The organism is Sphaerisporangium sp. NPDC004334 (assembly GCF_053602655.1).
The window spans coordinates 1-115,343 of the sequence record NZ_JBSGDZ010000006.1 but is presented as its reverse complement, the minus strand read 5'-3'; the positions used below and the strand labels follow the sequence as shown (position 1 = coordinate 115,343).

Genomic DNA, 115,343 nt, shown 5'->3' with positions numbered 1-115,343 from the left:
CTCAAACCCTAGGATCAATCACCACAACATGGCCATACGTCACATTGCGAGTCAGTAACGGTTTTTCGTACCAGTGGCTATGGCTGACATCACGGCTTCATGGCCGGTATCACGGCTTCACGGTCGTCGTCTGGGTGATCGGAACCGGTGTCCGGGCCGCGGCGGGGTCCAGCGTGGGCCCTTCGGGGATCAGGTGCCAGATGCCCGCCGGGAGCGGCGCCACCTCCGCGGCGTCGTACCCGAGGTTCGGCAGCAGATCGCCGGAGGACAGGGCGAACTTGCGCCCCTGGTCGGTGACGAGCGCGAAGTTCTGGATCGAGCCGAGCTGGCCCTCGCCCGGGAGCAGCCCGGCCAGCACCGCGCCGCCCGGCGGCAGCAGCACCTGGTCGAAGTGCTCCTGATCGGCCCCCGCGTTCGGCGGAACCGGGATGCGCATGCGCCCGCCGATCGTCAGCCGCGCGCGGGTGGAGCCCCTGCCGGTGTCGGAGTAGACGGTGCACAGCGGGGACGCCGGATCGGGCGTCGCGACCTTCGGCATCGTCGCGGGCATGCCGCTCACCGCCATCGACGTCCTGGACAGCGGGAAGGCGTTCGCCCTGGACGCGTCGACCTCGATCGGCCGCACCGGCAGCCGGCCGTAGGCCGCCTTGCTCGCCGGGTCCTGCAGCAGCAGCGTGGCCTGCGTCTGGGAGATGGCCGCGATGCCGTCGCCGAGCAGCACGTACCAGCGGACCTCGCCGCCGGCCACCGCCGGCACGGTGTAGACCCGGCCCACGGCGGAGGCGCGGCCGTCCGGGCCACGCAGCCGGTGCCCCAGACCGGCGATGCGAGGGCCGCGGAAGTCCGGGCCGATGGGCAGGGCGTTGAGCCAGGTGGCGGGGATCTGACGTGGCGCGGCGGCCGACAGCGCGCGCGCTCCGGCGTCGGAGACCCGCATGCGGCGGTCGGCGAGGATGACCCAGGACTGCTGGCCGTCGTCGGCGATCATGGCCTCGGAGCCGAACGGCCGGCCCCCGACGTCCATGCCGCCCACCAGCGAGACGTACGGCCGGCGCGTGCCGCCCGGGTCCACGGTCTCGGCCACGCACGCCGACCAGGGGCCGCGCACCAGCTTCTCGCGCGCGGGCAGCGACTCCGGCGCGCCGGGGATGCCCACCAGGGTGCCGCGGGTGAAGCCGGCGAGCGACGCCGACGACACCGTGCGCACCGTCACCTGCGGGGTGTCGAGGATCAGGCGGGCCGAGGTGTAGTTGGCGACCGGGATGAGCCGTGCCTCCTGCTGGCTGTAGACGAAGGTGGCGCCGGTCTCCTGTTCGACGATCAGCGTGCCGGGCGCGGTCAGCGAGGTGGCGCCGCCGGGCTTGAGCAGGCCGTAGATGCCGAAGCAGGCCGCCACGAGCACCGCCACCAGCACACCGCAGAACATGGCGACGTTGTGCCTGCGCATGGGCGACTCGGGGATGTCCGGCTCGCCCTGCAGCAGGGCCATGCCCAGGCGCTGCATCATCAGCCGGTGGGCCTGGTAAAGATCACGACGGGTCTGCATGCCACCTCAGCCTTGCCTGGCGGGTCGTCGCCGACAGCATAGAAGCGCGCCCGCGAACCGGGATGTTGGTGTCGAGATGGATATGTGCCGTGCTATGACCGGCTGAGCGCTTTCTGTACGGTCCGGCGGGCACTGGGTTAGTCTGCCGTCTCACAGGCTGATCAAGACCCTGGCGGCCGGAGACGGGGGGACGCAAGGTGAGCGAGCAACGCGGTTTCGACGCCCTGCTGAACGCGGGAGGCCCATCCTCGGCCGCGCCGGGGGGCGCCGGCGAGGCGATGCAGGGCGGCTCGGTCGCGGGCGGGCCGTACACGGTCTCGGGCGGCGGGCCCGGGGACGGGCAGAGCGGCGGGTCCGACGGCTCCGCTTTCGTGCACCAGAACTTCGCCGGGCCGGGCGGGCAGGACGCCCAGGGCGGCGCCGGGCAGCCGTTCACCTCGGGTGACCCGATGGGCGCGAACCCGATCTCCACGGGCGACCCCGGCCAGCCGTTCAGCGTGAACCCCCTGGGCGGCGGCGATCCAGGTCAGCCGTTCAGCGTGAACTCCATGGGCGGCGGCGACCCTGGTCAGCCGTTCAGCGTGAATCCGGTGGGGTCGGGGGACTCCGGCCAGTTGTTCTCGCCGGGGCAGCCCTTCGGCGCCGATCCGGTGGGCGGCGGTGACCCCGGTCAGCCGTTCAGCGTCAATACGCTGGGGAGCGGCGATCCAGGTCAGCCCTTCAGCGTGAACCCGGTGGGGTCGGGCGACCCGGGACAGCCGTTCTCGCCCGGTAACCCCTTCGGTGCCGATCCGGTGGGCACGGGCGATCCCGGTCAGCCGTTCAGCGTGAACCCGCTGGGGGGCGGTGACCCCGGACAGCCGTTCTCGCCGGGGAACCCGTTCACCGCCGATCCGGTGGGGACCGGTGACCCCGGTCAGCCGTTCAGCGTGAACCCGATCGGGACGGGGGATCCCGGTCAGCCCTTCACGGTGAACCCGATCGGGACGGGTGACCCCGGTCAGCCGTTCTCGCCCGGTGACCCGTTCACCGCCGATCCGGTGGGAACCGGGGATCCCGTGGTGATCGGTGATCCAGGGCAGCCGTTCACGGTGAACCCGATCGGGACGGGTGATCCCGGCCAGCCGTTCACCGTGGACCCCGTCGGGACGGGTGCCCCTGGTCAGCCGTTCTCGCCCGGCGATCCGACCACCTCGGTGCCGCTCGACCCGGTCAACGCCGGCCCCGGCGACCCCACCAACTCCATCCCGGGCATCCCGCCGATCCCCGACCAGGGCATTCCCGGCCTGCCCAACGTGAACGACCCCGTCGGTCAGAACCCGGGCATTCCCACCGGTCAGAACCCGGGCATTCCCACCGGGCAGGACCCGGGCATCCCGGCCATCCCGAACGTGCCGGTGGGGCAGAACCCGAGCCTCACCGACCCCACGGGGACCGGAACGGGGCCGGTGGGCGACCCCACCGGCGGTCTGAACCTGCCCGGAGGCCCGGGCGGCGGCCCCGGAGGCGGCGGCACGGGAGGCGGCGGCATGCCGCAGATCCCCGGCCTGCCGGACACCGGGGGTGGCGGTGGCGGTGGCTTCCCCCGCATACCGAACACGACCGGGAACGGATACACCGGCACGGCCCCCGCCAATGCGTCGCAGACGCGCAAGGTGAAGCACCAGGCGGTCATCGACCTCGGCAAGAACATCGAAAGGGACGTCGGCGGCCGCGCGGACGAGGTCAAGCGCAAGCCGCAGGACAACCACATCGGCTGGATGGACTGCGGCCTGGTCGGCATGCCCATCTCCGGCAAGCACGGGGAGATGGCCACCACCTCGGTGACCTACATCGAGACGGTCCGCAAGCAGATGGAGCTCTGGCGGGACGATCTGAAGCTGTCCGGGGACCGGTGGCGGCTGATGGAGGAGGACCTGGCCGCCAACGCCGAGGCGCTCAAAAAGGGGATGAAGCAGTGAGCTACGAAGGCTGGGAGTACGGGTACGTCGCCGGGGTGATCGGAGCCCTGGCCTACTGTGTGGTCAACCCGGTCCGGGGGCAGATGATCGGCCTGGCCATCGGCGGAGTGGCCTCCAAGCCGAGCAGCCTGTACGGGGCGGGCGACAAGTGGACCGAGACCGGCAACGGCATCAAGAACATCAGTGACGACCTCACCAAACACGTGAACGACGTGCCCGCGGAGGACTGGACCGCCGAGGACTACAAGGCCGTCAAGGACACCGCGCGGCTCATGGCGACCAACTTCGGCGACGCCACGAGCGCGCACTACGACGCCGCGAAGATCATGCACGGCATGGGCAAGCTCTCCTTCTACGGCGCGCTGGCCTCGGGCACGGCTGGGACGCTGCTCACGGCGCTGACGATCTATACGCTGGCCACGCGCGGTATCCCGGGCGTCAACGTGGCGACGCAGGCGTCGTCGGAGGTGGCGGCGACCGGCACGCAGGCGGTCATCACCAGGCTGGTCTCCAAGTACGGCATGGCCGCGACCGCCGGCATGGTGGCGTTCTCCATGGTCACCGGGAAGCAGTCGGAGCTGCAGGGCCAGATCATGGCCATGAACGCGCAGAAGGACGGCGTCAAGCAGGTGCGCATCCCGCTGAGCAACCTCTCCGACGTCGGGACGACCGGCTACACCGGGACGACGGGCTACACCGGGACGAGCGGCGCCAACCCCTACGGCACCGGGCAGCCGCCCGCCAACATCTGACCCGCGGCCGATGACGCCGGAGCTCCCGGCGTCATCGACCGGTGCCGGCCGTCACTGCAGGCGGCGGCGGATCTGGTCCAGGTCGGCCATGACCTCTTCGAACGTGCGGTCGTAGGCGGCCTCGGCCTGCTTGACCTGCGCGAGCGCGGCCTCGGGGTCGCGCAGGAGCCGCATGGGGTTGTCCTCCGCGCCGAACAGCTCTTCCATCAACTCGTTGGTCTGGCGCTCCAGGTCGCGCCCGGCGTCGTGCACCACCGTCTTGATGAGTGCGGCCAGGTCGGCGGAGGGCAGGCGCATCGCACGCGGGTTGAGTTCGAGCTCCTGCAGCCCCTGCCCGGTGTACTCGACGGTCACGTGGCCGTCCTTGTCCGTGGCACGGCCGACCAGCTCGGCGGTGCGCCGCTGGAGCTCCTCTACCTGGGCGAGCTGCCGCTGCGCCCCGGTCAGCAGCTTGTCGATGTCGATGCTCGCGAAGTCGCCGAACTCGGTCACGTGCCCTCCATCCTTCCTCGCCCGTACCGGCATGGCCCGGCCCGAGGCACCCTACAGCCGCCGCCGTCCCGTCGTGGGGGCGTGAACAGTGATCATCGTCGATGTTTCCATCGTCTACGACTGGATGAACAAATGTGACAGGGCGCCTGATTGATCCAGAACTGCTGATAGACATCATGCGCGACATTCGGATCATGGAGGCGGCATGGTGCAGGAAAGGTACGTCACCTCGGAGGCGATCCAGAGCATCATCAACGAGATCAACGAAGACGTGATCCCGGCCATCAAGGAATGGCGCGCGATGGTGGACAGCACCGAGATCGGCTTCCCCGGCTGGGGGGCGCTCGGCGAGGTGGTGATCGGCCTGCGCTACGACCACCTCCAGGACGACGTGCGCGCCAAGCTCTCCGAGGCCGTCTCCGTCCTCGAGACCTGGACTCACCAACTCGACACCGCGCGGAGCAACTGGCGTACCGCCGAGGAGCGCTCCACAGCCGTATACGTGTGACAACAGCCATCCACGTGTGACGACAGCCGTCCACGTGTGACAACCGAGCGACGCGAAGGAGCTCCGCACCATGCCCGCTGGGTCGTACGCGCCGTCCTTCAGGCTCGCGGGCGGCAGCGCGCTCTCGGTCCTGAACGACCTGCGCAAGGCCGCCCTGTTGTCCCGGCCGCTGGTCGTGGGCAGTGCCATCGCCGCCACCGCGGTCGCGAACGTTCCCGGCATGGCCGACGCCTACAACAACTGGGAGTCGATCCACTCCCGCCTGGACACGGCGATCAAGAGCTACATCCGCAACCTCGGCGACAAGGGCAAGGACGGCTGGATCGCCCTGGACCACGACGCGTACGTGGACGCCGTCGAGCGCTTCCAGGAGGCCATGGAGAGCCTGCGCGGGTACGTGAAGAACATCGCGGGCATCGTGGACGAACTGGGTGACGCCTACCGGGCCTACTGGGTGTCCCTGGGCCGGGTCGTGGTGGTGCTCGGCGCGGCCCTGCCGATCGCCGCCGCGATGCTCGCGACGCCGTACGCGGCCGCCGGGTACGCGCGGCTGGAGGCGCTGGGGGCCATGGCCACCAGCACCATCGCGATGGCGACCAGCCTGCTGGCCAAGGTGGTCTCCTCGGTGGCGGGCGGCATGTCGGTGTACTTCGCCGGCAAGGCGCTGGCCCAGATGTTCAACCTGGAGCCCACGGGAGCCGCGAAGATCGACTTCAGGAAGGCGGTCATCGACACCCACGGCCTGCCGCCGTTCCAGCAGCCCCCGGCCGCGCCCGCCGGGCAGCCGGCGCAGCTGCCCCCCTCCGCCGGGTTCGAGTGGCGCGAGCCCAAGCAGAACCAGCCCGAGCCCTACCACCCCTGACCCGTCGCGCCCGGCCCTGGCCCGGACCGCACCACCCGCACCACCCCCGCCGTACCCCTCGGAGTCCCCACGGGCTCGCCAACCCAGCGAAGGAGCTGTGCCGTGTTCCGACCGGACGACTTCCGGCTCGAGGACCTCGAACGCGTCACGCGGCAGAGCGAGGAGGCCATCCAGCGCCTCAGCGGCGTGGTCGGCGAGCTGCGGGCCGTCAAAGGCGAGGGCACGGCGGCCGGCGGGCTGGCCGGGGCGGTGGTGGACGGCGGCGGCCAGATCGTGGAGGTGACGCTGGACCCCCGCATCATGCGGCTGGACAGCGCCTCGATCGCGCAGGCCGTCACCGAGGCGGTGCGCGACGCCCAGGCCGACGCCCAGCGCAGGAACGCCGAGCTCCTGAGAGAGGCCACCGGAGGGGAGCCCCAGGCACTCGACCCGGCCGGCGTCGACACCTGGCTACAAGAAGTGGCCAACGCCATGGGCGCCCCCTGGCCCGACGACCACGCCTAGCGCCGGCATGGCGAACCGGTTCCCCGCCGCACGCGGCGCCGGCTTCGACGTACTGCCTTCCCGCCGACGCGGCGCCGGATGTAAGCCCATTCGGGCGAGGTGAGCGTCGCTCCCGGTGGTGGGTAGGCGGTGGGTGCTCGGGGATGCGCGGCGGGTGGTGGTGTCGGGTGCGCGGTATTTCTTTCCGGCGACGCGGCGCCGGATGGAGGGGCTGATTCGGAGCCAGGGGAGTATCGCGGCCGGTGGTGGCCGTTCGGTGGGGTTCCGTTGCGTGGTGGTGTTGCGTTCGCTGTCCGTGTCTGGTCGCCCTGGTGAGGAGGGCGTCGCGCCGGGCGGACGGAGGTGGGCGGCGCTGCCGTGGCTGCGGCGTCGTCATGCATCGGTGGAGTTTTCCCCTTGACCGATAGGTTGGGGGTGTATTGTCGATCATGTCGGTTGGTGCGACTCGAACATGTGTACCATTCGGCCGTGAGCGTTGGACCGGCGGCGCGTGGCTGGCCGCCCATCACGACACGGGGGCGTCATGTCGCATCAACCTCTCGAAGACCCGGTGCCGGGGCCGCCCGGAGGGCCGGGGCAGGTGCTGGACGTGTCCCCGTCGGGGCTCGGGGACATCGGCAGGCTCTTCGGCGGCCAGGGTGAGGACATCGCCGGCGCGGTCCGCGAGGCGACGCGCCGGCTGATGGACATCGGCGACTTCTGGGGCCGCGACGACGCCGGGCGTGCCTTCCACGACGGCGGGGACGGCAAGGCCGGGTACGGCGCCCGCGCCGCCGACCTGGAACACGAGCTGCACGCGCTGGCCACGGTCTACGCCGTCATCGGCGACAGGCTGGTCCTGATGGGAAGGAACGTCGCCGTCGCCGACTGGGCCTCGGTCGCCCGCCTGCTGGAGGGCGACAGGTGAGCCCGTCCCGCTGGATGCTCTATCCCGCCGGCGGAGCGGGCATCGTCGGGTTCGTCGCCTGGACGATCCTGTCCAAGTGGCCCGAAGGGGACCCGGACGGGGCGCGGGAGGCGGCCACGGTGTGGCGTTCGCTCGCCGGCAAGATCGATGCCAACACCACCGTGACCGGCGGTCTGGCCCAGAGGGTGTGGACGCAGCACCCGAGCCAGGGGTCGGAGGCCTTCCGCGCGTTCTGGACCCAGGCCGGGACGGTCAAGACGCCGGGCGGCGTCGCGGCCGTCCCACCGGCGATGTCGGCCTACTGCCGCCGCATGGCCGAGGCGTGCGAGGGGTACGCCGAGGCGCTGGAGAAGACGCGCGACGCCCTGCGGGTGATGGCGCTGACCAGTTACGCCCAGCTCATGCTCGCCGCCTCCTGGCCGTGGGTCGGCGCGCAGGCGGCGGCGTTGTCGCGGTGGCTGATCGACCGGCTGTACAAGAAGGTCCAGGCGCAGGTCCTGCTGAAGCTCCTGGAGCACGCGATCATGAAGGTCGCCGTCGAGAAGCTCGTGGGGTACTCCGTCGGCAGCGCCGTCTTCGCACTCGGGGACGAGGCGCTTGCGCTCGGCGCGCGGGCGGCCTTCGGCCAGGATCTGGGCTCCTTCTCCGACAACTCCATGGCCACGCTGAAGGACTTCGCCGCCTGCCTGGCCTTCTTCGGCGTGTGGGACCTCACCAAGCTGGGGCCGATGGGCAAGGTGTTCCGCAACAACGACGCCGGCGACTTCGCCTCCTTCTACGTCGGGTCGAGCGCCTACACCGTCGCCTACAACCTGGAGGACGGCAAGTCGGGCGCCGGCGTGCTGCCGACGCCGAGCCAGCTGATCGCCAAGCTGCTCATCGGCACCTCGCAGCGCGGCAAGGACCCCGGCTACCCGGCCGTCCCCTAGCTATAGCTAGCGCGCTGTCCGGGACCGTTCACCGGCTTGGGCGCCGTAGCAGGCGCCGGCATCGCCGTACCACGACCCGCCGACCCGGCGCCGATCACCTGCACCACGTGGCCGGGGGCGGAGAGCCGCGCCCGGTGACGTATGTGGTCACCGCACTGACCGGGCGGCCGCTCGCGCCGTAGCGGGGCCGGAATCCGCCCGCCGCGTGGTGGGGGCCGGGCCGCGGCCGACGGCAGGGTCAGCCGGCCAGGCCGCGGATCCAGGTGTAGACGTCGAGGACGCCCAGGGCCAGCGGGAACAGCGCGGTGATCAGGGCGAACTCCAGGATGTCGCCGGCCCTGCCCCAGAAGGGGGTGGGGCGGCGCTGCGGGAGGAACAGGCCCATGCCGGCGGCGACCGCGGCCACGCCCAGCAGGCCGGGGACGACGAGCAGGGCGGTGCCCGGTCCGGTGAGTGCGGCCCCCACCAGGACGGTGAGCAGCCCGGCGGCGCCGGTGCCGGCCAGCCACACGCGCTGGCCGACGCCGTGGAAGACGCGGGCGCGGAGCATCAGCGCCAGGGCGAGCACGACCAGCATGGCCCTGCCCGTCCAGCCGCCGGTGCCGAGCAGCAGGAGCTCGGCGCTCAGCGCGACCAGGGCGACGCCCGCGGCGAGGCCGGTGGCGAACCGTTCGGCCTCCACGGCGCGGCGCTTGACGTCCGGGCCGTCCAGCTCCTGGTTGTCGGCGCGCAGTTCCTCGGCGTTCTTCGGCGCGGCGGGCAGGGGGAGCCGGGCCAGGCGGAAGGACAGGGTGGGGATCAGCGGCGTGCAGGCCAGCACGATGGCGACCAGCAGCGCGCCCACGCCCGGGGCGGGCGGATGCCAGACCATGACGATGGCGGCGCCGGCGGCGCCGGCCATGGAGGCGACCATGACGCCGAAGAAGTTGGGCAGCCCTTCGGCGATCGCCCAGCCCGCGACGGTGGCCGTCAGCGCGGTCATGGCGAAGGCCGCGAGCAGGTTGGGCGCGCCGAACCACAGCATGCCGACGTCCTTGGCGGGGGCGAGCAGCCCGGCCAGGAAGGCGTACGGCAGGGCGGTGTACCCGATGACCGCGCCGGCCGCGCTGTCGCCGAGGGCGCGGGACAGCGCGGCGCCCGCCCCGACGAGCAGGAAGGCCAGCAGGCCCGTGACGACCGTCGGGAGCGTCCACGGAGGCCCCGACACGGTGAGCGCGAGGGCGCCGGAGACGAGAAAGGCGACGGCGACGCCGAGGCCGGTGGCGCGCGTGTGCCGCGGCTGCCATCGCCCCGACCGTTCCTTGATGCCGGTGGCGATGGTGTCGGCCACGTCGTCGAAGACGGCCTCGGGCAGCTCGGACGGGCGGGGCAGCAGGTAGAGGACCTCGCCGTCGCGCACGCCGAGGGCGGTCATGCTGGCGTCCAGCGGAAGGGCCCGGCCGCCGACCCGCTGGATCACCCATCCGGTGGTCGACAGCACGCTCTCGTCGCCGTTCTCGCCGACGGCGCCCAGCAGGTTGGGCAGGACGTGCGCGAGCGGCAGGTCGGAGGGGATGGCGAGGTCGATCCGTTTGCGCGGCGTCACGATCGTGACGCGGGTCATCGCGATGGCCGATCCAGGCGCCCGCAGGACGGCCGGCTTGGGCTGGCCGTTCATGACGTCCAGGGCGCCGGGCGTCCCAGGCCCGCCGGGGCCGCCCGGGACGCGCAGGGGAGGCCCGCCCGTCGGGTTGAGCGTCACACCGACTCCATTGAGATCACGCGAATACCGTATCGGGCTGCCATGCGGCGCGAGGGCGGACATATGCATGTTTTGCGGGATGCGCCAGGTTTGCCGGTCCGGGGCGGCCCGGTGATCGGAGTTCGCTACCGTTGGCTCCGGTACGACCCATCCCTGCCCTCACGGGGCGCGCGGCCCTCCGGTAGGCCGGTTCCCCGGGGCAGGTCCATCCGAACATGGAGCGACGTGGGCATAGTCGTCATCCGGCGACCCGAGCGCCGTCCGCCTCCGGCACCGCCGCGAGGCGAGATCCTGCTGGAGTCGCCGCCGGAGATCCCCGAGACCATGTCCGGCGGGTTCATGCAGATCCTCACCTTCCTGCCGATGGCCGCGGGCGGCGCCGCCATGGCGCTGATGTTCACCGGGGGCGGCGGCGGGAGCCCCATCATGTACGTCGCCAGCGGCATGTTCGCCCTGTCCATGGTGGGCATGAGCATGAGCCAGCTCGGCCGCGCCTCCGGCGAGCGCAAGATGCGGCTCAACGGCCTGCGGCGCGACTATTTCCGCTACCTGTCGCAGACCCGCGCCAAGGTGCGCAGGGCCGTGCGTCAGCAGCGCGAGGCGCTCGACTGGAACGGCCCCGAGCCCGGCACGCTGTGGGCGGTCGCCATGGGACCGCGCCTGTGGGAGCGGCGGCCCCGCGACGGCGACTTCGCCGCCGTCCGGGTCGGCACCGGCACCCAGCGCCTCGCGGTGCAGCTCATCGCGCCGGACGCCAAGCCGGTGGAGGACCTCGACGCCATGTCGGCCGGGGCGCTGCGCCGCTTCATCAGGGCCCACTCCACCGTGGACGACCTGCCGATCGCGATGGCGCTGCACTCCTTCGCCCGCATCCTGCCCGCCGGCGACCCCGCCGCCGTCCGCGACCTGGTGCGGTCGCTGATCGCCCAGCTCGCGGTGTTCCACTCCCCGGACGACATGCGGGTGGCCGTGTGCGCCAGCAAGGAGTGGATGGCCCAGTGGGAGTGGGTCAAGTGGCTGCCGCACGCCCTGCACCCGGAGGAGTTCGACGCCGCGGGGCCGGTCAGGCTCATGGCCGACGACCTGCGCGAGCTCGACCGGCTGCTCGGCGGCGAGCTGAAGGACCGCGGCCGGTTCAAGCAGGGCCTGTCGCCGGAGTCGCTGCCCTACCACGTGGTGATCGTCGACGGCGGGCACATCCCGCAGGACTCCCAGCTCGGCGCGGACGCCATCCAGGGCGTCACCGTCATCGACCTGAGCGGCTCCACCTCGCTGGTCGAGGAGGGGGTCACCCTGCGCCTTGAGGTGCTGGCCGACCGCTTCAACCGCGTCCAGCTCGACCACGCGGGCAAGGAGATCGTCACCGGGCTCGGCCGCCCCGACCGGCTGTCGTTCCTGCAGGCCGACGGGCTGGCCCGCCAGCTCGCGCCGCTGCGCGTCTCCACGGCCAAGAGCGGTGACAGCCAGGACGTGCTGTCCTCCAACATGACCCTCGCCGACCTGCTCGGCGTGGCCGACCCGCGCCGGCTGGACATCGCGACGCTGTGGCGGCCCCGGGCGCCCCGCAACCGCTTCCGGGTGCCGATCGGGCTCGGCGCCGACGGCCGCATGGTCGAGCTGGACATCAAGGAGTCGGCCCAGGGCGGCATGGGGCCGCACGGGCTGGTCATCGGCGCGACCGGCTCGGGCAAGAGCGAACTGGTGCGCACCCTGGTGCTCGGGCTGGCCTCGACCCATTCCTCCGAAATCCTCAACTTCGTCCTGGTCGACTTCAAGGGCGGCGCGACCTTCCTCGGCATGGAGTCGCTGCCGCACGTCTCCGCGGTGATCACCAACCTGGAGGACGAGCTTCCGCTGGTCGACCGCATGTACGACGCCCTGCACGGCGAGATGGTGCGCCGCCAGGAACTGCTGCGCTCGGCGGGCAACTACGCCTCCCTGCGCGACTACGAGCGCGCCAGGGAGCAGGGCGTCGACCTGCGGCCGCTGCCCACGCTGTTCGTCGTGCTGGACGAGTTCAGCGAGCTGCTCTCGGCCAAGCCCGACTTCATCGACCTGTTCGTCATGATCGGCCGGCTCGGCCGTTCGCTCGGCGTGCACCTGCTGCTCGCCTCGCAGCGGCTGGAGGAGGGCCGGCTGCGCGGCCTGGACACCCACCTGTCCTATCGCATCGGCCTGCGCACCTTCTCGGCCATGGAGAGCCGGGTCGTGCTGGGCGTCGCCGACGCCTACGAGCTGCCCTCGGCGCCGGGCAACGGGTACCTGAAGTTCGACACCACCGGCATGACCCGCTTCAAGGCCGCCTACGTCTCCGGCCCCTACGCCGAGGAGGCGCGCCAGGAGCGGCGCGGCGCCGCCGAGCAGCGGCAGGTGGTGCTGTACGGCCCGGCCTACATCCCGCCGCCCGTCGCCCCCGCGCAGCCCGAGCCCGAGCCTGAGCCCTCCGTGGTCGGCAGGGACAGCCTGCTGGACATCATGGTCCGCCAGTTCGACGGGTACGGGCCGCCGGCGCACCGCATCTGGCTGCCGCCGCTGGCCGAGCCGCTGACGCTGAGCCACCTGCTCCCGCCGCTGAGCATCACCCCCGACTACGGACTGACCACCGCCGGATGGGCCGGCCGCGGCAGGCTGCGCGCCGTGCTCGGCATCGTGGACCGTCCGTTCGAGCAGCGGCGCGACCCGCTCGCCGTCGACCTGGCCGGCGCGGCCGGCCACCTGGCCGTCGTCGGCTCGCCGCAGAGCGGCAAGAGCACGATCCTGCGCACGCTGATCGCGGGGCTGTCGCTCACCCACACCCCGCGCGAGGTGCAGTTCTACTGCCTGGACTTCGGCGGCGGCACGCTGGGCTCGCTGGAGGGACTGCCGCACGTGGGCGGCGTCGCCAACCGCCTGGACGGCGACCGGGTGCGCCGCACCGTCGCCGAGGTCACCGGCCTGCTGCACCAGCGCGAGCGCGAGTTCGCCGAGCGGGGCATCGACTCGATCGCCACCTACCGGCGCCAGATCGCCGAGGGCCAGATCGCCGACAACGAGTTCGGCGATGTGTTCCTCGTCGTGGACGGCTGGCTCACCGTGCGGCAGGAGTTCGACTCGCTGGAGCCGACCATCACCGACCTGGCCGCCCGGGGCCTCGGCTACGGCATCCACATCGTCGCCGCCACCAACAAGTGGTCGGAGTTCCGGCCCGGCATCCGCGACCTGTTCGGCTCCCGGCTGGAGCTCAAGCTCGGCGACGCCTACGAGTCGGAGGTCAACCGCAAGACCGCGCTCGCGGTGCCCGAGGGGGTGCCCGGCCGCGGCCTGACCCGCGACGGCCTGCACTTCCTCAGCGCGCTGCCGCGCATCGACGGCGTGCGGACGGCCGATGACCTGACCGTGGGCGTCCGCGCCCTGGTGGACGGCGTCCGGGAGGCCTGGCGCGGCCGGCCGGCCCCGCGCGTGCGGCTGCTGCCGTCGGTGCTGCCGGTGGAGGCGCTGCCGAGCGTCGAGGAGACCGGGGCGCGCATCCCCCTCGGCATCGACGAGGCCACGCTGTCGCCGGTGCTGGCGGAGTTCGACGTCGACCCGCACCTGACGGTGATCGGCGACACCGAGAGCGGCAAGTCCAACCTGCTGCGGCTGGTCGCCGAGGGCATCGTCGCCCGGCACGCCCCCGCCGGGGCGCGGCTCATCGTCATCGACTACCGCCGCTCGCTGCTGGACGCCGCCTACACCGAGCATCGCATCGGCTACGCGGCCTCCAGCACCACGGCCGCCGACATGGTCGCCGAGGCGCGCGAGGCGCTGGTCAAGCGGCTGCCGCCCGCCGACCTCACCCCTGACCAGCTCCGCGCGCGCAACTGGTGGAAGGGCGCCGACCTGTACTTCGTCGTGGACGACTACGACCTGGTGGCCACCGGTGCCAACCCGCTCGCGCCGCTGCTGGACCTGCTGCCGCAGGCCAGGGACATCGGCCTGCACCTGGTGCTGTCCCGCGCGATGGGCGGGGCGGGGCGCGGCATGTTCGACCCGGTCATGCAGCGCCTGAAGGACATGGCGAGCCCGGCGGTGATCCTGTCGGGCGACAAGGACGAGGGCGTGCTGTTCGGCGTGCGCCCGCACCCGCTGCCGCCGGGCCGCGCCTACTACGTGGACCGCCGGTACGGCTCCCGGCTGATCCAGACCGCGTTCCTGCCGCCGTCTGCGCCGAGCACAGGGGAGTGACCTTTTCAGGGTGATTCATGGCCCATGATCGGCCTAGCCGGATATGATCGCTCGTTGGCGGTTCCGGGCGCACGGTGGGCGTCGGGCCCGGGACCGAGCCGCTGGATGGTCCTGGCCGACGACGGAGGGAGCCGGCCCCGGTGAGTCTCGACGTGAACTACGACGCGCTGGCCAAGCTCCGCGTCGCCGTCAACACCCAGGCAGGCAAGCTCGCCTCCATCGGCGACGACTTCCCCGCCAAGAACGCCGCCACCTCCTCGATGTTCGGCACGCTGACCGGGGCCGCCGAGCTGGTGACGGCCATCGGCTCGGTGGAGAGCCACGCGGACGAGGAGCTCGGCACGGTCAAGACCCGCCTCGACGGGGTCGAACGCGCGCTGGACACCGTCGAGACCAACGTCAAGAGCGCCGAGCACGGCACCGAGAAGAATCTGCCGAAGGTATGACGGACGCCGACGCGGTGGCCGCGCTGCCCGAAGGCCAGGAACTGGCCGCTCTGCTGAAGAAGACCGACGGCGACCCCGCGGCGGTCGAGGCGATCGCCAAGCGCTGGCGCACGGCGGCCTCCGGCTCGGTCGAGAAGCTGCGCGCCCTCGGCACGGCGCTGCGGACCATGGACGACGCCTGGGAGGGCGACTCGGCCGACGCCTTCGTCGCCTACATGAACCGCTACGGCCGCGCGGGGGACTCCCTGCGCGAGGTGCTGGTGAACTGCGCGGGCTGTCTGGACTCGGCGGCGGGCGCGGTGCGCACGGCCAGGAAGAACGTCGTCCAGACGTGCGACGACCTGCTGGCGTGGGTCGCCGAGTACCGCCGCCTCAACCCGCACGCCACCGAGGACCAGCTCAAGCCGGGCATCACCCGCGAGGTGCGGCTGGCCGTCCACAAGGCGAAGGAGCAGGTCGAGACGGCCGAGACGGCGCTGTCCACCGCGCGCACCGACATCGGCAAGCACGTCGGGCAGGCTTATCCCACCTTCGCCTCCATCCCGGCGGCCGACCGGCAGGCGTTCGTCCCCGGGCCGGGTCACACCACCGAGTGGCGGCCGACGCCGCTGGACCCCAACCGCACCACCACGCTCGCGAGCACCAGTGCGCCGCCCGGCGGCACGACGGTCACCGACGACGGCGGTCCCGGCGGTGGTTCGGGCGGTGGTTCGGGGGGCGGCTCCGGCGGCGGGGCGGGGGGCGGCGCGGCGCCGCGCGCCATCCCGTTCGAGGTGACCGGCAACGGCACCGGCGCCGACATCGTGGCCGCCGCCCGCAGCCACCTGGGCAAGCCCTACGTGTGGGGCGCGGACGGGCCGGACGCCTTCGACTGCAGCGGGCTGGTGCACGCCTCCCTGAACGAGGCGGGCATCAAGATCGGCGATGCCACCGCCGCCGGTTACTGGGCCAGCGGCAAGCCGATCACCGGGCCGCCGCAGCCGGGCGACATCGTGTTCTTCGGCGAGCCGCCGACCCACTGCGCCGTCTACATGGGCGACGGCAAGATGATCGCCGCGCCGCACTCCGGGGACGTGGTCAAGATCCAGGACGTCGCCGGCCGGCAGCCCATCTCTTTCCGGCGGTTCACGTGAGCGGCGGGGAGAAGGACCCGCGACGTTGACGGACATCGACGCCGTGGCGGGGTTGCCGGGCGGCCAGGAGCTGGCCGCGCTGGCGCGCAAGGTGCAGGGCGACCCGGCGGCGATCCGGGAGCTCGCCAAGCGCTGGCGCACGGCGGGCGGCCACACCGTCGAGCGGCTCAACACGCTCGGGAAGGCCCTGTCCCAGGTTGACGCGGCTTGGAAGGGCGCCTCGGCCGACGCCTTCGTGACCTACATGGCCCGGTACGGGCGCGCGGGCGACTCCCTGCACGGCGCGCTCGCGTCCTGCGCCGACTGCCTGGACACGGTGGCGGGCGCGGTGGAGACCGCGAAGCGCAACGTCGACGGCGCGTGCGACGACCTGCTGGCCTGGACCGCCGAGTACCGCCGGCTGAACCCGCACGCCACCGAGGACGACCTCAAGGCGGGCATCACCAAGGAGGCCGGACAGTACACCGCCCTGGCGCGGACCTACGTCGGCACGGCCGAGAGCGCGCTGAACACCGCCCGCGGCGACATCGCCAAGCACCTCAAGGAGGCGACGCCCGCGTTCGCCGACATCCCCGCCGCCGGGGACCAGTCGTTCGTCCCGGGACCCGGCCGCGTCACCGAGTGGGTTCCGGTGCCGAAGAGCGAGTACGACCAGTACTTCGGCCGCGGATCCTACGGCGACTCCGGGGGCGGCAGCGGGGGGTTCGGCGGGTACGGTTCCAGCGGCCCGCCGCCGCCGGGGGGCGGGCCCGCGCCCAAGGGCCAGGTGGCCGAGTGGATCCAGCAGGCGATCGAGATCCTGCGGGCCGCCGGCTACCCCGTGGACAAGATGAACCCGAGCGACATCTGGATGATCATTCAGCACGAGTCGGGCGGCAACCCGAACGCGATCAACAACTGGGACTCCAACGCGGCGGCGGGCACTCCGTCCAAAGGCCTGATGCAGACCATCGACCCGACCTTCGACCGGTGGTCGCTTCCCGGGCACCGCGATATCTACAACCCGGTGGACAACATCATCGCCGGCGTGCGGTACGCCATCGAGCGGTACGGATCGGTCTCCAACGTCCCCGGAGTGGTCGGCACGAAGAACGGCACGGGCTACCGCGGCTACTGACGGCCGCCGCCGCGCCGTTTCGCACTGACTCGCCCAGGTCGCGGAGCCGGTGGTTCGCGACGCGGCCGGTGCGCCGCGCGAGGGCACGTTTCCGCGGTGTGTCGTGGTGCTCACTTCGGCGACATCCGGGAAGATCGGCTTCTGCAAATATGGCGAAACCCGGCTTTTCTACCATTCTGGGAGGTCGGGTGATCACAGGATGCGGAGGCGCCGGTGGCGGGAACGGACGTGTACGGGGACGGCCGGCCGGGCGTCGTGACGGACGTCGTACCCGCCGTCCTGACCCGGCGCCAGGACGACTTCCACCTCCAGCGCGACCACCTGGGCACGGCGCTCAAGGCCGCGATGGCCGCACTCTCGGGGCTCGGACACTTCTGGGGCGACGACGAGCACGGCCACGTCTTCTACGAGGGCGCCGAGGGGCGCAAGGGCTTCCGGGCGGCCACCGAGGAGATCGCCCGGCACGCCGGGAACATCACGGCCGCCTACGACCGTATCGGCGACAACCTCGCGCAGGCCGGGGCCAACCTCGAGACCGCCGACTGGGCCACCGTGGGCCGGCTCGCGCAGGCGGTCGAAGCCCAGGGGTTCGCCGTCCCGGTCACCAAGGCGGAGGTGAGGTGAGCCCGTCCTTCGCCATGCTCAGAGCGCCGCTGGCGGCCTTCGGCAGGACGGCCGGAAAGCATCCCGCCGGCACCACCCTCACCGTGGCCACGGCGGCGCACGGGGCGTTCGTCTCGGCGATGCTGGGCGTCCAGTGGCCTGAGGGCGACCCCGACGGCCTGCGGACCGCCGCCGGCACCCTGGAAGGGCTGGCCAAGAGCATCGACGACGGGATCATCGCCGCCGACGAGGCGGCCAAGCAGGTGTGGACCGGCAACTCCGGGCCGGGCGTCGAGGCGTTCAGGTCCATGTGGCAGGGCTCGCCGACGCCGCTGACCGCCTTCCGGCCGGACGGTTTCTCCGGGTACCCGCCCGACGTCGCGGACTACTGCCGCCGGGCCGCCGCGGCGTGCCGCACCTACGCCCACTACATCGACACCACGCGGCGCCTGCTGGTCGTCATGGCGGTGCAGGCATGGGCGAACATGCTGTTCACCACCATGTACGCCTGGCCGACCGCGGGGATGGCGAGGTTCGCCGAGCAGGCGGTGCAGAAGTACTTCACCTCACTGGCGCGCAGCCAGCTGAAGATCTTCAACATCGGCGTCTCCAAGATCGTCCAGAACGCCTTCTACTACACGATCGACAGCGTCGCCTACGCCGGGGGCCAGCAGGTGATCCAGGCCGGCATCTACGCCGCCTCGGGAGTGCGCAAGGACGCCGACGGCCGCGACGTGCTGTCGCTGCGCACCAACGCCGTCGAGTTCGGCCAGGCGTTCGTGGCGAACCTCGCCTTCGACGCCGCCGCCGACTCGGTGGCGCTGGTGCCCTTCCTCCCGGGCGGGCGCTGGGGAAGCTTCGCCGCCCGGATGACCGGCTCGGCGACCTACAGCATCGTCGGCAACCTCGAACAGGACCCGGGGTCCAACCCCGTCCCGACCGACTGGGAGACCTGGGTCACCAAGCTCCTCATCCACGGCACCCGCTCGATCAAACCGGCCTGACCTGGCCCCCCTTCGCGCCGTTCGCCGTTTCGAGCTCCGCGGCGGCCGGTCGTGCGGCGAGGTGCGCCGGCTGGTGCGGCGCACCCCTCCGTCGTCCCGCGGTTACCGGTTGAGCTGTGCGACGGCGCGGACGATCTCGGGGTTGTCGGACTGGAGCCGGCCGGCCCAGCCCGCGTTCTCCAGGGGGTAGTGGTTCATCAGCAGGAGGGTCTCCTTGGTGTTGGCCAGGCCCTCGTAGGCGTCGGTGATGGCGGCGAGGATCTTCTCCGCCATCGTCCTCTTCACCGCCAGGCTGGAGAGCTCGGGGGCTTCGAGGAAGACCGCCCGCGGTGAGCCCGATCAGGCCGACGTCACCATCGCGACCGACGCGGCCACGCTGGCCGCGTTGCTGCACGGGGAACGCACGCTCGCCGACGCGCTCCGCGCCGGAGACCTCGCGCTCGACGGCCGCGAAGACCTGGCCGAACGGTTCGTCGGCCTGTTCCCCCTGCCCGAGCCGGTGAGCCTGTCGTCCTGACGCGTCAGGCGTCGCGGCCGGTGCCTGCCACGATGAAGTCGTCCAGGGTCTGCTGGTAGGCGGCGATATCGCCCTCCAGGGACGCCCGGGTGAAGCGCTGAGGCGCCTCGCGGTGGATCGCCGCGCCGTGGCCGGTCCAGAACGCCGAGGCGGGCACTTCGGCGGCGCCCGGCGGCAGGAACCTGGCCGCCTCGGCGGTCGCGTCGCGGGCCCACTCCCAGGCGCGCACCACGCGTCCGAAGCGCTCGGGGTCATCAGGGGAGGCGGCGAACAGCAGGTCCTCGCGCATGGCCCGCCGCGCGTAGGCGGCGCCGAGCACCCGCCACTGGCCGGCGTCGATCAACTCCGAGCGCCCGGCGCCGAAACGCAGCCGGTCGCGGCGCGCCTCGGCCTCGGTCGCGTACGGCACCACGACCTCGACGCGCAGTGCCAGGCCGAGCGCCTGCCCGTCGAACCGCAGCGTCCACCCGTCCTGGCCCTCGGTCAGCGTCGTGTGGGCCTCGTAGTCGCGCTCGGGCTCGGCGGCGCGGCCGGGGTCGTCGCGGCTCGCGGTGAGCGTGATGTAGAGGTGCGCCTCGGTGAGCGTTCTGGCGCGAAGCGGTGACATGCCGTCCCTTCCTCTGCGGCCGGCCCGGGGCCTTCGACCATATCGGCAGCGGGGCGAGTGCCGGTGGCGGTCGTCCTGTCGTCACCCGGCGAGGCGGCGGTAGGCGTCGCGCACGACCAGCAGGCGGTCCACCTGGAACCGGCCGGGCTCCGCGCCGCGCACCTGCCGGCCGAGGTCGGTCCAGAACGCCCGCTCGGGCACCTGCTCCTCGCCCGGCGGCACGAACTTCACCACCTCCTCGACCGCCGCCACCGCGATGGCGAGCGCCTGCCGCGCCGCGTCGGGGTCATCGGCCGGGACGTTGCCCGCCGTCAGGTCGGCCACCCACAGCCACTCGCCGGCGTCCAGGAGCTGCGAGGGCTCGGGGCCGCCGAACGTGGGGAACGGCCCGGCGCCCACCTCGCGCTCCGGCAGCCCGAACAGGTGCCGTCGCTCGGCGCCGCAGCCCGCGCACGCGCCGGCGTAGCGCGCCGCCAGGCCCTCCGGCACGGCGACCAGCGCGTGCTCCCACGTCGTCTCGACCGACCCGCACCGCTCGCACGGGTGCAGGTCCAGGTACAGGTGGGCCTCGTCCCTGGTGCGGGCCACTGGGAGCGTCATACCTTGCTTCCTCGCGTCGGCGGCGTCAGCGTCTGCCCGGGCGTCAGCAGGTCGGGGTCGTCCCCGATCAGGTCCCGGTTCGCCTGGTACCAGTCCCGTGCGGCCCGCGCCACCTCGCCGTCGGTGGCGCCCGGCCCGAGCCAGCGGCGCGCGATGGTCGTCAGAGTGTCGTCGTGCCGTACCTTCACCGGCCGCCCCGCCGGTTCGCCCAGGTCGGGGGGCGAGGCGAACGGCGACGGCGAGCGTGGCGGCGTGGACGAGGACGGCCGGAAGACCGCGGATGACGACGGCGGTGCCGTCGGGACCGGGGACGGTGGTCGCGCCGGAGCCGAGGCCGAGCCCGACGGCGACGGTGCCGGTCGCCGAAGGGGGTCCTCCTCCGGCGGGATCCAGCCGGTGGTGTTGCTCATCCGCCGCATCCGCGCCCAGAACTCCTGCCGCGACTCGCCCGCCGCCGGTGTCCCGCCGCCCGCCGGGCCGTTCCCCGCGCCGTTGCCCGCGGAAGGCGCCGCGGCGGTCCCGTTCCCCGCGGCAGGGCCTGCGGTGGTGCCGTTCGCCGGGGCATTGGCGGGGCCGGTGGACGCGGGAGGAGGGCCGGCGGCGGGGCCGGGGGGCGTGGAGGCGTTGAGCAGGCTGCCGATGCTCGGCCGCTGACGCGGCACCGACGGCGGGGGGCCCGACCACGGCGGCGGCGGGGGAGTGAGCCCGCGGCCCTCCACCAGCCGGGCCAGCCCCTCGATCTGCGCGCGCAGCCCCGGCCGCCGGTCCGCCGGAGCCTGCGTCCACTTGCGCGACAGGTAGCGGTACTCGTCCACCCGCGCCTCGGCGCACGCGTCGGTCGTCGGCACGGGCGCGCCCGCCGGGCTCGCCGCGGCCAGGGACGGCCGCAGCACGCCCTGCGGGGCGCCGCCCGCGCGCGCGGCCAGCTCGCGGATCGCGTGGCCCACCTCGTGGACCAGCGTCCGCGCGACCAGGTGGGCCGGGGTGTCAGGGTCGATGCGCACGACGTACGGGGAGCCGGAGTCCAGGTCCGTGCTCGCCATCCGGTCGGCCGGGACCCCCGCCACCTCGGGGCGGAAGCGCACCTCGCCGAGCGGCCCCCCGGTGGTGACGGTCAGCACCGGGTCGCCGTCCGGCCACGCCGAGGCGCGGACGTCCACGCCGAGGTCGTCGGCCTGGACGTCCTGCCAGGCGGTGCGCAGCTCGGCCTCGTCGAGCGGCCCGGACTCCGGCGCCCTGCCCCTGACGAAGCCCGACCCCGGGTCCACCGGGGCGCGGACGCCCAGGCTGCCCAGCATGGTGTTGGCGCTCTCCTCCGGGCCCGGACCCCACAGCGGCCGCGGGAAGATCGGCGCCGGCCGCTGGGGCACGGTCGCCCCGAGGGTTTCGAGCTCGGCGGTGACCTGTTCGGCGAAGTCGCCGCGCACGGCGGTCCGGTTGAACAGCGGGCGCAGGTCCAGCCCGTGGGCCACCGCCGTGGCGGCCACCTCGGTCGGCAGCGCGGCGAGCGCCGCCGCGAACCCGCCGTCGGGGATGTCGCCGGCCAGCCGGCCCCTCGTGTCGGCCGTGTACCCGCGGACCAGTCCGCCGGGCTCCTGCACGTCGATGCGCACGTCGACGCGCAGCTCGCGGGCGAGCAGCCGCGCCCAGGCGAGCGGGATGGGCAGGTCGGCCGGTCGCGCGGACGTGCTGAGGGTCAGCGCCTCGCCCGAGCCGGGACGCGGCAGGCGCCCGCGCAGTTCCTCGGCCACCGCGCGGATCGGGGCGGTGGCGAACTCCGGCCGGCTCCGCGCCGCGTCCACCACCTGGTCCAGCGTCGCGGGCCCGCGCCCGGCGGAGGTCCACGGCGCGCGTCCGGCGAGCGGGCGCCGCCGGCGCGGACGGCGCTCGGCGGAGGAGCCGTCATCGTCGAACGACCAGCCCCTGCCCGGCTCGTGCCGCCGGCGCCGCAGCATGGCCTCGTAGTCGCGGGTGGCCATCATCACCACGGCGTGCCCGGTGACCGACCCGGGCAGCTCGACCACCCTGCCTGGACGCTCGCCGCCGTCGTTCCGCACGGTGGACACCCTGAAGGACACCGCCAGGTCCAGGCGGGTGCTCAGCGTCACCGCCGGGCCCTTCTCGAAGCCGCTCTTCTCCTTGCGCGCGCCGCCGGAGGAGGAGACCCGCTGGCCCGCCTGGTCGCCGGTGGACACGCCTTGGCCGGTGCCCCAGCCGTCCTGCGCGCCCTCCACGCCGCGGCTCGCCGGCGACAGGCGATTGCGCTCCGAGGCCGTCCCGTACGTCTCCTGGCGGCGCTTGACCTGGCGGTTCTCGAGATTCTGCCGCTCGCCGACGACCATCTCCTCCTCGGAGGGCGTGGCGTGGATCCACACGTCCACCACCTTGTTCCCGTGCATGGGGACGCGCAGGACGGGGTGGCCGTCCGGCGAGGTGATCAGCTCCAGGTTGGCGTTCAGCGCCATCCGCGACAGCGCGTGGGCGATGCGGGTCCACTGCTCCTGCACGCCCACCGGCCCGAGCAGGTCCGGGCGCGCGAGCCGGGCGCGCACCGCGTCGATGAGCCCGTCGGCGACCGTCTCCACCGGGAAGATCGCCTCCGGCAGCTCCAGCGGGCGCGGGTCGGGGACGCGCGGCGTCGGCGCCGGCACCTGGTCGGCCGGCACGGTGAGGCCGTCCTCCACCAGCCGCACGGCCGTGCCAGTCAGCACCAGCGGCGCGGGATCGGCCAGGATCGGCGCCACCGGCCGCACCCAGGGCAGCACTCCGGCCACCGTCCGCGCGCCCCGCGCGACGCCCCGGTACACCGCGCTTCCGGTGCGCTGGAACAACGAGCGCACCGGCTGGGTCAGCCGGTTGCCGGACCGCCCGGGGGGCATCGGCACCACTTTCGCGCTGACGGCGACGGTCACGGGGTGGCTGACCAGGTCGCCGCCGTCGAAGGAGGCCACGCCGTACAGCTGGGTGAGCTGCACGCCCCTGGAGGTGGACCGCGTGTGGCCGCGATGGCTGCCGGCCGACGCCTTCCCGCCGTTGCCGCCCACCGACACGCCGCCGTTCGCGCCGGCGCCGAACGACGATCCGGCCGAGGCCGACTCCTCGACGCTCTCGTAGCCGTACTTCTGGCGGATGAAGACCTTGGCGTCGTTGCGCCCCTCGCGCTCGACCGTGTCGCCGTCGAACCCGCTCCGCAGGGTGATTCGCACCAGCTTGGTCTTGTGCCGGCCGACCCGCACCGGCATCTCCCACTCGAAGCCGTGCGGCGACAACTGGTTCTCGATGGTGCCCCACCAGTTGTCGCCGGCGAACATGCCGACCAGGGCGCGGATCATCACCGGGTCGGTGAGCCGGGCGTTCGGCACCGCGGCCAGGACCTGGTCGACCACCGCGTCCAGCACCTCCACCGCACGGCCGTCGGCCGTGCGCAGCCTGATCGACTTGATGGCGGTCGTGCCCAGCCGGTTCTGGGAGTACACGGGCATCGCCACCCGGACGTTCTGGGCGGTGCGCGCCGGGTCGAGCAGGTCGTCGAGGTCGGCGGCCGGCTTGTTCAGCTCCTTGAGCAGGCGGGCGCTGATGCCCTCGAACAGCGCCTCGGGGGTGTGCTTGGCCAGCAGCGGGATGTCCGGCGGGTTCGGGTCGGCCAGAGCGGCCTGCCGGTCCTTGACGTACTGACGGGCCAGCCGCATCGCCATGGGCGCGTCGAACTTCAGGTGGCCGTTGAGGAAGCGCTCCATCGCGTCGGCCACCGCGTGCAGCGGCAGCGGCATCTCGCCGTGCCCGTACAGCGTGAGGGCGTCCTGTTCCGGCAGGTCGTACATGATGCTGCCGTTCGGGACCACCTCGGGAGGCCGCGTCTCCGAGCCCTCCATGCCCCCGGTCACGTAGACCGTCACCGGGACGCGGTAGCCGTACTGCTTGCCGGTGTCCACGATGATCGGCTCGTCGCCGGCGATGAGGGTGCGGCCGGTGGAGTGACCGGCGTTCCTGGTCGCCGACCCGTTGACGCCGCCGCCCAGATCGGCCGCCAGGCGCCCCGCCGCGCCGGCCGAGGCGTTCACCGCGTTGCTGTGGGAGCCGCCGGAGTTCGCCGAGGTGCTGCTCAGCGCGAGGTGGATGTCGGCGGTGGTCAGGTTGTTGACCGCCACCCACTCCGACTCGCCCAGCTCCACGCGCACGGCCACCCAGCCGCGCCGCGGGCGGGCGCCCTCCGCCCGCACGAGGAAGTCGGCGCGCTGCTCGCCGCCCAGCCACGAGGTGTCGGAGATGATCGTGCGGACGTTGGCCAGCGCCGCCAGCATGTGCCGGGTCTCCGCGTCCGCGCGCGCCGCCTCAGGGACGACGTTGAGCATCGCGGGCAGGACGTCGCGCAGGTCCATGTTCAGCAGGATCGAGCGCCGGATGAGCTCCGGGGTGGTCGGGTGCGGCGCCACCGGGCTGGTCACCGCCTGCCGCTGGGCGAGCAGGTCGGCCGGCACCAGCATCCGCGCGGACACCGGCGCGGACAGCGACTCCGGCGACAGCAGCGAGCGGGTCCGCCCCTTCTCCACCAGGTCGGCCCGCATCGTGTAGGCGCGCCGGAACTCCGCCACCGGCGTTCCCTCGATCAGCGTCACCTCGTTCAGGGTGTAGCCGGAGCCCCAGCCGGTGGAGCGGCTCATGCCGCCCTCCCAGCCGAACTCGGCGCCGGTCCAGTGCTTGCCGAGCTTCGCGGCCAGCTTGACCAGCGGCTTGAAGGCGAAGGACAGCGAGGCGATCCAGGTTCTGGACCTGCTCCTGGACCGTACGGTGGTGTTGGAGCTGATGTTCAGCGCCACGTGGCCCTCGGCCTCGGACCACCCCGCGTAGTCCGAGCGGCCGGTGTCCACCAGGCTCACCCGCAGCGTGTAGTGCCGGATGCTCTCCCCCAGGCGCGCGCGCACCAGGTCCAGGTGGACGCCGTCCTGCGCGGCCTGGTCGATGCGGGTCTGCAGGGCGTTCACCGAGAACTGCTCGGTCACCTCGCGCAGGTTGGCGAGCTGGGCGTCCCGCTCCAGGGGGTCCAATGACGGCCTGGGCAGCCCGTCCGGCCCGATCCCGGGCAGCAGGCCGGCCGCGCGCAGGTTCCTCATGACCTCCTCGCGCCTGCGGTGCACCTCGACCGCGTCCAGGTACACCGTGGACGGACCGGCGCCGCGCATCTGGTCCGCGTTGCTCCCCATCCAGACCGGCGCGTCGGTGGTCCGGCCAGGCGGCGGCGCGGGGTCGGGGTCATCGCGGAACCTCGGCGAGCCGTCGGCGTTCGCGCGCTGCTCGCCCGCCTCGTCCCTGGACGGGGCGTCCGCGTCGACCGCCCACCCCGCGCGGCCCGCGTCCGGCTCGGGCACCTGCAGCAGCATCCGCGTGTCGCCGGAGACCTCCGGCCGGGGGCCGCCCTCGTCGAAGAAGTAGACCGTGACGTCGTGGTGCAGCGTCACGTCCTGCAGGTTGGTGCGCCCCATCCAGCGGCGTACGAGCGGGTAGATGGACACCCCGCCGGCCGACACGCCGTCCGAGCGCGACCACGCCCGCCGGAAGCCGGCGTTCAGCCGCACCCCCAGGCCGTGCCACCCGTTCGAGGGGGCGGTGTCGTCGGTGAGCCCGACGCCTCCGGTCGTGCCGAGCCCCGAGGAACGACCGGCCGACATGGCGCCGGTGGCGCCGGAGAAGCTGACGCCGAGCCACTCCTGGAACTGCTTCCATCCCGGGCGGGACGCCATCGACTCCGACACCACCCGCGACCTCACGCGCAGCACGCCGCTGCGCCCGCCGTCGGTGATGATCCGGACGAACCCCTGCTCGTCGTCGACCGCCTCGGTGAGATGGCCCGGGAGCTCCTGGGTGATGATCGCGCGCACCTGGTCGCGGGTCGCGCGCCGCAGCGGCCTGCCGTCCGTGCCCTCGGTGGCCACCGCCTCGTCGGCCAGCCGCTCCAGACCCTCGGTGTGGAGGGGGACGTACCGGGGGAACCGGGCGTCGCCTACCTGGTCCTCGGGCAACCTGAACGGCGCGTCGGGCGGGTGCTCGGTGTGGGCGTGCGAGAGCCACAGGTCAAGGCCGGTCTTGTCGTTGCCCGCGCCCTCGGTGACCCGGGCCGCCGCCGTCCACTCCGGGCTCCCGCCGCGACCGCCCGGGACGCGCGCGTCGACCGTGTAGGCCACCGGTACGTGGAACAGCGTGGCGTCGCCCCGGTTGTCGGCGACCTGACCGGGCAGGACGTACTCGGCGTGCGACCCCGTCGTGGTGGAGGAGCGGCCGACGTTGTGGCGCACGCTCAGCCCGACGTACTTGGCCAGGCCGCCGAGCAGGCCCACCAGCCCGCCGCCCGGCGTCGCCAGCGCGGCGACCGTCGCCAGGTTCAGGCCGAAGGACGCGCTGAGCATGCGCACCACGGTCGCCGCCATCCAGCTCCCGCCCTGGGGCAGCAGGCCCTGCATCATCTCCGAGGACACGCGGCCGGGGTCGGGCACCTCGACCGGCTCGCCCATCTCCAGGCGAATCCGCACCTCGCCCGCCGTCCCGTGCCCGAAGCGCAGCACCACGCCGTCGGGCGAGGCGAGCTGCTGGAAGTCCGCGCGCAGTGTCCACATCAGCTCGGCAGGGCGGACCCTCTCGTCGACGCCCCGGTCGGCGAGCACCTGGTTCACCGCGTTCGTCAGCCGCGTGAGGTACGGCAGCCGGCCGCTCGGGACGCCGACAGGCAGCACGGCGTCCGGAGGCCGGGCGGCCTTCACCGCCTCGCGGTAGCGCTCGAACGCGGCGTCGGCCTCCCGGACCTGCTCCGCGACCCGCGCGACCAGATCAGAAACGGAAGAGGCCGACGCCTGCGCGGGAGAAGCCGACGCCTGTGCGGGAGAAGCCGACGCGTGGGTTGGAGAGGCCGATGTCTGGGCCGGAGTGGCCGACGCCTGGGCGGGAGAGGTCGACGTGTGGGTTGGAGAGGCCGATGCCTGTACGGGAGTGGCCGACGTCTGGGCCGGGGAGGCCGACGTCTGGGTGGCGGCGAGCCGCTCCAGCGTCTCCGCCACCCTCGCGTAGGCGGCGGCCACCTCCTGCGCCCGGACGGCGGCCTCGCCGTAGGCGTCGGCGATGCGGCCGTAGTGCTCGGCGGCGATCTCCTCCAGTCGCTTGGTGGAGCGCGCATCGCGTGCCCGGTCGACGTGCCAGGCGTCCTCCTCGGCGTCGGCCTTCTCCGCGTTGTCGTGGGCCGTGCCGGCCCGCTCGGCGGCGTCCTCGGCCCTCTTCCGGTTCGCGGCCTCCCGCGCCCGCTGCCCGTCCTCCACCTGCCGAAGCGACTCGCGCACCCGCTCGACCCGCTCCACCAGTTCGACCAGCGGCCCCGGGAGCGCCACCCCCGCCTGCGCCCCCTGAGCCGGGGTTCCCGAGGGCTGCGTCCCCTGCGCTCGGGTTCCCTGGGCTGGGGTTGCCGAGGGCCGCGTTCCCTGCGCCTGGGTTCCTTGGGCCGGGTTTCCCTGAGACAGGGCCCCCTGGCCTTGGCTCCCCGCCGGCGTCCCCTGGGTCTGCGTCCCCTGGGCCGGGGTCGCTTGGGTCAGGGTCGCCTGGACCGGCTGGGTCTGGGCGATGGTGGTGGGGACGACGGTGTGGAAGCGCCCGGTGTCCCACGGCGGCACCGGCGCGGGGTGTCCTTGGTCCGACAGCCGGGTGATGAGCGTCCTGATCTGGCTTTCGTAGTGGTCTCGCTGATCGGGCGCGGCCTGCGACCAGCGCTCGGCCAGGTGCCGGTACTCCGCGTACCGCGCCTCCACGTTCGGTGCCAGAGCCCCGCCCCTCGACGAGAACGGGTTCAGCGCGGCCCCCAGGAACCGCCGGACGACCCCTTGCGCGGGCCGCGTCTCCCCGCCGCCTGGGACGACCTGCCCCAGGTTCGCGTTCGTCCCGGCCTGCGCGGTCGCGTTCGTCCCGGCCTGCGCGGTCGTGGACGGCCCGCCGCTCGCCGGGACGGCGGACAAGGCGTTCGTCCCGGCCACAGCGGGAGCCGCCTGCGGACCGGTGCTCGTCCTGGTCGACCCGGTCGACGCGGGAGCGGCCTGCGAACCGGTGGGGGTGCTCGTACCTGTGGGCGCAAGGGCGGATGGCGTGGCGGGGGCGACGGGGGTCGGGGCGGCGCCCGCCGGGGCCGGGGTGGCCTGCGTGGTCGTGCCGGTGCCCGCACCCGTTCCCGTGGAGGTGGTCTGCGCGGCGGTGGCGGCGAGGTCGTCGGCGAGGGTCGCGGCGCGCTCGGAGACGGCCTTCCGCTGCTCGTCCAGCGGACCGGTGCGCATCACGTCGTAGCCGGACGACTCCTCCGGCAGGCCGCCGTTCGCCTCCTTCACCACCCGGTGCGCGGCCTCGGTGAGGTCGGTGGCGCGCAGACGGCCCCAGCGGTCGCCGACGACCTCGCGGGCCACGTCGGCGAGGACGTCCAGCGCGCCGGGGGAGGCGTCGGCGAGCCGGCCGAGCGCGTTCAGCGAGCCCGCCATCGGCGGCAGGCCGGCGGACCGCGATATGGCCGCGCCGAGCCGGGCCGCCGCCTCGGCCCGTAGCCGCTGGTCCTGGACGCCGTCCATGACCCGCACGCCCAGATTCCGGGTCATGCGGCGGACGGCATCGGCGCGTACCAGATGGGGTCGCCCGTCGGGACCCGTCACCCGGAGGGAACCGTCGTCGAGCGGCAGCGCGTCCGGGTCGACCAGCGGCAGCATGTCGCTGAGCACGGCGGTGACGGTGTGCGCCGGGTCGGGCGAGGCGGCGCCGGCGGCGGACGTGCCCCCGCCTGAGACGGGCGGCACGCCACCCGCCCCGACCTGGGAAGGCGTCCCGGCGGGCGTGGTCTGCACGGACGGGGCCGCGCCGGGCGCGACCTGCGGGGGCGTGCCTGTGGGTGTGGTCTGCGCGGTTGGGGCCGCGCCCGGCGCGACCTGTGGAGGCGTCCCGGCGGGGGTCGTCCGCACGGACGGGGCCCCGCCGGCCGCGGCCGGGGGAGCCGTCCCGGCGGGGGTCGTCCGGGGCGGGATTCCGGAAGGGGTGACCTGGGAAGGCGTCGCCGCGGGTGTCACCTGGACGGAGGGCATGCCCGGCATGAACAGCGGCGCCGGACCAGCGGCGGCCACGGCCGGACCCGGGCCGCCCGCCGGAACCACCCCCGTGGCCGGGGCCACTCCAGCGGCCGGGGTGGCGCCCGAGGTCGCGGGCACGCCCGTTCCCGCCGGAGCGGGCGACGGTGACCCCGGCGGCGCCGATGCGTTCGGCGCGCCGGGGACGGGAGCGGAAGCGTTCGGCGCGCCGGGACCGGGAACGTTCGGGGTGCCGGGGACCGGGGCGGACGCGTTCGGCGTGCCGGGACCGGTGACGTTCGGGGTGCCGGGGACGGGTCCGGAAGCGCTCGGATCGCCGGGGACGGGGCCGGCGGCGATCGTCCCCGCGCCGGGCGGTGTCGTGCCGGACGGCGCGGCCGTGGTGGGCGGGGGCGCCTGCTGGGAGGACGCCTGGGCATGGGGATCGAGTCCCTGAGGCGAGGGCGCGCTCTGTCCGGTGCCGGTGCCGGGAGGCGGAGGGCTGCCCGGTCCGGTCTGGTTGGACTGGCTCGCGGCGCTGCTCTGGGCGGAGTGACCGGTGCCCCCGGTCTGGGCAGCCTGGCCCGTCCCCCCTGTCTGGTGGGGCTGGCCCGTGCCCGCGGTCTGGTTGGGCTGGCCCGTCCCTCCGGTCTGGTGGGGCTGGCCCGTGCCCGCGGTCTGGTTGGGCTGGCCCGTCCCTCCGGTCTGGTTGGGCTGGCCCGTGCCGCCGGACTGCGTGGCCTGGCCTGTTCCTCCGGTTTGGGCAGGCTGGCTCGTCCCCCCGGTTTGGGCGGATTGGCCGGTGCCGCTGGTCTGGGCGGGCTGGGCTGTGCCGGACGGAGGGGGGTTGCCGGTGGAGAGGGTGGCCGGAGGGGCGGCGCCGCCGGGGGGCGCGGGGCTCTGGCCGGAGGACCCCGTGAGGGGCTGGCCTGTGCCGGTGCCGGAGGGGCCTGCGGGGCCGGCGTTGGAGGAGGCCGCGGGGCCGGAGGATGCGGGGCTGGAGGATGCGGGGTTGGAGACGGAGGGCGGGGCGGCGCCGGGGGCGGGGGAGGGATTGGTCGCCGGGGCGGTGCTGGAGAGGGTGGTGGCGCGGGCCTGGGCGTCGGCCGTGGTGGCGGCGTGCAGGGTCTGCGCCGGGTGGGTGACCGCGTGGAAGACGTCGGGGTTGAACGGGCTGATCGTCCGCGTGCGGCCGGCGCCGCCCATGAACGCGCCCGCGAGAGCGTCGGGGCCCAGCGCGGTGAGCGGGTTCCACTCGTTGTAGACCACCCCGTTGGCCAGGAAGCTGCCGGCGGGCGAGGCGACCATGTTGTTCAGCCCGGTCTGCATGGCGTCGCGCCCGAACCCGGCCAGCCTGCTGGAGGCCCCCGACCCGTTGCGCGCCAGGTCGTCCAGCCGGTTCAGCATCGGGACGCGCCCGCCGTACCGCGACAGCAGCGGGGCGGCCACCTTCATGCCCGCCACCGCGCCGCCGCCCGCGCCGATCGCCGAGGCGGAGGTCTTGCTCCAGTCCCAGCTCGTGCGGGTGCCCATCTCCATCTGCTTGTGCTGGCTGTAGGCGTCGATGAAGACCTCTTCGCCGATCTCCTCGATGATCTCCCGTCCGAGGTGGCTGGCGAGCATCGTGCGGGCGAGGCTCTGGGCGCCGGTCTGGGCCAGCCGGCCCGCCGCGAGCCGCGCGGTGACGCCGGCGCCGAGGTCGCGCCCGGCGACCGCCGCGAGCCGCTGGAGGATCCGCCAGATGGCCGCGCGGGTGGAGGCGGCGATCGGGCCGAGGAGCGGCACGCCGGCGCCCATGCTGAGCAGCGCGATGGCGGCGGCCGTGACCCCCACCCAGAAGGCAACGTTGATCGAGATCTTGGAGTACTGCGTCTCGCGCGCGAAGTCGTCGACCTGCAGCGCCTTGGCCTGGTGCGCGAGCGCCAGCCCCAGCACGCCTCCGTCGCCTTTGAGCACCTGGTCGGCCTGCTCGACGTACAGCGGAGTGGCGGGAACCTGCCATCCGGCAAGGACGGCCCTGCCGGCGGCGATGCCGGGGTCCACCGACTCCTGCAGCCCGCCGCCGAGCGCCTGGTGCTCCTTGGCGAGCTCCCACAGCAGGCTCTCGCTGGCCCTGGGCCAGCTCTGCCCCGCCGCGATCATGGCGATGAAGGTGTCCACCCAGCCGGGGAGCGACTCGCCCCAGGCGGGGGTGACGTCGGTGGAGGAGGTGCCGCCGATGCCGGGGGACGCCTGCCCGCCGGGGGTGTTGGGGTTGACGTTGGGGTTGCCGCCGTGCGCCACGTCATTCCCGTCCGGTCGCCGGGGTCAAATGCTCAGGGTGGTGCCGGCCTGGGCCTTGTCCGTGCGGCGCGTGTTACCGACGGCCGTGCGGACCTTGCCGCCCACCTCCTCGACGTCCTGCATGACCATCTCGCCGATGCGGGCGAGCATCTCGGGACTGGCGTCCTTGATGTAGGCCGTGTGGAAGGACGCGCCGGCGGAGTCGTCGCCCCAGGGCGCCGCCGCGACGAGCCGCTGGATGCGCGCCTGGCCCTCCTTCAACGCGCGGGTGATGCCGCTGGTGGCGGCGTCCCACTGGGCCAGCGCCTGGACGGCGGTGGGGGCGTGGACGTCGACGTTCTCCGGCATCGCGGGTCACCGCCTTCCGAGCATCTGCTGAGCCATCTGCTCCAGCACGCTGTCGAGGTCTCCGTCGAGGTGGGCTCTCATCTGCTCGCGGGGGACCAGCGGTGCGAACAGCTCGATGACCTCCGCCTGCGCCTTCGTGGCGGCCCGCCGCACCGTCGCGGTGATGGAGTCGGCGAGCTCGCGGGAGTCGGGCCGCCGGTAGATGCGCGGGTCGATGTCGAGGCGGATGAGGTCGCCGCGCGCTCCGACGGTGGCGGCGATCAGCCCGTCCTCGGACTTCTCCGTGACCTGTACGGCGCGGGCCCTGCGGTGCGTCTCGGGCGCCTGTTCCTGAAGGCGCATGAAGGCGGCGCGGAGCTCCTCGGCATAAGCCCGCATCTCGGCCGCGTCCCCACCGGCGAATCCCTCCACATGACCTCCCCGAGCACCTGTCCCCACGGTGCCAGGTGCTTAACGGCACCGTAACCGTGCCCTAACTCCAGGGAAACAGTCGCTTGATCGGACATTGTGACATTCCGGGATTTAACTCGGCAAGCGTTGTGCGTCGAATCCGGCTTTTCTTCCGCATTGCCGGTTATGCGAGTATTCCGGTCCGTCGTATCACCAGAAAACGGACACGGCGTTCCCCCGCCCTCGCTGAGGTCACAGGTCCAGGAGAACGGCCTGCTCATGAAGGTCGGCGACCTCGTCCTGGGACACCCAGGCCCGGTGGACGCCCCGCTCGACCCGCTCGAACCCGAGCGCCCGCGCCACCGGCAGCAGCCCCCCGGTGTACTCGACCAGCAGCTCGCCCTCGCGCTCGGCGCGCACCTGGCAGGGCGCCCCGCGCCACAGGCAGGCCGTCGTCACGAAGACGACCCGCTCGCACTCGCCCGCCGGCACCGGCCGCACGTGACGATCGGGAGCGACCGGCTCGAAGCCGTCCACCGGCCCGGCGGCGCGCAGCCGCATCCACAACCCGTCCGGACGCGGGTCGGGGGCGGCCTCGTACTCCTCACCCCGCCAGCGGACGCGGTAGCCGTGCCACCTCACCGCGCCCGCCCTTCACCGGGACCGCCGAGGCCGCCGGGACCGCCGGGGCCGCCGGGACCGCCGGGGCCGCCGGGGCCGCCGGGGCCGCCGGGGCCGCCGGGACCGCCGGGACCACGGGGAGCGCCGGGAGCGCTCCACTCCTCCTCGGGCTGGCCTTCTTCCTCGCTGAGAAGGCTCCCCTCCTCAGCGAGGAGGCCCCACTCCTCACCTGGAGGGGCGGCGGTCGGCGGCGCGGCCTGGACCAGCAGCCAGCGCTCCAGGTCGCCGTCGTACACCGCGCGGCGGTGCTGCACCCCGGCGTCGGTCAGTTCCCAGATCTCGGCGCCGTGCGGCAGGCCGACGCCGTCCACCTTGTACTCGCGGATCACCTGGTCGACGTTCGGCGCCAGCCCGAGGCCGACGAACGGCGGCTCCTCGATGAACAGGCCCTCCACGGCCGCCCTGCTCTCCTCGTCCACGCCGCCGTAGGGCGTGCGGTAGAGGTTCAGCCCCACGGCCGCCCACCGCAGCAGGTTCACCGAGCCCTCGTCGGTGAGCACCCCGTCCACCTCCGCCATGCCGAGCGCGTCGGCCAGCACGGCGGGGGTCGCGATGTGCGCCACGTCCAGCGCGCGGTGGCAGTACCCCGACACCCGGGTCTCCCCTTCGGCCAGGTACGCGTACAGGTCGCGGGGCGTCAGCGGCTTCTGCACGACCGGCAGGCCCGCGCCGGGGTCGGCAAGACGCTCCTCGGCCAGGGAGGGGACGGCGAGCCTGGCCACCGTGCCGGACCGCAGGAAGAAGTGCACGGGGAGCCCGGGGTTGACCGCCAGCCCCCAGCGCGGGTCCGGCCAGCCCGCGGCCAGCTCGGGCAGCGTGACGACGCGGTGGTGCGCGGTGACCTCGCCGATGCCGGCCCGCATGGCCCGCGCGGAGGTGTAGGCGAGAATCCAGGTGCCCTCGGCGTCCGACGCGGTGGGCCAGGCCACCGGCTCGCGCCCGGCGGCGGCCGCCGGGCTGACCGGAAGGGCGAGCTGTGCCAGGCGGAGCAGGCCGAGGCACAGGGCCAGGTCTCCGGCCGCGAACGCCGAGCCGAGGCCCTCTTCGAACGCACCCGCCGGCTCCCACCCCTCCACGGCGATCACTCTAGTGCGGCGCGCGTCCCCGGGATCAGTCGTGCGGCAGAGCGCCCGCGGGCGGGGGCTCCGCGACCAGGGGGGCCATCAGCGACTCGGCCCGGTCGGCGGCGTCGGCCTCGGCTCGCCTGGCGGCCACCAGGATCGCCTCGGCCAGCGCCTCGGACCCGAGCCGCATGGCGCGCGGGTCGATGCGCAGGGCCACCAGGGAACCGCCGGGAAGCGCCTCCACGATCACGCGGCCGTCCTCGGCCTCGCCCCGTCCACGCGTCTCCGACAGTCGCCGCCCGACCGCCTCGAACCTCGCCGACTGCGCCGCGAGCGCCTCCAGCACCTCGTCCACCTCGGGGTCGCCGGTGGGGGAGTACGGTCCGCCGTTGGTCGTCATACGCTCATCTTTCGCTTCGCGGTACGAGACGAGGCCCGGCCGCCGGTGCGGGCCGAGCCTCGTCGGGGATGGACGATCGGGTGGGTCAGCCGCAGTTGCCGAACGGCGCCGCGGTGGAGCCGCTGCCCGCGCTGCCGCTGAAGCGCACGCACTTGCCCTTGCCCTGCATGACCACCGGTCCGGCGTAGTACTTGAACGACCCGCTCTCGCTGACCGGGGCGGAGCCCTGCACCTCCAGCGTCGCCGACACCGGGCTGAGCACGCCGATGTTCTGCGTCTTCATGGTGACCACGCAGTTGAAGCCGGTGGCGAGGTTGTAGAGCTGGTAGGTGACGCCGCCGGTGAACGCGCTCTGCCGCTGGACGGCGAAGCCGGTGCCCTTGCCCGACCCGTTGCACACCTGCTGCGGGGTGAAGGGGTTGGTGACCGGCTTCGGAGCCGGCGTCGCCGTGGCGGTGCGGGTGACGGTCGGCCTCGGGGTCGGCGTCCGGGTGACCGTCGGCCTGGCCGACACGCTGGGCCGCGGGCTCCACACGTGCGGGGGCCGCGGCGTGAACGACCTGGACACGCTCGGGGTGGGCCGCGGCGACGGGGAGCTCGGGTGCGGGGACGCCGGGCCGGAGGTGGTGGGCGTCGGGCTCGGCGTGGGCGTGGGCACCAGGCTCAGCGGCCCGCTCGGCGACGGCGAAGGCGTCGGGCTGCCCGGGCCGGAGGGGTCCGGGGTGGGGGTGACCGACGGCTGCGGCGACTGGTCGGGCCCGGACGGGCTGGGCGTGGGGGTCGGCTCCGCGGACGGGCTGACCACCGGGCTCGGCGTCATGGTGACGGTGACCGTCGGCACCGGGGTCGGCGACGACCGCGTGGGCGTCGGCGGGGCCGACGGGATCGGCGGCGGGGTGAACTGCGGGCCGGGCGAGAAGTTCGGGATGTTCGCCGCGGGGCTCGACGTCGTCAGCTGCATCGGGTAGACGCCGGTCTGCTGCGGAGCGGGGGAGCCGGCCCACGGCACGGTGACCTGCGGGCGCGGCGCGGTGCTCTCGCCGACGCCTCCGACGCCCGCGACGTCGCCCAGGCCGCCGGACGGCTCGGGGACGTTCGTGCCGCCGGCCTGTCCCTCGGCCGCGACCCGGCCGATCTGCTGGCTGCTGCCCGCGTAGTGGCCGGCGCCCCACAGACCGAGGCCGGACAGGCCGATCACGACGCCGACACCCGCGGCCAGGCCGACGGGGAAGTGGGCGCCGGTCCTTTTGCGCGCCGGCGCGGCGGGCGGCGCCTCGCCTCCGGCGGCGGCCGGCAACTCGGGCCGCGCGGGTTCCTCCGACGGGAGGGCGGGGGCGCCCCACACCGGCGGGGCCGGCGGCTGCGGCTCGGCCGCGTACACCGTCGGGGGCAGACTCTCCGTGCCCTGCGGGACGACGGCCGGAGGCGGCGCGGCCGAGCCGCCCGCCTCCATCAACGTGTGCTGCGGCGGGTCACCCGCGGGTCCCGCCGGACCGGCCTGACCCGCGGGCCCGGCCTGGCCGGCCGGGACGGTCGGCGTGCTGGAGGAGGACGCGCCGGGGACGCCAGGGACGGGGATGCCGACGAGGGGCGCGCCGGGAACGGGCGCGGCCGGGATCGCCGGGGCGGGCGGGGCCGCCTTCTCCTCGCCGAGCAGCCACAGCATCGCGCCCTGGGCGGTGGGCCGCTCGGCGGGCATCTTGGCCAGGCAGGAGCCCACGACGTCGCGCAGCGGCGCGGGAAGGCCGCCGAGGTCGGCGCGGGCCGTGGCGATCGCCTCGGCGTCCTCGCCGAACGGCTCGGCGCCGGTCGCGGCGAACACCATCGTGCCCGCCCAGGCGAACAGGTCGGCGGCGGGGCCGGTGGGCTCGCCGCGCACCTGCTCGGGGGAGCGGTAGGCCGTCTCGCCGAGGCCGAAGTCGCAGACGCGGGGGCCGTCGGCGGACAGCAGGACGTTGTCGGGGGTGAGGCCGCGGTGGGCGATGCCGGCCAGGTGGACGGCGGTGAGCGCCGTCAGCGTGCCGACGGCGACGCGCTCGAGGGCGTCGCCGGTCAGCGGGCCGTCCAGTTCGACGGCCTCGCGGAGCGAGCGGCCCTCGACGTGCTCGCGCACCACGTAGGCGCGCTCGCCGATCCAGCCCGCGTCGACGCTGCGCACCGCGTAGGCGCTGGACACCCGCTGGGCGGCGGACAGGTCGTCGACCACCCGCGCGCGGGCCTCGTCGCCGGCCTCCGGCCACGGGGGCAGCAGCTTGACGACGAACAGCCGGCCGGGCTCGCCCGTGGCGGAGGAGGGGGCGGACTCGGCGGTCGTTCCGGTCGCGGCGGCGCTCTCGCCCTGGGGGCCGGCCTCGGCGGGGGCCTCGGCCTCGGCGGCTGTGGGCGCGGCCGCTGCGATCGGCGCTTCACCGGAGAGGCGGCCAAGGTAGACGACGCCCCGGGTTCCCTCACCCAGTCGCCCGAGAAGCGTGTACGCGCCCACCTGCTTGGGGTCATCCGGCAGCAACGACTGCATGTCCTTTATCGCCTTCCCCTGTGGATCATCTCAAGCCCCTGGAGATCTCAAGCATCATGACACCACATGTTTGAGTCGCACTTAACGTAATTTGTCACGTCTGCATCACATGTTACGGTTTCGTTGATCTTGGGGGCGGGGAAACGGATAGGGCGATTCATCTCATCCCGTACAAGCGCTTCCGTCCCGCCACTTCACCCGGGCTTTCCACCCCTCGTGCCGTGCCCGCTCGCCTCTCGCGCCGTGTCGCCTGCCTCTCGCGCCGGGTCCGCCGCTCACTCGCCTGGGGTCACCGCGCGGCCGGGCCGCCACCCGCGGCGGCGCCCCATGGGGATGACGACGCCCACGGCCGCCACCAGCCCCGCCGCGAGCACCGCGATCACCGCCACCGCGGCGGAGACGTTGATCGCCTCCTGGTCCGGAGGCCGCGGCCTGGTCACGATCGTCGAGGGAAGCGCCTGGGCCGGGCGGGGCGCGATGGCCACCACCTCGGACGGCAGGATCTCCGACACCGCCATCAGCGGGTTCACCATGCCCGCGCCGGTCCCCGTGCCCGACGCGCCGTCGGCGGTGATCTCGATGCGCCGCCGCACCCGCACGTTGTCCAGTTCCGGATGCCGCGCGCGCACCAGGGCCGCCACCCCGGCCACGTACGGCGCGGCGTAGCTGGTGCCCTCCAGGTCCTGGCGGTAGGCGCCGCCCGGCCAGGTGCTGGTGATCTCCTGACCCGGCGCGATCACCGAGACCGGCGTCACGGAGTTGGAGAAGTCGTTGCGCCTGCCGTCCGGGCCGGCCGAGCCGACCGACAGCACGCCCGGGTAGGAGGCCGGGTAGACGGCGGCGGGGGTGCCGTCCTCCTTCCTGATGTTCCCGGCGGCGGCCACGATGACGACGTCCTTGGCCAGCGCGTACTCGACGGCCGCCTTCAGGTCGGGCTGGTCGCTGGTCTGGACGGAGATGTTGACGACCTGGGCGCCCAGGTCGGCCGCCTGCTTGATGCCCTGGGCCAGCAGCGCCACGTCCCCGCGCTCGCTGTTGGTCTGCTTGATGGAGATGAGCCGGGCCTTGGGCGCCACGCCCGCGAACGGGATGTCCTTCCTGTCCGCGCCGGCGATGATGCCGGCCACCGCCGTGCCATGGCCGACGCAGTCGAGCGGGCCGGTGCCGGTCAGGTCGACGGACCGGGCGACCCGGACCTGAGGGTGACGCGTGTCCACCCCGCTGTCGACCAGCGCCACGGTCACGCCTTCGCCCTTGGTGAGCGGCCAGACCCCGGTGAACGCCAGCCGCCGCTGCGCCCACGACTCGCCGACCTTGAGGCCGCCGTGCGGCGGCGAGCACTGCTCCGGCGCGCGCATGGCCATCGTGAGCGCCGCGGCCGCCGCGTCCGGTCCGGTGGCGAGCGCGAGCGCCAGCGCGCCGGCGAGGATTCCCCGAGCGACCATGCATCAGCTCCATCTCCCGGCGAGGCGACGCCGGCCGCCTCCCGCGGGACGACCGCCGGCGTCCGGCGCACCTGTCCGAATACGACGGAGAAGCCTAGCCAATGGCAGGTCACCGATTGCCGGATATATCGAGTGACGACCGCTTTTCCAGCGTTGATCACCCTGCGCACAGGAAAGGTGTCCTTGCGTATTGAATGGACCGTGCTAATTACCGGAAATGCCATTTCCCGGCTCGCCCCGCCCCTGCCTGGGCCAAGAGGCGGGGGGTGGGGGCGCCCGACCGGAGCAGGAGCGATCGCGACGCATGACGGACCCGTACCACGGGCCGGTGACCGCGGGGCCGCCCAGTAGCCTGATGCCCGTGACCGACACCATCCTCGGCGCCGAGGACAGCAAGATCATCACATTGGCCCGCGCCGCCCGCGCCCGCAACGGGACGGCCCAGGGCGCCGCCGTCCGCGACGAGACCGGGCGCACCTACACCGCGACCAACGTGGACCTGCCCTCGCTGCGGCTGTCCGCGATCCAGGTCGCCGTGGCCATGGCCGCCTCCAGCGGGGCGGTCTCCCTGGAGGCCGCCGCCCTCGTCACCGACGAGGAGGAGCCCGGCGACCAGGACATGGCGGTCGTCCAGGACCTCGGCGACGCCATCCTCTTCCTCGCCGCCCCCGACGGCGCCCTCAAGGGCCGCTACCGCTGACCCGCCAGGCTCGCGAGGGGGGCCCGCCCGGCCGGTGAAGGGCTCCGCCCGGCCCGTGACGGGGCCCGTCGTCCCGGTGGCGGGGAGGGGCGGTCGCTCTGATCGGGGACAATAGGTGGCGTGAGTTCCTCAGCCGCTGAGTTCCGTGCCGGGTTCGCCTGCTTCGTCGGCAGGCCCAACGTCGGCAAGTCGACGCTGATGAATGCGCTGGTCGGCGCCAAGGTGGCGATCACCTCCTCCAAGCCGCAGACGACCCGCCGCGCCATCCGCGGCATCGTCAACAGGCCCGCCGCCCAGCTCGTCATCGTCGATACGCCGGGCCTGCACCGGCCCCGCACCCTGCTCGGCGAGCGGCTCGACAGCCTCGTGCTGTCCACCCTGACCGAGGTCGACGTCATCGGCTTCTGCGTGCCCGCCAACGAGGAGATCGGCAAGGGCGACCGGTTCATCGCCGAGAAGCTCGCGGCCGTTAAGAAGACCCCCGTGGTCGCCGTGGTGACCAAGTGCGACCTGGCCTCCCGCGAGCAGATCGCCTCCCGTCTGCTCGACGTCTCGCGCCTGGCGGACTTCGCCGAGATCGTCCCGGTCTCCGCCCAGTCGGGGGAGCAGCTCGACGTGCTGGGCGACCTGCTGATCGAGCGCCTCCCGCACTCCCCGCCGCTCTACATGGACGGTCAGCTGACCGACGAGCCCGAGCAGGTGCTGGTCGGCGAGCTGATCCGCGAGGCGGCTCTCGAAGGCGTGCGCGACGAGCTTCCCCACTCGATCGCCGTCGTCGTCGAGGAGATGACTCCGCGGGAGGGCCGCGACGACCTGCTCGACGTGTACGCGCACATGTTCGTCGAGCGCCCGTCCCAGAAGGCCATCGTCATCGGCCCCAAGGGCGCCCGGCTCAAGGACGTCGGCACCCGCGCCCGCAAGCAGATCGAAGCCCTCCTCGGCACTCACGTCTACCTCGACCTGCGCATCAAGGTGGCCAAAGACTGGCAACGCGACCCCAAACAGCTCCGCCGCCTGGGCTTCTACGACTGATCCTCGCCCAAGACGCCCGATGTCCCTTCCCAAGGCCCCGGGCCTGCTCGGACGCGTCCGTCAGTCACCGTCCTTGAAGGGCGCGGTCGCCTGTGCGGCGCCCCAGGTGAGGCGGGAGCGCAGGGTGGGGGCGTCGGGGGCGAGGGCGGAGATCAGCGTGCCGGGCCCGGCGAGGGGGAGGACGGCGCAGCCCTCGGCGAGCACGGCGCCGCTCCCCTCCGCGCCGGACGAGGACGAGGCCGCACCGGCGGCCGGCGCGGTGCGGGCCGGTTCGCCCGGCCGCGAGGCGGTCGGGACCCGCGGGCGGGCGAAGGCCGGGCCGGTGAGCAGGACGTTGCCGACGCAGCGGGCGTCGCCGTACACCGCGGGGCTGCCGTCCTCGGCGGGGTCCCCGACCACGAAGTCCTGACGGAGCAGAGGCACGCCGTCGATGGTCGCGTCGAAGCGGGCGTGGCAGCGCCCCGGCGGCTCGCCGTACCGGCCGAAGGCGATCTCCTCGCGCCACGACACCGACGCGCCCTCCGCCAGGGTCAGACGGACGATCACGCGATGGTCGCATCCGGCCGCCAGGACCGTCGGTTCCGGGGCGTACACCAGCGTCGCCCCCGCGCCGACCCGGGCCCGCACCACCATGACCGACTCTCCGTCCCCCGGCAGGACGAGCGTGCTCGCCACCGAGGCGATGGTGAGGCGCGTTCCCGGGGCGACGTCGATCTCCAGCGTGAGACGGTCGCCGCCGAGCGGCCCGGCGGCGGTCGAGACAAGGTGCACCGTGTCCGGCCCGGTCTGCCGCAGGGTCAGCGGCGGGTCCGAGCGCAGCGTCCCGAGTACGGTGCGCCCACCGGAGGACTCGGTGCCCACCGCCGCCCGCGCCTCGAACCCGCGCCGCCCGGCGCCCGGTGGCCGCGCCTGCGGTCCCGGCCGGTCGGCGGCCGGGGGCGCGGACCTCTGCCGTGCGGTGTCCGGTGGCCGGGCGCCCGGGTCGTGGTGGCCGGTGCCCGGGGGCCGCGGGCGCAGGACGGGGTGGGTGGTCTCGTGCATGGGCGGGGTGGGTCAGGCGTTCGGGGCGGGGATGGCGGGGCCGTGGGGGTGGGAGCGGGCGTGCGACCACGACTGGACCACCCCGTGCACCCACTCGGCCACGGCGTACACCTCCGGCACCTCCCTGATCGAGGTGAACAGCACCGGTTTGCCGTCGCGGACGGCCGCCGCGTCCCTGGACATCACGGTCAGATCGGCTCCCACGTGTTTCGCCAGGTCGGTCTTGTTGACCACCAGCAGGTCGGCCGAGGTGACGCCGGGGCCGCCTTTGCGCGGCACCTTGTCCCCGCCCGACACGTCGAGCACGAAGATCTGCTGGTCGGCGAGTCCCCGGCTGAAGGTGGCGGTCAGATTGTCGCCGCCGCTCTCGACGATCACCAGGTCCAGCGGTCCGTGGCGTTCCTCCAGGGTCTCGACGGCGTCGATGTTGGCGGCGATGTCGTCGCGGATCGCGGTGTGCGGGCAGCAGCCGGTCTGCACGGCCACGATGCGCTCGGGGTCGAGGACGCCGGCCCTGCGCAGGAAGTCGGCGTCCTCGGTGGTGTAGATGTCGTTGGTGACCACGCCCAGCCGCAGCACCGGGCCGAGCGTGCGGCACAGCGCGGCGACCAGCGCCGTCTTGCCGCTTCCTACCGGGCCGCCGACGCCGAGGCGCAGCGCCCTTCCGTGGGGGTCAGAGGACGGGTGACGGTCCTCGTGGTTAGCTGACAAAGAGCCGTACCTCCGTGCGTAGGTGCTGTTCGGCCAGCAGGTCGAGTGCGGGAGCGGCGTGCGCGGGAAGGCCTTCCCACGCGGTGCGGAAGACGGCCTCGCCGGCCGGGCCCGGGGCGTGCGCCGGGGCCGCCTCCGCGGCGGCCGTGCGGGCGACGCCGGACAGGTCCGGCACGAGGCCGGCGAGCACCCGGTGCACGACGACGGGGTCGAGCCCGAGCAGCCGGACGGCCGCGGTGGCCGGTCCGGTGATCGAGGTGTACGCGGCGGCCAGCGCCGCGTCGTGGGGCGAGCAGCCGGCGGCGGCGGCCACCGCGCCGAGCGCGATCGGGTGGTGGGCGCCGTCGGGGACGGCGCGCGCGAGGGTGTCCAGGACGGCGGAGGGCCAGATGCGGCGGGCGCTTCGCAGCAGCAGCCTGCCCTGAGTGCGAGCCGCGTTCCGCTGCGCGGGCGAGGCCGTACGGGCGTCGGCCTCCGCGTCCAGCTCCCGCCACGCCCGCTCGTCGACATCGGGGTCGTCGGCGACGTCGGTGGGGGTCGCGAGGGCGCAGGCGGCGGCGGAGAGGGCGGCGGCCACCAGGCCTGAGGTGGCGAGCCGGCCACGGAGGAACCGCGCCAGTTCCTCCGGGCCGGTGATCGCCCCGATGCGTACCGCCTGCTCCGCGCCCCCGGAGTGGCCGTGGCCACCGGCCGGGAGCCGGGAGTCGGCGAGAAGCAGCAGCGCCGCGTCCATGACCAGAGCCCGGTCAGAACAGGAAGTAGCGCTGGGCCATGGGAAGCTCCACGGCCGGGGCCGGCTCGATGAGCTCCCCCTCGACGCGGACCGCGAAGGTGTCGGGGTCCACCTCGATGTCGGGGAGCGCGTCGTTCAGCGGCATGGACTCCTTTCGGCGCGTGCGCACGTCGGCGACCGGCGCCAGCCGCCGGTTCACCCGCAGCCGGTCCGCCAGGCCGCCCTCGATGGCGAGCGGCGCGACGAAGTGCAGGGACGTGGCCGCGGCGGTGACCGGTGCGGCGCCGAACATCGGCCGCGGCATGACGGGCTGGGGGGTGGGGATGGAGGCGTTGGCGTCGCCCATCTGCGCGTAGGCGATGACGCCGCCCTTGACGACGAGCTGCGGCTTGACCCCGAAGAACGCCGGCTCCCACAGAACCAGGTCGGCGAGCTTGCCGACCTCCACCGAGCCGACGTGCGCGTCCAGCCCATGGGCGATGGCCGGGCAGATCGTATATTTCGCCACATAGCGCTGGGCGCGCAGATTGTCGGCACGGCCGTCGCCGGGCAGCGGCCCCCTGCGCCGCTTCATCACGTGCGCGGTCTGCCAGGTACGGATGATCGTCTCGCCCACCCGTCCCATCGCCTGCGAGTCGGACCCGATCATGGAGATGGCCCCGATGTCGTGCAGGACGTCCTCGGCGGCCATCGTCGTCGGCCGGATGCGCGACTCGGCGAAGGCCAGGTCCTCCGGCACTGACGGGTTGAGATGGTGGCAGACCATGAGCATGTCGAGGTGCTCGTCGAGGGTGTTGACGGTGTGCGGGCGCGTCGGGTTCGTCGAGGACGGCAGCACGTTCGCGTGCCCCGCGACGCGGATGATGTCGGGCGCGTGCCCGCCCCCCGCGCCCTCGGTGTGGTAAGCGTGGATCCCGCGGCCGCCGATCGCGCCCAGCGTCGACTCCACGAACCCGGCCTCGTTCAGCGTGTCGGTGTGGATGGCGACCTGCACGCCGGTGGCGTCCGCGACCCGCAGGCACGCGTCGATGGCCGACGGCGTCGTCCCCCAGTCTTCGTGCAGCTTGAACCCCGAGGCGCCGGCCCTGAGCTGTTCCAGCAGCCCTTCCTCGCTGACGGTGTTGCCCTTGCCGAGCAGCGCCACGTTGACCGGCATGCCGTCCATCGACTCCAGCATCCGGGCCAGGTACCACGTGCCGGTGACGGTGGTCGCCTTGGTGCCCTCGGCAGGACCGGTGCCGCCGCCGATGACGGTGGTCACCCCGGCGGCGAGCGCCTCGTCCACGATCTGCGGGCAGATGAGGTGGACGTGCGAGTCGACCGCCCCGGCGGTGATGATCCTGCCGTTGCCCGCCAGGATCTCGGTGGAGGGGCCGATCACCAGGTCGGGGTGGACGCCGTCCATGGTGTCGGGGTTCCCCGCCTTGCCGATGGCGACGATGCGTCCGTCCCTGACCCCGATGTCGGCCTTGACCACGCCCCAGTGGTCCAGGATGACCGCCCCGGTGATCACCAGGTCGGGGGCGCCCTCGGCACGCGTCGTCCTGGCCTGGCCCATGGACTCGCGGATCACCTTGCCGCCGCCGAAGACCACCTCGTCGCCGGCGCCCTGGCGTCCCTGGGACAGGTCGTCGGAGATCTCGACGAACAGGTCGGTGTCCGCCAGCCGGATGCGGTCGCCGGTCGTCGGGCCGTACAGCGCGGAGTACCGAGAGCGCTCGATCGACGGACGCGGCTCAGTCATCGGACTCTCCCTCGCTCGTGCGGGCGCCCGGCTCGGACGGGCCTTCGCCCCCCGCGCCGGCGTCCGTGTACGCCGTGCGGGCGTCCAGCGGGCCGGCCCATTCGGGGCGCAGACCCGGGACGACGCGCCGCCCGGCGATCGGCACGAGCGTCACGTCCCGCTCGATGCCCGGCTCGAACCTGACCGCGGTGCCGGCGGGCACGTCCAGCCGCATCCCCCAGGCCGCCTCCCGGTCGAAGCCGAGACCGGGGTTGGCGGCGGCGAAGTGGTAGTGCGACCCCACCTGGACGGGCCGGTCGGCGGTGTTCACCACGCGCAGCACCAGGCGCTCGCGCCCGGGGTTGAGCGGGATGGGCTCCTCGGCGTGGACGATCTCTCCGGGCGTCATCGGGCCGGGCGTCATCGGGCCGGGCGTCATCGGGCCGGGCGTCATCGGGCCGGGCGTCATCGGGCCGGGCGTCACAGGATCGGCCGGTGGACGGTGACGAGCTTGGTGCCGTCGGGGAAGGTCGCCTCGATCTGGACCGATTCGAGCATCTCGGGGATCCCTTCCATGACGTCCTCGCGGCGCAGCACCTTGCGGCCCGCCTCCATCAGGTCGGCGACGGTGCGGCCGTCCCGCGCGCCCTCGAGCAGGAACGAGGCGATGATCGCGGTGGCCTCGGGATGGTTCAGGCGCAGACCCCGGGCCTGGCGGTCGCGCGCGACGCCCGCCGCGACGTGGATGAGCAGGCGTTCCTGTTCGTGTGGGGTGAGCCGCATGGCCGGACCCTAGGCAACCGTCGTTTCGGTGACGTGTCGCCCGCATTTCCGGTCTGTGTCGGACGCGACGGCGCCCGCGTATTCACCCGTCCGGCGATTCAGAAGCCCATTTCACGGCGAAGAGGGTCGGCCACGGCGTACCCATCCGACCCTAAACGGCCGGCACCGGAACGGCCAATACGGCCGCGCCTTACAGTCCCTTCGCGTTGACCCGGTGAAGAGCCGGTAAACGGCAATTAACAATCGCGACGTTCACGGGAAACGTGACTCGATCACCTTGGCGGCAGACGGGTCGGTGCGGGGGCCGGTATCGGCAAGGAGGAGTAATTGCGGAATTCAGCTTGGCGCATCGGGGCCGCCGCGGCGGTCCTGGCAACCGGGCTCGCGGCCTGCGGTGGTCAGCCATCGACGACCACGGGCGGCACCGCCGCGTCGGGCGGGAGCGACACCATCAAGGTGGGCCTCCTGCACTCGCTCAGCGGCACCATGGCGATCAGCGAGGTCACCGTCCGTGACTCCGAGCTGCTGGCCGTCGAGGAGATCAACAAGGCCGGCGGCGTACTGGGCAAGCAGCTCGTGCCCGTCGTCGAGGACGGCGCGTCCGACTGGCCGACCTTCGCCGAGAAGGCCACCAAGCTGATCGCGCAGGACAAGGTCGCCACCGTGTTCGGCGGCTGGACCTCGGCCAGCCGCAAGGCCATGCTCCCCGTTTTCGAAAAGCGCAAGGCGCTGCTGTGGTATCCCGTGCAGTACGAGGGGCTGGAGAGCTCGCCGTACATCTTCTACACCGGCGCCACCACCAACCAGCAGATCGTCCCGGGCCTTGACTATCTCAAGGAAAAGGGCAAGAAGAAGATCTTCCTGGTCGGCAGCGACTACGTTTTCCCGCGCACCGCGAACAAGATTATCAAGGCGTACGCGGCGGCGAACGGAATGCAGGTCCTCGGCGAGGAGTACACCCCGCTCGGGCACACCGAATACAGCACGCTCGTGAACAAGGTCGTCCAGGCGAAGCCGGACGCGGTGTTCAACACGCTGAACGGCGACAGCAACGTCGCCTTCTTCAAGCAGCTGAAGAGCGCGGGGGTGGGCGCCGACGCCATGCCCGTCATGTCGGTCAGCGTGGCCGAGGAGGAGGTCAAGGGCATCGGCGTGGACAACATCGCCGGCCACCTCGTCGCCTGGAACTACTACCAGACCACCGACAACCCGGCCAACGCCAAGTTCGTGGCGGCGTTCAAGGCCAAGTACGGCGCCGACCGGGTGACCTCCGATCCGATGGAGGCCGGCTACAACTCGGTCTACCTGTGGGCCGAGGCGGTCAAGAAGGCCGGGACGACCGACGTCGAGGCCGTGAAGAAGGCCGCGGGCGGCATCACGCTGGACCGGCCCGAGGGCGCGGTCACCATCGACGGCGAGAACCAGCACATGTACAAGACGGCGCGCATCGGCGTCGTGGAGCCGGACGGCCAGATCAAGGAGGTCTGGAACTCCGGCAAGCCGATCAAGCCCGACCCGTATCTGAAGACCTACTCCTGGGCCGGCGGCCTCACCTGATCGCCATGGACGGCACGGCCGGGCGGGGAGCGGTCCCCCGCCCGGCCCCCCGACGGGACACCGGGCCAGGTCCGCACCGCGGGACCCCGGGCCTGGCCCCACGACGGGACACCAGACCTGGCCCCCGACGGGCCAGCGGACCCGGTGCCCGTGACCGGACACGCCAAGGACACGGCTGCGCGAGGAGCACCCATCAGTGACAGCGAGACGGCCGCTCGGCGGCACGCGGAATCGGCGGGGAAGGCAAGGGAGGTGAGCCCCGGATGGAGGCCATAGTCAACCAGCTGCCCATCGGCCTTTCGATCGCGGCCGTGCTGCTGCTCATCGCACTCGGCCTGACGTTCACGTTCGGCCAGATGGGCGTCATCAACATGGCGCACGGCGAGTTCATCATGGCGGGCGCGTACACCGCCTACCTGCTGCAGGACTGGGCGGGACGGCAGGCGGTGCTGGTCGCGCTGCCGGTCGCGTTCGCCGTGGCCGGGGTCATGGGGCTGATCCTTGAGCGGCTGGCCATCAGGCACTTCTACGGCCGCCCCCTGGACACCCTGCTGCTGACCTGGGGCGTCAGCCTGGTCCTGCAGCAACTCGCCCGCGACCTGTTCGGCGCGCCCAACGTCCAGGTGCAGGCGCCGGCGTGGTTGCAGGGCGGCATCGGCATCCTGCCCTACAACCGGCTGTTCATCTTCGCCCTGGCCGTCGGCAGCGTCGTGGCGATCTGGGCGTACATGAACCGCACCTCGCAGGGGCGGCGCATGCAGGCGGTCATGCAGAACCGGCAGCTCGCCGCGGTGAGCGGCATCAACACCGGGCGGGTGGACCAGCGCACGTTCTTCATCGGCTCCGGCCTGGCGGGCATCGCCGGGGTGGCGCTCACGCTGATCGGGCCGGTCGGCCCGGCGCTCGGGACCTACTACATCGTGGACGCGTTCCTCGTCGTGGTCGCCGGCGGCCTCGGGCAGCTGCGCGGCGCGGTGATCGCGGCCGTCGCCCTGGGCCTGCTGAACTCCTACGCCGAGTTCTGGACCAACGCGAGCCTGGCCAAGGTCATCGTCCTGGTGGTGATCATCGGATTCCTGCAGGTGCGCCCGCAGGGACTGTTCGTGCTGAGAGCGAGGGCCCTCACATGACCGACCGGCTCAAGGGCCCGGCGGTGTTCACGCTGGTCGCCGTGCTCGCCCTGGTGGTCGCTCCGATGCTGCTGGAGCCGTTCCGCCTGGGGCTGCTGGCCAAGTACCTCTGCTTCGGCATCGTCGCGCTCGGCATCGGCCTGGCCTGGGGGCAGGGCGGCATGCTCACCTTGGGCCAGGGGGTGTTCTTCGGGCTCGGCGGCTACGCGATGGGCATGTACCTCAAGCTGCACGACGCGGGCGGCGACCTGCCGGACTTCATGGTGTGGAGCGGGGTGGAGAAGCTGCCCGCGCTGTGGGCGCCGTTCGAGAACCCGCTGTTCGCCATCGCCTTCGCCGTCGCCGGGCCGGTGCTGCTGGCCGTGCTGCTCGGCGCGCTGGTGTTCCGGCAGCGGGTCCGCGGCGCCTACTTCGCGATCCTGACGCAGGCCCTGGCCGCCGCCACGGTGATCCTGCTGGTCGGGCAGCAGGGGCTGACCGGCGGCACCAACGGCCTGACCAACTTCTTCGACCTGTTCGGCCAGGACCTGGCGGCCGACCAGACGCAGCGCGGGCTGTACCTGGTGGTGGCGGCGGTCCTCGGCGTGCTGTACCTGCTGGCCTGGCAGCTCGTGCGCAGCCGGTTCGGCCGGCTGCTGGTCGCGGTCAGGGACGGCGAGGACCGCGTGCGGTTCCTCGGCTACAACCCCGCCACCGTCAAGACCGTCACCTTCGCGGTGTCGGCGGGCATGGCGGGGCTGGCCGGGGCGCTGTTCGTGCCGGTCGTCGGCATCATCTCGCCCGCCCTGCTCGGGGTGGTGCCCTCGCTGGAGCTGGTGGTCGCCGTGGCGGTCGGCGGCCGGTTCTCCCTGGCAGGGGCGGTGCTGGGCGCGGTGCTGATGGGATACGCCAAGACGGCCTTCAGCGAGGAGTTCGCCGACGGCTGGCTCTACCTGCAGGGAGCGCTGTTCATCCTGGTGATCAGCCTGGCCCCCAAGGGCGTGTTCGGCCTGGCCGCCTCCGCGCGGACCCTGCTGGCCGCCCGCTTGCCGCGCCGGACCGCGCGGGACGGCGGCCCGCCGGGTGCGACCGCCGCGAAACACGACGTCAGCACGCCGTTGATCGAGGTACCGGAGCCGAGGGCATGAGCGGGGCACTGCTGGAGGTGCGCGGGCTGTCGGTGGTCTTCGACGGGTTCCGCGCGCTGGACGGGGTCGACCTGACCGTCGAGCAGGGGGAGCTGCGCTTCCTCATCGGCCCGAACGGGGCGGGCAAGACCACGCTGGTCGACGTCATCACCGGCCTGACCAGGCCCGCCTCGGGTTCGGTGCGGTTCGAGGGCGCCGACCTGGTCGGCCGCAAGGAGCACGAGATCGTCCGGTCGGGCGTGGGGCGCACCTTCCAGACCTCGGTGGTGTTCGAGGAGCTGACGGTGGTGGAGAACCTCGACCTGGCGGCGTCGTTCCGCAGGCCGCTGTGGTCGCTGGCCCGCCGCAGGCGCGGGGTGAGCGAGGCGGTGGCCGCGGCGATGGAGACCACCGGGCTCGACCAGCTCGCGGGCCGCCCCGCCGGGGTGCTGTCGCACGGCCAGCGGCAGTGGCTGGAGATCGGCATGCTCATCGCCCAGCGGCCCCGGCTGCTGCTGCTGGACGAGCCGGTCGCCGGCATGTCGGCGGAGGAGCGCCTGCGCACCGGCGAGCTGCTCACCGAGATCGCCAGGGACCACACGGTGGTCGTTATCGAGCACGACATGGACTTCCTGCGGCGGTACGCCTCCCAGGTGACCGTCCTGCACGAGGGCAAGGTGCTCGTCGAGGGCTCGGTCGACCAGGTGAGGGCCGATCCCCGTGTACAGGAGGTCTATCTGGGCAGGGCCGAGGAGAGATCCACGGGCGCGGCCGCCGCCACCGCCGGAGAGGTGAAGTGATGCTGTCGGTACAGGGCTTGTCAGCGGGCTACGGCAGGGCGCGGGTGCTGTTCGAGGTGTCCTTCGAGGTGGAGCCCGGCCGCCTGGTGTGCGTCATGGGCCGCAACGGGGTGGGGAAGACCACCCTGCTCAACACCGTCATGGGCGTGCTGCCCGCCACCGCGGGGACGGTCACCTTCGAGGGGCGGGACGTCACGCGGCTGCGGCCGGACGAGCGGGTGCGGCTCGGCATCGGTTACGTCCCGCAGGGACACGAGACCTTTCCGCAGCTCAGCGTGCTGGGCAACCTGATGGTGACGGTGGAGGCGTCCACGCACAAGGACGCAGGGGCGGTCGAGGAGGCCCTTGAGGTCTTCCCCCGGCTGAAGCCGTTGCTGAAGAAGCGGGCGGGCTTCCTGTCCGGCGGCCAGCAGCAGCAGCTCGCGATGGCGCGGGCGCTGGTGACCCGGCCCAAGCTGCTGATCCTGGACGAGCCGACCGAGGGCATCCAGCCGTCCATCATCCTGGAGATCGAGGAGGCCATCGAGGGGCTGCACCGGTCGGGGCTGGCGGTGCTGCTCGTCGAGCAGTACCTGGACCTCGCGCTGCGGCTGGCCGACCGCTTCCTCATCCTGGACGCCGGGCACGTCGTGCGCGCGGGGACGGCCGACGAGCTCCGCGAGGAGGAGGTGCACCGCCTCCTGGCCGTGTGAGCCCTGTGAGCGGTGTGAGCGGTGTGAGCCGGGTGAGCCGGGTGAGGGCCGCTCACTCCTGCGATCTGCCCGCCCGCTGGATCTTCAGCGGCAGGTGGGAGTAGTGGATGTCGAACGCCGGGCGTTCGGAGCGTATCGGCGGGATGCTGGTGAAGTTGTGCCGCGGCGGCGGGCAGGAGGTCGCCCACTCCAGCGAGTTGCCGAAGCCCCACGGGTCGTCGGTGGTCACCTTGGGGGAGTGGCGCCAGGTGTACCAGATGTTGAACAGGAAGGGCAGCGTCGAGGCGCCCAGCAGGAACGCGCCGAGCGACGAGATCATGTTGCCCACCTCGAAGCCCTCGGTCCTGGCGTAGTCGGCGTACCGGCGCGGCATGCCCTGTGCGCCGAGCCAGTGCTGCACGAGGAAGGTGGTGTGGAAGCCGATGAACAGCGTCCAGAAGTGCCACTTGCCGAGACGATCGTTGAGCATCTTCCCGGTGAACTTCGGCCACCAGAAGTAGAACCCGGCGAACATCGCGAACACCACGGTGCCGAAGACCACGTAGTGGAAGTGGGCGACCACGAAGTAGGTGTCGCTCACCTGGAAGTCCAGCGGGGGCGAGGCGAGGATGACGCCGGTCAGGCCGCCGAACAGGAACGTCACCAGGAATCCCACGGCGAACATCATCGGTGTCGGGAAGGTGAGCTGGCCGCGCCACATCGTGCCCACCCAGTTGAAGAACTTCACCCCGGTCGGCACCGCGATGAGGAAGCTCATGAACGAGAAGAACGGCAGCAGGACGCGGCCGGTGACGAACATGTGGTGCGCCCACACCGTCATCGACAGGCCCGCGATGGCGATGGTCGCCCCGACCAGGCCGATGTAGCCGAACACCGGCTTGCGGCTGAACACCGGCAGCACCTCGGTGATGATGCCGAAGAACGGCAGCGCGATGATGTAGACCTCGGGATGGCCGAAGAACCAGAACAGGTGCTGCCACAGCAGCACGCCGCCGGTCTCGGGGTCGAAGATGTGGCTGCCCAGACTACGGTCGGCCTCCAGGGCCAGCAGCGCGGCGGCCAGCACAGGGAAGGCCATCAGCACCAGCATGCTGGTCAGCAGGGTGTTCCAGGTGAAGATCGGCATCCGGAACATGGTCATGCCAGGGGCGCGCATGCAGATGATGGTGGTGATGAAGTTGACCGCGCCGAGGATGGTCCCGAGGCCGGACATCACCAGCCCCATCACCCAAAGGTCCTTGCCCACGTCGGGCGAGTAGGTCGAGCGCGACAGCGGCGTGTAGGCCGTCCAGCCGAAGTCCGCCGCGCCGCTCGCGGTGAAGAACCCGGCGGTCACGATCAGCCCGCCGAACAGGAACAGCCAGAAGCTGAACATGTTGAGGCGGGGGAAGGCCACGTCCGGCGCGCCGATCTGCAGCGGCATGACGGCGTTGGCGAAGCCGGCGAACAGGGGAGTGGCGAACAGCAGCAGCATCAGCGTGCCGTGCATCGTGAACATCTCGTTGTACTGCTTGTTGGTGACGAACTGCATGCCGGGCCGGGCCAGCTCGGCCCGGATGACCATGGCCATGATCCCGGCGAGCACGAAGAACCCGAACGACGCGATGAGATACATGTTGCCGATCACCTTGTGATCGGTGGAGGTGGCCCAGCCGAGAAGCAGCCGGCCCTTGCGGGCCACCTTGCTCGCCGGAGCCGGGGCTTCCCGTGTGTAGATCACCAGCCCGCCTCCTCGCCGCACGGTCCCTGAGATCGTCCTTCCGAAGTCGTCCCGTAGTCCGATTACAGCGTGCAAAAGGGACCTAGTGTCGAAAATGCGAGCAAAAAGCCCCGAGGCTACGACCAGGCTTTCTTTGCCGACCTCGGCGCCGGCCGTACGAACGCCGGTCGTGCGCACGCCGGTCGTGCGCGCCCGAGGACCGGCGCGCGGCCGCCACGAGATGAGTCCGTGGCGGCGCGCTCACGGCCGGGCTACTGCTGGTAGTTCTCCACCTCGTTGACCGGGCGCGGGCTGGAGAAGTCCGGGTCTTCGCCGAACTCCCTGCGCGCCTTGCGCTGGCGCAGCAGGTCCCAGCACTGGTCCAGGGCCGCCTCAAGCTCGCGGACCCGGCCGTGCTCCTCGTCGGAGGAGACCTCTCCGGTGCTCACCCGCGAGCGCAGATCGTGCTCCTCCGCGATAAGACCCTTGATCTTCGCGAGGATCTCGCCATCCTGCATCTTCTGTTCCTCCTGTCGTCACCAGCGAGCTTACGGCGACGGCGCGGACGGCCTGCCCGCGAGCAGGCTCACACCGAGCGGCGTGAGAGCGTGGATGACGGCCTGGTGGTGGCGCCGCGTGGTGATCAGGCCGGCGTCGCGGAGGATGGCCGCCTGGCGGCTGGCGGTGGGCGGGGGCATGCGCAGGCGCAGGGCCAGTTCGGTGGTCGTGCACTCGCCCTCGGCCACGGCCCGCAGCACGCCGGCCCTGGTGCGCCCGAGCAGTGCGGGCAGCGCGAGATCACGCGCGGGCTCGAGGCCGCCGCCCGCCCAGCCGAGCTGATGCTCGATCGGGTACACCAGCCGCGGCGGCAGGCTGGTGTCCAGCAGGGTCGTGGGGGGTCCCCAGCAGAAGAACGCCGGTTGCAGCAGCAGCCCGCGCCCGCCCAGATGGATGTCATGGTCGGCGGGGAAGTCCAGTTCGAGCACCGGGTAGCTCCAGCGCGCCGACGGATGCAGCGTGGCGAAGACCGACTCCCAGCCCTCCGCGGCCAGCGTGCGCGACCTGCGGACGCGGTCGTGGTCGACCTGGGCCCGGACGTGCGTCCAGTACGGGCCGAGGGAGACCTCGAAGTACCGGTCGATGGCGTCGGCCACCCTGGCGAGCTCCCCGGCCGCGCCGTCCGCCAGCCCCTTCATCCACGCGCGCAAGGGACGCCCCGGGTGGCGCCGGGCCAGTTCGGCGATGTCGTCGCGTAATCGGGCGCGCGGGGTGCTCCGCACCGCCTCCACGCCGTCCCCGATGGAGGCCACATGCCGGGTGGGGGTCATGAAATCGGCGGAGTAACCCTTCGGGGGCGCCAGGTCGGACAGCAGATGGGTCGAGGCGGGAAGGTTCGGCCGCACCTGCCTGCGCCATTCCGAGAAGAACACCCCGCCGCCGGAGTTGCGCAACCGGTAAAGGCTGAGCAGCGCCTCCCACAAGGGGTCGGGGCCCGGCGCGATCGTCGTGCGAGCCAGGTCCTCGCTGGTGAAATGGATCCTCAGCACTCGCGCCACCTCCGCTTTTCCAGGCAGATGGAAAGGTGGTTCTCCAGCCGCCGGAACCCGAGGACACTCGGAGGCCGACGGGGGGCCTGATCATCACCGGCGTCTCTCCGTCGGCGATGCGCGCACCGGGGACGGCCGTCTCCTGTGCGTTCATTCGTGAAACGAATTCGGCAGCCGATCATAACCGGCTCGGCGCCGCCTCTCCGAGACGGCACCCCTTGTTTTTCAAAGCTTCCTGTGAACGCGGTCAAGGCGATTGTCTGGAGACTTGATGCGCCGCTTCCCCCACGCGATCGTCCTGGCCGTGGCCGTGTCCCTGACGACCGGTTCGTTCGTGGCAGGCGGCGCCGTCCACGCCGCGGCGCCCGCGGCGGCGGCCACCGCCGACCCGCCCGCCTGGACCGAGCAGGACGCGATGACGCGGGCGCGCAGCGACGGCAGGCGCGTCGAGGCGCTCGCCGCGCGCACGGAGACCCGCCAGGTGTTCGCCAACCCGGACGGCACGTTCACCTCCGAGACCTCGGCCCTGCCCGAGCGGGTACGCCGTGGCGGAGGCTGGGCGGAGGTCGACACGACCTTGGCCTTCGCCGCCGACGGCACCGTGCGCACCACGGCGACCCCGCTGGACCTGGCCTTCTCCGGCGGCGGGACGGCTCCGCTGGCCTCCATCGGCCAGGACGGCCGCTCGGTCGCCATGACGTGGCCGGGACGGTTGCCGAAGCCGGTGCTCGCGGGGGACACCGCGACGTACGGCTCCGTGCTCCCCGGCGTGGACCTGAAGGTCACCGCGTCGGTGCTGGGGTTCTCCGAAATCTTGGTGGTCAAGAACAGGGAGGCCGCGGCCGAGCCGGGGTTGGCCGAGATCGCCTTCGGGATGCGGGCGAAGGGCCTGGCGGTGCGCGGGACCGCGAGCGGCGGCCTCAGCGCCGTGAACGACGCGGGCACGGAGGTCTTCCACTCGCCCGCGCCGCGGATGTGGGACTCCTCGGGCGCGACCCTGCGGCCGACGCTCGCGCTGGGGCCGGAACGCCGGAACAGGCAGGCCGTGATGGGCGTCGAGGTCGCCGCGGACCGCGTCACCCTGACACCGGACCGCGCCCTGCTGACCGGCCCCGGCACGACCTACCCGGTGTACATCGACCCGCAGTGGTCGGGCGGCAAGCAGCACTGGACCTACGTCGACAAGTCCTACCCGTCCCAGTCGTACTGGGACTCCACCCACAGCCCGGAGGTCGGCTACTACGGCAGCGGGGTCAAGCGGTCGTTCTTCCGGATGGACTCCGACAACGTCAACGGCAAGCACATCCTGAAGGGGACCTTCCGCATCACCCAGAACAAGTCGTGGGGGTGCACCTCTGATCCCCAGGTCGTGCAGTTGTGGCTGACCGGCTCGATCTCCAAGTCCACGACGTGGAGCCACCAGCCGTCCTGGAAGGACCACCTGGGCAGCGTGGCCTCCGACGCCGGCTACAGCTCCTCCTGCCCGGACAAGGGCATCGAGTTCGACGTCACGAGCACGGTCGTCGCGGCGGCCAAGGGCGGCTGGGCGAACACCACGTTCGGGCTGAGGGACTACGACGACGGCGCCGGCAGCGTGTGGGGCTGGAAGGGCTTCAGCGCCGCGCCGAAGCTGGTCATCGACTACAACACCCCGCCGTCGGTGCCCACGGGAGTGAGCACCTACCCCGCCGCGCCGTGCGTCACGGGGGCGAGCCGCCCCTACCTCAACGGCGGCGACCCCCAGCACCCGATCAAGCTCATCGCGAGGATCTACGACCCGGACAAGGCCAACGACGGCGTCCGCGCCGAGTTCGAGATGAACCACTACAACTCCGGGACCGCGGCCTGGGAGAGCATCACCGCCTCGCTGCCCGGCGGCGGCAGGACCGCCTACGCCTACACCACGCAGGCGACCGACCACTCGGTCGTCCTCACCGGCCTGGCGGACGGCGAGACCTACTCCTACAAGGTGCGGGCCTACGACGGCACGGACGGCAGCGCGTGGAGCCCCTGGTGCGAGTTCACGGTCGACAACGTGCGGCCCGAGCAGTTGCCGAAGGTGACCTCGGCCGACTACCCGGCCGGCACCACCGACGACTGGCGGGGCGGGGTCGGCCTGGCGGGCACGTTCACCTTCGCGCCCGGTGACGGCGAGACCGACGTGAGCGGCTTCCGGTACGCCCTGGACGACGCGAGCACCGGCACCGCCGCGACCCAGGTCGGCCTGCCGGCCGGGCAGGCCTCGGTGCAGGTGTCCATCGCCCCCCGGCACAACTGGGTGAACACCCTGTGGGTGTGGCCGGTGGACAAGGCCGGCAACGTCGGCACCACTCCGGCCGCCTACACCTTCTACGTCAACGCGGGCGCGGACTCCGTCGGGCGGTGGGCCCTGGACGAGACCTCCGGCGCCACGGCCGCCGACTCCGGCACCGCCCCGCACGGGGTGGCTCTGGGCGGCGGCGCCGGCTGGACGGGCGGCCGGGTGCGGGGAGCCCTGCGCCTCGACGGGACGAGCGGCTACGGCGCGACGAGCGGGCCCGTGGTGCGCACCGACCGGGGATTCAGCGTCTCGGCGTGGGCCCGCCTGACCTCCACCGCCAAGAACGCCACGGTGGTGAGCCAGTCCGGCCTCCGCGCCTCCGGTTTCTCGCTCTACTACTCCTCCTCATACAAGCGGTGGATCTTCAACAGGCACGACACCGACGGGGACGATCCCACGATCACCCGGGCCGCCGGGGACGCCGAGCCGCAACTGGGCGTCTGGACCCACCTCGTCGGGGTGTACGACGCTCCGGCCAGGCAGCTCCGGCTGTACGTCAACGGCATCCGCCAGTCCGCCCCCGGCGCGTACACCGCGACGCCGTGGGACGCCGGCGGCCCGCTGCAGATCGGGCGGGTGAAGTGGAACGGCAACCTCACCGAGTACTTCCCCGGCGACCTCGACGAGGTGCGCGTCTGGGACCGCATCCTGTCCGACGACCCGCAGACCGCCACCGACCTGGACCTCGGCAACGAGATCGCCGCCATGGCCAAGCGGCCCCCGGTCGAGGCGGGCCGGTGGAACCTCGACGAGGGGACCGGCACCACGGCCGCCGACGCCTCCGGCAACGGCAGGACCGCGACGCTCAAGGGCGGCGCCGGCTGGTCCGACGACGGCCTCGACGGCTCGGCCGTGCTGAGCCTCAACGGCACCACCGCGTACGCCTCCACCGCCTCGGCCCCCGTGCGCACCGACCACGGCTTCACCGTGGCGGCCCGGGTGCGCCTCAACGGCGACGACACCTGCGCGATGCCCGACCACGTCATGACCGCCGTCGGCCAGGACGGCAGCAGGAACAGCGCCTTCTACCTCAGCTACCGCGTCTACACCGAGAACGGCGTCCAGGTGCCCCGGTGGGGGTTCTCGACCCCGAGCGACGACACCGACGGCGAGAAGATGACGGTCGCCAAGTCCGCCGACCCGGTCGACTGCTCGGCGACCAACTCCTGGACGCACCTGACCGGGGTGTACGACGAGGTCGCCAAGCAGATCCGGCTCTACGTCAACGGGTACCTGTCGGACTTCCGGCCCTCGACCGGCTGGCACGCCGGCGGCGGGCTGCAGATAGGCCGGGTCAAGTACAAGGGCGCCTACGTCGACTACTTCACCGGCGACATCGACGACGTCCGCGTCTACACCGGAGTGCTCACCGGCGCCGAGATCGCCGACCTCGCCCAGGGCCCGCCCGAGGACGGCTGAGCGGCCTGCCCGTTCCCTGAGCGGTCTGCCCGCCCCCTGAGCGGCTTGCCCGTGCTCGTCCATCGACGTTCACCACGTTCCTCCGGAGGTAGTCGTGCTCGCTGAGTGGCGAGGCTGGGTTCGGGTCGCAGGAGTGCTCGCGGTCGTGGTGCCGGCCACGCTGGCCGTCGCCGCGCCGGACGTGCGGGCGTCCGGCGGCCCGGGGTGGCACCAGGCCCAGGAACAGTCACCGGTGCCCGGCCGCGAGGGCAAGGCCAGGCCCGCACACGCCGACCCCGGCGCGCGTCACGACCTCAAGGACGCCCCGCCGGTGTCCTGGCCCCGTCCGGGCACGGCGGTGGCCGACCCGGCACGGGCGACCGCCGCCGCGGACCAGGCCACGGGCCAGCCCACGGGCCAGCCCACGGGCCAGGACAGGAGCCGGGCCACGGCGGCGTCGGCCAAGGTGCGGGCCGGGACGCTTCCGGTCTGGATCGGCCCACCGGCCTCCGCCGGCGCCGCGGCCGCGCAGAGCTCCGACGGCACGTCCGCGGACAAGCCCGAGGGCACGTCCGCGGAGAGGCCCGACGGGGCCGCCGCCGGGAGCGGGAAGCCGTCGCCCACGCCGCCCGCGGGCCCGATCCCCGCCGTCCAGGTGCGGGTGCTGGACGCCCAGGCCGCCGCCCGGTCCCAGATCACCGGCCTGGGCCTGCGACTGACCCCCCGGACCGCGCCCGCCGGCCGGTCCCGCATGGCGGTGGAGGTCGACTACTCGGGCTTCCGGTACGCCTACGGCGGCGACTGGGGTTCGCGGCTGCGCCTGGTACGCCTGCCCGACTGCGCCGCCACCACCCCCGACCGCCCCGAGTGCCAGACCCGGACGCCGCTGCCGACCCGCAACGACGTCACGACGGGCCGGCTGGCCGCCGACGTGGACCTCTCCTCGGCCTCGACGATGACGCTCGCGGCGGTGGCCGCGCCGTCGGGCTCGGCGGGCACCTACGAGGCGACCTCGCTGTCGCCGTCGGCGACGTGGGATGTCAGCGAGCAGAGCGGCGCGTTCGCCTGGAGCTACCCCCTGCGCCTGCCCCCGACGCCCGGCGGGCCGACCCCGAACCTCGCCTTCGCCTACTCCTCGGGCGGCATCGACGGGCGCACCGTCGCCACCAACAACCAGGCCTCCTGGATCGGCGAGGGCTTCGACTACTGGCCCGGCTTCGTCGAGCGCCGGTACAAGCCGTGCGCCGACGACGGCGTCACGCCCAAGCGCAACGACCAGTGCTGGGGCAACCACAACGCCACCCTGTCGCTGAACGGCCAGGCCACCGAACTCGTCCTGGACGACGCGACCGGAACCTGGCAGCCCAAGGACGACGACGGCACCAAGGTCCAGCGGCTCACCGGCGCCGACAACGGCGACGACGACGGCGAGCACTGGAAGGTCACCACCCCCGACGGCACGCAGTACTACTTCGGCCTGAACCACCTGCCCGGCTGGAGCACCGGCAAGACCGAGACCGACTCGACCTGGACCGTGCCGGTCTACGGCGACGACGACGGCGAGCCCTGCCACAAGGACGGCGGCTTCTCCGACTCCTGGTGCCGCCAGGCATGGCGGTGGAACCTGGACTACGTCGTGGACCCGCACGGCACGGTCAGCACCTTCTGGTACGGCAAGGAGGGCAACTACTACCGGCGCGACGTCACCACGCTCACCGACGGCGTGCCCAACGGCACCCCGACCTCCTACGACCGCGGCGGCTACCTCAGCCGCATCGACTACGGCCAGCGCGCCGACGCGATCTTCTCCTCCTCGGCGCCCGCGCGGGTCTCCTTCAAGGTCGAGGAGCGATGCGTCCCGACGTCGAGCTTCGACTGCGCGGCCGCCAAGTTCACCAAGGACAACGCCAAGTACTGGCCGGACGTCCCCTACGACCAGAAGTGCGACTCCGGCGAGAAGTGCCTGGACGACTACTCGCCGACCTTCTGGTCACGCAAGCGGCTGACCGGCGTGACCACGAAGGTCCTGGTCTCGGGCAGCACCTACAAGGACGTCGACACCTGGACCCTGGACCAGGAGATGCGCGCCCCGGGAGACGGCACCGCCCCCACCCTGTGGCTGGCCGGCATCGAGCACACCGGCAAGGTCGGTGGCTCGGCCGCGCTGCCGTCAGTGCGGTTCGAGGGCGTCCAGAAGCCCAACCGCGTGGACGCCCTGGAGGGGCGCCCGCCGCTGACCAAGTGGCGCGTCTCGGCGATCGACAACGAGACGGGCGGCTCCCTGTCGATCGCCTACTCCGACGAGGACTGCGTCGCGAGCGACAAGCCGGACATCGGGACCAACACCCGGCGGTGCTATCCCCAGTACTGGTCGCCGGAGGGCGCGACCACTCCCAAGCTCGACTGGTTCCACAAGTACGTCGTCACCCAGGTGCGCGCGATCGACCGCACCGGCGGAGCCCCCGACGAGGTGACGAGCTACGAGTACCTCGGCGGCGGCGCCTGGCACCACGATGACGACGACGGGCTCACCAAGGAGAAGTACAAGACCTGGTCGCAGTGGCGCGGCTACGGCAAGGTGCGCGTCACCCACGGAGAGGCCCCCGAACAGCTCTCGCGGTCGGAGACCACCTACTTCCGCGGCATGGACGGCGACGAGCTGCCCGGCGGCGGCACCCGCGACGTGAAGGTCACCGCCTCCGAGGGCCCGCCGCTTGACGACGCCGACGCCCTGCAGGGACGGGTCCGCGAGGAGATCCACTACGACGGCCCCGGCGGCCCCGCCATGAGCGGCACCGTCACCGGCTACTGGACCAAGCAGACCGCCATTCGGGTGCGCTCCTGGGGGACGACGACCGCGACCATGGTGCGCGAGAACCAGGAACGCGTCCGCACGGCGCTGGCGTCCGGCGGCTGGCGGTACACCTCGACCGGCACCGTCTACAACGCCGACGGCCTGCCCACCCAGGTGGACGACCTGGGCGATGAGTCCACCGCGAGCGACGACCAGTGCACCCGCACCACCTACACCGCCCGCGACGACGCCAAGTGGCTGATCTCCTACGCCTCCCGCGTCGAGTCCGTCGCCAAGGCGTGCGGCGCGACGCCCGACCGGCCCGGCGACGTGCTCTCCGACGTGCGCAAGTACTACGACGGCAAGGCGCTCGGCGCCGCGCCCGCCAAGGGCGACGTCACAAGGACCGAGAAGCTCGGCTCCTGGAACGGCGGGCCGCAGTACGTCACCGTCGGCACCAGCACCTTCGACGTCTACGGCCGGCCGCTGGTGGTCACCGACGCCTCCGGCGGCACCACGACCACCGCCTACACCCCGGCGACGGGCCTGGTCACCGTCAAGCAGGAGACCGACCCGGCTCGCCACGTCACCAGGACCGAACTCGAGCCGGCCTGGGGCCTGCCCGTGGCCACCGTCGACGTCAACGGCAAGCGCACCGACCTGGCCTACGACCCGCTGGGCCGGCTCACCGGCGTGTGGCTGCCCGGCCGAGCCAGGTCCTCCTACGCGGCCACCCCGAACATGAGGTTCGGCTACCTGATCCGCACGGACGGACCGACCTCGGTGTCCACCTCGACCCTCCGCAACGACGGTGCGAACTACACCACCGGCTACGCCCTCTACGACGGCCTGCTGCGCCACCGGCAGGCCCAGCAGCCCGCGCCGGGCGGCGGCCGGGTCGTCGAGGACACCCTCTACGACACCCGTGGCCTGGTCGGCAAGAGCAACCACGAGTACTACGCCGAAGGCTCGCCCGGCACCACCCTGTGGACTCCGGCCAGTGACAACGACGTCCCCGGGCAGGACGTCACGCTCTACAACGGCATGGAGTGGCCCACCGCGCAGATCTTCCGCAAGCGCGGCGCCGAGCAGTGGCGGACCACGACCACCTACGGCGGCGACCGGGTGAGCGTCGACCCGCCCAAGGGGTCCACGCCGATCACCCGGATCACCGACGCCGACGGCCGGCTGGTCGAGCTGCGGCAGTACAAGGGAGACGGCCCCAGCGGGGACTACGACGCCACCCGCTACACCTACACCCCGACCGGGCAGCCCGCGACCGTCAAGGACGCCGAGGGCAACACCTGGAGCTACCACTACGACCTGCTCGGCCGCCTCGTCCAGCTCGACGACCCCGACAAGGGCTCCTCCACGCTGTCCTACGACGACCGGACCGACTGGCTGCGAAGCGTCACCGACGCCCGCGGCAAGAGCCTGTTCTTCACCTACGACGCCCTCGGCCGCAAGACCGCCGAGTACGAGGGCACCTCGGCGAGTGGAACCAAGCTCGCCGAGTGGAAGTACGACACGCTGCCGGACGGCACCGTCGTCAAGGGCCAGCCGACGTCCTCGACCCGGTACGTCAAGAACGCCACCACGGGCGCGACGGACCTCTACACCACGGCCGTCACCCGCTTCGACGACGCCTACCGGCCGCTGGAGACCCAGACGACCATCCCCGCCGCCGAGGGCGCCCTGGCCGGCACCTACACCGCCACCAGCGACTACAACCTCGACGGCACCGTCCACCGCACGACGCTGCCCGCGGCCGGCGGGCTGCCCGGGGAGACGATGCTCTACGACTACGACGAGCTCGGCAACCCCACGACCACGCGCGGCCTGACCCCGTACGTCACCGCCAGCACCTATTCCAAGCTGGGTGACCTGCTGGACCTGACGCTGTCCAGCGGCGGCAAGCGGCTGAAGGAGACCAACTTCTACGAGGAGGGCACCGGCCGGCTCACCCGGTCGCTGTTCGAGCGCGAGACCTCCCCGATCTCGGTGGCCGACACCAACTACAAGTACGACGAGTCCGGCAACATCACCAAGATCGCCGACACCCCGTCCGGTCAGACGCCCGACGTGCAGTGCTTCATCCAGGACCACCTGCAGCGCCTGACCGAGGCCTGGACCCAGGCAGGCGACTGCGCGGCGGCGCCGTCGGCCGACGTGATCGGCGGACCCGCCCCGTACTGGCAGTCCTTCGCCTACGACCGGCTCGGCCAGCGCACCAAGGAGGTCGACCACCAGAGCGGCGGCGACCTCACCAAGACCTACACCTACGCCGGGCCCGGCAAGCCCCGGCCGCACACCCTGACCTCGGTCGCCTACCAGGGCGGGGAACGCGACGGCCAGAGCGACGCCTACGCCTACGACGCCGCCGGCAACACCACCGAACGCGGCTCCGGCCGCACCCTCGAATGGGACGTCGAAGGCTCCCTGGCCAAGTCCATCGACCCGTCGGGCGTCAGCACCTACGTCTACGACGCCGACGGCGAACGGCTGATCCGCCGCGACCCGGCCGCGACCACCCTCTACCTCGGCGACACCGAGATCCGGCTGGACAGGACCACCGGATCCAAGAGCGCGACCCGCTACTACAGCCACGGCGGCCAGGTCGTCGCCGCCCGCGCCAACGGCAAGGGCCTCACCTGGCTCGCCGGCGACCACCACGGCACCACCGACGTCTCGGTCTCCGACGACGCCGCCCAGACGCCCACGCGCCGGCGCTTCGACCCCTTCGGCCGCCAACGCGGCACGCCGCCGTCGTACTGGCCCGGCCAGCGGGGCTTCGTCGGCGGCATCATCGACGAGGCCACCGACCTCACCCACCTGGGCGCCCGCGAGTACGACGCCGAGACCGGCCGGTTCATCTCCGTCGACCCGGTCTTCGACAGCGGCGATCCGCAAAGCTGGAACGGCTACGCCTACGCGGGCAACAACCCCGTCACGATCAGCGACCCCACCGGCCTCGACGGCCCGCTGACCGGAAACCAGGACTGCTACTACGCCGGGAAGAACTGCGGCGGTGGCGGTGGCAAGAGGGATAGCGGCGGTCCGCCGCCGCCGGCACCGAGTGCCCCGCGCCACTGCGGCACCTTCAGCTTCGGCTGCAAGGCCAAGAACCTCTGGGAGCAGCACAAGGCCACGATCGTCAACGTCGCCGTCACGGTCGTCGTCACCGTCGGCTGCGAGGTGGCCACGGGCGGGGTCGGGAGCGTCGGCTGCGCGGCGGCGGGCGGAGCCGCGGGAAACCTGGCCGGTTACCTGGTCTCGACCCCCCGGGACCAGTGGAGCGCGGGCGGCGCCTTCAAGGCCGCCGCCGTCGGCGCCATCAGCGGAGCGGCCGGCGGCTTCGCGGGCAAGGCCGCCTCGGCGGCCCTGGGCAAGCTGGCCACCACCGCGGCGGGCAAGGTCGTCGCCGGAGCGGTCGGCAAGGCGGCCGGCAAGGCCAGAGCCGCCCTGGGCAAGCTAGGGGGCGCCGGCGCGGAGGACGCCGCCGAGGGCGCGGCGGCCAGGGCGGCGGCCAAGGCGGGAGGAAAGCCGCGAGCCGGCTCGGGCTCCCCGCGGGGCTGCAACAGTTTCGTCGCCGGCACCATGGTCAAGCTCGCCGACGGCTCCGCCAAGGCCATCGAGAAGATCAAGCCCGGCGAGAAGGTCCTGGCCACCGACCCATTGACCGGTAAGACGGCCCCCCAGCCCGTCCTGGCCGCCTTCTCCGGCGGCGCCTACCTCGCCCTCGTCCAGATCAACGTCGACACCGACGGCAAGAAGGGCGACGACACCGCCGTCATCCTCGCCACCGAACACCACCTCTTCTGGGACACCAACGACCAAACCTGGGTCCGAGCCGAAGACCTCACCCCCGCCGACCGCCTCAGAACCCCCACCGGCAAGCCCCTCGCCGTAGTCGCCGCCACCCCCCTGCGAACCCACCCCACCGTCCACGACCTCACCATCGCCGGCCCGCACGCCTTCTACGTCGTCGTCGGCGACCAGGAGGTCCTCGCGCACAACTGCGGGGGCAAGGTCGAAGGTCATCCCGGCGATTGCACCTGTGACGGAGGCTCGGCCTCCGCGCCTGCTGCGCCTGCCGTCCCCGCCGAGGGCCAGGCGGCGGAGGCGGCCGAGGCGTCGACCAAGCCCCGTCTCTGGCAGCGGCTGGGCACACGAGGCGAACGGCTGTCGCGAGCGGTGCAGGCTGGGCACGACACCATGGATTTCTACGACCAAACGCTCGGCAAGGCACCCCACCTGCCAGGGCAGTATGGAGAGCAGTTGCCCAACGCCGTGAAGGCCGGGGCGTTCGTCGCGGGCTTCGTCCGTGGTTTCCTGCGAGCCCGGCCACGGGGGGAGTGATACTGAGGGGCGGAGCGGCCGGGGTGCGGCCCAGCGTGGTGCACCCCTTGATGCCCCTGATCGGGTGATCGCGTTACGGGGATGGGGCGGGGTCTGCTACCGTCGTGGGTATGCTGCGCGGGCTGCTTCTTAGCTGCCGCGGCGAGGGCCTGTAAGAGGCCGGCTCCCTCGCCGCGGAGCGAGCCATGCGCGTCGGCCGCTATGAGGGTTAACCCCGGTGGCGACCACTTTCTGAGGTTTCAGACCAGTTCAGGCGTTGTGTCCTGACGTGTGCCGCCCCGGTTCCGACACGACCAGGAGCACGCATGTATCCCCAGCAGCAGTCCAGCGCCATGCCCGTCAAGCGCTACCAGTCCTTCACGCCCGTACGCCTCACCGACCGCACCTGGCCCGACAAGGTCATCGACCGGGCCCCCCAATGGTGCGCGGTCGACCTGCGCGACGGTAATCAGGCGCTGATCGACCCGATGGACTCCCACCGCAAGCTGCAGATGTTCGACCTGCTGGTCCGCATGGGCTACAAGGAGATCGAGGTCGGGTTCCCCGCCGCCTCGCAGACCGACTTCGACTTCGTCCGGCAGATCATCGAGGAGGGCCGCGTCCCCGACGACGTGGTCATCCAGGTGCTGACCCAGGCCCGTCCCGAGCTGATCGAGCGCACCTTCGAGTCGCTGCACGGTGCCAAGCAGGCCATCGTCCACCTGTACAACTCCACCTCCACGCTGCAGCGCCGCGTCGTGTTCGGCCAGGACAAGGACGGCATCACGGCCATCGCCGTCGAGGGCGCCAAGCTGTGCAAGAAGCTCGCCGAGACCATGGGCGACACCGAGATCTACTTCCAGTACTCGCCCGAGTCCTTCACCGGCACCGAGCTGGAGTACGCCAAGGAGGTCTGCGACGCGGTCAACGACGTCTGGCAGCCCACCCCCGACCGCAAGGTCATCATCAACCTGCCGGCCACCGTCGAGATGGCCACCCCCAACGTCTACGCCGACCAGATCGAGTGGATGCACCGCAACCTGGCCTACCGCGACTCGATCGTCCTGTCCCTGCACCCGCACAACGACCGCGGCACGGCCGTCGCCGCCGCCGAGCTGGGCTACCAGGCCGGCGCCGACCGCATCGAGGGCTGCCTGTTCGGCAACGGCGAGCGCACCGGCAACGTCTGCCTGGTCACCCTGGGCCTGAACCTGTTCTCCCAGGGCATCGACCCGCAGATCGACTTCGGCGACATCGACGAGATCCGCCGCGTCGTCGAGTACTGCAACCAGCTCCCGGTCCACCCCCGCCACCCCTACGGCGGCGAGCTGGTCTACACGGCCTTCTCCGGCTCCCACCAGGACGCGATCAAGAAGGGCCTGGAGGCCCTCGAGCGCGACGCCGTCGCCGCCGGCGTGCCGGTCGACGACTTCGCCTGGGCCGTCCCCTACCTGCCGATCGACCCCAAGGACGTCGGCCGGTCCTACGAGGCGGTCATCCGGGTCAACAGCCAGTCCGGCAAGGGCGGCGTCGCCTACATCATGAAGGCCGAGCACGGCTTCGACCTGCCGCGCCGCCTGCAGATCGAGTTCTCCGGCGTCATCCAGTCCCACACCGACGACGAGGGCGGCGAGGTCACCCCGGCGCAGATGTGGGAGGTCTTCAGCGACGAGTTCCTGCCCAACGCCACCAAGCCGTGGGGGCGCTACGGGCTGCTCGCCCACCGCAACGTCTCCCAGGTCGACGAGAAGGACGCCATCAGCGCCGACATCCGCGTCGGCGACGAGATCCGCGAGGTGGAGGGCGTCGGCAACGGCCCCATCTCCGCCTTCGTCGACGCCCTCGGCCGCATCGGGGTCGAGGTCCGCGTCCTGGACTACACCGAGCACGCGATGAGCGCGGGCTCCGACGCCCGGGCCGCCGCCTACGTCGAGTGCCAGATGGGCGACCGCGTCCTGTGGGGCGTCGGCGTCGACGGCAACACCGTCACCGCCTCCCTCAAGGCCATCCTCAGCGCCGTCAACCGCGCCCTGCGCTGACGCTGATGCGCCGCGGGACCGTCCGGCGGTCGATCCGCCGGACGGGGCTCCCCGTCCGACAGTGTGCCGCCGGACGGGGCCCCGCACCCCGCCTGCGCGGTCCACCCCGCGCGCCCCGCCGCCCCGCCCGCGCGTCCGCCCCGCCCCGCTCCGCCTGCGCGTCCGCCCCGCCGGACCCGCCGCGTGGGCCGTGTCGGCTCCGCCCGTCGCGTCCGCCGGGAGTCTCACGTGTGCGCGGAGCGGTGCAGGAGCATCACGCCGAGCATCAGCGGGAGCATGGCCAGGTGCGCGAGCACCATGAGAGCGCCGCCGTCGATCACGCCCAGCCAGAGCAGCGGGAACAGCAGGACGGCCGGGGCGAACATCGCCGCGCACATCTCCAGCGTGTGCCGCCAGGAGTGGTGGCGCACCCGCATCCACACGGCCATGCCGACCGACATGTCGAAGGCCATCAGCAGGTAGCCGAGGTCGGGGTGCCGAGTGTGGGAGACGTCCAGACCCGCCGCTGACCGCAGGAATCCCAGGACGGCCATTCCGGCGGCCATCGCGATGATCATCTCGACGTAGTGCAGGGTGAACCGGAGCCATCCGCCGCGCGCGTCCGCGGAGGTCGATGTCGTCGTTGTCTGCGTCATGGTCCGACTATGTGAGCCGGGCGCGCCGCGCCCAAGGAACGCCGGCGGTGAGGTCCGGAATCTTGGGCATCCGGTCCTTCCGGCCTACAGTCGGGGGATGGACGCGCGAGACTTCGTGATCGTCGGCTACGACGCCGCCGAGTTGCTCGACATCGCCTGCGTCGTGGCGAGCCTCGAATGCGCCAACTGGTACGGCGCGGCCCCCTACTACAAGGTCCGCCTGGCCACCCCCGGCGCGCGGCCCATCGACTGCGGCCCGACCGTGACGTTGCAGCCCGGCGAGATACTCGAACGGATCACCGGCCCGATCGACACGCTGCTCGTGTCCGGCGGGAGCGGCAGCCAGGACGCCGCGGGCAACCGGCTGATCCTCGGGCACGTGCGGCGGCTCGCGGCGGAGAGCCGGCGGGTGGCGTCGGTGTGCACCGGAACGTGGATCCTGGCCGCCGCCGGGCTCCTGAACGGCCGCCGGACCACGACCCACTGGCGCTGGGCGGGCGAGCTGGCCGCCGCCCATCCGGAGGTCCGCGTGGACGCCGATCCCATCTTCATCCGCGATGGCAACGTCTACACCTCCGCCGGTGTGACCAGCGCCCTGGACCTGACGCTCGCCCTCATCGAGGAGGACAACGGCCCCGAGCTGGCGCGCGTCGTGGCCCGGCAGCTCGTCACCTACCTGCAACGCCCGGGCAACCAGGCGCAGATGAGCGTGTTCACCGCGCCGCCGCCACCCTCCGACGGCCTGGTCAGAAAGGTGGTCGACCACATCACCGCCCACCTTTCCGCCGACCTGGCCGTCGCGACGCTCGCCGCCCACGCGGGCGTGAGCGAGCGTCATCTGACCCGGCTGTTCCTGCGGCACCTGGGGCAGCCCCCGGGCAGGTTCGTGCGGCAGGCCCGCGTCGAGGCCGCGGCCCACCTGCTGACCTCCACCACCCTGCCCATGGCCGCCGTGGCCGCCCGCAGCGGCTTGGGCACCGCCGAGTCCCTCCGCCAAGCGTTCCTCGACCGCTACGGCGTCTCCCCCTCCCACTACCGCCGCACCCAGTCCCGCCCCACCCGTGAACGATCCGGCTAGGGCAGGCGGCCGAGGGTGCGGGCGAGGATGGTGGCGGTGTCGGCGACGACCTTGCTGTTGTAGGTCGCCTGGGCGGCCCTGGCGTTGGTGTAGATCGCCATGACGAGCGGCGCGGCCGACGGCGAGGTGCGGATGACGGCGATGTCGTTGGCGCCCCCGTAGGTGCCGGTGCTGCCCGTCTTGTCGCCGATGATCCAACTCTTGGGCAGGCCGGCCCGGATGCGCTCGCCGCCGGTCGTGTTCGCCAGCAGCCAGGCGTTCAGCCGCGCCTCGTCCCGGTCGTCGAGCGCGGAGCCCACCGCCACCCTGCGCAGGTCGCGGGCGATGGACACCGGCGTGGTCGTGTCCCGCCGCTCCTTGGGGCTCCACACGTTCAGCTCGGTCTCCCAGCGGTCCAGCCGGGAGACCGGGTCCTTCAACGTGCGGAAGTACCGCGTCAGGCCCTTCGGCCCGCCGATCTGCTTGAGGATCATGTTGCCCGCGGTGTTGTCGCTGTAGATGATCGCCGCCCGGCACAGTTCGGAGACGGTCATTCCGTCGTCCACGTGCTTCTCGGTCTCCGGCGAGTTGTCCTTCAGCTCCTCCTTCGTCCAGTGCACGACCCGGTTCATCAGGCCCGGGTCCGACGTGCGCGCCTTCTTCAGCACGGCGGCGCAGGCCATCGCCTTGAAGGTGGACAGCAGCGGGAAGCGCTCGCCGGACCGGTACCCGAACGCCTTCCCCGTAGCGGTGTCGACCACGTACGCGCCGATGCGCACGTCGGACGCCTTCTCCAGCTCGCGTAGCCTGCGTCGCGCCTCGGCCGGGGACACTTTGCCGGCCGCGTCCGCGCGGGCCGACGGCGTCAGCACCGCCGTCGCCCCGCTTCGTGTCATTCCGCCCGGCGCGGCCCATGCCGTGCCGCTTCCGTACCCACTGACGCCCGCCATGACCGCGACCGCCAGAACACCTGCGCCCGCCGTCGTCCCGACGAACCGGCGCACCCCGAACATTCGCATTCTCATCCTCACTCGCAGATCGGATCGGAACCGCGAGCAAAGCAGACCTGTTCCGCTGTCGTCCAATATCGAGATCGACGCCGAATCCATCCGCCGATGGATATCGGACCAGCTCAGAACGCCTGCCACCCGATCACGCGCGCCGCGCCGCTCACCCGGCGCAAGCCGTATCTGGTCATGGCCGCGAGGCCACATGGCGCGAGACGGGAGGAGTCGGAGGCAATGCCGCGGATCAAGCATTTACCCACGTGTCGGCGTGGGGCTCGGCGGGACCGGGGACTTCTCGATCACACGCAGGTGCGTGCGGTGAAACCTGAGAACCGGGCAAAACGGAGATATTGTGGAAGATCATCACTCGCCGGCGGTGAGCCGTCGTGACCTGCTGGGCCTGTCCACCGTCGCCCTGGCCGGCGCGGTGCCCCTCGCCGTCTTCCCCGGAGCCGACATCCCGGCTCTCGCGGCGGCGTCCCCGTCGCAGGCCCACGGGCACAAGCCGGGGGTGACTCCTCCGGAGGACCTCATGCGTGAGCACGGGGTGCTGAAGAGGGTCCTGCTGGTGTACCGGGAGGGGATCCGGCGGATCCAGCGCGGCGAGCAGGTGCCCGCCCAGCAGTTGCACGCCGCGGCCCGGATCATCCGCGACTTCATCGAGCGCTACCACGAGTACCTGGAAGAGAAGTACGTCTTCCCGCATCTTCGCGAAGCCGGCAGACTCCGCCACACGGTCGCCGTTCTGTGTCAGCAGCACCGGCGCGGACGCGAGGTGACCGCCCGCATCCTGGCCGCGACCCACCATCCCAGGCTCTCGGCCCACCAGCGCCATGCCTTGGTCTCCGACATGGCCGCCTTCATCCGCATGTACGAGCCCCACGAGGCCCGGGAGGACACTGTGGTCTTCCCCGTCTTCCGCAAGGTGACGCCCGCCAGGGAGTTCGCCCGCCTGGAGGAGGTCTTCGAGGTCGAGGAGCACCGCCGGTTCGGGCAGCGCGGCTTCACCGCCGTGGTCCACCGGGTCACCGACATAGAAAAAGCCATGCGCATCCACGACCTCTCCCAGTTCACCCCCCGGAAGTCATCCCCCCACCCCCACCACGGCCGATCCTCGGCCCGCTGACCGCGTCATCCTCCCCCCGCACCGCCACCCGCGCGGCGGCCATCGTTGCCACCCTGGAGCGACTGTCGTGTCAGCGAGCAAGCGACGAATGTGTCAGCCAGTGAGCGACGAATGTGTCAGCGGCTATACGACGAACATGTCACACAATCAGCGACGAACACGTCACGACAGTTGCGTCGTCATCGGGGAGCCGAAGAGGCGGGTCAGGCGGGCGGCGTCCAGGTAGGTGGTGATGCCGCTGACCAGGCCCTCGGACACCTCGAGCAGGACCAGGGCGAAGGGGACGTGCGCACCGTCGAGGCCCGGTCTGGTCTGCCAGAAGGCCGGCGAGCCGTTCGCCGCGACCGGGATGAGGCGCGCCCCCGCGCAGGACGCGTCTGGGGCCAGCAACGCCCGCCTGATCTGGTCGCGGCCGCGAAGCCACCAGGTGAAAGGAGGCATCGACATCGTCGCGTCCTCGCGTAGCAGGGCGACGAGCGCGGTGATGTCATGGCGCTCGAACGCCGTGCAATAGCGGGTGAGCAGCTCACGCTGAGCGGGGTCGGACGGGCGGAAGGGCTCGCCGGACATGACGTCGATCGCCTTAAGCGTCGACCGCGCCCGCTGCAACGCGCTGGTCACCGACGCGGCGGTGGTATCCAGCAGGGTCGCGACCTCCTCGGTCTTCCATCGCAGCACCTCGCGCAGGATCAGCACCACTCTCTGCCGGGGCGGCAGGTGCTGCAGCGCGGCGACGAACGCCAGGCGGATCGTCTCCCGCTGCACGGCCAGCTCCTGCGGATCGCCGTCCGCCGGCAGCACCAGAGCGTCCGGAACGGGCTGGACGAAGAGCCGCTCCGGCGCCGGCGCACCGATGTTCGGTCCGGGTGTCCCCACCGGGCTGAGATCCATCGCCAGCGCCCGGCGTTGCGGGCTGCGCAGCATGTCGAGGCAGACGTTGGTGGCGATGCTGTAGAGCCAGGTGCGCAGCGAGGCCCGCTGCTCGTCATAGCGGCCGAACGACCGCCAGGCACGCAGCAGCGTCTCCTGCACGGCGTCCTCGGCCTCGAAGCCGGAGCCGAGCAGCCGGTAGCAGTAGCCGGTCAGTTCGGCCCGGAACGGCTCAAGACGGGAGTCTGCGCCGGTCAGCGTCTCCACCATCCCCCGACCATATGCGCCGTCACCGACACATCGCGCGAGACGTCCACATGTGCCGTCACCGACACATCGCGCGAGACGTCCACATGCGCCGTCACCGACACATCGCGCGGGCCGTACCGATGACTTTCCGGCGCCGCTCTCGTACCCCTACTGGAACCGACCACGAACGCATGCGCCGGACAGTGCGCACTGCATGGATAGGAGATCGTGATGACCGAAGACAGCGTTCGGGACGCGGTGGCGGCGGAACGGCGCGAACAGGCCGACCTGCTCGCCGCTCTGCGACCGGAACAGTGGGACGCGCTTACGTTGTGCGACGGCTGGAGGGTACGCGAGGTCGTCGCCCACACGACGATGCCCTTCCGCGCCTCACTCGGCAGGACGATGGTGGAGTTGCTCAAGGCGCGCGGGAACTTCAACCGCATGGCCGACCGCTGCGCGCGCCGCGACGCCGCCGAACTGCCGTCGGAGGCGCTGCTCGCCTCGTTGCGGGACAACGTCGCCCACCCGTGGACGCCCCCCGGCGGCGGCGCCGCCGGAGCGCTCGCGCACGACGTCATCCACGGGCTGGACATCACCGTGGGCCTCGGCCTCGACCGCCGGGTCCCGCCGGAACGAGTCGCCATGGTGCTGGCCGGGATGCGGCCGAAGAACATCGCGTTCTTCGGAACCGACCTCACAGGCGTCAGCCTGCGGGCGACCGACCTCGACTGGAGCCACGGCACAGGAGAACCGGTCCGGGGCCTGGCCCAGGACCTCCTCCTCGCCATCTGCGGCCGCCGCCTGCCCCCTGGCCGCCTCACAGGGGAGCCGGCGAAACGGTTCTCCCGATAACTCGGGGCGAACCACTCTCACGGCCCTTACATCAGGAAGGTGACGAGACCCTAGGTCTCCCGTAAATCAGCACGGGTCACGGCCGGCCTCCGACCAGCTCAGATTTACGGGACGACTCGTGGGCGACTGGGAGATGGCGCCTGAGGGGGGACACCGCGAAGAAGGTGGCGCCGGTCGGCCTCTCGCTCCGTGGCTCGTCACGTGACCTCGCGCTTCGAGGCCGACCATGTGTCGCACGCACCCGCCCTGCCCGAGCGGTGTCCCTTTTCGAGCCAGTTCAGCCGGGTGGACTGCCTGCCGTGATCATGGGCCCACGGATCGTCGGTGATGCCCACGTACAGGTCGCGGAACTGCCGCCACGCGAGATCTTCGCTGCGCATCGCCTTCAGGGCCACTCCGGCGAAGCATTCGGCCTGCAACTCAAGACGCCTGCTCAACAGGTCCGCCGTCGCTCGTCTTGTGGCGGCGTCCCCCTCGACGGCCTCGTAATCCAGGATGTGCGTCCAGTGCTGGACGTGATGGCCGTACTCGTGGCTGATCAGCTTGGCGACAAAGGCGGCGGCTGAGGGGCGCAGCATGTCTTCAGGGATCAGCACGTAGTACGTGGCGGTTCCGCCGCAGTAGTAGCCGGTGTCGCCTTTGCTTGGCACATTTCCGCAAATGGGATCGTGCACACGGTGCTGAATGTACATCCGTTTGGCCGGTCCGAAGTGCATCCTCGCCTCCTTGAACACGCCATCCCAAATCCGGTCCAAGCAGGTCGAAATTGACATCATGTACTTCTTCATGGACGGCCAGCCGCCGGACCTGAGTGCGCCGATTCTGCAGCTCCCCTTAACCCGGGGTGCGGCGTAGAGCGGACTGTTGACCACGGCGGGGTAGCCCCAGGGCACCTCACGCCAACGCGGCGTCACCGCTGCCGGGGCGGAAGGGGAAGCCAGAGGGGAGGGGATGGTCGCCGCGACCTCGCCTGTCTGCGGCGCTACGAGAGGAACCGACAGGGGTGCGGGAGCGGCCGGGAGCCACGCGGTCAGGAGAAGGATGTAGGTGGTCAAATGCCGGGGGAGGAGAAGCACGGTCGAGGATCTTATCGGCCATTTCGGCACTCACCGGGAGGAACGTGTTTCTGTGTGGGCTCAATGCCGGTGCCGTCAACGCGGTGTCGGCGCCAGGCCCATGATGTGGGCCTGGGTGAGGGCGGTGTGGTCGAAGGCGGCGGCGCGGTCGCGTTCGATGACGTTTCTGTACATGCCGTACAGCTCGAAGCTGACGAAGCCGTAGATGGAGGTCCAGGCGGCGAGCGCGCGTGCGATGACGTCGTCGGACAGATCGACGAACAGAGCCTCGCGAAGCCCCTGCGCGTCGGAGGCGAAGGACGCGGGGGCGGGCGGCAGGCCCGGCAACGGGGACAGCTCGCCCGCCTCGTGGGCGTCGCGCAGGATGCGCGCCATGACGATGCCGTCGCGCGCGGCGGCCACCGCGGTGTCCTCCGGGGCCACGTAGCCGGGCACGGGGGAGCCGTGGATGAGCGCGTACTCGTGCGGGTGGGCCAGAGCCCAGGTACGCACGGCCCGGCAGGAGGCCATCCATCGATCGAGGTGGCGGTCGCGGGGGCAGGCGGCCTCGGCCTCCTCGACGGCCGCGCCGACCGCGTCGAACGCCTCGATGATGAGCGCGGTGAGCAGGTCGTCGCGGCTCGGGAAGTAGCGGTAGATGGCCGAGGACACCATGCCCAGCTCTCGCGCGACGGCGCGCAGCGACAGCCCCGCCGCCCCCTGCTCGGCGAGCTGACGCCGCGCGACCTGCTTGATCTCGCCGATCAGCTCGGCTCTGACCCGCTCACGGGCGGTGCGGCTGGCGTTCACCCCGTCGACTGTACCAGAGCACCGGCATGCTCAGAGAGCACCGCTCTGAACCGGAGCGGTCCTATGCGCCGACGGCGAGGTCGTCGGATGCCCGCTGTCGTCCGGCCGGAGACGGTCAGGGTTACGAGACCGGGACGCCGACGAGTTTGGTGAGGAAGCGGTCGACCTGGTCTTCGAGCGGAGGCCAGGGCAGGTCGGGCTGGTTGACCCGCATCGACACGCTGCCGTGGACGGCGGCGCGCAGGTCCAGTGAGACCGCCGCGGCGTCGCCGGCGGGCGCCACCCCGGCGTCCATGCAGCGCTGGACGGCGGCGGTGGTGCGTTCGGCGAGGCTTTGCTTGAAGGCCATGGCGTTGCGCCGGTTCAGCGTGCTCTCGTGCATCACCTTGTACAGGCCCGGGTGCTCGCGGGCCCACCTGCCGAGGGACAGGGTGCGCCCGCGTAGCCGGGCCACGGGATCGGGGGAGGCGGCCTCGGCCTGGTCGATGTCGCGCACGAGGTCGTGGTGGCATCGTTCCAGGGCCGCGAGCACCAGGGCATCCCGATCGGCGAAGTGGATGTAAACCGACGTCGCCGCTATGCCGATGTGCCGGGCGACGGCCCGCAGGGACAGCGCCTGGTCGTCGGCGAGTTCGTCGAGCAGGACGAGGGCGGCGGTGATGATCTCTTCGCGCAGCCGTTCCCCCTGGCCACGGGGGTTGCGCCCCCGGGCGCCGCCGTTCCCGCGGGGGGCGTCGTGGTCGGGCGGAGAGCTCGTGTCCATGGTCAGCCATTGTATTCGTACGAGCGTTTCACTACAGTCGTAGCCCTACAGTCGTTAACTCACGGCCGTTCACTCATCCATGGAGGAAGATCGTGGACATGACATCCGAGACTCTGGTGAAGGCGCTGGATGCGCCCTTCGCGGAGATGAGCGGTGCCACCGCCCACCGCATGTGGGAGGAGATCACCGAGCTGTCGATGCGGGAGAAGGTCCTGCTCAGCGTCGTCGCCGACGTCTGCCAGCAGACTCTCGGGCTCCCGTTCGAGCTCCACGTCGCGGCGGCGGCGCGGCACGGCGTGAGCGCCGACGACCTGCGGGAGCTGCTGCGCTTCATCTCCTACGACAGCGGCTACCCGGCCGCCCTCGCCGCGTTGGTCCGGCTCGTCGAGATCGAGCGCGAACAGGGCCCCCCGAAGCCATCGGGGGAAGGCCATGAGCTCGACATCGACGGCCAGGGCAGCCCTATGCCCGCGCCCACCCGGCAGGCGGTGCTCAACCTCGACGCCCCCTTCGCCGGCTACATGGAGCTGCAGTCGCGCATGCGCGCCGGGATGCGACGGCTCAGCGTGCGCGAGCGCGCGTTCGCCACGATGACCGTGGACGTGCTGTTCCAGACCCTGGAGGAGAGCTTCCGTGTGCACGTGGCCCGGGCCATCGCCTCGGGAGCCACGCCCGAGGAAGTGCGTGCCGTCGTGCGGTTCTCCGCCCAGTTCGGCATGACCAAGACCTGGCGCGCCCTCCGCGTCCTCAACGCCCTGTTCACCGAGACGGGCACCGTCTTCGCCTGACCGCCTGACCGCCTGACCGCCTGACGTCTCACCCGTGTCGTGTGGGCAGCGGACCGGACGGTGCCGCCGGGCGCACGGCCTCGGATGGCGCCGGCGAGGGCTGCGGTCTCGCCGGCGCGGTCCTCCCCGGCGTCGGCCGAGGCTCGCGGTGTGGATGGATCAGGCTTGAGGTGCGACGATGTCGACCATCCAGGAGATGCCGAACCGGTCCACGCACGCGCCGAACTCGTCGCCCCACACCTGCTTTTCGAGGGGGACGGTCACGGTGCCGCCGTCGCTGAGCGCCTTCCAGTAGGCGCGCAGGTCCTCGGCGTCGTCCCCGCTGAGGCTGATCGAGATGTTGTCCCCCGGGTTGTGCGGCATCCCGGGCGGGGTGTCGGAGGCCATGAGCGTGAATCCGCTGTCGGTCCTCAGCATGGCGTGCATGATCTGGTCGGGGTCGCCGCCGTGCTGCGCGGCCAGCTCGCCGAAGGTGTTCAGCGTCAGGGTGCCGCCGAAGACGCTCTTGTAGAACTCCATGGCCTCCCGCGCCTGGCCGGTGAAGCTGATGTAAGGGTTGAGAACTGAGGTCACAGTACGCTCCTGGATCGTGACGGAGGGAGGATCTTCCCAGGTCGGGTAGATGCCGAGATCCGACCGTACCCTCCGTCGGCGACATTTCCGGCTCGATCCCCAGGGCGCTTCAGGAAGCCCGTCGGGGGTTCAGCTTGGGGTGCGGCCGAGCAGCGCGAGGATCTGGTGGAAGCGGGACGCGTCCGCCGGCGCGGGCAGGGCGGGGGCGAACGCGGCGCCCGGGGCCAGGCGCTCCTCCCCGTTGGGGACGGCCAGGGCGTAGGGCCAGGCGGCCTCCACCAGGTCCGGCTCGGGGGTGAACGGCCTGCCGAGGGTGCGGGCGACGTCCCAGGCGTGCACCACGTAGTCGATGAAGTGGAACGACATGGCCATCTCGGCGGGGAAACGCGCGTCCGGCCCGAATTCGGGCAGCGAGAAGGTGCGGCCCGGCACGTCCTCGCCGGCGAAGGCGGCGATCACCCGCTCGGCCGCCTCGGCGTAGCGGGGGACGGCGTCATCGCCGGCCGGGTGGACCTTCCAGGCGGTCAGGTCGTCGCCGTTCCCCTCGGCCGCGGCGGCGAAGCCGTGGTGCTGGGCGGTCATATGTGCGAGCAGGTCCGACAGTGCCCAGCCGGCGCACGGCGTCGGGCGGCGCAGGTCGGCGGGGGTTATTGCGGCCACTACGTCGACGCTCGCGCGCACCGCGCGCCGATCGAGCTCACGTATGCCCATGACGGTTCTCCTTCGAATGATTCGTAAGCACTGGTAGATAATATGCGGATGCTTATGATCTACATGCGCAAATTATCTGTCAACCCGTATAGTGCTGGCGTGCCCGACCGTCCCGACCTGGCCGCGATGATGAGCCCGTTGACCCGGGCGCTGATCGACGCAGAGCTGCCCGTTCTGCGCGAGCACGGCCTGACCATGTGGGAGTACTCCGTCCTGCTGGCCCTCGGCGAGCGGCCGCTGCGCACCCAGGCCGCGCTCGCCGAGTCCATCGGCGCCGACAAGACGCGCATCATCGGCGTGCTGGACCGCCTCCAGCGGGCGGGGCTGATCGAGCGCACTCCCGACCCCGGCGACCGGCGCGCCCGCCTGCTGTCGGTGACCGCTGAGGGCCGCCGCGTACGCGACGCCGCGCAGGCCGCCATCCGGCGTAACGAGGAACGCCTCCTGGCCCGGCTTCCCGAACAGGACCGCGACGCCTTCCTCCGTGTACTGCGCACCCTCGCGGCGCTTCCGCGCGACGAGATCATCGGTACTTAGTACTCCGGCGACGCTTCGGGTTCGGTTCCGCGAACCGGCGCCCCGGGCACCGACCGCCGCGCTGCCAGCGGCCGCGCGGCGGTCGTGGGCGCGCGGCGCCGCAATTGGGAGCATGTGCTCTTATCCTGGACGGAGAAGCTCTGGAGGACACGATGGATCCCGCGCCGGCGAAGCACTACGACTCGTGCAACAACCTGGCATTGCGCAAGGCGGCCCGCTATCTCGGCGCGACCTATGACAAGGCTCTGGCCTCGGCCGGGCTTCGCGCGACGCAGTTCAGCATCCTGCAGAAGCTCAGCGTCCACGGCGAGACGACGATCACCGGGCTGGCCGAAATGATCGCCATGGACCGCACGACGCTGGCCTCGAACCTCAAGCCACTCGTCCGGGAGGGGCTGGTGACCGTCGAGTCGTCGGCGTACGACCGCCGTGCGCGTGTCGTCACGATCACACCCCAGGGTCTCTCCCGGCTGGAGGCCGCGCTGCCTCTGTGGCGGGACGTGCAGGCCCGGTTCGAGGAGACCTTCGGAACCGGCGAGGCGGCCCGGCTGCGCGCCTCCCTCGGAGCCGTCCTCCACACCGGCTTCCAGCCCTGGGCCGAGTGAGGCGCGGCTCCGGGAACACCACCAAGAGCAGCCGGTTCCCGCGGCCACGTACCCCCGCGGCCACGAGTCCCGGCCACCAGTCCCCGGCCACGAGCCCTGTAGGCCCGCGGCGCGGTCGCTCGAGCGGTGTCAGCCCAGGTAGAAGTCCCTCCGGGCGGTCACGAAGGCCTCGATCGTCTGGGCGGGCGCGCCGGTCACGCTTTCGAGGTCGCCGGACGTGCGGTCGTAGCGGTTCTCCCGGTGCAGCCTGGCCATGGTGGCGATGTGCTGTTCGGTGTGCGGCGGCAGGCCCGCCTTCGCGAGCACCTCGGCCCGCCACCGGTCCAAAGGCACGTCGACGTAGGAGACCGGACGTCCCAACCCCCGCGAGAACTCCTCGGCCATCTCGTTCATGTCCACCGCGCGGGGCCCGGTCAGCTCGTAGACGTGCCCGATGTGCGGAGCCGGGTCGCGCAGTACGGTGGCGGCCGCCCGCGCGACGTCCTCCGCGGCGATCGGAGAGGTGCGCCCGGTGCCGAACGGCAGTTCGATGGTGCCACTCGCCCGGATCGACCGCGCCGCCAGCGTGGTGAACAGCGGGTTGTCCAGGAACGACGTCGGACGGAGGTGCACGATCGGCAGGCCCGACCAGTTCAGCACCTGCTCCGCCAGCCAGTGCAGCCGTTGCTGGTGCGACTCCGCGGTGCTGGTCGCGGTCATCTGCGACACCGTCATCTGGGACAGGCCCACCAGGCCGGAGAGTTCACCGTGCTCTCTCGCCACGGTGGCCACCACGGTCGCCGCCAGCAGGTGGTCCGGCGACACGGGCATCGCGAAGTACATCCGCCCCACGCCCTCCAGCGCGGCCGCCACGGTCTCGGGCCGGGTCAGATCGCCGACGACGACCTCTGCGCCGAGCGCGCGCATCTCGGCGGCACGATCATCGTCGCGGCGGACCATCGCCCGCACCGGCACATCCTGTGCGCGCAACCGGTCGAGGACCATACGGCCCACGCCGCCGGCCCCGGCGATGAGTACAAGGTCACTGGCGACCATCGGTCGATCTCCTTATCGGTGACCGCATCTGAGTGCGGGTGTGGTCAGGCATGCCATGCCGCGTGAAGGGATGGCGGACCCGCGGCCGAGTCGGCGGAGGGTCGTACCCGCAGGGCGCCGGGCGCTGTGACGCGGCGGTGCGCCCAGGCGCGGGCACAGACACGGCCGTTCCGGGCCGGGTGCCTGCGTACTGCGATAAGAGCATATGCTCGTATATGGGGGACGGCAAAGCGGCGCGGGGCGTGGCGGCATGCCCGACCGGTACGTCCGGCCCTCACCGAAGCCGAGAATCAAGGGAACCCCATGGATCTGAAACTCGAAGTCATCGTGCTGCCCGTCTCCGACGTCGATCGGGCCAAGGCCTTCTACGAGAAGGCGGGATTCCGTCTGGACCTCGACAAGGCCGCCGGTGAGGACTTCCGCGTGGTGCACCTCACGCCGCCCGGCTCCGAGTGCTCGATCATGTTCGGCGAGGGAATGACCCCCGCCGCGCCGGGATCGGCCCAGGGCCTGTACCTGGTGGTCCGCGACATCGAGCAGGCTCGCGCGGAGCTCGTCGGCCGCGGCATCGAGGTGGGCGAGGTGTTCCACGATGCCGGAGGAATCTTCCACCACGGCCACGCCGCCGGAGACGTCGTCCACCGCGCCGCGGGGCAGGCACGCGTCGCCGGCCCGCACGAGCTCCGCGCCGACTACGGCTCGTATGCCGCCTTCAGCGATCCGGACGGCAACGGCTGGGTGCTCCAGGAAGTCAGGCAACGAGCCCCCGGCCGCTGACAGGGACGATCGGCGGCGGACTCCAGGGACGCCGGCCGAAGCACCGGGCACCTTGCTGCCGCGTGCGGGTCGGCCCGGTGTTCATCTCGAAGTGTCACTGGGGTGATCAGCCCGGACGACCTCCGTGCGACCACTCGGCGAGACGGTGGCGTGCGGCGGGTGGAGCCGGTGGAATGGGTCAGGGCCGGTTGATGAGCCGGGCGTAGGCGGCGGGGGGCATGCCGACGGCGGCGGTGAAGTCGCGGGTCAGGTGGGCCTGGTCGGTGTAGCCGAGTTCCACGGCGAGCGTGGCGAGGTCGAGGCCGTCGTTGACCCGTTCGGCGGCCTCGTGCAGCCGGAAACGGCGGATCACCCACTTGGGGCCGATGCCGACATAGTCCCGGAACAGCCGCTGAAGCGAGCGGACCGACCGCCCCGATCTGGCGGCCAGCTCGTCCACCCTCGTTACGGACCCATCGCTCTCCACCATGCCCACCAGCGCCGCGACCTCCTCGGCGACGGGATCCCGCACCGGCTTGAGGCTCGCCAGGAAAATCTCGATGAGTGCGATGGCGGCCGCGGTGTCGGGCTCGGCCAGGACGTCCTCGACCAGGGCTGCGCCGGCCGGGCCGTACATCTCTCCGATCTCCGCGAAACGGCCGGTCAGCTGGGACACCGGGCCGTCGAGGAACGGTCGGAAGCCGCCGGGCCGGAAACGGACGCCGAGCACGCGACCGTCGCCTCGCATCGTGTAGGAGAACCCGCCCTTGATGACCCCTGCGATCCGGTGGAAGTCCCGGGTGATCGTCATGTTGACGGTCGGGTGGGAGACGATGCGCTGTTCGTACGGCTCCGCGAGGCCGGTCCAGGTCACCACCCAGAAGTGGTCCACATAGGCCGAAATGTCGGATGACGGCGCCTGGCGGGCGATGTCGAAGGCGGCGAGCCCCGCGTACGGGTTCACCCAGCCGCGCTGTCGCGTTTCTACAAGCCGCGCCTCGGGCGAGCGGGGCATGATGGCAGCCATGGACGACATGATGCCGGTGATGAGGCGTGCCACCGAACAGACCGCGAAATTGGTGCGCGGAGTGCGGGACGAGCAGCTCGGCCTCCCGACGCCATGCGAGAAGTTCGACGTCAAGGACCTGATCAGCCACATCGAGTGGGTGGCGGAGATGTTCGAGTCGCTGGCGCGCAAGGGGCCGAGAACCGTGCAGGGCCCTTACGCGGGCGACTTCCCCGAACGGGCGGAGCGCATGCTGGCCGCCTGGTCGAAGCCCGAGGCGTGGGAGGGCGCCAGCGACATGGGCCTGCCGATGGCCACGTTGCCCGAACTGTGGCTGGTCGACATGGTGGTGCACGGCTGGGACCTGGCCACGGCCACCGGCCAGGAGTACGAACCGGACGCCGAGGCCGTCTCGCGGGCGAAGCGCTTCACCGACCAGATGGTCGAGATGGGCAGGCAACGCGGCGCCTTCGGCCCCCCGGTGGCCGTACCGGACGACGCCCCGCCCTTCACCCGCCTCCTCGGCCTCATCGGCCGCGACCCGGCCTGGACCCCGTGACCTACCCTGCTCATTGCGAAGGGTGACGGCAGACCGCCGTCACCCTGGGCTTTGTCGACCGAGACCGCCGTGCGCTCCGACCTTCAGCAGCTCTCGCGGACGTTGATGGTGGCGGGGGCGGTCTGGGTCACTGTTCCGTCCGAGGCCCACACCTCTGCGACGTAGGTTCCGACGGGGGCCGGTGCTACTGTCAGCTGGACGAATCCGTTGATCGTCGAGCCGTAGTTCGAGCCGGGCAGGATTGGTGTGCCGCCCACGCTGGTCGAACCGGGGGGCAGGTTCCGTATTCCGGTGGTGAGGGTCGTCGACCAGGTTCCATAGACCGGAACAAAGAAGTACGTGCCCGGGTGACCGTATTGCGATGTGACGCAGATGCGTTGCCCGATGTCGCGCACTTCCCACGTCGGCGCTGTGCTGACCGATGAGGTCTTCGTGGCGGAGGCCGTTGCCGAGGCCGGTAAGGCGCCGGACACCGTCAGCGCCAGCCCGGCTGTCACGCCGAGCGTCAGTCTGAGGGCGCGAAGGGTCGTTCTCACTGGTACCTCCTGGACGTCGAGGTGCAGATGATTACTACCGCGCTGCCATTATTGACTGTTTCAACCACTTTGAGAAGACGCGCCTGTTGAGTCTCGACAGACACAGATTTCATCGCCCTGACCGCCGCCGACACGGCTCTGTCCTCTATGCGGAGGCGCACGTCCGGGGAGGGCATCGACGCCTGAAGAGGCCGCTCGTGGCGGGCTCACGTGCCGATATGGACGCGGTGGCTGAGCAGGGCGGCCTCGGCGATGGGGGTGTCGGAAAGGGTGATGCAGCGGGCATATGGATGCGCGGCCCGTGCGAAGCCGGCCAGGACGTGCCCCGGCGGTGTCTGAATGAACAGTGCCGTGCCGAGTTCGCCGAGCAGCGCGTTCGCGTCACGCCATCTCACCGTCGTGGCGATGCCGTGGGCGAGGTCGGCAAGGACGGTATCGGTGTCGCGGAGCAGCCGGCCCGCGCCGCCGATGTACGGGACCGTGAGCCGGCGCCGGGGGATAGCGGCCAGATGGTCGGCCATGACCTCGGCGACATGGCCGAGGAGCGGGCAGTGTGAGGGCACGCCGATGTCGAGACGCAGGACGCGGCGGGCGCCGGCGCGGGACGACTCGGCGGACAGGCGCTCCAGCGCGCGAAGGCCACCGGAGACCACGACCATCTGGTCGGTGTCGATGACGGCGACGTAGAGCGGGTCCGCGTCGGTGGCGGCCGACGCGACGACGCGCCGCACCTGCGCGACGCCCAACCCGAGTACGGCCGCCATGCCATACCCGCACGGATAGGCGTCGCGCATCAGTTGGCCGCGGTGGCGCACGGCCACGAGCGCCTCGGCGAAGGTGAGGGCCCCGGCGGCGACGGCGGCGGCGAACGCGCCCGCCGAGTGCCCGGCCACGACGTCGGGAGTCGCGCCCTCTGCGGCGAGTGCCCGGGTCACGGCGACCCCGGCGACGCAGAGGGCGACCTGCGTGGTGACGGTGGACCGCAACGCGGGTGCGGAGTCCTGCCGCGACGACCCGGGCAGTATTCGCTCCGCCTCGGCGAGGGTCGCGGTGACGGCCGGGTGATCGGGCAGGTCATGGAGCATCCCCGGTCGCTGGGTCCCCTGGCCCGGATACAGGTACGCGACCCTGAGACGGTCGGCCGTCCATGGGAACGGCCGCTCCACGGCGACGGACGCCTGATCAGGAGCGGGGTGGGGGAAGCGCATGGAGGCCGGATCGAGAGAGGACATGGAGGCCTGATCAGGAGCGGTGTGGGGAGAGGCCGTGCCGCCGGTTCGTGGGCGGGGCGGGTGGCCGGCGGTCATGCGAGTGCCCAGGGGTCGTCCACCAGTTCCGGGCCGTGGTCGGTTCGTACCATGACCGGGTCGTCCGGGCGTGCCCAGTCGGTGAGGGCGATCCCGCCGAGGGGAGTGTCCAACTGGCAGTCCACCCGGGCGGGCAGGGCGGCGAAGGCGGTCGCCAGGTGCGCGGCCCGCGCCCGATCCAGCCGGTGCGGGGTTCGGACCAGCAGGTCCAGGTCGCTTCCGGAATGGGTGACGATGTGCCCGGTGGCCAGTTCGAAGCCGACTGCTCCGGTGGGCCCCCACACCAGGCCGCCGTCTCCGGGCCGTCCTCCCGGTTCGTCGGCGAGCAGTGAGGCGACGGCGGACAGGGTGACGGCGAGCCGGCGATCGGCGGGGCGCCGAGCCCGCAGGTCCTCGGGGGACACGGTGCGGGTGACCGCGTGGGAGGGGACAAGGGTGGCATTACGCTGCCACCGGTCGGGGCCGCGTACGCCGACCGGGATGAGGCCGGACGGATGCGGCGCCCGGCGCACGACGACCCAAGGGCAGACGGCGAGCGAGGCAGAGGCCCACTTCGGCAGCGCCTCTTCCAGCCGGGGGCGGACGGGCAATGTGGGCCAGTCCGGGCTGGTCGGTGCGTCATCGAGCGTGGCACGGAACCGGTCCCATGGCGCGTCTTCGAGCGCGGCGATCTCGGTGATCCGCACCAGATCGTGCGGCCGCCACCGTCGTCGCCCGGTCATCGCCACTGGGCCGTGAGCGCCTCGCGGATGCGCCGCGAGGCGGCCCGGGTGCGCAGGGCGGCGGGTGAGGTGAGACGGTCGCTCAGGTCGCGAGGTCCGTGGCGGGCTCGGCCGGCGGCCGCGGTCAGCGCGGCCCGCACCCGCCGCACGTCCTCACCGGTCGGCTCGTCGGCGTCGCCGACGTCCAGCAGTTCGTCGCACAGGCCGAGTTTCGCCCAGTCGGCGACGTCATAGGACAGCGGAGGGATGCGCCGGGCCAGTTCCTCCAGCTCGGCGACGGTCCGCCGGGTCACCCGCGCGGCGGCCTGTTCGTGCATGGCGTGGATGATCACCCTCGGGTCGTCGAGCGCCAGCATCCGGCCGGCCTGCGAACCGTGGGCGAGGAATCCGCCGGACAGCGCCGTTCCGACGATGAGCGCGATCACGGGATGTCCGGCGGTGCGGGCGGAGGCGTAGGCGTCCACGGCGACGGCCAGCGCGTGGTGGATGCCCAGCAGTTCCTCGACCCGCCCATACGCCTGACTGGGCACGTCGACGACCGCGACGATGGGACGACGTCGCTCCTCGGGCAGCCCGGCGTCCCTGGTGACGACCTCGGTCACCGCTTCGGCGAGCGCGAGCCCCTCGCGGAGCCCGACTTCGCCTCGACAGGCACGGTGATAGGGGCTGCCCGGGTCGGGCACGACGGCGAGCAGGCGGGCCGAATCGTCCCCCAGCATCACGTCCGCCGTCACCACGGACGGGACCTCGGACCCCACTTCCCCTCCGGCCAGCGCGCGTATCCAGGCCAGTCCCCGAGACGCCGGCGCCGAGTCCCTCGTCCTCATCGGGCGCCCCCCTTCCCCGGGTGTGGCGTTGGCCGGTACGGGTGCGGTGTCGGCCGGTACGGCGCTGCCCCCAGGTGCGGCGTTCGCGGGTGCTGCGGATTCGCCGGGTGCGGTGTTGGCCGGTACTGCGGATTCGCCGGGTGCGGCGTTCGTCCGTACGGCGCTGCCGACAGGTGCGGCGTCAGCCCGTAGGGCGGGCAGGTCGGCCGGGTCCGGCGGGTGCGCCGGGTCGACGGCCTCCAGGAGCGCCCGCAGCTCGCCGATCCGCTGGGAGCGGTGCTCGTCCGGCACGCCGCGTCCCAGGGCCTCGCGTACGGCGGATCGCACCTCGGCCACGTCGTCGGACACGAGCACGTCCGCCAGACCGGTCGCGGTGCGCTGCGTGCCACCGTGGATAGCCCAGATCAGCGTGTGGTCCGAGGCGTCGAACTCGGCGACGCCCGCCTCGGACTCGATCACCTCGGGACCGTTGAGCCCGAGGCGTCCCTCCCTGGTCATGATCAGCTCGGTGCAGAGCGCGGCGGCGATGCTCATGCCGCCGAAGCAGCCCAGCGCTCCTGCGATGACGCCGATGACGGGGCTCAGCGCCCGCAGTTCCAGGACCGCCGAGCACACCTCGGCGACCGTGGCCAGGCCGAGGTTCGCCTCCTGCAAACGTACGCCGCCGGTCTCCAGCAGCAGTATCGCGGCGGTCGGGACGCCGTGCCGATTGTCCTGGGCGGCCAGGGAAAGCGCGGCGGTGATCTTGGCTCCGGAGACCTCTCCGATGCCGCCGCCCTGGAACGCCTGCTCGATGGCGACCACGACCAACGGTCGCCGGCCGAGTTCTCCCTTGACCACCACCACGCCGTCGTCGGACTGCGGGACCACCCCCTGGGCCGCCAGCCAGGGGGACTCGATGCGGTCGAAGGCGCCGCACAGCTCGCGGGCGGTGCCGTCGTCGAGCAGCGCGGTGGCGCGCGCCCGGGCGTGCAGCTCGATGAAACTGTCGCGGGCGAGCGGCGCCACCCGGTCCGGCGCCGTTCGGTCGGAGGGCGGCCGGTCTGGGGACGCCCGTCCAAAGAGCGGCGCGGAGGTCATATGCCGCCCTCCTGGATCACCTGCCGCAGGCGCAGGGTGACCACGCCCGGCGTCGCCCCGAAGTCGTTGAGCTCGAAGCTTCCGGCGACACGGTGACGGGCGAAGAACCGCTCCAGCACGGTGCGCCATACCGTGTCGAACCCGTCGACGCTGGTGCGCACGCGTACCCGAGCGCCGCCGGACGCCTCCGGGGTCATGAGGATCTCCAGGTCGCCCGACCCCACCACCCCGACGTGCGCCCGCCGGGCGGGCTCTCGATCGGCGGGGAACTCGTAGTTCAGCGTCTGCATGCGGGACGCCTCCCTTGACGTCGGCACGGCCGTGCGTCGCCGGGCGACGGCCACGGGACAGAGTGGAGGAAGAGGGCCGCGGCCAGCAGGTCGGCGCTACCGCCAGGCGACAGCCGCCGGGCGGTGAGTCGCTCGTCCAGTTCCAGAAGCGCGGCACGTCCGCGCCGCGTGCCGGCGCCCCCCTCGGCCAGGACGCGCTCGGCGCCCGACCGCACGACGCGCAGCCCGTCCAGCCCTCCCCGGTGCAGGACGCAGGTGTCCTCCAGCAGGCTCATCACCGCCAGCAGGGCGTCCAGCCGGGCGGCGACGTGACCGTCGAACCGTGGCTCCCGGTGTCCGGCCTCCACTGCGAGGGCCGCGTCCTGGTGGAGCCCGGCCGCTCCGGCCAGGCGTAGCCGCGGGAGCGCGACGTCGATGACGTGCGGAAAGGCCGCAACGGCCTGGCCGCGCGCCCCGCTCACCCCATACCGGCGCCGCGCCCGCTCGCCATGGGAGATCGCCCCCGCCTGGACGTTCCGATCGGGAAGGTCGGCGAGCCGCGCCGCCACGCGAGCGGCCTGGCGGTCGGTGGCTGCGCCGCCGGCGGCGGCGGTCACCAGCAGTCCGAGGGTCCACAGCGCGCCGCGGTGCGTGTTCACCCCTCCGGTGACCCGTGACATGGCCGCCTCACCATCGCGACCGATCCGTCCCAGTTTCTCGCGAAGCGCGAGCAGCCGTCGAGGGTCGTACTCGTCGCGCGGCCCGAGCCCCCGGCGGGGTCGAAATTCCTCACGCAGTCCGAGTTCCCCGCGAGGCCCGGCGCCGGCGGCCGTCCGCCGGGCCGCGTCGGCGAGCGACCGGAACGCGGGCCGCAGCGCCTCGGCGGAGGCCAGCAGGAGCGCCAGGTCCATGTCCCCGTGCGCGCCGGCGCCGCGCCCGTCGACCAGGCCGGGCTTGGGGCTCAACCGCGCCTCCTCGCACAGCGCTCGGACGGCCAGGTCGGCGAGCACGTCCGCCGAGGGCCTCGATGCTCGTGCCGGATTCCGCTCGCGCGTCGTGGACATCGGCCCTCACCAGGTCCGGAACCGGGCCGGTGGGTCGTAGAGGCCGCCCGACCAGGCGACGAGATCCTCGACGCTGCGCGCCGCCAGCAGGCGTCGTTGCGCCTTGCGGACGTCGACCCCGAGGTCCTCGGGCAGGGCGACCAGTCCGTCGCGGCGCAGCCGTTCCACGCGCCGCTCGTCCATGTCGCGGCCGACCGGGGTGGCACCCGCTACGGCCGCGACCGCCTCGCGCCGTTCGGCCATGCTGGTGGCCTTGAAGAGGTAGGCCACCCCCTCTTCGGTGACCACGTGGCTGACGTCGTCACCGTAGATCATGATCGGGGGTATGGGCATGCCCGTCTCCTCGCCCACCAGGACGGCGTCCAGGGACTCCACGAACGCCGGAGTGCCCCCGGAACGGAAGGTCTGGGTGACCTGCGCGACGAGCTTGCGTCCTCGGATCGCTGGTGCCTCACCGGTGAGCAGGCTCAGCCACGCGGGAGAGGCGTGCCTGCGGCCGTGCGGATCGTGTCCCATGTTGGGCGCTCCGCCGAAACCGGCCAGGCGGCCCTCGGTGACCGTCGAGGAGTTCGCGCAGGCGTCGATCTGGAGCGAGGAACCGATGAACAGGTCGACGGCGTACTGTCCCGCGAGCTGGCAGAGCACTCTGTTCGACCGCAGCGAGCCGTCGGCGCCGGTGAAGAAGACGTCGGGGCGGGCGGCCACGTAGCGTTCGGTGCCGGGTTCCCCGCCGAAGCAGTGCACCGATTCCACCCAGCCGCTCTCGATGGCGGGGATGAGCGTCGGATGCGGGTTGAGCGTCCAGTGCTTGCAGATCTTGCCGCGCAGGCCCAGCTCCTCGCCGTAGGTCGGCAGGATGAGCTCGATCGCGGCGGTGTCGTAGCCGATGCCGTGGTTCAGCGTGGTCACCGAGTGCCGCTCGTAGATGCCGCGCAGCGCCAGCATGGCCATCAGGATCTCCACCTGGCCGATGTGGCGCGGGTCGCGGGTGAACAGCGGCTCCAGCGCGAACGGCCGGGGGCTCCGCACGACCAGGTCCACCCAGCCGCCGGGGATGTCCACCCGGGGGACCTCGTCCACCAGTTCGTTGACCTGGACCAGCACCACGCCGTCGTGGAAGGCCGCCGCCTCGGCGATGGTCGGGGTGTCCTCGGTGTTGGCGCCGGTGTACAGGTTCCCCTCGCGGTCGGCCTGCTCGGCGCAGAGCAGCACGACGTCCGGCGCGAGGTCGACGAACATCCGCGCGTACAGCTCGACGTAGGTGTGGATCGCCCCCACCTCGACCTTGCCGTCGGCGAGAAGCTGCGCCATGCGGACGCTCTGCGGGCCCGCGTAGGCGAAGTCCAGACGGCGGGCCACGCCCCGCTCGAACACGTCCAGATGCTCGCGCAGGCTGATGGAGGAGATCAGCAGATGCAGGTCGTGCACCACGCCCGGATCGCAGCCGGCCAGCGCTTCGGCGAGGAAGTCCGCCTGCTTCTGGTTGTCCCCTTCGAGGGCCACCCGGTCGCCAGGGCGGAGCAGCGCCTCCAGGGCCTCGCGTACGTGTCCGGGGTCCAGCACCCGTCCGGAGGCGAAGGGCCGCAGGGCTTCCAAGCGTTCACGCTTGGCGCCCCGCCGCCGCGCCCAGCCTCGGGCGCCCGTCTCCCTGCGTCCCACTGTCCAGCCCCCGGTCGCGAACATGGGTGCTGCTCACTATGCCTCCGAACACGGAGCAACTAACCCATACCCCCGCAAAATGTCCTCCGCTGGTTTGGTGGGGGAGCCTCACGAGGAACCGGCGGCCCGTGATGCCTGAACGGAGTGAAGTGATCCCTCCGCCACTGAACGGGCCGACCACGGGCGCACCTGTTGGGGCTCCCCGTCAGGAGATGGCCCCCTCCTTCAAACCGCCGACGAACACCTCCCAAGCAGCCCCTTCGCACACCAGTACCGGTCCGAGGGGGTCCTTGCTGTCACGCACACCGCGACGGCTTCCGGAGAGACGCGCGACCTCAACGCAGTTGCCGCCATTGCTTCCTGAGTGGGTCGATTTGATCCATTCGGCTTTCCGTAGCTCGCGGATCAGCTCGTCCATCGCTGCACCGTCTCCTTGATCAGCTCTAGGGAATCGCGCTGTGACAATGCTTCGGAGCGAATTCCCTCGTATCTGAATGCTAGGGTCCGCACAGTCTCTGTCCAGTCGGTCACTTGGGCATTCGAGGCCGCCTCTACGTATGCGGTGTCGGGAGTCCCCTGAGCTTGCGCGATGGCGAACCCACCCAGGAGGCCCGTCGTGGAATAGGCGCGATAGGGGAGGACCTGGATGACGATCCTCGGGCTTTGACCGGCTTCGAGGAGATAGGTGAGCTGCTCGGCCATCACGGCCGGACTGCCGATGCGCCGGTGCAGCACTCCCTCATCGATGACGACCCAAAGCATGGGGGGCTTGGGGCGTCCGAGGATCGCCTGTCGTTCCATTCGCGCCGACAGATGTTCCTCGACCTCCTCCGGGCTTACGCCGGGTTCTCCGCTCAGCATGGCCTGTGCGTAGCTCTTGGTCTGGAGAAGACCGGGAACGAGGAGAGGTTCCCATGTCCGGAGGGACTCGGCCGTGGTTTCCACGTCCAGCCAGGGGCGAAACCATGGGGGAGCGGTGGGGCGGCTCACCATGGGCCAGAGGCGCATGAGGGCGCCTTCGGCTTGTAGTGCCTCGTCGCAGAGGCGGGCGAAGTCCTCGGACGGGGAGCGCCGCGCCGTCTCGATCATGCTGATCGTGCCCACGGAGTAGGGGATCGCGCGGGCTAGGCGGATCTGCGACCATCCGCGTTCTTTCCGGTGTCGTCGCAGCTCGAAACCGAACAGGGCGGTCGGGGATTCGGACGGGTTGAGCTCGCTTTCCTTTGGCATGGGGGGCTCCGGGTGGCCTTTCCTCAGTGTTTCACCGAGGGTTTCAGTCGATGCGTTGATAACTCGTTGAAGTCGATCAAGCACTAAGCGTAGTCGGATTCTGGCACCGTCGGAAGTCCTGCGGATCGGATTTCGGAAATGGACGGTGAAACGATGGAGCCTGCGAATCCGCGGCCCAATGTTCTGGGAAGGGCGGCCTTGCCTGGAGTCCGCGAATCAGTGCCGCTCGCGCGTCGTCAGGTGCTCCAGTGGCTGAACGCCGATCACCCCGCGGCCGACGACGTCGTTCTCGCCGTCTCGGAGCTGGTGACCAACGCGATCACGCACGCAGGGTGTGGGCGGGACGATTTCATCGCCCTGACGCTCGTGGAGAACGACGGCGCGATCCACGTGGAGGTGAACGACCCAGGGGCCATGCACTCCCAGCCGGTGGTGCGCGACGATCCGGACGCGGAGAACGGTCGGGGACTGCTGATCATCCGCGAACTGGCCGAGGAGTGGGGCGCCCACGATTCCGGCCCCGGCTTCGGCCGTACCGTCTGGTGCTCCATCCGCTTCGCGCCGCCCTTGGTCACTCCGGCGCGTCACGAGGCGAGAGCGGCTCCTTGACCCGGCCCTTGGCGTCGGCCGCGCGGGCGAGGGCCTGGGCCGCGGGCCACCTCATCGTGCTGAAGGAGGAGGAGTCGGCCACGAGATCATGCATGACGGCCATCGCGGCCTGCCGGTACGGCGTTCCCAGTTCGGCGAGCCCCTGGGCGATGGTCAGCCGCCGGTCGGCGGGCAGGCCGAGATCGTCCAGCAGTGCTCGGGCGCGGTCGCCGGCGGACCTCCGGTACGACGGCCGAAGCCCGGCCAGGCCCATGGCCATGACGGCCCGCTCGTACGGGCTCGCGAGCCGGTCGGTGATGGACTCCTCCAGGAGCCGGACGGCGGCTTCCCGGCCGCCGGGTCCCGTTCCGGCCAATGCCCGGGCGGCCAGCAGCCGTTCCTCGGGTTCCGCCGCGTCGTCCGCGGCGATCTCGTGCAGGAGCTCGGCGGCCCTGCCCCGGTGCGCCAAGTGACGGCGGGCCAGTGCCTCGGCGGCCAGACGACGGAGAGACGCCGGGGTGGAGGCGTCGGCCGCCTCCCGCGCCAGCGCCTCTCCGGCCTCTTCCAGGACGGACGCGTCCGAGGTCATGACGGCCAAGGAGTCCAGCGCCAAGGCGCGGTGGAGGCCCGCGTCGGCCGGGTCGGCGGACAGGTCCCGGAGCGCCTCCACCGCTTCGCGGCGTCGCTCGTTGCCGAGCATCGCCAGCGCCTCCGCCGCCCGCCGCCGTACGCCCGCATCGGCGCCCGGTTCGGCTGCGAGTTCGTGGAGGGTTTGGGCCAGCAGGTCGCGGTCCTCCTCCTGTTCCACCAGGACGGCCAACGCCTCCCACCGCTCGTCGTCTCTGGCTTTCCGGTCACCGGCCATCGACTGGAGCGCCCGGATGCCTGCGGCACGTGCCTCGGGCCCCAATCTGAGGAGCACGCCGATGGCGTGACGGCGTTGGTCGCCGGAGACGCTCTGGGCCACCGCGATGCGCCGCAGGTGAGAGATCGCGCGCTCGCGCCTGTCGGCGGAGAGCTCGGCGAGGGCCATCGCGGCCTCCGTCCGCTCCCAGGGGTCGGCGGAAAGGTCGTCGGCGATGGCGTCGAGGAGGCCGACGGCCCGCGCGCGACAGGCGGGCCCGAAACGGGCGAGGGCTTCGGCGGCCTGGCGGCGTTCCCACGCTCGGACCGCAGGGTCCTCGGCGATCAGTCCGAGCAGGCGAGTGCCCCGGTTCGCGTGAAGGTCGCTGATCTCCAGCAGACCTGTGGCGGCCTGGAGCCGTTCACGACCTGGACGTGAGGTGTCTTCGGCCAGCCGGGTGAGCAGGTCCACCGCGTCGAAGTGGCAGGCGTCGCTCACGTCGGCCATCGCCGCGACCGCGAGCGCTCGCGGCAGGTCGCCGTCAGGCCCTTCCACCTCCTCGCGGAACGCCCGCACCGCCTCGAAGGCGAGCCGCCGCGCGTCAGGGCCGAGCTTCGCCAGGGACTCGATGGCCCACAGCCGGTTCCAGGAGTCCACGTCGCTGTCTCCGGCCAGGCGGTGCAGGCCCGTCACGGCGGTCTCCAGCGCCTGCGGGGACAGCAACGAGCCCAGGAACTCCGCCGTCCACCGGCGGACCGTGACGTCGGCGCCGGTGTCCGTCGTCAACTCGCCGAGGAGGACCAGGGCGCGCGACTGGGCGACGGGCCCGAGCGCGACGAGCTCTCGCGCTGCTCGCAGGCGTTCCTCAGGATCGTCGGCGAACTCGATGACCAGCCGGTGCAGCAGCTCCGCGCCTTCGTCACGCTCGTCGCCGCCTAGGTCGGCGAGATCTTGCGCCGCCGCGAGGCGTACGCCGGCATCGGCCGACGCATCCGCCGCGAGCCGACGCAACAGTTCTGCTCCTTGTGCCCGTCGCTCGCCGCCCAGCTTTGCGAGGTCCCGGGCGGCCAGGCGGCGATCGTACAGTTCCGGCTCGCCTGAGTCGATGGCCAGCCGGTACAGCAGGTCCACCCCCGCGTTCTCCTCCTCACCCAGCTTGATCAGCGAGCCGGCCGCCTCGCGGCGCACGCGTGCGTCGAGGAGGACGTCGCGGCTCATTCGCTTGAGGAGCTCCGCGCCGCGCTCGTGATGCTCATCGTCGAGTTCGGCCAGTTGGGCCGCGGCCTCGCGAGCCGAGTCCGGAGCGACGAGTGGGTCGATGGCGTGCCGGTACAGCGACTCGGCGACGCGTTTGCGCCGTGAGGCGTCGAGCTTCACGATGTCGGCCAGGATCGCCGGCCGATGCCGAACATGGGCGCCTGACACCTCGGCCATTCGATTGAGAATCTCGAGGCATAGCGCCCGATGATCCGGGCCGAGAGACGAGAACTCGCGTACGGAGTCCAGGCGAGCTGTCGTCGTGGCGGCGGGGTCCGTTGCGAGCTGGTGCAAAAGGGCCACGGCCCGACGGTGTCGGTCGGTGCCGTCGGCGTACACCTGGCGGACGGCGTATCTCCTCTCACTGTGATCGACGGTGACATCGGCGGCGATGTGGTCATAGATGTCGGCGCGGAGTGAGGGGGCCAGGTGGTCGGACACGAGAAGAAGCAGGGTCTTCTCGCTTGCCCGGACGGAGGGGTCGTCGGTGAATCCCCGGACAGCCGCGTCCGCTTCCTGGCGATATGCGGCACGCAGATTGAGCAGGCTGTCCACCGCGGCTCGGCGGACCCCGATAGGCGCCGCGTGGTCGGAGGTCAGACGTCTCCACAAGTCCGTCGCTTCGTCCAGATGCCCGGCCCCCAAGTCCACGAGTATCTTGGCGCTGTCGGACCGAGTCTCGGCGGAGGCCGTAGCGGTCATCGCCAGTCGGTGGATCAGCGTGGCGGCAGACGGTGTCTCGCCAGGCCGGAGCGTCGTCTGTATCGCCATCGCCAGGGCGCGTTCGGCAGACGAGGAGAAGGGATGACGGAGGAGTTCGTCGGCGAAGTCCAGGACGCCTGACAGGAAACGTGTTCCCAGATTGGCCAGCGTGCTCGCCGCGTCGAGGCGCCGGGCGAACGAGAGCGTCGGCCCGGTGACCAGCTTCAGTAGAAGGTCGGCGGCCGGCATCCGATGGCCGTCGTCCAGTCGGGCGAGTTGGACGGCCGTCATGTGGAGGTGCCCGACGTGAACGGTGACGTCGACGCTGATCGCGTAGAAGGCTTCCACGCCACTCTGCCTGAAGCTGGCACCAAGTTTGGTCAGGTCCTCCGCCGCTCTGTAGCGGCTGCCCATCACGCTCTTGGCGTCGGGTCGTACGGCGAGGTCGAACATGACCCGCGCAGCGGTCGACCGGTGCGCTCCGCCGAGCTCCGCCAGTTCGCGGGCAGCAGCGAGTCTGTACCCTGCGTCAAGGGCGAGATCAGCGATCACTCGCAAGAGCGCTTCGATGGTCTCTGGACGACGGGATGGTTCGATTTTCACAAGAGCGATCAGAGTCAGAGCATGGTCGAATCGGTCACGGCGGAGATCGTGTGCCAATCGCCCCAGCAGATGAACACCCTCATGAACGTGGCGGCCTCCTAGCTTGTGCAGCTTCTCGGCGGCTGATCGTCGGTCCATGCCGGGTAAAGAGCGGTCCATGGCCAGGTCGTACAGGATCTTGGCGGCTCGCGGCCGTTGTTCGTGACCGCATTTGGCCAGCTCCTCGGTCATTTCCACGCGTTGCCAGGCGGGAACCGCCGGGTCGGTGGCCGACTGGTAGAGCAGGTCGGCCGCGTGCGCGCGATGCCGGCCGCCCAGCCGCGCCAGGCTCGCGGCAGCCGAGAGGCGATCGCTGATCTCTGTGCTGCCGTCCTCGCTGAGGGCGACGAGCAGACCCGCGGCCTCGTCGCGGTGATCGCCACCGAACCGGGACAGGACCGTCGCCGCCTTGCAGCGGATTCTCGCCTCGTGCTCCGCGGCGGTGAAAGCTCGCAATATGGCTGGTCCGTCGCGACGTACTCCGCCCGATCGTTCCCGGAGCAGGTCGATGATGGAGATTCTGGTCGCGGGGCCGAGGAACGGGTCCGCCAGCAGTCCTTCGAGTCGTTCGCGGACGGGGGCGTGGCGGGTGAGGGCGATCACCTCCTCCAGGTCCGTCACCGAGCCCGTTCCCACCATGTCCTCCAGCCGGGACAGGTAGGCGGTGAGCTGAGTGTCCGAGACGGGGGCGCCCTTCTCGACCAGGCCGTCCGCCGTGGCGCGCTGGTCGAGAGTGCCGTTCTGCAGCGCGTCCAGGAGTCCCGCGCCCGGCCCCACGAGGTGCAGATAGTGCAGGACCACGAGGTTGGCCGCGTCGTCGCCGAGCAGGAGGTCGCTCACCAGCTTCTCCCAGGGCGGTTCGCCGGGGTGGAACTCGCGGGGAAGGGTCTTGGCGCGGGCGGTGGCGGCCAGGTGCTCGGCGAAGGTCTGGTGCAGGAACCGCAGGCGGGTACGGCTCCTCGCCAGCACTCCCGTCTGGGACAGCCACTCGGCGAGCGCGCTCTCCCAGTCCAGGGGCATGCGGGCGGGCATCGGGGCATGGTCGGCCAGGAAGCGCCGCGCGACCTCCATGAGCGGGGTCTCGGTGGTGGTGTACGCGGTGGCCAGCGCTTCCATCAGCACGACCCGGTGCTCGTACAGCCACCCCGCGAGCCGCGGACCGCCCGGGACCTCGTCCAGGGTGGCCAGTGACGAGGCTCCCGCCTCGATCCGAGCCTGGGCGTACCGCCCGATGTACTCCTCGTACAGTTCGTACCGTCCGGCCGGCAGCGGGCGGTCCCGGCGGGACTGGTGGAGGTTGGCGGCCACGGTGGCCAGGAGGGGCACGACGAGCACCTCCTCAAGGCCGGCCAGCCGCACCTGCCGCAGGAACTCCTCCGCCGCCGCGTTACCCGCGGGCGTGTCGTCCGGGTCGAACCAGTTCCGGGCGAACTGCACCAGCGCTTCCTCGTCGAACGGCTGCAGTTCGTAGAAGCCGACCCTCGGACCGCGCAGGCGGTCGATCTCGCCGGGGGACAACGGACGGGTGGTGACCAGGAACCGCGCCGGGCCGTCGTCGCCCGGGAACCGGGACGCGAGCGCGGTCAGCAGCCGCTCGCGGTCGTCCTGGTCGGGGATCTCGTCCAGAGCGTCCACCACGACCAGCCACCTGCGCCCGCTCACCTTCCCGGTGAACAGGGACGCCGCCACTTCGCCGTCGGACGGCCCGTACTCCGCGATGACCGAGGCCCGCAACGCCTCGGGCCAGCCGCCACGGAGATGGACGGCGAGCACGCGGGCCGGCAGCATCACGGGGACCAGCGGCGCTTCGCCGTCCTGGGCCCTGCCGTCCAGCAGGGCCTTCGCGAAGTTCCGGACGAGCATCCTGCCGAGCGTGGTCTTGCCGAGACCGGCCGCGCCCTCGATCACCAGGTGGTCGTGCTGCTCGAAGACCTGCTCGAACGGCTGCGCCAGGCCCGCGGACGGCCGCCGGTCCTCCTCCGGGAACTCCTCGCCGTCCTCCTCCCACGGTCTGCGCGGTTCGGGAGCGGCGGCGACGCTCTGCCGTACGTACACATCCGACAGGGGGAAGCGTCCATGAGCGCCGCGGAGCGGATAGGGCAGGTCATCGGAGACCTGGCACATCTGGCGAAGGACGCCGGTGAGCTCCGGGGGGATCGGCGTCATATCGGAGCGGACCGGTTCATGGGGAGGCGGGCAGGAGGCGGCCAGGCGCGGCCAGCGGCGTAGGAGGGCCGAGACGGGGAGCATCCAGGCGACCTTGGCGCCGTCGTCGCCGTCCTCGGTGACGGCGATGCCGACGACCTGGCCGGTGTCGTCGCGTTCCACGGCGGCGCCGCTGAACCCGCGCTGGATACGCCTGCCGACGGCGCGTGTGGCGTCGAGTTGGACCCATTCGGGACCGCCGGGGTCGCCGACTTCGTACGACACCGCCCACACGCCCGTGTCGAGTCCCGGGGGATAGCCGTAGGCGCGCACGGCCGTGCCGCGTTCGGCGCGCTCGGTCAGTTCGGCGGGGGCGGTGCCGTCGGGCGGCGTGGAGCGGAGCTCCAGGACGGCCACGTCACCGCGCTCGTCGTCCTCGATGGGGAACCAGCCGTCGTCGGAGACCCATGCCTGGAACCGCGCACCGCCCGCGGCGATCGGGAAGTCGAGCTCGACCGGGTCCGCCGGTCGGGAGCGCTCGGCGGCGTGCCGGCCAAGAGCGGCGTTGACCACGTGGGCGCAGGTGAGCACGTGCCGGTCGTCGATCAGCACGCCGGCGCCGCACGTCCCCGAGCCCGCGCGGACGCGAACCGACCAGCGGCGCATGTCAGGACTCCGCGACGCGGCGCCAGGTGAGTTTGACGGTCAGGTGTCCTTCGAGGGAGGACTTGGCGATGACGGCCCCTGCCTCGGCGTTGAGTTTCACGCCCAGCTCGATCTCGACCTCGTCCGGACCGGACTTGCGGAAGGTCTCCAGGGCGGCCTCGGCGGCCTCGCGGATGGGCTGGAGCGCCGACTGCAGGGAGTCCACGGCCGCTTCGATCTTGTCCCCGGTGCGTGAAGCCCGCCGGACCGCCGGCTCGTTGTCCGCGATCTCCACGACGACCTGGCCGCCGTCGGCCAGGGGCATGCGCATCAGCTCGCTCACATCGACTCCGGGGCATGGGGGGACGGAAACCGCCGTAAGGGCTTCAGCAGATCGTATACGCGCGTAATCGGTCGAACACTGAGACTGTGCCGACCGGTCGCCGCGTCGCCGCCCTCGCGCATGCGTGCCGTCGTGTCGGTCACAATTTCGGCCGGACTCGGCAGGAGGTCCCGCCGCGATGATCTAGCAGGACGTGCGACCTTCGGGATGTGCCGAGCACCGTCACGGACGTCCACGGGAGGGGCCGCCGAGGTGGATGTCCAGATTTGCGGCTTATGTCGGAAAAGTTAACAAAAGGGCAAACTATAGGAAGAAAGTAGTAACTTCAAGTCCTTTACAGGGCCTTGCCGGGGGTGATCGGATTCGTCCGGTTCATCGACTCTGGAGGCTAAGTGAGGCCCTGTACCCCCCGGAGGACCGCGGCGTCCGTCGCCGCGGCCCTCGCCGCCGTTGTGATCACCCCAGCGGTGGCGCACAGTGCTTCGCCTGCGCAAGCGCCTACGGGAGCGCCGCCCACGAGCGGCGGCGCGCCCGGTGCGACCGCCACGGTGACGCTGATCACCGGCGACAAGGTGAAAGTGACCAAGCGGACCGGCGCCGCCTCCTCTGTGGACGTCGAGCGCGCGCCGGGAGCCACGGGCTCTGTGCGCATCTCCACCGAGGGCGGGGACACCTACGTGTACCCCGACCCGGCCGTCGCCTACATCGCGGCCGGCCGGCTCGACAAGCAGCTCTTCGACGTGACGCGGCTGGTCGCGCAGGGCTACGACGACGCGCACAGCGCCGAGCTTCCCCTGATCGTCACTCGTGCGCAGGACGCGTCCGCCCGTAAGAGCGAAGCCCCGGCCGGCCCCGCGCTGCCGGGTGCCAGGACCACGCTCAGCCTTCCCTCCATCGGCGGTGAGGCGCTCCGTGCCCGCCGGTCGCAGGCCACGGCCTTCTGGTCGGCCCTCACCGGCGCCGCGCAGGAGAACGGGCGTTCGGCGAAGCGGTCCGACGGCGCGCCGGACGACCAGGCGGCGCCCCCGTTCGCCGCCGGTATCGACAAGGTCTGGCTGGACGGCAAGGCGAAGGCGACCCTCGCCGACACCACCGCGCAGATCGGCGCTCCCGCGGCCTGGGCCGCGGGAGGCGTGGGAACCGGGGTGCGGGTCGCCGTCCTGGACACCGGCGTGGACGCGACCCACCCGGACCTCGCCGGCCGCGTCGCGGCGTCCAAGAGCTTCATCCCCGGCCAGGAGGTCACCGACCGGAACGGGCACGGGACCCACACCGCCTCGACGGTGGCCGGGACCGGCGCCGCGTCCGGCGGCAAGGAGCGGGGCGTCGCCCCCGGCGCCGACCTGGTGGTGGGCAAGGTTCTCGACGACGGCAACTCCGGGCCGATCTCGGGGGTCATCGCGGGCATGGAGTGGGCCACGCGGACCGAGCACGCCAAGGTGGTCAGCATGAGCCTGGGCGTCGGCGGCTGGCACACCCAGGATGATCCGCTGAGTCAGGCGCTGAACCGGCTGAGCGCCGAGACCGGCGCGCTCTTCGTCGTCGCCGCGGGCAACGACGGACCGGGCCCCTACAGCGTCGCCTCGCCGGGGACCGCGGACGCCGCGCTCACCGTCGGCGCGGTGGACGGCTTCGACCACCTCGCCGACTTCTCCAGCGCCGGGCCGCGCCTGAACGACGACGCGCTCAAGCCCGACCTGACCGCTCCCGGCGTGGACGTGCTGGCGGCGCGCTCGCAGTACATGGAGTGGGGCGAGGGCTACTACCGGACCGACAGCGGCACCTCCATGGCGACGCCGCACGTCGCCGGGGCGGCGGTGCTGGTGGCCCAGAAGCACCCGGAGTGGACGGCGCGGCAGATCAAGGACGCCTTGATGAGCACCAGCGTGCCGACGCCGGACTACAGCCCCTACCAGGCCGGCGCCGGCCGGTTGGACGTGGGCGCCGCCTACGTGAAGGACCAGGTCGTCGCGAGCGGATCGGTGGACGCCGGGCTGGTCCAGTGGTCGTCCGGCGGACAGCCGCGGCAGCCGGTCACGAAGAAGATCACCTACACCAACACCACGGACGCCCCCGTCACGCTGGACCTGTCCGTCGACCGTGGCGGCTCGCCCGAGAAGGCGTTCGACATCGCCGCCGACCACCTCACCGTGCCCGCGCGCGGAACCTCGGCGGTCGAGGTCACGGTGAACCCCGACGGGCTCGCGCCGGGCAGGTACACCGCCCAGGTCAGGGCGCGGCACGCGGCCGGTGAGGTGCACACGGTCGTGGGCGTCTCCGTCGAGTCCGAGAAGTACGCCCTCACCGTCCACCTGAAGGACCGCGCCGGCCGGCCCCTGAGCGGCGATGTCGAGATCAAGGGCGCCGACGGCGGCAGCACCTTCATGTGGGTCCCGGACGGCACGCTCACCAGCCGCTGGGCTCCCGGCTCCTACACGGTGCTCGCCATCCCGGACGTGGAAGGTCTGCACGGCCCCAACTCCCTCGGGGTCGCGATGCTGATCGCTCCCGAGGTCGACCTGACGGCCGACCGCACCGTGGAGCTCGACGCCTCGCGGGCACGCCAGGTGAAGGTGGCCACGCCCAAGCCGACCGCCGTGGTCGACAGCAGGGTCGACATCTTCCGCTCCTTCACCTCCAGTACGCCCGCCCCCGGCGACGGCACCGCCCTCCATGAGGTGATCATGCTCCCGGCCGCCAACGACGGCCTGTGGGCCCTGCCGAGCAAGAAGAAGGTGACCAAGGGCAGCTTCGTCTTCACCACTCGGTTCCGCGCGACGCAGACGCCGCTGAAGATCGGCTATCGGGGCCACGACCTCGACGACGTCCTCGTGCAGCCCGGCTCCGCGGCGATGCCGGACGGCGCCTCGCGCCTGGACGCCCTCTTCGCCGGCAACGGTTCGCAGGCGGACTACGCCGGCCTGTCCGTCCGCGGCAAGGCCGTGGTCGTACGCGCCGGCGCCGTGACCCCCGCCGACCAGGCGGCGGCGGCGCACGCCGCCGGCGCGGCGATGCTCCTGGTGGTCAACAACGCACCCGGCCGCAGAAGCGACTGGTACGGCGCCGCTGACGGCTTCTCGACCGGCCCGATCCCCGTGGCCTCGGTCACCATGGACGAGGGGGAGGCGCTGGTCAAGGAGATCGCCGCCGCGGGCAGGAAGGCGTTGCGGCTGGACGTCGAAGCCCACCCGGCGCCGGAGTACCTGTACGACCTGGTCGACTACCACCAGGGCGGCGTGCCCGAGGATCCCTCCGCCAAGACCGACCCGCGCGGCCTCGCCCGCGTCGACCTGGAGTTCTCCCCGCCCTCCAAGCTGCAGGTCACCGAGATGCGAGCGGAGTTCCCACCGTACGAGTACTACTCGGCTCCGCCGTTCCCGATGGAGCGGGTCGCCGCCGGAAGGCGCACCGACTGGGTCTCCACCGGAGAGGGGGTCGTCTGGCAGCAGACCGCCTCTGCGAACGGCTGGAGCGGGTCGCAGACCGACCGGCTGTCCTACCGGCCGGGCAGCGTGCAGAAGGACCGGTGGTTCGGCCCCATCACCCGGCCGCGCATGATCAGCGCCGAGGGCCCGTTCCGCGGCGAGACCGGGCTCAGCGCCGACATTCAGGGCTTCGGCGACGCGGGAGCGGCGCATAGCGGCGGGTCCGGCATCCCCGGCGTGGTCGAGACGATCACGATGTACCAGGGGGATAGGCAGGTCGCCCAGGTCGTGGGCTGGCCCTACCTCAATGCCGGAGACCTGGCACCGCAGCGGCTGCCCTACCGGATCGTCGTCCAGACGAACAACGACGGCACGGTGAACCCCTACTCCATCGCCGGCCAGACCGAATGGCGGTTCATCTCCGGCGCCCCGGTAGGGGCGGACTTCGCGGCCATCCCACTGGTCCAGTTGGACTACGGAATCGACGTGGACGCCGAGGGCCGGGCGGGGCGCGCGTCGGACCTGTCCATCACGCCGGTGCTGCTCAACGGCGACTTCGCGAAGAACCCGATCTCCGTGGTGACGCTGGCGGTCTCCTACGATGACGGCGCCACCTGGCAGCGGCAGGACCTGAAGGAGAAGAAGGGCACCTGGCGGGCGTCCCTGCGCGCGCCGCAGCGAGCCGGCTACGTCTCCATCCGGGTCACCGCCGACCAGCGCGACGGCGAGGGCGTCTCCCAGACCATCACCCGGGCCTTCGGCCTGAAGTAGTCCTGAGAGAACCGGTTTACGCGACCGGCGGGGCCACAACGGTGTGCCCCGCCGGTTTCGTCTGTCTTGAAAGAGTGTCGACGGCCCGCGCGTCGGCCGGGCACGCGGTGGAGCGGGAGAATGAAGCGAGAGCACTGCTCTTGACGGCGGTGCTTCCCGTGCGAGAGCATTGCTCTCGAAAGAGAGCGATGTGTTCGTCGAGATGAGGCCGTTCGATGCTGACCGTGATGAAAGGCGCCAGCGCGGGCCTGATGTTCCTGCTGGAGCTGGGCGTCTACCTGGCGGTCGGGTACTGGGGGTTCACGTTCAGCCCGAACTGGGGGCTCAAACTGCTGCTGGGCATCGGCGGGCCATTGCTGTTCGCGGTCGTCTGGGGCGTCTTCGGGTCGCCGAAGGCGAGCATCCCGGTGCACGGGCTGGGACGGGCGGCCCTTGAGGTCCTCTGGTTCGGCGGGGGCGTCGCGGCCGCGGCGGGGGCCGGCCTCGTCACCACCTCGGTGGTGTTCGCCGCGCTGTTCGTCGTCAACGCCGCGCTGCGGCTCCTGTGGCACCAGGTCTGAGACACCGCCGAAGAGGCGTCATCACAAGGAGGTCGAACATGGGCAAGCACGTCATCGTCGGATCGGGGCAGGTCGGCGGGCAGCTCGCGGAGATGCTGGCGCGGTCGGGGCACGAGGTCGTCGTCGTCACCCGCTCCGGCTCGGGGCCGGCGGATCCGGGGATCACCCGGGTCGCCGCTGACGCGAGCGACGCCGACCGGCTCGCCGGAATCGCCAAAGGCGCCGACGCCCTCTACAACTGCGCGAACCCGCGCTACCACGAATGGGCGCGCGACTGGCCGCCGATGGCGGCCGCGCTGCTGACGGCGGCCGAGCGCAGCGGGGCGGTGCTGGTCGTCACCGGCAACCTGTACGGGTACGGGCCGGTGGACCGTCCGATGACCGAGGAGATGCCGCTCGCGGCCACCGGGACGAAGGGGAAGGTGCGCGCCACGATGTGGCGCGACGCGCTCGCCGCGCACGAGGCGGGCCGTGTGCGGGCGACCGAGGTGCGCGGATCCGACTTCTTCGGGCCGGGGATGTCCGGCCAGGCCATCTTCAGCGACCGCTTCCTCAAGCCGCTGATGGCCGGCAAGCCGATCCGGGTGCCCGCCGATCCCGACCAGCCGCACAGTCTCACCTACATTCCGGACGTGGTGCGGGCGCTGGCGACGGTCGCGGTGGACGAGCGGGCCTGGGGACGGCCCTGGCACGTGCCCACGCCGCCCGCGACGACCGTCCGGCGCCTGGCCGAGCGGATGGCGGAGCTGGCCGGGGCACCCGCGCCCCGCGTCTCGGCCATCCCGCATGTGGTGATGCGGGCGGCGGGGCTGTTCTCGCCGTTGCTGCGCGAGCTGGAAGAGACGCGCTACCAGTTCGTCCGGCCGTTCGTCGTCGACTCCTCCGCCTTCGAGTCGACGTTCGGCGTCCCGCCGACCCCGATGGACGTCGCCCTGAAGCAGACCCTGACCTGGTGGCGCGCCCGATAGTCCCTCGGAAGACGGGGCGGCGACGCTCGTCCCCGGGTGGTTTGATGTCCGCCATGGTTCAGGAGGAAGCCGGTCGCGCCGCGCGGCGGGCGGTGGTGGCGGACGCGGGGGCGCTGACGCGGCTGCGGGCGCTGATGCTGGAGGAGATGGGGGCGCCCGTCGGCGGTGAGGACGCGGAGTGGCGCAAGGCCGCGGAGGCGTGGTTCGCCGAGCGGCTCGCGGACACCGGCGGCTTCGCCGCCTTCGTGATGGACGATCCGGAGCTGGGCGTGGTGTGCTCGGCGGTGGGCATGATCGAGCGGCGCGCGCCCGGGCCGTCCAACCTCACGGGCACACAGGGCCGTGTCTTCAACATCAGCACCGACGTCCGGCGACGACGGCGCGGGCACGCGCGGGCGTGCCTCGCGGCGCTGCTGGCCTGGTTCCGCGACGAGACCGAGGCCAAGGTGATCGAACTCAACGCCACCGGGGATGGCGCCGAGCTGTACCGCGCGACCGGCTTCGTGGCGCCCCGCTTCCCGGCCCTGCAGCTCAGGCTCTCCGAGTCGCCCCTCACCCCGCGTCCTTGAAGCCCATGCCACGTGCCAGGCGGCGTCTCTGGTGCTCTGAACCGCCCTCGGTTCTCGTCCTGAAAGGCCGCCTCATAGTCTCTCGGCATGAATCGGACGCGCGTGGCGATGATCGGGCTCGGGGACATCGCGGAGAAGGCCTACCTGCCGGTGCTGTCGGCCACACCCGGCCTGGAGCTGCTGCTGTGCACGCGTGACCGGGGCAGACTGGACCGGCTCGGTGACGCCTACCGCGTTCCGGCGCGGTTCACCTCGGTGGAGCAGGTGGTCGCGGAGGGCGTCGAGGCGGCGTTCGTCCATGCCGCGACCGAGGCGCACGTGGAGATCGTGGAGGCGTTGCTGCGGGCCGGGGCGCATGTGTACGTGGACAAGCCGATCGCGTACGACCTCGCCGGGGCCGAGAAGGTCGCACGCCTGGCCGAGGAGCGCGGGCTCTCGCTCATGGTGGGGTTCAACCGCAGGTACGCGCCCGGGTACGCGGGGCTGCGGGACCTGCCGCGCGACCTGGTCGTCATGCAGAAGAACCGCACCGGCCTCGCGGACGACCCGCGCCGGGTCGTCTTCGACGACTTCATCCACGTGGTGGACACCCTGCGATTCCTGGCGCCGGGCGAGATCTCGGAGACATCGGTGGACGTGCGCGTGCGGGACGGCCTGCTGGAGCACGTGGTCCTGCGACTCACCGGGGACCGTCCGCCCATCGCGGCTCATGGTGGGGGAGGGTTCACGGCGATCGGGATGATGAGCCGGGTCAGCGGGGCGGTCGAGGAGACCTGCGAGGTGATCGGCGGCGGCGTCAAGCGCCGGGTGGTGAACCTCGGCGACGTCGTCGACTTCGACGGCGGCGAGACCCTCGCGCGCAGGCCCGACTGGACGCCGGTCGCCCGGCAGCGCGGCATCGAGCAGGCGTGCCTGGAGTTCCTCGCCGCCGTCCGCGAGGGACGCCTGATCACCGCCGACGACGCCCTGCGCACCCACGCCCTCTGCGAACAGATCGTCGCCGCCGCCACACCGTGACGTATGCCCGGTATGCGGTGCAGTGATGGACGTCCGCCTGGCACGCGGTTTCGTCGTGATCGCCCGGCACGCGGTTTCGTGGTGATCGCCTGGCTCGGTGTGGCGTGATGCTCATCCGGTATGCGGGGACCATGATGCTCGCACGGTGCGGTGACGCTGGGGACCGCCCGTGGGACGTGTCGGGCAGGAGGCCGCCGGGAGGCGCGAGGCGGCCTGGCGGTGTGCCCTGCCCGTGGCTCCTGGGGGCAGGGCACGCCGGCGGAGGCTCACTCCTCGCAGTTGCTGACGGTCTCGCCGATGCACTCGTCGGAACCGGCCCCGCCGTCGACGATGTCGGTGTCCTGGTTGCCGGTGATGTAGTCGTGCGCCGACCCGCCGAACAGCCTGTCCCGCCCTCGCCCTCCGTAGATCGTGCTGGAGATGTCGGTGTTGTTGCGCACCACGTCCTCACCGCCGCCGACGGTGACGTGCAGGTGGGTGACGTCGACGGCCGAGCAGCGGACCACGGCCCCGAGTTGCTGGCATCCCGGCCCGGCGACGACCGACGCCAGCGTGTCGGTGACGGTCACCGTTCCGCCGGCGCTCCCGTTGAGGTCGATGGCGTTCGCCGTGGATCCGGCTTCGACCATGATCCAGAACCCGTTCGTGGACAGCGGCCTGGACACGACGACGGGGTCGGCGGCGGCCTGTGCCGGGGTGGTGGACATCATCGCCGCCCCGGCGAGCGCCGCGGACGCCACCAGCGCCTGCATCCATGTGCGTGACATCGTGTGGGACATCGGGCGTGACATCGTGGTTGCTCCTGTGCGTTGCCGGTCACTGACAATGAAGAGCCTGACCGTCGCGGGCCGCCGGGAGATCGGTGATTCCTACCGAGTTAAGAGCGGCGTCTCCTACCGAGGCGACGCCGCCGCGAACCCGCCGGTGCGGAAGGGACGCGGCCGTCGTGTCAGTGCCGGTGGGCGATCGCCCGGAGTTCGGCGCGGCCGGCCGCGCCGGTCTTGGCGAGCAGGCTCGCCACGTGGGTGTCCACCGTGCGCGTGGAGATGACCAGGCGTTCGGCGATCCTCCGGTTGGTCAGCCCTTCGGCGACCAGGCCGAGAACGTCCATCTCGCGGTTGGTCACCCCGGCGGCCCGCAGGCCGGTGGGCACGGGCGCGAGGCCCCGTCCGCTCCGGGTGGGCGCTCCGGCGCCGCGTAGCAGGTCACGGCAGATTCGGGCGAGCCGGGTCTCACCGATGCGGACATGGGACTCCAGGTCGGCGCGCAGCTCTCTGACCGGGTCGCCCCAGCCGTCGGCGATCGCCGCTTCCAGCGCGAGCAGCCGCAGCAGCCGCCGCCACCACGGGTGCGCGGCGAGAGCCCGGTCCGCGTCCGCGAACAGGCGGGCGGCGCGGGCGGGGCGGCCCGCACGTCCTTCGGCGACCGCGTCGGCGTACCAGAGCCCGGCGCGGTTGACCACCCGCAGCACGGACGGGGATCGGCGCAGCGTCTCGCGGGCCTCGGCGTCGCGGTCGGCGAGCACCGTGCGCAGCAGCACCCACAGGCCCCAGTACGAGATGGGAGCGGCCTGCCGGTGTCCGTCCAGTTCGCGCATCCCGTCGTCGAACAGCGCGCAGGCCGTACGCGGGTCACGGGACAGCAGGTGCCGCAGTCCCCGGGTCGCCGGCGCCGAGGCGGTGACCTCCACGGGCGGATCGGGGTGAGCGGACGCCTCGGCGAGCACGGCCTCCATGCCCGCGGCGTCGCCCTCCACGGCGTGACCCATGGCGACGAACAGGCCGGCCACACTCTGCAGCCCGGCCAGCCGCAACCGGCCCGCCCGCTCGGCGGTGCTCTCGGCCCGCGCCCGGGCCGCGCGCGGCCCTTCGGTGGTGACCATGCAGTCCACCAGCAGCAGGTCGGCCCAGACCGCCTCGGCGAGCAGGCCGGCGTCCCGCGCCAGTTCGCGCGCCTCCAGCAGAGCGGGCGAGGCGGCGTGGTCGAGCAGTTCGACCGCGCCGAGCCCGAGCATGGCCGTGACCCGCTCTCGGACCAGGCCGTGTTCGGCCGCGGTCTGGGCGGCCCGGGCGTAGCTCTCGCGCGCCGTCGCGGTGTCGCGGCGGAAGACGCACCGGCCGAGCGTCGTCAGCGCCTGGCACAGCGTTCCCCATCGCCTCTCCTGCTCCGCCTGGTCGGCGGCCACCATGGCCAGGCCCTCCGCCCGCCGCAGATCTCCCGCGCCGAACGCGGAATCCGCGGCCAGCACGAGCACCCGAGGGTCGCCGGGACGCCCGGCCCGTTCCAGGTATCCGTCGGCGAGGCGCCATCGACGCGCGACGATGGCCGCCTCGGCCAGCCGCACGCACAGTTCGGCGTGCCGGTCGCCGCGCACCTCGCCGAGCGCCGCGGCGCCGGCCTCCAGCGCGTCCGGCGCGCGTCCGAGCAACGTCAGCAGGCGTACGCGCTCGGTCGCCACCATCGGCCGCAGCGCACCGGTCGCCGACGCGTGGGCCAGGTGATCCTCCGCGCTGCGCAGCGCACCGCCGTCCATGGCGCGGCGGGCCAGCCGCAGGAAGATCTCGGCCGCCCGCGGCCCGTCCCCGGCCGCGGCCAGCAGTTCGGCCGCGTGCACGTCGCACGCCGGCTCGCCCCGGCTCAGCAGCGCGTCGGCGGCGCGGCGGGTCAGAGCGGCCCGCTCGGGTGGTGTCACATGGGTCAGCACCGCTTCCCGCGTCAGCGCGTGTCGCCAGCGAAGCCCGTCCCGCGTGGAGGTGAGCAGGTGAGGGACGGCGGCCCGTAACGCGCTCAGCACGAGCGGCTCCGGAAGCCCTGTCACCGGGCCGAGGAGCGTCCAGTCGGGATCGGCGCCGAGCACGGCGGCGGCCTCCAGCACACTGCGCCGTCCCGGCATGAGCGCCGCCAGGCGGTCGGTGACGAGGCTGACGACCCCGTGCGGCACCATGGGCCTGCCAGGCCCGGGACCGCCGCCCGGACCCGGCTCCAGCAGACCGGCCACCAGTTCCTCCACCATGTACGGCAGGCCGTCGGAGTTGTCCACCACGAAGCGGCGCCAGGAAGCCGACAGGGAAAGAGGGCTCGCGCGGTGCTCGGCGAGCGCCTCCACCTCGGCCGCGGTCAGCCGCCTCAGCCGGAGGGCGGTGACGTCGTCCCTTCGCCTCACCCGGCTCAGCACGCCGGGCGGGGGTTCGTCGTCGCAGACGGACGCCACGACCAGGATCGGCCACTGCCGCACCGCACCCGCCAGGTACTCCACCAGCGCCAGCGTGTCGCCGTCCGCCCAGTGCAGGTCGTCCAGCACCACGAGGCACCCGCGGTCGCCGGCGACGTCTCGCAGCAGCCGCAACAGGGCTTCCCCGAGCACGAGAACGGGATCGACGTCCAGTGCCGATCCCTGGTCTCCCGTCCATCCCGGGAGCAGCCGGTCGAGGACCGATCGGCATGAGGGCTCGTGCGCCAAGGCGGGCCACAGGTCCCGCAGAGGGTCGGCCAGTGCCTCGGTGATCGGGCGATAGGTGCCGCCGCCTTCGACGGCACGGCCGGACAGCACGACCAGCCCCGACCGCCGGGCCCGGCCGGCGGCCTCGCGGAGCAGACGGGTCTTGCCGATGCCCGCCTCCCCGGTGACCAGGACGAGCCCGCCCCGGCCCTGCCCCACCCCGTCGACGAGACCCCGGACGACGGCCAGTTCGGCCGACCGCCCCACCATCACCTCACCGCGCGCCATCGTCTGCATTGCGTCAGTACAGCCGCTGCGGCACAGATGGACTATGCAGTGATACGCGTTCGCCCAATCCCGGGGCCCTGAGCCGTGCCGAGGGGGTCGGCGCCGTCGTGAGCGGCCGGGTGGGTGATCACGGAGACGGTCCGCGCGGGCCACCGGTGAGGAGGGGGAGGCGTTCGCTCGCCGGTGGCCGGTTCGCCGTGGAGGGGTGTCAGCGTGTGGTGAGGTAGTGCTCGCCGAGGGCGCGCAGGCGGGAGTGGGCGCCTTCGTAGATGTCGGGGGTGCCGAGGTAGGCCTTGGGCAGCTTGGCGACCATCGTGTAGTTGGTGTCGCAGACGTTGCCGACCGGGGCCTCGCCGCCCTGGCTGACGAGCTGGTAGGCGTCGAGCAGGTCGAGGCCGGTGAGCGTGGAGGTCCAGGTCACTAGGTCGTGCTGGCTGATGCGGTAGGCGTCCTCCAGGGGGCGCGCCGACCCGGTGGACATCAGGTGGGCGTCGTCCTCCAGCCGGGGCCACGGCGTGAGCACGCCCTTGATCAGCTCGACGGCGACGACGGTGTTCATGGCGGCCTCCACCGCCGTGCCGCACACCTCGCCGTGCCCCTGCCGGCAGTGGCCGTCGCCGACGGCGAACAGGCCGCCCTCGACGTTGACGCCGAGGTACACGGTGACGCCGGCCCGCAGTTCGGGGGTGTCCATGTTGCCGCCGTGCGCGTCCGGGGTGATCGTCATGCGAGCCTCGGAGGCGCCCGGCGCGACGCCGACGGTGCCGTGCATCGGGTCCAGCGGCATCTCCACGGTGAAGTCGCCGCGCCGCGCCCGGTAGGTGACGGTGCGCCGCTCCTTGTCCACCTCGTACATCCACACGACCTCGTCCAGCGGCGGCTGGAGCATCGCCGTGGTGTGGGTGCCGGTCAGCGCCCCGAAGTGCGGGAACGTCGTGGAGACCGCCCAGTCGCGTGCCGGTTCGATGGAGATGAAGTGCAGGGCGAGCGTGTCGCCCGGCTCGGCGCCCTGGACGTGGAAGGGGCCGGTGACCGGGTTGAGGTAGGGGAACTCGCAGACGGCGGAGGGCAGGTCGTCCACGCCGCGCACGCGCCCGCCGAAGCAGTCCTCGGTGTACAGCTCGAGGACGGTGCCGGGCTCGACCGTGCCGACGGCGGGGCGCCCGCCGAAGGTGTAGGACAGCTCGTCGGCGGCGGGACGGTAGGAGACGACGTTCACTCGGAGACCTCCGTGGTCATGGCGGGCAGGGTGGGACGCCGGCCCACGCGGTAGGAGTAGGCGAGGATCGCCAGGCCGACGAGCAGCCAGACGAACCCGAGCACCTGGGCGGCGATGTTGGCGTTGATGACGACGTAGAGCAGGATCAGGAAGCCGATGGCCGGGGCGATGACGTGGCGCCACCAGTCGCGGCTGCCCTGCCGGATCACGTAGTGGACGATGACCGACACGTGCAGGGCGAGGAAGGCCGTCATCGCGCCGAAGTTCACCAGCGAGGTGAGCACCTGGATGCCGTCGGCGAGCCGGCTCATGAAGATGCCGAAGACCAGCGAGACGGCGGCGACCACGAACGTGGCGTTGACCGGGATCTTGTGCTTGGGGTGGATCTTGGCGAGGAACTTGGGGAGCTGCCCGTCGCGGGCCATCGCGAACAGCAGGCGGGAGGTGGCCGCCTGAGCGACCAGGGAGTTGGCGAAGCCCCAGGCCACGGCGGTGGCGACCGCGGTCAGCACGCTCAGCCAGTGGCCGCCCGCGTACGCGGCGGTGTCGTAGAAGGCGGTGCCGGCCGGGTCGCCCTTGGTGAGCAGGGTCGAACGGTCGGGGGTGAGCAGGGCGGCCACCCACGTCTGGACGACGAACAGCACGCCGGCGAGGGCGAGCGCGGCGACCATGGAGCGGCCGAGCCTGCGGGTGTCCTCGCGGCTCTCCTCGGCGAGCATCGAGATGCCGTCGAAGCCGAGGAACGACAGCACCGCCACCGACACGGCCCCGAACACCAGCGGCCAGGAGAAGGTCGAGGAGTCGTACAGCGGGCTGAGCAGGTCGCCGTTGCCCTTGCCCTGGGCCAGGGCGGTGATCCCGATGACCAGGAAGATCGCCAGGACGATCAGCTCGGCCACCAGCATGATCTTGTTCATCCGCGCGGTCATCTCGATGCCGAGGTAGTTGACGGCCGTGTTGAGCACGATGAAGCCGATCAGCCACGCCCAGATCGGGATGACGGGCACGAACGAGGCCATGGCGGCGCTGGCGATCAGGTACAGCAGGGCCGGCACGAGCACGTAGTCCAGCAAAATCACCCATCCGGCGAGGAAGCCGACCGGCGCGGCGATGCCTCGGCCGGCGTAGGTGTAGACCGAGCCGGCCATCGGGAACGCCTGGGCCATCTGCGCGTAGGACAACGCGGTGAAGGCCATGGCGATCATGCCGATGATGTACGCGAGCGCCACCATGCCGCCCGAGCCCTGGAAGACGCCGCCGAAGATGCCGAACGGGGCGATCGGCACCATGAAGATCAGGCCGTAGATCAGCAGGTCGGCGAAGCTCAGCGAGCGTTGCAGCTCCTGCTTGTAGCCGAAACGCTCGACGCCGGCGGCCGGGGTCGAATCGGACGCGCCGCCGAGCGGGGCGTCGGAGGGGGACGGCGACGTTCCGGACGGGGAGGACATGGACGGCTCCTTCACATGCGGGGGCAGAGCCGTACGATAGAGCTATTCCTTGAAAGTGAAAAGGTTTCTATTGAAAGATTTACGACGGCGCTCCCACCGTTACGCGCGCGTCACACGAGACGGCAGGTCGTCGCAGCCGGAACACGAGGCTGAGGGATCGGAGCGGGCGAATGGCGGCGGGCGCCGCACGAGCGAGTGTCGCGCTCCCGGCGCGGACCGGCGCGACTCACATGGAGGTCACGACATCGAAGTCCAGGCCATCGGCGCGTCCCACGTAGACGCGTTGCCGCACGTGGCGGTCGTGCAGCGTGAGCGGGCCGCGGCCGCCGGTGATCGAGGTGCCGTCGGCGACCGCCTCGATGGCCGGCACGGCCGTCGAGCCGGCCCGCCGGATCAGCGCCGCCAGCATCAGCACGCCCTCGTAGCAGCCGTGCCCGTGCCCGTTCAGCAGCGGCGCCGCCGAGCCGAACCGGCGGGTGTAGCGCTCGGCCAGGGCGAGGTTGGCGTCGGTGGCCAGGCTGCCGAAGTACCCCATGGCGGCGTACAACTCGCCCGAGGCGTCGCCGCCGATGGCCAGCAGGCCGTGTTCCTCCAGCGCGCCGCACAGCCGCGCGCAGTCGAGCCCGCCGGCCCTGAACGCCCGGTTGAACGCCACCAGGTCGCTGCCGATGAGGTTCAGCAGCACCGCGTCGGGACGCGCCGCGGCCAGTTCCTCGATGAGCGGCCCGAAGGCGCGGGTGCCGGAGGGCAGCAGCCGCTCGCCGACGACGGTCGCCGACCGCCTTCGCAGATGCCGGCGCGCCGAGGCGTGGACGAGGCGGGGCCACACGTAGTCGTTGCCGAGGAGGAACCACCGCCGGGCCCGCCTGCGCTCGACCAGCCAGTCGAGCCCGGGGCCCACCTGGCGGGAGGCGGGCTCGCCGAGGAAGTAGACGCCCGGGTGCCGGACGCCGCCCTCGTACGGCGGGGTGTACACCAGCGGGGCGGCGCCGCCCAGGGCGCGCTCGATCGCCGCCCGCACGTCGCTGGCGTGCGTGCCGACCAGCCCTTGGACGGCTCCTGCGTGTACCAGCCCGGCCACCTCACGGGCGACCTCGCAGGGTGGGCGGCCGCCGTCGACCAGCACCAGTTCGACCGGCCTGCCCAGCAGCCCGCCGGCCTCGTTGACCTCGGCCGCCGCCAGCACCGCGCAGTTGATGGCGCACGGCCCGAGCAGCCCGAGCACGCCGGAGACGGGCACCACCAGGCCGACGCGCAGGGCGTCCGCCCGCAGCAGGTGGGCCTCGAGCGGGTCGATGACCAGGGCGACAGGTTCGGCCACGTGGAAGAGTATCCTCCTGGCGCGTTCGCGGACGAAGGGAGCCCTCAGTGGTGACGGCGGCAACCGCTCTGCCGGAGGACGGACGGACAGGCCCGTGGTGAGCGGCGCCGACGAGGGCGGGACGACCGCGAGGCCCGCCGTGCCGGCCCAGGCCCCGGCGGCCACGCAGGAGGGCCGGGACGCGGAGGCGGGGGGCGGGCTGGGGGCGTCGCTGGCGTACCTGCTCAGTCGCGCCGAGCGGAGCGTCAACCGGGGGTTGTCGGCGGCGCTCGCCGTCGAGGAGGTCACCGTCGAGCAGTGGCGCATCCTCCAGGCGCTCGCGGACGGGCGCGGCCACTCGATGGGCGACCTGGCCGGGGCGGCGCTGATGCCGCACCCGACGTTGACCAAGGCCGTGGACCGGCTCGTCGAGCGCGCCGTCGTCTACCGGGGGCACGATCCGGCCGATCGTCGCAAAGTGGCGGTATTCCTTGCAAACCGGGGCAGTGAGCTCCTCAGCCGGTTGGAGGCCGGCATCGCCGAGCACCACCGGGCGATCCTCGCGACGTACGGCGCCGTCCGCACAGAACGGCTCATGCGAGACCTGGAACACCTGGTGCGCTCGCTCGACGGCTGACCTCCGCGCGTTCGCGGAGGCGGACGCGGCGCGTGGCGACCGCTCCATGGGGGGGCATCCGCGCCGCGGCCGCTCGGCGGGCCCGGGTCATCGCCGTGCCGTTTCGGCAGGCCGTTCTCCACCACCGGATGAGTTGAGCATATGGTTCATAACGCTGCTCAAAAGGGGAGGTAACGTGCCCGACTTGCTGGTAGGGCCGATGCTGCGCTACGTCGATGAGACGAGCGCGTCGATATGGGTGGAAACGAGCGATCCGTGCGAGGTCGCCATCGAGGTGGCGGGCGCCCGGGCCACCGAACGCACGTTCACCGTGCACGGCCACCACTACGCCATCGTGGACGTCGAGGAGACCGGCGCGTACTCCGTCGAGCTGGACGGGCGAAGGGTGTGGCCACTGGAGGGCTACCCCGACAGCAAGATCTGCCCGCTGGCCGAGATGAACCGCGTGATGTTCGGGTCCTGCCGCACCAGCGTGCCGCACGACGCCGTGCACGAGCGCACGCACGGCAAGGACGTGCTGCGCGAGTTCGGCCTGCGCCTGCTGGACGGCGAGGACCTGCCGAGCCTGCTGATCTTCCTCGGCGACCAGGTGTACGCCGACGAGCCGTCCCAGGAGATGCTGGACTACATCCGCTCCCGCCGTCAGGACGGCCCCGACGAGATCGTGGACTTCGAGGAGTACGCCGAGCTGTACCGGCAGGCGTGGAGCGACCCGGTGGTCCGCTGGGTGCTGTCCACCGTCCCCACCGCGATGATCTTCGATGACCACGACGTGCGCGACGACTGGAACACCTCGATGGCCTGGCGGCGGACCATGGCCGAGGTGCCGTGGTGGCCGACGCGCGTGCTGTCCGCGCTCGGCGCCTACTGGGTCTACCAGCACCTGGGCAACCTCTCGCCGTCCGAGCGCAAGGCCGACCCGATGTACGCCGAGATCCGCGCGGGCGACGGGGACGGCGGAGCGGCGCTGGACGCCTTCGCCAAGAAGGCCGACGAGGACCCCTCCTCCATGCGGTGGAGCTATACCCGCGACGTCGGCCGCACGCGGCTGGTCATGCTGGACACGCGGTGCGCCCGCGAGCTGGAGCCCAGCCGCCGGCGCATGCTCGACGACGCCGAGTGGGAGTGGTTCACCGAGGTGGCCACCGGGGACGTCGACCACCTGCTCATCGGGTCCTCGGTCCCGGTGTTCCTGCCCAGCGGCATCTTCGACGTCGAGAGCTGGAACGAGGCCGTCGCCGGCGGGGCGTGGGGACCCCGCGGGGCGGTGTGGGGCGAGAAGATCCGCCAGGCGCTCGACCTGGAGCACTGGGGGGCGTTCCGCCGGTCGTTCGAGGAGCTCGGCCGCCTGCTGGTGGACGTCGCCGGGGGACGGCGCGGCAGGGCCCCGGCGACGATCGTGCTGCTGTCGGGGGACGTCCACTACTCCTACCTGGCGGCCGCCGGCCCTGCGTCGGCGGACCTCGAGTCCGCGCGCATCTACCAGGCGGTGTGCTCCCCGATCCGCAACCCCCTCAGCCGCAGCCTGCGACTGGCCAACGTGATCGGGTCGTTCGGCGTGGCCAGCCTGGTCGGCGGCATCCTGACCCGCACGGTGCGCCTGCCGCGGCGGGCGCTGCGGTGGAAGATCACCAACGGGCCGTGGTTCCCGAACGCGCTCGCCTCGCTCGACCTCGACGGCCGCTCCGCGAGCGTCCGCTGGCACACCGCCCGCCCGGACTTCCAGGAGATGACCCGCATCACGCTCGCCCCCTGAGCCCTCCGCCCGCACCCGGGCCGCCACCGCCGGTACACGACGGGCGACCCGGGCACTCGCGGGGGAGGCGGCTCAGCGGCCAGGGAGCTCCGGCGTCCGCGGGGCCGAGACCGGGGCCTCTTCCGCGGCGACGGCCGTCCGCCGACGCCGGCCTCCGACCGGCCGAGTAGCCTCACCGCTCCGTTCAGTGGGGACCTGGCATCGTCGCGGGCGCGCGGCCCGCCCAGATCTTCCAGCAGCTCTCGACCGCGACCGGCAAGCCCGTGCGCGACTTCGAGAAGGCGGCCAAGGACGCCGAGGCGCTTGACCTGCCGTCC

General features: G+C 72.1%; 89 protein-coding genes. 40 read left to right on the top strand and 49 right to left on the bottom strand.

Annotation, left to right across the window (positions count from 1 at the left end):
• Nucleotides 1-109: 109 nt before the first annotated feature.
• Nucleotides 110-1,546: a type VII secretion protein EccB gene (gene eccB, locus ACWEN6_RS09080; RefSeq protein ID WP_452569709.1), complete on the bottom strand. Its 1,437-nt coding sequence runs from the start codon at nt 1,544-1,546 to the stop codon at nt 110-112.
• Nucleotides 1,547-1,743: 197 nt separating this feature from the next.
• Here eccB and ACWEN6_RS09075 point away from each other — a divergent pair, with 197 nt between their 5' ends.
• Together ACWEN6_RS09075 and ACWEN6_RS09070 are read left to right on the top strand one after the other, a co-directional pair.
• A complete protein-coding gene (locus tag ACWEN6_RS09075) occupies nt 1,744-3,507 on the top strand; it encodes a hypothetical protein (protein WP_452569708.1) in 1,764 nt (587 codons plus the stop codon).
• Nucleotides 3,504-4,259, top strand: coding sequence for a hypothetical protein (locus ACWEN6_RS09070; RefSeq protein ID WP_452569707.1), 756 nt, complete (start codon nt 3,504-3,506; stop codon nt 4,257-4,259). Before ACWEN6_RS09075 ends, ACWEN6_RS09070 begins: the two co-directional genes overlap by 4 nt.
• 51 nt (nt 4,260-4,310) lie before the next feature.
• Here the strand turns inward: ACWEN6_RS09070 and ACWEN6_RS09065 are convergent, their stop codons facing one another.
• A complete protein-coding gene (locus ACWEN6_RS09065; protein ID WP_354835011.1) occupies nt 4,311-4,751 on the bottom strand; it encodes a YbaB/EbfC family nucleoid-associated protein in 441 nt (146 codons plus the stop codon).
• A 205-nt stretch (nt 4,752-4,956) separates the two neighbouring features.
• On the opposite strand from ACWEN6_RS09065, the gene ACWEN6_RS09060 reads away from it, so the two are divergent.
• From ACWEN6_RS09060 to ACWEN6_RS09040, 5 genes are all read left to right on the top strand, one after another.
• The gene (locus ACWEN6_RS09060; RefSeq protein ID WP_354835009.1) at nt 4,957-5,259 is read left to right on the top strand and encodes a hypothetical protein; all 303 of its coding nucleotides are present in this window, start codon (nt 4,957-4,959) and stop codon (nt 5,257-5,259) included.
• 70 nt (nt 5,260-5,329) lie between these two features.
• Complete coding sequence (locus ACWEN6_RS09055) at nt 5,330-6,121, top strand: hypothetical protein (RefSeq protein WP_452569706.1); 792 nt, start codon at nt 5,330-5,332, stop codon at nt 6,119-6,121.
• Nucleotides 6,122-6,223: 102 nt separating this feature from the next.
• The gene (locus tag ACWEN6_RS09050) at nt 6,224-6,625 is read left to right on the top strand and encodes a YbaB/EbfC family nucleoid-associated protein (RefSeq protein WP_452569705.1); all 402 of its coding nucleotides are present in this window, start codon (nt 6,224-6,226) and stop codon (nt 6,623-6,625) included.
• Between the two features lie 523 nt (nt 6,626-7,148).
• Nucleotides 7,149-7,532 (top strand): hypothetical protein, encoded by a 384-nt coding sequence (locus ACWEN6_RS09045; RefSeq protein WP_354835003.1) that lies wholly within the window; start codon nt 7,149-7,151, stop codon nt 7,530-7,532.
• Nucleotides 7,529-8,461, top strand: a complete 933-nt coding sequence (locus ACWEN6_RS09040) for a WXG100-like domain-containing protein (protein ID WP_452569704.1) — start codon at nt 7,529-7,531, stop codon at nt 8,459-8,461. Before ACWEN6_RS09045 ends, ACWEN6_RS09040 begins: the two co-directional genes overlap by 4 nt.
• A gap of 238 nt (nt 8,462-8,699) precedes the next feature.
• Here ACWEN6_RS09040 and eccD read toward each other — a convergent pair whose 3' ends face one another.
• On the bottom strand, nt 8,700-10,202 hold the full coding sequence (gene eccD, locus ACWEN6_RS09035; RefSeq protein ID WP_452569703.1) for a type VII secretion integral membrane protein EccD: 1,503 nt from the start codon (nt 10,200-10,202) through the stop codon (nt 8,700-8,702).
• A gap of 225 nt (nt 10,203-10,427) precedes the next feature.
• Between eccD and eccCa the strand changes: the two genes are divergently transcribed.
• From eccCa to ACWEN6_RS09005, 6 genes are all read left to right on the top strand, one after another.
• Nucleotides 10,428-14,405 (top strand): type VII secretion protein EccCa, encoded by a 3,978-nt coding sequence (gene eccCa, locus ACWEN6_RS09030; RefSeq protein ID WP_452569702.1) that lies wholly within the window; start codon nt 10,428-10,430, stop codon nt 14,403-14,405.
• A gap of 140 nt (nt 14,406-14,545) precedes the next feature.
• Nucleotides 14,546-14,851, top strand: coding sequence for a hypothetical protein (locus ACWEN6_RS09025; protein ID WP_354915317.1), 306 nt, complete (start codon nt 14,546-14,548; stop codon nt 14,849-14,851).
• Nucleotides 14,848-15,984 (top strand): bifunctional WXG100 family type VII secretion target/C40 family peptidase, encoded by a 1,137-nt coding sequence (locus ACWEN6_RS09020; RefSeq protein ID WP_452569701.1) that lies wholly within the window; start codon nt 14,848-14,850, stop codon nt 15,982-15,984. Before ACWEN6_RS09025 ends, ACWEN6_RS09020 begins: the two co-directional genes overlap by 4 nt.
• Before the next feature lie 25 nt (nt 15,985-16,009).
• Nucleotides 16,010-17,101, top strand: a complete 1,092-nt coding sequence (locus tag ACWEN6_RS09015; RefSeq protein ID WP_452569700.1) for a transglycosylase SLT domain-containing protein — start codon at nt 16,010-16,012, stop codon at nt 17,099-17,101.
• 213 nt (nt 17,102-17,314) lie between these two features.
• A complete protein-coding gene (locus tag ACWEN6_RS09010) occupies nt 17,315-17,725 on the top strand; it encodes a hypothetical protein (RefSeq protein WP_452569699.1) in 411 nt (136 codons plus the stop codon).
• Nucleotides 17,722-18,708 carry a WXG100-like domain-containing protein gene (locus ACWEN6_RS09005; RefSeq protein WP_452569698.1) on the top strand — a complete coding sequence of 329 codons (987 nt, stop codon included), beginning with the start codon at nt 17,722-17,724 and terminating at the stop codon, nt 18,706-18,708. Before ACWEN6_RS09010 ends, ACWEN6_RS09005 begins: the two co-directional genes overlap by 4 nt.
• Nucleotides 18,709-18,810: 102 nt before the next feature.
• Here the strand turns inward: ACWEN6_RS09005 and ACWEN6_RS09000 are convergent, their stop codons facing one another.
• The gene (locus tag ACWEN6_RS09000; RefSeq protein WP_452569697.1) at nt 18,811-18,981 is read right to left on the bottom strand and encodes a hypothetical protein; all 171 of its coding nucleotides are present in this window, start codon (nt 18,979-18,981) and stop codon (nt 18,811-18,813) included.
• On the opposite strand from ACWEN6_RS09000, the gene ACWEN6_RS08995 reads away from it, so the two are divergent.
• Nucleotides 18,956-19,225 carry an alkyl sulfatase C-terminal domain-containing protein gene (locus ACWEN6_RS08995; RefSeq protein ID WP_452569696.1) on the top strand — a complete coding sequence of 90 codons (270 nt, stop codon included), beginning with the start codon at nt 18,956-18,958 and terminating at the stop codon, nt 19,223-19,225. The two genes, ACWEN6_RS09000 and ACWEN6_RS08995, sit on opposite strands and share 26 nt — an antisense overlap.
• Nucleotides 19,226-19,229: 4 nt before the next feature.
• On the opposite strand, the gene ACWEN6_RS08990 is transcribed toward ACWEN6_RS08995, so the two are convergent.
• From ACWEN6_RS08990 to mycP, 10 genes are all read right to left on the bottom strand, one after another.
• Nucleotides 19,230-19,832 (bottom strand): hypothetical protein, encoded by a 603-nt coding sequence (locus ACWEN6_RS08990; RefSeq protein ID WP_452569695.1) that lies wholly within the window; start codon nt 19,830-19,832, stop codon nt 19,230-19,232.
• Nucleotides 19,833-19,913: 81 nt separating this feature from the next.
• A complete protein-coding gene (locus ACWEN6_RS08985; RefSeq protein WP_452569694.1) occupies nt 19,914-20,432 on the bottom strand; it encodes a hypothetical protein in 519 nt (172 codons plus the stop codon).
• Nucleotides 20,429-31,786, bottom strand: a complete 11,358-nt coding sequence (locus tag ACWEN6_RS08980; RefSeq protein WP_452569693.1) for a WXG100-like domain-containing protein — start codon at nt 31,784-31,786, stop codon at nt 20,429-20,431. The genes ACWEN6_RS08985 and ACWEN6_RS08980 overlap by 4 nt, the downstream gene beginning before the upstream one ends.
• Before the next feature lie 24 nt (nt 31,787-31,810).
• Nucleotides 31,811-32,134, bottom strand: a complete 324-nt coding sequence (locus ACWEN6_RS08975) for a hypothetical protein (protein ID WP_354834975.1) — start codon at nt 32,132-32,134, stop codon at nt 31,811-31,813.
• 6 nt (nt 32,135-32,140) lie between these two features.
• The gene (locus ACWEN6_RS08970) at nt 32,141-32,545 is read right to left on the bottom strand and encodes a YbaB/EbfC family nucleoid-associated protein (RefSeq protein ID WP_452569692.1); all 405 of its coding nucleotides are present in this window, start codon (nt 32,543-32,545) and stop codon (nt 32,141-32,143) included.
• A gap of 231 nt (nt 32,546-32,776) precedes the next feature.
• Nucleotides 32,777-33,166, bottom strand: a complete 390-nt coding sequence (locus tag ACWEN6_RS08965; RefSeq protein WP_452569691.1) for a hypothetical protein — start codon at nt 33,164-33,166, stop codon at nt 32,777-32,779.
• Entirely contained in the window at nt 33,163-34,281 is a 1,119-nt protein-coding gene (locus tag ACWEN6_RS08960; RefSeq protein WP_452569690.1) for an SseB family protein, read from the bottom strand. Before ACWEN6_RS08960 ends, ACWEN6_RS08965 begins: the two co-directional genes overlap by 4 nt.
• 34 nt (nt 34,282-34,315) lie before the next feature.
• Complete coding sequence (locus ACWEN6_RS08955) at nt 34,316-34,669, bottom strand: YbaB/EbfC family nucleoid-associated protein (RefSeq protein WP_354834967.1); 354 nt, start codon at nt 34,667-34,669, stop codon at nt 34,316-34,318.
• 85 nt (nt 34,670-34,754) lie between these two features.
• Nucleotides 34,755-37,184, bottom strand: coding sequence for a serine/threonine protein kinase (locus ACWEN6_RS08950; RefSeq protein WP_452569689.1), 2,430 nt, complete (start codon nt 37,182-37,184; stop codon nt 34,755-34,757).
• Nucleotides 37,185-37,459: 275 nt separating this feature from the next.
• The gene (gene mycP / locus ACWEN6_RS08945; RefSeq protein WP_452569688.1) at nt 37,460-38,629 is read right to left on the bottom strand and encodes a type VII secretion-associated serine protease mycosin; all 1,170 of its coding nucleotides are present in this window, start codon (nt 38,627-38,629) and stop codon (nt 37,460-37,462) included.
• Between the two features lie 361 nt (nt 38,630-38,990).
• Here mycP and ACWEN6_RS08940 point away from each other — a divergent pair, with 361 nt between their 5' ends.
• Nucleotides 38,991-39,329 carry a cytidine deaminase gene (locus tag ACWEN6_RS08940; RefSeq protein WP_380823816.1) on the top strand — a complete coding sequence of 113 codons (339 nt, stop codon included), beginning with the start codon at nt 38,991-38,993 and terminating at the stop codon, nt 39,327-39,329.
• Nucleotides 39,330-39,440: 111 nt separating this feature from the next.
• A complete protein-coding gene (gene era, locus ACWEN6_RS08935) occupies nt 39,441-40,361 on the top strand; it encodes a GTPase Era (RefSeq protein WP_354834959.1) in 921 nt (306 codons plus the stop codon).
• A 60-nt stretch (nt 40,362-40,421) separates the two neighbouring features.
• Here era and ACWEN6_RS08930 read toward each other — a convergent pair whose 3' ends face one another.
• Genes ACWEN6_RS08930 through ACWEN6_RS08905 form a run of 6 tightly spaced genes read right to left on the bottom strand, consistent with a single transcriptional unit; the run spans nt 40,422 to nt 45,352 of the window.
• Nucleotides 40,422-41,402: an urease accessory protein UreD gene (locus ACWEN6_RS08930; protein ID WP_452569687.1), complete on the bottom strand. Its 981-nt coding sequence runs from the start codon at nt 41,400-41,402 to the stop codon at nt 40,422-40,424.
• Nucleotides 41,403-41,414: 12 nt separating this feature from the next.
• Entirely contained in the window at nt 41,415-42,113 is a 699-nt protein-coding gene (gene ureG, locus ACWEN6_RS08925; RefSeq protein ID WP_452569686.1) for an urease accessory protein UreG, read from the bottom strand.
• Nucleotides 42,103-42,846: an urease accessory protein UreF gene (locus ACWEN6_RS08920; RefSeq protein ID WP_452569685.1), complete on the bottom strand. Its 744-nt coding sequence runs from the start codon at nt 42,844-42,846 to the stop codon at nt 42,103-42,105. The genes ureG and ACWEN6_RS08920 overlap by 11 nt, the downstream gene beginning before the upstream one ends.
• Before the next feature lie 13 nt (nt 42,847-42,859).
• Nucleotides 42,860-44,590: an urease subunit alpha gene (locus tag ACWEN6_RS08915; protein WP_452569684.1), complete on the bottom strand. Its 1,731-nt coding sequence runs from the start codon at nt 44,588-44,590 to the stop codon at nt 42,860-42,862.
• Nucleotides 44,583-45,038, bottom strand: coding sequence for an urease subunit beta (locus tag ACWEN6_RS08910; protein WP_452569683.1), 456 nt, complete (start codon nt 45,036-45,038; stop codon nt 44,583-44,585). The genes ACWEN6_RS08915 and ACWEN6_RS08910 overlap by 8 nt, the downstream gene beginning before the upstream one ends.
• Before the next feature lie 11 nt (nt 45,039-45,049).
• Nucleotides 45,050-45,352 (bottom strand): urease subunit gamma, encoded by a 303-nt coding sequence (locus tag ACWEN6_RS08905; RefSeq protein WP_354834947.1) that lies wholly within the window; start codon nt 45,350-45,352, stop codon nt 45,050-45,052.
• A 327-nt stretch (nt 45,353-45,679) separates the two neighbouring features.
• Between ACWEN6_RS08905 and urtA the strand changes: the two genes are divergently transcribed.
• From urtA to urtE, 5 genes are all read left to right on the top strand, one after another.
• On the top strand, nt 45,680-46,909 hold the full coding sequence (gene urtA / locus ACWEN6_RS08900; RefSeq protein ID WP_452569682.1) for an urea ABC transporter substrate-binding protein: 1,230 nt from the start codon (nt 45,680-45,682) through the stop codon (nt 46,907-46,909).
• Nucleotides 46,910-47,172: 263 nt separating this feature from the next.
• Nucleotides 47,173-48,039 (top strand): urea ABC transporter permease subunit UrtB, encoded by an 867-nt coding sequence (urtB, locus tag ACWEN6_RS08895; protein ID WP_380823810.1) that lies wholly within the window; start codon nt 47,173-47,175, stop codon nt 48,037-48,039.
• Complete coding sequence (gene urtC / locus ACWEN6_RS08890; protein WP_452569681.1) at nt 48,036-49,166, top strand: urea ABC transporter permease subunit UrtC; 1,131 nt, start codon at nt 48,036-48,038, stop codon at nt 49,164-49,166. Before urtB ends, urtC begins: the two co-directional genes overlap by 4 nt.
• Complete coding sequence (gene urtD / locus ACWEN6_RS08885) at nt 49,163-49,945, top strand: urea ABC transporter ATP-binding protein UrtD (RefSeq protein ID WP_452569680.1); 783 nt, start codon at nt 49,163-49,165, stop codon at nt 49,943-49,945. Before urtC ends, urtD begins: the two co-directional genes overlap by 4 nt.
• On the top strand, nt 49,945-50,637 hold the full coding sequence (gene urtE / locus ACWEN6_RS08880) for an urea ABC transporter ATP-binding subunit UrtE (protein WP_452569679.1): 693 nt from the start codon (nt 49,945-49,947) through the stop codon (nt 50,635-50,637). Before urtD ends, urtE begins: the two co-directional genes overlap by 1 nt.
• 52 nt (nt 50,638-50,689) lie before the next feature.
• On the opposite strand, the gene ctaD is transcribed toward urtE, so the two are convergent.
• The 3 genes from ctaD to ACWEN6_RS08865 all read right to left on the bottom strand — a co-directional run bounded on the left by ctaD (nt 50,690) and on the right by ACWEN6_RS08865 (nt 53,883).
• Nucleotides 50,690-52,318: an aa3-type cytochrome oxidase subunit I gene (gene ctaD / locus ACWEN6_RS08875; RefSeq protein WP_452569889.1), complete on the bottom strand. Its 1,629-nt coding sequence runs from the start codon at nt 52,316-52,318 to the stop codon at nt 50,690-50,692.
• Nucleotides 52,319-52,608: 290 nt separating this feature from the next.
• Nucleotides 52,609-52,854 (bottom strand): DUF2630 family protein, encoded by a 246-nt coding sequence (locus ACWEN6_RS08870; protein ID WP_354834933.1) that lies wholly within the window; start codon nt 52,852-52,854, stop codon nt 52,609-52,611.
• Between the two features lie 30 nt (nt 52,855-52,884).
• Nucleotides 52,885-53,883: an ArsR/SmtB family transcription factor gene (locus ACWEN6_RS08865; RefSeq protein WP_452569678.1), complete on the bottom strand. Its 999-nt coding sequence runs from the start codon at nt 53,881-53,883 to the stop codon at nt 52,885-52,887.
• Nucleotides 53,884-54,154: 271 nt separating this feature from the next.
• Between ACWEN6_RS08865 and ACWEN6_RS08860 the strand changes: the two genes are divergently transcribed.
• The 3 genes from ACWEN6_RS08860 to leuA all read left to right on the top strand — a co-directional run bounded on the left by ACWEN6_RS08860 (nt 54,155) and on the right by leuA (nt 66,772).
• Entirely contained in the window at nt 54,155-57,622 is a 3,468-nt protein-coding gene (locus tag ACWEN6_RS08860; RefSeq protein WP_452569677.1) for a LamG-like jellyroll fold domain-containing protein, read from the top strand.
• A gap of 94 nt (nt 57,623-57,716) precedes the next feature.
• A complete protein-coding gene (locus ACWEN6_RS08855; protein ID WP_452569676.1) occupies nt 57,717-64,754 on the top strand; it encodes an RHS repeat-associated core domain-containing protein in 7,038 nt (2,345 codons plus the stop codon).
• Nucleotides 64,755-65,059: 305 nt separating this feature from the next.
• Complete coding sequence (gene leuA / locus ACWEN6_RS08850; RefSeq protein ID WP_380823802.1) at nt 65,060-66,772, top strand: 2-isopropylmalate synthase; 1,713 nt, start codon at nt 65,060-65,062, stop codon at nt 66,770-66,772.
• A gap of 224 nt (nt 66,773-66,996) precedes the next feature.
• Here the strand turns inward: leuA and ACWEN6_RS08845 are convergent, their stop codons facing one another.
• On the bottom strand, nt 66,997-67,407 hold the full coding sequence (locus tag ACWEN6_RS08845; RefSeq protein ID WP_452569675.1) for a hypothetical protein: 411 nt from the start codon (nt 67,405-67,407) through the stop codon (nt 66,997-66,999).
• 97 nt (nt 67,408-67,504) lie between these two features.
• Between ACWEN6_RS08845 and ACWEN6_RS08840 the strand changes: the two genes are divergently transcribed.
• The gene (locus ACWEN6_RS08840; protein WP_452569674.1) at nt 67,505-68,485 is read left to right on the top strand and encodes a GlxA family transcriptional regulator; all 981 of its coding nucleotides are present in this window, start codon (nt 67,505-67,507) and stop codon (nt 68,483-68,485) included.
• On the opposite strand, the gene bla is transcribed toward ACWEN6_RS08840, so the two are convergent.
• Nucleotides 68,482-69,483 carry a class A beta-lactamase gene (bla, locus tag ACWEN6_RS08835; protein ID WP_452569673.1) on the bottom strand — a complete coding sequence of 334 codons (1,002 nt, stop codon included), beginning with the start codon at nt 69,481-69,483 and terminating at the stop codon, nt 68,482-68,484. The genes ACWEN6_RS08840 and bla overlap by 4 nt on opposite strands.
• Before the next feature lie 364 nt (nt 69,484-69,847).
• Between bla and ACWEN6_RS08830 the strand changes: the two genes are divergently transcribed.
• A complete protein-coding gene (locus ACWEN6_RS08830; protein ID WP_452569672.1) occupies nt 69,848-70,597 on the top strand; it encodes a hemerythrin domain-containing protein in 750 nt (249 codons plus the stop codon).
• 162 nt (nt 70,598-70,759) lie between these two features.
• On the opposite strand, the gene ACWEN6_RS08825 is transcribed toward ACWEN6_RS08830, so the two are convergent.
• The gene (locus ACWEN6_RS08825; RefSeq protein ID WP_452569671.1) at nt 70,760-71,737 is read right to left on the bottom strand and encodes a sigma-70 family RNA polymerase sigma factor; all 978 of its coding nucleotides are present in this window, start codon (nt 71,735-71,737) and stop codon (nt 70,760-70,762) included.
• A gap of 210 nt (nt 71,738-71,947) precedes the next feature.
• Here ACWEN6_RS08825 and ACWEN6_RS08820 point away from each other — a divergent pair, with 210 nt between their 5' ends.
• Entirely contained in the window at nt 71,948-72,571 is a 624-nt protein-coding gene (locus ACWEN6_RS08820) for a maleylpyruvate isomerase family mycothiol-dependent enzyme (protein ID WP_452569670.1), read from the top strand.
• A gap of 197 nt (nt 72,572-72,768) precedes the next feature.
• On the opposite strand, the gene ACWEN6_RS08815 is transcribed toward ACWEN6_RS08820, so the two are convergent.
• The 3 genes from ACWEN6_RS08815 to ACWEN6_RS08805 all read right to left on the bottom strand — a co-directional run bounded on the left by ACWEN6_RS08815 (nt 72,769) and on the right by ACWEN6_RS08805 (nt 75,199).
• Nucleotides 72,769-73,359, bottom strand: a complete 591-nt coding sequence (locus ACWEN6_RS08815; RefSeq protein ID WP_452569669.1) for a neutral zinc metallopeptidase — start codon at nt 73,357-73,359, stop codon at nt 72,769-72,771.
• Between the two features lie 363 nt (nt 73,360-73,722).
• Nucleotides 73,723-74,436 (bottom strand): TetR/AcrR family transcriptional regulator, encoded by a 714-nt coding sequence (locus tag ACWEN6_RS08810; protein ID WP_452569668.1) that lies wholly within the window; start codon nt 74,434-74,436, stop codon nt 73,723-73,725.
• 121 nt (nt 74,437-74,557) lie between these two features.
• On the bottom strand, nt 74,558-75,199 hold the full coding sequence (locus ACWEN6_RS08805) for a TetR/AcrR family transcriptional regulator (protein ID WP_452569667.1): 642 nt from the start codon (nt 75,197-75,199) through the stop codon (nt 74,558-74,560).
• A gap of 98 nt (nt 75,200-75,297) precedes the next feature.
• Here ACWEN6_RS08805 and ACWEN6_RS08800 point away from each other — a divergent pair, with 98 nt between their 5' ends.
• A complete protein-coding gene (locus ACWEN6_RS08800) occupies nt 75,298-75,987 on the top strand; it encodes a carboxymuconolactone decarboxylase family protein (protein WP_452569666.1) in 690 nt (229 codons plus the stop codon).
• Between the two features lie 159 nt (nt 75,988-76,146).
• On the opposite strand, the gene ACWEN6_RS08795 is transcribed toward ACWEN6_RS08800, so the two are convergent.
• Nucleotides 76,147-76,560: a VOC family protein gene (locus ACWEN6_RS08795; protein ID WP_452569665.1), complete on the bottom strand. Its 414-nt coding sequence runs from the start codon at nt 76,558-76,560 to the stop codon at nt 76,147-76,149.
• 129 nt (nt 76,561-76,689) lie between these two features.
• The gene (locus tag ACWEN6_RS08790; protein WP_452569664.1) at nt 76,690-77,271 is read right to left on the bottom strand and encodes a TIGR03086 family metal-binding protein; all 582 of its coding nucleotides are present in this window, start codon (nt 77,269-77,271) and stop codon (nt 76,690-76,692) included.
• Between the two features lie 99 nt (nt 77,272-77,370).
• On the opposite strand from ACWEN6_RS08790, the gene ACWEN6_RS08785 reads away from it, so the two are divergent.
• Together ACWEN6_RS08785 and ACWEN6_RS08780 are read left to right on the top strand one after the other, a co-directional pair.
• Nucleotides 77,371-77,808 carry a MarR family winged helix-turn-helix transcriptional regulator gene (locus ACWEN6_RS08785; RefSeq protein ID WP_452569663.1) on the top strand — a complete coding sequence of 146 codons (438 nt, stop codon included), beginning with the start codon at nt 77,371-77,373 and terminating at the stop codon, nt 77,806-77,808.
• A 152-nt stretch (nt 77,809-77,960) separates the two neighbouring features.
• A complete protein-coding gene (locus ACWEN6_RS08780; protein ID WP_452569662.1) occupies nt 77,961-78,413 on the top strand; it encodes a MarR family winged helix-turn-helix transcriptional regulator in 453 nt (150 codons plus the stop codon).
• A 129-nt stretch (nt 78,414-78,542) separates the two neighbouring features.
• Here ACWEN6_RS08780 and ACWEN6_RS08775 read toward each other — a convergent pair whose 3' ends face one another.
• Nucleotides 78,543-79,448 (bottom strand): NAD(P)H-binding protein, encoded by a 906-nt coding sequence (locus tag ACWEN6_RS08775; RefSeq protein ID WP_452569661.1) that lies wholly within the window; start codon nt 79,446-79,448, stop codon nt 78,543-78,545.
• Between the two features lie 303 nt (nt 79,449-79,751).
• Between ACWEN6_RS08775 and ACWEN6_RS08770 the strand changes: the two genes are divergently transcribed.
• Nucleotides 79,752-80,225, top strand: a complete 474-nt coding sequence (locus ACWEN6_RS08770) for a VOC family protein (protein WP_452569660.1) — start codon at nt 79,752-79,754, stop codon at nt 80,223-80,225.
• A gap of 178 nt (nt 80,226-80,403) precedes the next feature.
• Here ACWEN6_RS08770 and ACWEN6_RS08765 read toward each other — a convergent pair whose 3' ends face one another.
• The gene (locus ACWEN6_RS08765; RefSeq protein WP_452569659.1) at nt 80,404-81,231 is read right to left on the bottom strand and encodes an AraC family transcriptional regulator; all 828 of its coding nucleotides are present in this window, start codon (nt 81,229-81,231) and stop codon (nt 80,404-80,406) included.
• On the opposite strand from ACWEN6_RS08765, the gene ACWEN6_RS08760 reads away from it, so the two are divergent.
• Complete coding sequence (locus ACWEN6_RS08760) at nt 81,230-81,769, top strand: TIGR03086 family metal-binding protein (RefSeq protein ID WP_452569658.1); 540 nt, start codon at nt 81,230-81,232, stop codon at nt 81,767-81,769. The genes ACWEN6_RS08765 and ACWEN6_RS08760 overlap by 2 nt on opposite strands.
• Nucleotides 81,770-81,852: 83 nt before the next feature.
• Here ACWEN6_RS08760 and ACWEN6_RS08755 read toward each other — a convergent pair whose 3' ends face one another.
• The 9 genes from ACWEN6_RS08755 to ACWEN6_RS08715 all read right to left on the bottom strand — a co-directional run bounded on the left by ACWEN6_RS08755 (nt 81,853) and on the right by ACWEN6_RS08715 (nt 90,463).
• The gene (locus ACWEN6_RS08755; protein WP_354834880.1) at nt 81,853-82,305 is read right to left on the bottom strand and encodes a DUF5980 family protein; all 453 of its coding nucleotides are present in this window, start codon (nt 82,303-82,305) and stop codon (nt 81,853-81,855) included.
• Nucleotides 82,306-82,511: 206 nt separating this feature from the next.
• A complete protein-coding gene (locus ACWEN6_RS08750; protein WP_452569657.1) occupies nt 82,512-83,537 on the bottom strand; it encodes an acyltransferase domain-containing protein in 1,026 nt (341 codons plus the stop codon).
• 71 nt (nt 83,538-83,608) lie between these two features.
• On the bottom strand, nt 83,609-84,334 hold the full coding sequence (locus ACWEN6_RS08745) for a malonate decarboxylase holo-ACP synthase (RefSeq protein ID WP_452569656.1): 726 nt from the start codon (nt 84,332-84,334) through the stop codon (nt 83,609-83,611).
• The gene (locus ACWEN6_RS08740) at nt 84,331-86,241 is read right to left on the bottom strand and encodes a biotin-independent malonate decarboxylase subunit beta (RefSeq protein WP_452569655.1); all 1,911 of its coding nucleotides are present in this window, start codon (nt 86,239-86,241) and stop codon (nt 84,331-84,333) included. The genes ACWEN6_RS08745 and ACWEN6_RS08740 overlap by 4 nt, the downstream gene beginning before the upstream one ends.
• Nucleotides 86,238-86,531: a malonate decarboxylase subunit delta gene (locus tag ACWEN6_RS08735; protein WP_354834869.1), complete on the bottom strand. Its 294-nt coding sequence runs from the start codon at nt 86,529-86,531 to the stop codon at nt 86,238-86,240. Before ACWEN6_RS08735 ends, ACWEN6_RS08740 begins: the two co-directional genes overlap by 4 nt.
• Nucleotides 86,519-87,574: a triphosphoribosyl-dephospho-CoA synthase gene (locus ACWEN6_RS08730; protein WP_452569654.1), complete on the bottom strand. Its 1,056-nt coding sequence runs from the start codon at nt 87,572-87,574 to the stop codon at nt 86,519-86,521. Before ACWEN6_RS08730 ends, ACWEN6_RS08735 begins: the two co-directional genes overlap by 13 nt.
• Nucleotides 87,575-87,580: 6 nt before the next feature.
• A complete protein-coding gene (gene mdcA, locus ACWEN6_RS08725; protein WP_452569653.1) occupies nt 87,581-89,257 on the bottom strand; it encodes a malonate decarboxylase subunit alpha in 1,677 nt (558 codons plus the stop codon).
• Nucleotides 89,258-89,438: 181 nt separating this feature from the next.
• Complete coding sequence (locus ACWEN6_RS08720) at nt 89,439-89,651, bottom strand: DUF397 domain-containing protein (RefSeq protein WP_452569652.1); 213 nt, start codon at nt 89,649-89,651, stop codon at nt 89,439-89,441.
• The gene (locus tag ACWEN6_RS08715) at nt 89,639-90,463 is read right to left on the bottom strand and encodes a helix-turn-helix domain-containing protein (protein ID WP_452569651.1); all 825 of its coding nucleotides are present in this window, start codon (nt 90,461-90,463) and stop codon (nt 89,639-89,641) included. Before ACWEN6_RS08715 ends, ACWEN6_RS08720 begins: the two co-directional genes overlap by 13 nt.
• 138 nt (nt 90,464-90,601) lie before the next feature.
• Between ACWEN6_RS08715 and ACWEN6_RS08710 the strand changes: the two genes are divergently transcribed.
• Nucleotides 90,602-91,072, top strand: coding sequence for an ATP-binding protein (locus ACWEN6_RS08710; protein WP_452569650.1), 471 nt, complete (start codon nt 90,602-90,604; stop codon nt 91,070-91,072).
• On the opposite strand, the gene ACWEN6_RS08705 is transcribed toward ACWEN6_RS08710, so the two are convergent.
• Together ACWEN6_RS08705 and ACWEN6_RS08700 are read right to left on the bottom strand one after the other, a co-directional pair.
• The gene (locus tag ACWEN6_RS08705) at nt 91,035-97,307 is read right to left on the bottom strand and encodes a trypsin-like peptidase domain-containing protein (protein ID WP_452569649.1); all 6,273 of its coding nucleotides are present in this window, start codon (nt 97,305-97,307) and stop codon (nt 91,035-91,037) included. The two genes, ACWEN6_RS08710 and ACWEN6_RS08705, sit on opposite strands and share 38 nt — an antisense overlap.
• A gap of 1 nt (nt 97,308) precedes the next feature.
• Nucleotides 97,309-97,629 (bottom strand): CU044_2847 family protein, encoded by a 321-nt coding sequence (locus ACWEN6_RS08700; protein WP_354834848.1) that lies wholly within the window; start codon nt 97,627-97,629, stop codon nt 97,309-97,311.
• Between the two features lie 578 nt (nt 97,630-98,207).
• Between ACWEN6_RS08700 and ACWEN6_RS08695 the strand changes: the two genes are divergently transcribed.
• The 5 genes from ACWEN6_RS08695 (at nt 98,208) to ACWEN6_RS08675 (ending at nt 104,939) form a co-directional block, all read left to right on the top strand.
• Nucleotides 98,208-101,825, top strand: coding sequence for a S8 family serine peptidase (locus ACWEN6_RS08695; protein WP_452569648.1), 3,618 nt, complete (start codon nt 98,208-98,210; stop codon nt 101,823-101,825).
• Nucleotides 101,826-102,040: 215 nt separating this feature from the next.
• The gene (locus ACWEN6_RS08690) at nt 102,041-102,385 is read left to right on the top strand and encodes a YrdB family protein (protein WP_354834842.1); all 345 of its coding nucleotides are present in this window, start codon (nt 102,041-102,043) and stop codon (nt 102,383-102,385) included.
• Nucleotides 102,386-102,423: 38 nt separating this feature from the next.
• The gene (locus ACWEN6_RS08685) at nt 102,424-103,353 is read left to right on the top strand and encodes an NAD-dependent epimerase/dehydratase family protein (protein WP_452569647.1); all 930 of its coding nucleotides are present in this window, start codon (nt 102,424-102,426) and stop codon (nt 103,351-103,353) included.
• 53 nt (nt 103,354-103,406) lie between these two features.
• Entirely contained in the window at nt 103,407-103,922 is a 516-nt protein-coding gene (locus tag ACWEN6_RS08680) for a hypothetical protein (protein ID WP_354834837.1), read from the top strand.
• 87 nt (nt 103,923-104,009) lie between these two features.
• Complete coding sequence (locus ACWEN6_RS08675; protein ID WP_452569646.1) at nt 104,010-104,939, top strand: Gfo/Idh/MocA family protein; 930 nt, start codon at nt 104,010-104,012, stop codon at nt 104,937-104,939.
• Nucleotides 104,940-105,205: 266 nt separating this feature from the next.
• Here ACWEN6_RS08675 and ACWEN6_RS08670 read toward each other — a convergent pair whose 3' ends face one another.
• The 5 genes from ACWEN6_RS08670 to ACWEN6_RS08650 form a co-directional block, all read right to left on the bottom strand.
• The gene (locus tag ACWEN6_RS08670; protein WP_452569645.1) at nt 105,206-105,706 is read right to left on the bottom strand and encodes a hypothetical protein; all 501 of its coding nucleotides are present in this window, start codon (nt 105,704-105,706) and stop codon (nt 105,206-105,208) included.
• Between the two features lie 182 nt (nt 105,707-105,888).
• Nucleotides 105,889-108,675, bottom strand: coding sequence for an ATP-binding protein (locus ACWEN6_RS08665; RefSeq protein ID WP_452569644.1), 2,787 nt, complete (start codon nt 108,673-108,675; stop codon nt 105,889-105,891).
• 199 nt (nt 108,676-108,874) lie between these two features.
• A complete protein-coding gene (locus tag ACWEN6_RS08660) occupies nt 108,875-109,885 on the bottom strand; it encodes an acetamidase/formamidase family protein (RefSeq protein ID WP_452569643.1) in 1,011 nt (336 codons plus the stop codon).
• Entirely contained in the window at nt 109,882-111,333 is a 1,452-nt protein-coding gene (locus ACWEN6_RS08655; RefSeq protein ID WP_452569642.1) for an APC family permease, read from the bottom strand. The genes ACWEN6_RS08660 and ACWEN6_RS08655 overlap by 4 nt, the downstream gene beginning before the upstream one ends.
• Before the next feature lie 226 nt (nt 111,334-111,559).
• The gene (locus ACWEN6_RS08650) at nt 111,560-112,654 is read right to left on the bottom strand and encodes a substrate-binding domain-containing protein (RefSeq protein ID WP_452569641.1); all 1,095 of its coding nucleotides are present in this window, start codon (nt 112,652-112,654) and stop codon (nt 111,560-111,562) included.
• 97 nt (nt 112,655-112,751) lie between these two features.
• On the opposite strand from ACWEN6_RS08650, the gene ACWEN6_RS08645 reads away from it, so the two are divergent.
• Together ACWEN6_RS08645 and ACWEN6_RS08640 are read left to right on the top strand one after the other, a co-directional pair.
• Entirely contained in the window at nt 112,752-113,270 is a 519-nt protein-coding gene (locus ACWEN6_RS08645; RefSeq protein WP_452569640.1) for a MarR family winged helix-turn-helix transcriptional regulator, read from the top strand.
• Between the two features lie 175 nt (nt 113,271-113,445).
• On the top strand, nt 113,446-115,026 hold the full coding sequence (locus ACWEN6_RS08640) for an alkaline phosphatase D family protein (RefSeq protein ID WP_452569639.1): 1,581 nt from the start codon (nt 113,446-113,448) through the stop codon (nt 115,024-115,026).
• The last annotated feature ends 317 nt before the right edge of the window (nt 115,027-115,343 follow it).

Excerpts from the sequence above, each read along its gene's own strand:
- leuA (WP_380823802.1), top strand. The coding sequence starts at position 65,060 with ATGTATCCCCAGCAGCAGTCCAGCGCCATGCCCGTCAAGCGCTACCAG.
- ACWEN6_RS08780 (WP_452569662.1), top strand. The coding sequence starts at position 77,961 with ATGGATCCCGCGCCGGCGAAGCACTACGACTCGTGCAACAACCTGGCA.
- ACWEN6_RS08735 (WP_354834869.1), bottom strand. The coding sequence starts at position 86,531 with ATGCAGACGCTGAACTACGAGTTCCCCGCCGATCGAGAGCCCGCCCGG.
- ACWEN6_RS08815 (WP_452569669.1), bottom strand. The coding sequence starts at position 73,359 with ATGAAGAAGTACATGATGTCAATTTCGACCTGCTTGGACCGGATTTGG.
- ACWEN6_RS08790 (WP_452569664.1), bottom strand. The coding sequence starts at position 77,271 with ATGGGCATACGTGAGCTCGATCGGCGCGCGGTGCGCGCGAGCGTCGAC.
- ACWEN6_RS09055 (WP_452569706.1), top strand. The coding sequence starts at position 5,330 with ATGCCCGCTGGGTCGTACGCGCCGTCCTTCAGGCTCGCGGGCGGCAGC.
- ACWEN6_RS08710 (WP_452569650.1), top strand. The coding sequence starts at position 90,602 with ATGGACGGTGAAACGATGGAGCCTGCGAATCCGCGGCCCAATGTTCTG.
- urtB (WP_380823810.1), top strand. The coding sequence starts at position 47,173 with ATGGAGGCCATAGTCAACCAGCTGCCCATCGGCCTTTCGATCGCGGCC.
- ACWEN6_RS08685 (WP_452569647.1), top strand. The coding sequence starts at position 102,424 with ATGGGCAAGCACGTCATCGTCGGATCGGGGCAGGTCGGCGGGCAGCTC.
- ACWEN6_RS09000 (WP_452569697.1), bottom strand. The coding sequence starts at position 18,981 with ATGGCGGAGAAGATCCTCGCCGCCATCACCGACGCCTACGAGGGCCTG.
- ACWEN6_RS08715 (WP_452569651.1), bottom strand. The coding sequence starts at position 90,463 with ATGCCAAAGGAAAGCGAGCTCAACCCGTCCGAATCCCCGACCGCCCTG.
- ACWEN6_RS08920 (WP_452569685.1), bottom strand. The coding sequence starts at position 42,846 with ATGGACGCGGCGCTGCTGCTTCTCGCCGACTCCCGGCTCCCGGCCGGT.
- ACWEN6_RS08760 (WP_452569658.1), top strand. The coding sequence starts at position 81,230 with ATGGACGACATGATGCCGGTGATGAGGCGTGCCACCGAACAGACCGCG.
- ACWEN6_RS08840 (WP_452569674.1), top strand. The coding sequence starts at position 67,505 with ATGGACGCGCGAGACTTCGTGATCGTCGGCTACGACGCCGCCGAGTTG.
- ACWEN6_RS08950 (WP_452569689.1), bottom strand. The coding sequence starts at position 37,184 with ATGCAGTCGTTGCTGCCGGATGACCCCAAGCAGGTGGGCGCGTACACG.
- ACWEN6_RS08740 (WP_452569655.1), bottom strand. The coding sequence starts at position 86,241 with ATGACCTCCGCGCCGCTCTTTGGACGGGCGTCCCCAGACCGGCCGCCC.
- urtC (WP_452569681.1), top strand. The coding sequence starts at position 48,036 with ATGACCGACCGGCTCAAGGGCCCGGCGGTGTTCACGCTGGTCGCCGTG.
- ACWEN6_RS08670 (WP_452569645.1), bottom strand. The coding sequence starts at position 105,706 with ATGTCACGCACATGGATGCAGGCGCTGGTGGCGTCCGCGGCGCTCGCC.
- urtE (WP_452569679.1), top strand. The coding sequence starts at position 49,945 with ATGCTGTCGGTACAGGGCTTGTCAGCGGGCTACGGCAGGGCGCGGGTG.
- ACWEN6_RS08655 (WP_452569642.1), bottom strand. The coding sequence starts at position 111,333 with ATGTCCTCCCCGTCCGGAACGTCGCCGTCCCCCTCCGACGCCCCGCTC.
- ACWEN6_RS08800 (WP_452569666.1), top strand. The coding sequence starts at position 75,298 with ATGACATCCGAGACTCTGGTGAAGGCGCTGGATGCGCCCTTCGCGGAG.
- ACWEN6_RS08675 (WP_452569646.1), top strand. The coding sequence starts at position 104,010 with ATGAATCGGACGCGCGTGGCGATGATCGGGCTCGGGGACATCGCGGAG.
- ACWEN6_RS08770 (WP_452569660.1), top strand. The coding sequence starts at position 79,752 with ATGGATCTGAAACTCGAAGTCATCGTGCTGCCCGTCTCCGACGTCGAT.
- ACWEN6_RS08745 (WP_452569656.1), bottom strand. The coding sequence starts at position 84,334 with ATGACCGGGCGACGACGGTGGCGGCCGCACGATCTGGTGCGGATCACC.
- ACWEN6_RS09060 (WP_354835009.1), top strand. The coding sequence starts at position 4,957 with ATGGTGCAGGAAAGGTACGTCACCTCGGAGGCGATCCAGAGCATCATC.
- ACWEN6_RS08680 (WP_354834837.1), top strand. The coding sequence starts at position 103,407 with ATGGTTCAGGAGGAAGCCGGTCGCGCCGCGCGGCGGGCGGTGGTGGCG.
- urtD (WP_452569680.1), top strand. The coding sequence starts at position 49,163 with ATGAGCGGGGCACTGCTGGAGGTGCGCGGGCTGTCGGTGGTCTTCGAC.
- ACWEN6_RS08870 (WP_354834933.1), bottom strand. The coding sequence starts at position 52,854 with ATGCAGGATGGCGAGATCCTCGCGAAGATCAAGGGTCTTATCGCGGAG.
- ACWEN6_RS08775 (WP_452569661.1), bottom strand. The coding sequence starts at position 79,448 with ATGGTCGCCAGTGACCTTGTACTCATCGCCGGGGCCGGCGGCGTGGGC.
- mdcA (WP_452569653.1), bottom strand. The coding sequence starts at position 89,257 with ATGTTCGCGACCGGGGGCTGGACAGTGGGACGCAGGGAGACGGGCGCC.
- ACWEN6_RS08665 (WP_452569644.1), bottom strand. The coding sequence starts at position 108,675 with ATGCAGACGATGGCGCGCGGTGAGGTGATGGTGGGGCGGTCGGCCGAA.
- bla (WP_452569673.1), bottom strand. The coding sequence starts at position 69,483 with ATGCGAATGTTCGGGGTGCGCCGGTTCGTCGGGACGACGGCGGGCGCA.
- ACWEN6_RS08720 (WP_452569652.1), bottom strand. The coding sequence starts at position 89,651 with ATGGACGAGCTGATCCGCGAGCTACGGAAAGCCGAATGGATCAAATCG.
- ACWEN6_RS09045 (WP_354835003.1), top strand. The coding sequence starts at position 7,149 with ATGTCGCATCAACCTCTCGAAGACCCGGTGCCGGGGCCGCCCGGAGGG.
- ACWEN6_RS08750 (WP_452569657.1), bottom strand. The coding sequence starts at position 83,537 with ATGTCCTCTCTCGATCCGGCCTCCATGCGCTTCCCCCACCCCGCTCCT.
- ACWEN6_RS08730 (WP_452569654.1), bottom strand. The coding sequence starts at position 87,574 with ATGTCCACGACGCGCGAGCGGAATCCGGCACGAGCATCGAGGCCCTCG.
- ACWEN6_RS08915 (WP_452569684.1), bottom strand. The coding sequence starts at position 44,590 with ATGACTGAGCCGCGTCCGTCGATCGAGCGCTCTCGGTACTCCGCGCTG.
- eccB (WP_452569709.1), bottom strand. The coding sequence starts at position 1,546 with ATGCAGACCCGTCGTGATCTTTACCAGGCCCACCGGCTGATGATGCAG.
- ACWEN6_RS08995 (WP_452569696.1), top strand. The coding sequence starts at position 18,956 with ATGGCGGCGAGGATCTTCTCCGCCATCGTCCTCTTCACCGCCAGGCTG.
- ACWEN6_RS08905 (WP_354834947.1), bottom strand. The coding sequence starts at position 45,352 with ATGCGGCTCACCCCACACGAACAGGAACGCCTGCTCATCCACGTCGCG.
- mycP (WP_452569688.1), bottom strand. The coding sequence starts at position 38,629 with ATGGTCGCTCGGGGAATCCTCGCCGGCGCGCTGGCGCTCGCGCTCGCC.
- ACWEN6_RS08910 (WP_452569683.1), bottom strand. The coding sequence starts at position 45,038 with ATGACGCCCGGCCCGATGACGCCCGGCCCGATGACGCCCGGCCCGATG.
- ACWEN6_RS08985 (WP_452569694.1), bottom strand. The coding sequence starts at position 20,432 with ATGACGCTCCCAGTGGCCCGCACCAGGGACGAGGCCCACCTGTACCTG.
- ACWEN6_RS08825 (WP_452569671.1), bottom strand. The coding sequence starts at position 71,737 with ATGGTGGAGACGCTGACCGGCGCAGACTCCCGTCTTGAGCCGTTCCGG.
- ACWEN6_RS08820 (WP_452569670.1), top strand. The coding sequence starts at position 71,948 with ATGACCGAAGACAGCGTTCGGGACGCGGTGGCGGCGGAACGGCGCGAA.
- ACWEN6_RS08705 (WP_452569649.1), bottom strand. The coding sequence starts at position 97,307 with ATGCGCCGCTGGTCGGTTCGCGTCCGCGCGGGCTCGGGGACGTGCGGC.
- ACWEN6_RS08805 (WP_452569667.1), bottom strand. The coding sequence starts at position 75,199 with ATGGACACGAGCTCTCCGCCCGACCACGACGCCCCCCGCGGGAACGGC.
- ACWEN6_RS08845 (WP_452569675.1), bottom strand. The coding sequence starts at position 67,407 with ATGACGCAGACAACGACGACATCGACCTCCGCGGACGCGCGCGGCGGA.
- ACWEN6_RS08975 (WP_354834975.1), bottom strand. The coding sequence starts at position 32,134 with ATGCCGGAGAACGTCGACGTCCACGCCCCCACCGCCGTCCAGGCGCTG.
- ACWEN6_RS09020 (WP_452569701.1), top strand. The coding sequence starts at position 14,848 with ATGACGGACGCCGACGCGGTGGCCGCGCTGCCCGAAGGCCAGGAACTG.
- ACWEN6_RS08765 (WP_452569659.1), bottom strand. The coding sequence starts at position 81,231 with ATGGCTGCCATCATGCCCCGCTCGCCCGAGGCGCGGCTTGTAGAAACG.
- ACWEN6_RS08930 (WP_452569687.1), bottom strand. The coding sequence starts at position 41,402 with ATGCACGAGACCACCCACCCCGTCCTGCGCCCGCGGCCCCCGGGCACC.
- ACWEN6_RS08860 (WP_452569677.1), top strand. The coding sequence starts at position 54,155 with ATGCGCCGCTTCCCCCACGCGATCGTCCTGGCCGTGGCCGTGTCCCTG.
- ACWEN6_RS08990 (WP_452569695.1), bottom strand. The coding sequence starts at position 19,832 with ATGTCACCGCTTCGCGCCAGAACGCTCACCGAGGCGCACCTCTACATC.
- ACWEN6_RS08690 (WP_354834842.1), top strand. The coding sequence starts at position 102,041 with ATGCTGACCGTGATGAAAGGCGCCAGCGCGGGCCTGATGTTCCTGCTG.
- ACWEN6_RS08955 (WP_354834967.1), bottom strand. The coding sequence starts at position 34,669 with ATGACGACCAACGGCGGACCGTACTCCCCCACCGGCGACCCCGAGGTG.